The following is a 111,463-nucleotide window of genomic DNA, read 5'->3' as shown; positions in this document are numbered from 1 at the left end:
GGGGGTATGGCTTGGGGGGAAAAGCTGCATTCGCCGGCCATGCCATTCGTCCGCGCCCTGGCACAGGCGGAACGGTCGAATGGGCCGGGGAACTGGAGTCTAGTCGAGCACGCAGCCAACGACAAATCGTGCCCCGTTAATTTTCCCTTTGACAGCCGGGCCGCGCGCAAGCGGTTTGCTCGCGACGCCAACTTCTTGATTTCACTTGAAGTTCAGGGTGCGGCGCAGCATCGGCGCCGTCACTCCGCGACGTACACCTGGGTACCGGCGGCCGCCACGGTGTCGGCCATCTCGGGCGGCAGCGGCTTGTCGGTGAAGAGCGCGTGCACCTGGCTCAAGTGCCCCTGGCGCACCAGCGCGGGGCGGCCGACCTTCGAATGGTCGGTCACGAGATAGACGGTGCGTGCATGCTGCATGATCGCCTCGGCCACGCGCACTTCGCGCGTGTCGAAGTCGCGCAGCGTGCCGTCGGCCTCGATCGCCGACGTGCCGATGATCGCGTAGTCGACCTTGAACTGGCGGATGAAGTCGATCGCGAGTTCGCCTACGATGCCCTTGTCCCACGGCCGCACGATGCCGCCCGTGATCAGCACCTCGCAGTCGGGGTAGCCGCTCATCATCGACGCGACGTTCAGGTTGTTGGTGATCACGTGCAGCCCGTGGTGGCGGTTCAGCGCACGCGCGACTTCCTCGGTGGTCGTGCCGAGGTTGATGAACAGCGATGCCTGGTCGGGGATGTGCGATGCCGCGAGCGCCGCGATGCGCCGCTTCTCGTCGTGGAACATCCGCTGGCGTGCCGTGTACGACACGTTCTCCGAGCTGGTCGGCAGGCTGGCGCCGCCGTGGTAGCGGCGCAGCAGGTTCAGGTCGGCGAGCCAGTTCACGTCGCGGCGGATCGTCTGCGGCGTCACCGCGAAGTGTGCGGCGAGATCGTCGACGGTCACGAAGCCGTCGCGCTGCACCCATTCGAGCAATTCCTGCTGGCGCGCGTTGAGGGTGAGGCGGGGATCTCGGGTCATGGCTCGATGGTCGTGTCGTGAGACGGAGCGGGTATTGTAAGGGCGGCAACGGCGTTAGGCCGGCCCGGCCCGCATGGTCGCCCGTAATTCATGCGGAAATCGCATTGATTCATGTGATAAATGAATTTGTGCGATTGCGCCGATCGCGCTGCAATGACGGCTTGCCCGCGCACGCGGGCGCGCGTCCGGCGCGTTCATTCAGCTTTCGACGAGGTGGCATCGATGACTGGCTTCAACTGGCACAACCCGTATCCGACGACCCGCATTCCGGTGTTCGCGCGCAACGTCGTGTCGACGTCGCACCCGCTCGCCGCGCAGGCCGGGCTGCGGATGCTGTGGAAGCGCGGTAACGCGGTCGACGCGGCGCTGGCCGCCGCCGCCGCGATCACGGTCGTCGAGCCCGTGTCATGCGGGCTCGGCGGCGACGCGTTTGCGCTCGTGTGGGACGGCGAGCGGCTGTCCGGGCTGAACGCGTCGGGCGTCGCGCCGGCCGCATGGAACGTCGACTATTTCCGCAAGCGCCACGGCGAGGCGGCCAACGGCGTCGCGAACAAGCCGACGCGCGGCTGGGACACCGTCACCGTGCCGGGCGTGATCGCGGGCTGGGAAGCGCTGCATGCGAAGTTCGGGTCGCTGCCGTTCGCGGACCTGCTCGAACCGGCGATCGAGATCGCGGAGCGTGGCTATGCGGTGCCGCCGATCGTCGCGCACAAGTGGGCGGCCGCGGTGCCGGAACTCGGGGGGCTGCCGGGTTTCGCGGACACCTTCATGCCGCACGGCCGCGCACCGCAGGTGGGCGAGCGCATGTGCCTGCCGGGCCATGCGCAGACGTTGCGCACGCTGCAGAAGGAAGGTGCCCGCGCGTTCTACGAAGGTGCGCTTGCCGAGCGCATCGCCGCGTTCTCCCGCGAAGGCGGTGGCGCGCTGACCGCGGCCGACCTGCATGCTTACCGGCCCGAATGGGTCGAGCCGATCGGCAAGCGCTTCGGCCGTCACACGATCCACGAGATTCCGCCGAACGGGCAGGGCATCGCCGCGCTGATCGCCCTCGGGATCGCCGAGCACGCGGGCGTGACCGAATGGCCAGTCGACTCGGCCGACTCGCAGCATCTGCAGATCGAGGCGATGAAGCTCGCGTTCGCCGATGTCTATCGCTATGTCGCCGATCCGCGCGCGATGGAAGTCACGCCCGAACAGATGCTCGACGATGCGTATCTCGCCGAACGCGCGAAGCTGATCGATCCCGCGCGTGCGACGCATTTCGGCGCCGGCCGGCCGCATTCGGGCGGCACGGTCTACCTGTCGGCGGCCGACGAGCGCGGGATGATGGTGAGCTTCATCCAGTCGAACTACATGGGCTTCGGTTCGGGGCTCGTCGTGCCCGGCACCGGCATCGCGCTGCAGAACCGCGGGCACGGCTTCTCGATGGATCCGGCGTCGCCGAACGTCGTCGCAGGCGGCAAGCGGCCGTTCCACACGATCATCCCGGCGTTCGTCACGGAGGAGGTCGATGGCCGCACCGAGGCCGTGATGAGCTTCGGCGTGATGGGCGGCGACATGCAGCCGCAAGGGCACCTGCAAACCGTCGTGCGGATGCTCGGCTACGGGCAGCAGCCGCAGGCGGCCTGCGATGCGCCGCGCTGGAAGGTCAATCGCGACTTCACGCTCGACGTCGAGGCAACCATGAATCGCGCGACCGTCGATGCACTGGCCGCACGCGGCCATACGATCAAGTCGATCGACGATCCTTACATGGATTTCGGTTCGGGGCAGTTCATCTGGCGTCTCGACCGCGACGATCGCGAGCGCGGCTACGTGGCCGCGAGCGACAGCCGGCGTGACGGTCTGGCGGCCGGTTTCTGACGGATTGCAGCCGGCTTTCGCCGGCATTTCGTGCGCTTCGCGGGCGGCCGAATGGCCGCCCGTTGCGTTTGCGGCAGCCCGTATCACCGAGCAGGCGCAAGCGGTTTGAAGGACTCGTCTAACGAACGGCAACAGACGCCGAGGAACTGCGCTTGTCGGGTATGGTCAGTGCTCTGGAGCACGAACGTCAAAGTCCGGCTAAGATGCCAGCATGGTTCGGCCGGACCAATCCACTATAAACGCAAGTAAAGCGCCGCCTGCGGGTCGTTTGGCGCCTGTGCCGAAGGCATGGGCCGGCCCCCGCGCGACGACTGGGAGCGCACTACCATGGACACCAAAACGACGCATGTGATGCCGTGGCGCATCGAGGACATCGACCTGAACCGGATCGATCGTCAGCGTGCCGCCGCGAACGAGGATCTGTTGCTGCTGCTGTGCGCGTCGTCGTTCATCGAAAGCGGCTCGGATCTCTACACGAGCAATCTGAGCCAGTTCTTCAACGACGATCCGGAAGTCTCCGCATGGCTCAACAATGCATGGGAGCACGAAGAATTGCAGCACGGGCGCGCGCTGAAGGCGTACATCGCGCACGTGTGGCCGGAGTTCGACTGGGATACCGCGTTCGCGAATTTCTTCGCCGAGTATTCGAAGACCTGCAAGGTCGAGGCGTTCGAGAAGACCCGCGCGCTCGAGATGGTCGCGCGCTGCGTCGTCGAGACGGGCACGGCCACGCTCTATCGCGCGATCAACGAGTGCTCGGACGAGCCCGTGCTGAAGGAAATCACCGACAACATCCGCACGGACGAAGTGCGCCACTACAAGCACTTCTTCAAGTTCTTCAAGAAGTACAACCAGCTCGAAGGCAATGGCCGGCTCGCGGTGCTCGGCGCGCTGGCGCGCCGCGTGATGGAAATCAAGAATGAGGATTCCGAGATCGCGCTGCGCCACGTGTTCGCGGTCCGCTATCCGGATCGTGTCGGCGACAGCCAGTACAACCGTGAGCGCGCCGCGCGCATCAGCACGCTGGTGCGGCGCAACCTGTCGGCCGACATGTGCGTGAAGATGCTGCTCAAGCCGCTCGACCTGCCCGCGAAGATCCAGCCGGGCGTCCACTATCCGCTCACGAAGATCACGCGGCACGTGTTCCTGCGCTGACCACCGCGGCGCGGCCCGTCGCGCGTATGCTGCGGCTTTTTCATCCGCTCTCCACCGGGGCCCCGCCATCATGACCGATACCCATCGCCACGCGCTCGAACAATGGACGTTCGATGCGTGGCCGCCGGCCGTCGTTGCATTGTTCGACGGCACTGCGCTCGAGCGTCACGCCGACTTCGCCGCATCGCTGATCGTCGCGACCGACGACGGCCAGTTGCGCACGACGCTGCTCGGCGTCGGCGAAATCTATGCACACGATGCGCGCACGCTGCTGCTGGCGCTCTGGCCGCAATCGCGCGCGGCGCGCGCGATTGCGCAACGGCGTACGGCCGCGTTGACGCTCGTCGCGGACGGCGCGTTCTTTCAGGCGCAATTGAGGATGGAGCCGCTCGAAGGAGACTTCGGCGGACTGGCCGGATTCGCTGCGACGATCGCGCACGGCGATGCGCAGCGGGTGGGCTATGCGCGTCTCGCGACAGGGGTCACGTTCACGCTGGAGGGGGAGCGCGCCACGGTGCTCGCGCGCTGGCAACGCCAGGTCGAGCACCTGCGGCGCGCAGCCGCCCGGCTTCAGTGACCGCGCTGGCCGCTGCGCGACGAACGGTTGCGGTTCGCGTGCGCGGCGTTGCCGTTTGCCGGGCGTGCGCTGTTGCCGCCGCCAGCCGGACGCCCGCCGCTGCCGCCGGCGCCGCCTTGCCCCTGCGTGCGCGGCTTCGCGGCCTTCTGCTGCGATGCCTTCGGTTGAGACGCCTTCGGTTGCGCGTTGCCGTCGCGTTTCGCGGCCGGCTGGCCTGAGCCGCCTGCGCGCGGCTGGCGATTGCCGCCGCCACCGCCGCCGCCGCGCGGCTGCTGCTGCCCGCGGCGCTGCTGGATCGGCTCCGGCTTCGCGTTCGGATCGGGTTCGAAGCCCGCGATCACTTCCTGCGGAATCTCGCGCTTGATCAGCCGCTCGATATCGCGCAGCAGCTGCTTTTCGTCGACGCACACGAGCGACACGGCTTCGCCGGTCGCGCCCGCGCGGCCCGTGCGGCCGATCCGGTGCACGTAGTCTTCCGGCACGTTCGGCAGGTCGAAGTTGACGACGTGCGGCAACTGGTCGATGTCGATCCCGCGCGCGGCGATATCGGTCGCGACGAGCACCTGCAGCGTGCTGTTCTTGAACTCCGCCAGCGCGCGCGTGCGGGCCGACTGGCTCTTGTTGCCGTGGATCGCCATCGCGCTGATGCCGTCCTTCGTCAGCTGCTCGGCAAGCCGGTTCGCGCCGTGCTTCGTGCGCGTGAACACGAGCACCTGGAACCAGTTGTGCTCGCGGATCAGGTGCGTGAGCAGTTCGCGCTTGCGGTCGCGGTCTACCGGGTGGATCTTCTGCGCGACGCTTTCGGCGGTCGTGTTGCGGCGTGCGACCTCGATCAGCGCGGGCGAGTCGAGCAGGCTGTCGGCGAGCGCCTTGATCTCGTCGGAGAAGGTGGCCGAGAACAGCAGGTTCTGGCGCTGCGGCGGCAGCTTCGCGAGCACGCGCTTGATGTCGTGGATGAAGCCCATGTCGAGCATCCGGTCGGCTTCGTCGAGCACGAGGATGTCGAGGTCCGACAGGTCGATCGTCTTCTGCTGCATGTGATCGAGCAGGCGGCCCGGCGTCGCGACGACGATGTCGACACCGCGCTTGAGCGCATCGATCTGCGGATTGATGCTGACACCGCCGAACATCACGGTGGAGCGTAGCTTCACGTACTTGCTGTACGCACGCACGCTTTCCTCGACCTGGGCGGCGAGTTCGCGCGTCGGCGTGAGGATCAGCGCGCGCACCGCGCGCTTCGCGCCGCGATGCTCCGCGTAAAAAGTATGCAGGCGTTGCAGGATCGGCAGCGTGAAGCCGGCGGTCTTGCCGGTGCCCGTTTGTGCGCCGGCGAGCAGGTCGCCGCCGCCGAGGACTGCAGGGATCGCCTGCTGCTGGATCGGAGTCGGCGACGTATAGCCGAGCTCGTTGACCGCCTTGACAAGCGGTTCGGCCAGGCCGAGAGATTCGAAAGACATAGATACCACTCTTGAGTTTTATGATCGGCGACACCTCGCGCGGCCCGCGCGGGGACTGGCGTCGCAAAAAGCAAAGGGGCGCGGAACGCAGGTCGCTCACCTGTTGCGGCGAGATCGGCGTACCGTTGTTGCCCCACGACATCCGGATATACGTTACTACGGCTGCGACTTCCTGGTTCGACAGCGACTGTGCGAACGGCGGCATCCCGTACGGACGTGGATTCTTGAACGTGCTCGGCGGATAGCCACCATTCAGCACCATGCGGATCGGGTTGACCGCCGATTCCATCACGATCGAGTGGTTGCCCGCGAGCGGCGGATACGCCGGCGGCTTGCCCGCACCGGTTGCGGCGTGGCAGGTCGCGCAGTTGTCGGCGTAGATCTTCTTGCCTTGCTCGAACAGCGCATTGCCGAACTGCTTCGACGGCTCGTACTGCATGTTCTTCGGCGCTTCAGCCTTCTGCGGGATCGACTTCAGGTACGTCGACATCGCGCGCGTATCTTCGTCGGTCATGTACTGCAGGCTGTTGTGAACCACGTCCGCCATCGGGCCGAACACCGCGCCCTTCTGCGACACGCCGGCCTGCAGCAGGTCGGACAGCTCCTGCACGTGCCAGTCGCCGAGGCCGAGTTCCTTGTCGTTCGTCAGCGACGGCGCGTACCAGTTCTGCAGCGGGATCAGGCCGCCTGCGAACGCCGACGAGTTCACCGGGCCGCCCATCATGTTGATCGACGTGTGGCACATCGAGCAGTGGCCGAGGCCTTCGACGAGGTAGGCGCCACGGTTCCATTCGACCGACTTGGTCGGATCCGGCTTGTACTCGCCTTCCTTGAAGAACAGCGTGCGCCAGCCGATCAGCAGGTTGCGGTTGTTGAACGGGAACTTCAGTTCATGCGGACGGCTCGGCACCGACACCGGCGCGACCGAGCGCAGGTAGGCGTAGATCGCGTCGGAATCCGCACGGGTGACCTTCGTGTAGCTCGCGAACGGGAAGCCCGGGTAGAGCAGGCTGCCGTCCTTCGAACGACCGGTGTGCATCGCGCGGTAGAAGTCGTCCGACGTCCACTTGCCGATGCCGTCCTGGTCGTCCGGCGTGATGTTCGGCGTGTACATCGTGCCGAACGGCGTCGCCATCGGCAGGCCGCCCGCGAACGGCTTGCCGCCGCGCACGGTGTGGCACGCGATACAGTCGCCGACGCGCGCGAGGTATTCGCCCTTCTTGATCAGCGCGGCCTGGTCGGCCGGCGTGGCCGCGACGGCGGAGGCGCCGTGCAGCGTGTCGTTGCCCGGCCACAGGACCGGCACGAGGGCGGCAGCCGCGACGATCGCGACGGCCGAGAGTGCAAACAGGGACTTGCGTTTCATTGTGTCTGTCTCCCTTGCCTTATTGCGGTTCGCTGCCGCAGGCGAGCGGAGTCTTCATCGAACGCGCCGGAGCCGGCACGGGGTTGGCGGGCGCCGGTTGCGCGGCGAGCCATGCGGTCACGGCCGTCACGTCTTCGTCGGAAAGCTTCGACGCGATGTCGTGCATGCAATCGGGCGCCTTCGCATGGCGGTTGCCCGAGCGCCACGCGCCGAGCTGCGCACTCAGGTAATCGGCGTGCAGGCCGACGAGGCCCGGGATCGCCGGCTGCATGCCGGTCAGCCCTGCGCCGTGGCAGGCCACGCAGGCCGGCAGCTTGCGGGACGGGTCGCCCTGCGTGACGAGCTGCTTGCCGCGTGCGAGCGTCGCGGCCGGCAGCGTCGGCTTCGCCGGCGTCGGGTACGGCGGACGTTCGGCCGAGAAGTGCTCGGCGATTTCCTTCAGGTAATCGTCGTTCAGGTACGTCAGCAGGTAGTTCATCGGCGGGTACTTGCGCCGGCCGTCACGGAAGTTGACGAGCTGGTTGTACAGGTACTCGGCCGGTTTGCCGGCAAGACGCGGGAAGTAGTCGTTGTCCGTGCCCTGGCCATGGACGCCGTGGCAGGCCGTACAGCCGCGCACGCGCTCGGCCATGGTATCGGGTGCCTTGAGCGGCGCCTGCTGGGCGTGCGCTTGCTCCGTGGGCTTGGTCTGCGCTTGGGCAGCGCTCATAAGGCCCGCGCCGCCGAACATCAGAACGGCGAGCAGCGGACGGAAGAGGCGTCTTGAAGACACACGAGACTCCATGTTTATTCGACGGGGACCTGTTGTCCGGGCTACGATCGGCTCGGCGCATGACGGCAGGGCAGCCGGGCTGCTGCGACGCGGCATTCTATCATCGATGGGTAATGACGGCTATTTGGCAAAAGGACATCGGTTCCTGTCCGTTTGCGACTTGCGACAATTTGACGCGCATTGCGACGCGACCGTGTGAACCGGCGTGCGTTTTCACCATCGAAGACCGTACACTCGCGGGTCGCGCGGCGCCGCCTCCGCCGCAGGTCCAGTCATTTCTCCCGTTTCCGGATTCATCGATGACGTTTTCTACCGTGCCGTTGCCTTCCTCGCGCTGTTCGTCCCGTTGCCGCCGCTCCGTCGGCCTGCCGCTTTCGGGAGGGGGTACGCGATGAAGTTCGACAGCTTGTGGATCGGTCAGGTCGCGCTCGCGGCGCTGATGGACGCCGCGTTCGCGATGGCGGTCGGCTCGGCGCTGCTCAAGGCATGGCTCGGCAAGGACGGTGCACGTCCGGTCGTCGCACCGTCGCATCCCGCGTGGCTGCGCGCGCAACATTCGCTGGTCGCGGCGGTGCTGGCGCTGGTGCTCGCGGATCTCGGCTGGCTCGTCTACCAGGCCGCGACGATGAGCGGGGCGGGGCTCGGCGGCGCGTTCGCCGCGATTCCCGTCGTGCTGACGCAGACGCATACGGGCTTCGCGTGGAGCGTCGCGTTCGCCGGCGCCGTGGTGCTCGCGATCGTCTCGCTCGCGAAGCCGGAGGGCCCGGTTGCACACGCGGTGCTGTGGCTCGCGGTGATCGTGGTCGCGGCCGGCAAGGCGTCGCTCGGCCACGCGGCCGATACGGGTGCGCTGTCCGCAGCGGTCGGCGTGCAGACGCTGCACCTGCTCGCGACGGCCGTGTGGGGCGGCCTCGTGCTCGCGGGCGGGCTCGCGGTGCTGCCGGCGCTCGGTGCGTCGGTCGCGCGCGGCGCGCTGATCCGCATCGGCCAGCACCTGTCGCGTACGTCGATCGTCGCGGTCGTCTTCGTGCTCGGCACCGGCGCGCTCAACGCGATCCGCGGGCTCGGCGGTTCGCTCGCGCCGCTCGACGGCAGCACGTGGGGGCGCGTGTTGCTGCTGAAGCTGCTGCTCGTCGCGCTTGCGCTCGTGCTCGGCGGCCTGAACCGTTTCGCGGCGCTGCCGCGCCTGCGCCGCACCGCGTCGACCGAGGATGCGCACACGTTCCGCAACATCCTGCATCTCGAAGCGCTGACGATGATCGGCGTGTTCGTCGCGGCCGCCGTGCTGTCGTTCAGCGTGCCGGGGTTCGCGGCCCTCGGCTGACGGCAGGGCTTGTGCGGCGCGGCGCAAGGCCGCCGTCCCGCACCCGGCACGTGCCGGAGGTCGCCCTGCGCATGCAAGAACGGCTGCCTGTCGGGCAGCCGTTCTCGAATCGATACTTGCCGCGCGCGCCGCGCATCGCGTTCACCACTCGGCGACGCTGCCGTCCGCGTGACGCCACACCGGGTTGCGCCAGCGGTGCCCCGTCTTCGCCATCTCGCGCACCTTCTCCTCGTTCACGTCGATGCCGAGCCCCGGGCCCTGCGGGATCGCGACGAAGCCGTCCTCGTAGCGGAACACCTCGGGGTTGCGCAGATAGTCGAGCAGGTCGTTGCCCTGGTTGTAGTGGATGCCGAGGCTCTGCTCCTGGATGAACGCGTTGTAGCTGACCGCGTCGAGCTGCAGGCACGCGGCGAGTGCGATCGGGCCGAGCGGGCAGTGCAGCGCGAGCGCGACGTCGTAGCTCTCCGCGAGCGTCGCGATCTTGCGGCACTCGGTGATGCCGCCCGCGTGCGACGCGTCGGGCTGGATGATGTCGACGTAGCCGCCTGCAAGGATGTGCTTGAAATCCCAGCGCGAGTAGAGCCGCTCGCCGAGCGCGATCGGCGTGTTGGTCTGGTTGACGATGTCGCGCAGCGCCTCGGCGTTTTCCGACAGCACCGGCTCCTCGATGAACATCAGCTTGTACGGGTCGAGCTCCTTCGCGAGCACCTTCGCCATCGGCTTGTGCACGCGGCCGTGGAAGTCGACGCCGATCCCGACGTGCGGGCCGACCGCGTCGCGCACCGCCGCGACGTTCGCGATCACCTGCTCGACCTTGTCGTAGGTGTCGACGATCTGCAGCTCCTCGGAGCCGTTCATCTTCACGGCCTTGAAGCCGCGCTCGACCACCGCGCGCGCATTGTTCGCGACGTCGCTCGGCCGGTCGCCGCCGATCCACGAATACACCTTGATGCGATCGCGCACCTGGCCGCCGAGCAGTGCGTGCACGGGTACGCCGTGGTGCTTGCCCTTGATGTCCCACAGCGCCTGATCGACGCCCGCGATCGCGCTCATCATGATCGGGCCGCCGCGGTAGAAGCCCGCACGGTACATCACCTGCCAGTGATCCTCGATCAGCAGCGGATCGCGGCCGACGAGGTAGTCGGCCAGCTCCTGCACGGCAGCCTCGACCGTGTGTGCGCGGCCTTCGACGACCGGTTCGCCCCAGCCGACGATGCCCTCGTCGGTTTCGATCTTGAGGAACAGCCAGCGCGGCGGGACGACGAAGGTTTCGAGGCGGGTGATTTTCACGATGCGGGTCTCCAGGATTGACCGGCGCGGGCGCTTGGGCGCGGCGCACGGTCGCGTGCTTTCGCGGTTATCCTAGCGTAGCCCGATAAAAAATAGTATTAATAGCACTATTGTGCAGATAGTGGGCAGCCGGCCCACCCGGGTTCCGGCATAACGGAGAACGATCATTCGACGCGACCTGCATGGACAGACGGCCTTCCAGCTCGCCACGGCGATCCTGCGCGGCGACTACCCGCCCGAGTCGCTGCTGCCGAGGGAGCCCGACCTGATGGAGATGTATGGCGTGAGTCGCACGGTGATGCGCGAGGCGCTGCGTACGCTCACGTCGAAGGGGCTCGTCGAGTCGCGGCCGAAGATCGGCACGCGCGTGCGGCCGCGCGGCGTATGGAACCTGCTCGATGCCGACCTGCTCGACTGGTACGCGCGTGTCGCGCCGCCGCTCGCGTTCGCGCTGAAGCTGCAGGAGATGCGCGAGATGGTCGAGCCGTACGCGGCCGCGCTTGCCGCGCGCATGCATACGCCGGACACGTTCGACGCGATCGACGGCGCGGCGCGTGCGATGGCCGCCGCGCGCAACGTCGACGAATGGGTGCGCGCCGACCTGCGCTTTCACCTGGGCGTGCTCGAGGCCGGCGGCAACGAGCTGCTGGTGCCGCTCGGCACGCTGATCGATCGCACGCTCGAGGCGCAACTGCATCTGAATGCACGCCGCGCGGACGTATACAACGCGTCGCTCGCCGAGCACGTCGCCGTCAGCGACGCGATCCGCGTGCGCGACGAGGAGGGTGCGCGCCGCGCGATGGCGGCGCTGCTCGCGGTGACGCGCGCACGGATCGAGATGTCCTGACGGGGAGGGGCGTGTTCCCTGGTTTGGGCGGGGCCCCGACGCGCGGCCGTCAGGACGGTTGCGCGGCAGCGGCACCCGGCGCGGGCGGATCCGCCTGCGGGGCGGGGCCCGCGGTGCGCGCGCCGGCCGGGCGTTCGATCAGCGGCGCGAGCGCCGGGGCCATCGACTTCAGCAACTGCACGGCCATCGCGCTCGTGAAGTCGTAGCGCGCCGCATACGGCTCGTGCGCCGTTGCGGTCAGGACCCCGAAGAACCGGTCGCCGAGCACGAACACGAAGGTGCCGCTGCGGTTCACCTTGCGCGATTCGATCAGCCGCGCGCCGCGCGCATAGACGTTGAAGCGCTGGTCGCCGGTCCCCGTCTTGCCGTACACGTCGAGCGTCTTGCCGTCGGGCAGCGTGAAGCCGCCCGCGAGGCGGCGCGCGGTGCCGTTGAGCACGACGTCGCGCAGCAGCGTGTGCGCCACGTTGACGATCTCCGGCGACAGCATCGGCTGCGGCTGGGCGACCGCGCGCACGAAGCGCGTTTCGTACGGCGTGCCCTTCGCGAAGTCGAGTCGCGTGATCGTCTCGGTCGGCGCTTTCTGGCCGCCGTTTGCGATCAGGCCGATCAGTTTCGCGAGTGCGTCGGGCTGGTCGCCCGATGCGCCAATCGCGGCCGCGTACGACGGCGTGACTTCCGCGAACGGATAGCCGAGCGCGCGCCACGACTTCGTGATTTCCGCGTATGCGCGCAGCTCGACCATGCGGCGGATGCGGCGGTCCTGGGTCGCGTGGTAGCGCGTCTTGTACAGCCACGAGTACGTGTAGAAACGCGCATCGCGGCTGTCGCGCTGGACGTCGGCGAGCGACGCCGCCGGGTGCGCGCGCAGGTAGTTGAGGGTCCACAGCGCGAGCGGATGCACGCTCGCGATGTAGCCGCGATCGTTGAGGTTGAAGCGGTCGATCGCGTACTTCGCGTAAAGCCTGGCGAGGTCGTCGTCGGACAGCGTCGCGGCGGGCGTGCCCTTCAGTTGCACGCGCATCTGCGCGTCGAACCACGCGAGCGATTCGTTCGGCGCGACGCTGCGCAGCACCGTCGCGATCTTCGGTGGCGACTTGCGCACGTCCTTCAGCAGCAGCGCGAGCGCATCATCGGGCGCCTTGCCCGCATAGCGCGTGTAGTAGCGCTTCACGTAGACCTGGCTTTCGCCGTCGACGAACTGCTGCAGGTAATGCCGGCGCTGCTCGGGATCGCCGAGCCACGACGACGACGGGCCGGCCGCCTGCAACATCTCGTAGTGGACGATGTCGCGCATCAGCCGCACGAACACGAGGTTCACCGAGTGCTCGAACGCGGTGTGCAGCGTCATGATGCGGCCGTTGTCCGACTTCTCGAAGTTCGAGAATACCTGCGCGCCGCCGCCCGTATAGAACACGTCGGGGCTCGCCGAATACTTGCGTTCGACGGCCGCGTCGAGCATCGCCTGCAGCGAGCGGTCGCGCGTATGCGACAGGTAGTCGAGCGCCCAGTGCGACAGCCCGTCGATCGGGTCGGGTTTCACGCGGGCCAGTTCCGCGTTCGACAGGTTCGCGTAACGCGCATGCAGGTCGGACACGATCTGCAGGTAGGTGATCAGCGTACGCAGCTTCGCGGTCGAGCCGAGGTTGATGCGGCCGCCGCGATTGACGTCGAACGGCTCGTTCACGCTGTCGGTCTGCACGCGCAGCAGGTTTGCGCCGTTGCGGTGTTCGTACAGCGTGAAGCTGTAAGTGAGGTGCGACGGGTCGTCCTTCGGCGCGAGCATCTCGAAGCCATACAGGCCGGCCGCCTGCGCGCCGGCGCGCGTCGACGCCTGGGCGAGCCGTTCGGCGACCGCCTGCTGCACGCCGTTGTCGAGCGTGCTGGTCGCCTGCAGGTCGAACTGGTCGAGCTGGTACAGGTCGCTGATGCCGAGCGCCGACAGCAGCGACGCGCGAGCGGACGTCACGGCCTTGCGCGACACGAACGACTGTACGTGCGCGACGGCCGGCGGCGCGCTGCGTTCGATCTTCGCGTCAAGCGCGGCGTCGCGCAGCGCGGGCGAGATCACGCCACCGTTCGACAGCAGCCGCAGGTAGCTGTCGGTCAGCTTCTGCAGCGCCGGATAGCCGCGGTTGAGGAAGTATGACGGCGCGCGCTGCGCGATGATCAGCGACAGCACTTCGCGGAACGTCTTGCCCTGTTCGTCGACGTTGTCGCCGGTCGTCGGCGCGGACAGGATCCGGTTCGCTTCGTCGAAGTCGCGGCCGTACCACGCGGCGAGACCGTCGCCGATGCCGGTGATTTCGCCGATATGCGGCCGTGCGGCGAGCGGTACCGAGTTCAGGTAGCGCACGACGATGGTGCGGCGCGCGAGCATCGTCTGCGGGCCGTTCAGGTACGCGCGCACCGATGCGGACGCGATCTGCCGCAGCTTCTCGGGCGGCGTCGCGGTGCGGCCCTCGGGCGAATGGCGGAACTTCTCGATCTGCGTCGCGAGCGTGCTGCCGCCCGGGCGCGCCTGATGGCGGTTGACGACGTGCAGCGCCTGGTCGGCCAGCGCGCGGCTGAAACGCCCCCAGTCGATCGCCGGGTTGCGGTTCGGCTCGTTCGCGTCGAGCAGGTAGCGATCCTCGATGAACAGCAGCGAATCGGTGACCACGCGCGGCACCATGTCGAAGTCGGCGTAGACGCGCTGCGGGAACACGGTCGCGAACAGCGGCGCGCCGGTCGAGTCGAACAGCATCAGGCCGGCCTGGTCCTTCTCTTCGAACGGGAGGAACAGCCCGCGATCGCCGAGCGACAGCATCCGCTGCGAATCGCGCGCCTGCTTGCCGACGACGAAGCCGCGCGCGAGCAGCCGCTCCTGGAATGCCGGAATCATCGCGTAGCCGAGGCGCTGGTCGTACGGGCCGTTCGCGGGAAAGCGGATGTGATCGCTCGGGCCCGTCTCGACCGTGTAGCCGACGTCGCGGGTGAGCTCGGACAGGTAGCGCGCCTGCAGCCGGGACGTTTCGATCTCGCTCTGCACGAGTCGCGCAACGATCGCCACCGCGATCAGCAGCGCGGCCAGCAAAGACCACTTGACCCACGTCCAGACCGATGCGGGACCGGTCACACGCGGCAGGATACGATTCAGCGGCCGATTCATGGCGGCGTCTCCCTGAAGGCGCGGGCTCCGGCCGCACCCCATTAAGGATTAGTGTAGTCCTCCGCAGCGGGCTGCCAAGGGCGTTCACTACCGAGATGCGTCGCCGCAACGGGCGTGCCCGCGGCGCGCTGTAACCCGCGTTGCGTTGCGGTGGTGCATGCCGTCGCAGCGTAACGTTTGCGCGTGTCGTGCCGGGGCACCCGGATGGCGGGTGTGTCGGCGGGCAGGCCCGCACGGCCGGGCAGGCGGGCGATGCACCGGTTTCGTGCGGGGCGGCGCCGCGACAATTAGGATCGGAACCCGACCGTAAAATTGTGTCCGGCGAGCGATGCTGCTGCGGGTTTCCGTGATAGCCGCGCGTGTCGGCCACGGGTACGATCGCCGGATGTGCCGCGCATGTCCGCTTTTGCCGGGAGTCCCATGCCGATCCATCCCGTCGCGCTTGTTTGTACGGCCACCCTTGGGCTGCTGCTGTTCGGGCTCGGGCTCGTCGTCTCCGTCACGCGCTTCCGGTGCACCACCGGGTGCGGATGTGCGCCCGATCCGGCGAACGGGTTGCACAAGATCGTGCGCGCGCACGGCAACACGGCCGAATACGCGCCGTTTCTCGCGGTGCTGTTTCTCTACTTCGGCACACACGATCCATCGCGCGCGATCCTGGCACTGATCGTCGCGGCGACCGCGTGCCGTTGCCTGCTCGTGATCGGCTTGCTCGCGTGGCCGACGATGGCCAGCCCGAATCCCGTGCGTTTCGTCGGCGCGCTCGGCACATATCTGTGCGGTGCTGCGCTGTGTATCGCGTTATTCGTCTGAACGGCGGCTCGCGTCGCCATACGGCATGGGTCCTGATCCGGTGGAGCGGCTGCGGCGGGCGGTGATATGCTCGCGGGACGCCCGCGACCGACGGGCGGATTCCGACTGCCTGCGCGCTGCCGCGTTCCACGGCATTTCCGAGGGAAGAACCGACAACATGAGCCGCAAATTCATTCTGAAGGGCGACACGACCGACCACGGCGGCGTCGTGCTCGAAGGGATCGCCAATTCGTCGTTCGACGGACGCGAACTCGCCTATCTCGGCGCACCGGTGTTCTGTGCCGCCTGCAAGTCGCCGGGCGTGATCGTGTCCGACGGCGGCGAGCGGACGATGACCGTGATGGGCAAGGTCGTCGCGCTCGAACACGACCTGTGCCAGTGCCTGTGCACGCCGCAGCCGAAGCTGATCGCGTCGCAGGCCACCGGGACGATCACCGGATGACACCCGCCGCGCGGAGGCGGTTGCCATCCGCGCGGCATCGACACCCGGCCGCCGGCCGTCAGACGCTGCCTTCGGTTTCGATCACGAGGATGCGGGCTTCCCCGAGCGGATGCGCGACGTGCTCGGCGCCGGCCGACGCGTGGAACACGTCACCCGTTTCGAGCACCGTCGCGTGCTCGGCGCCTGCTTTGCGATAGCGCATCTCGACGCGACCGTCGAGCACCGCGAACACTTCCTCGCCGTCGTTCACGTGCCACCGGTAGGGCTGGTCGGTCCAGTGCAGGCGGACCGTGATGCCGTTCAGGTTCGCGATGTCGAGCGCGCCCCACGCGCGGTCCGCGGTGAACGCGGCGCTGCGGATGATGTTCATCGATGTGTTCTCCGGCGCGGATGCGCGTCGTCTTCCCGTCTTCAAGTCTTCCAGTCGATTTTCCGGCGTCCGCATTCAGCGCGACATCGCGCGCAGCGCCTGTTCGATCGTCGCCTTGCGCTTTGCAAAGCCGGCCGCCGAACGTTCGGTGACGCGCTTCACGATCGCTGCCGGTGCCGTGTCGGGCGAACCGGCGTCGAACGGCGGCGCGGGGGCGTATTCGAGCTGCAGCTGGATCGCCTGCGCTGCTTCTTCGCCGGCCAGTTCCGCGGCGATCGTCAATGCGAAGTCGATGCCGGCCGTGACGCCGCCGCCCGTGATCAGGTTGCCGTCGCGCACCACGCGCTCGTGCACCGGCACCGCCCCGAGCGGTTCGAGCAGCGAGTGGAACGCCCAGTGCGTCGTCGCGCGCCGCCCGCGCAGCAGGCCGGCAACGCCCAGCAGCAGCGCACCCGTGCAGACCGACGTCACGTAGCGCGCGGCGGCCGCGCGCTGCTGCACGAACGCGATCGTTTCGGCATCGAGCAGCAATTCGTTGATCCCGATCCCGCCCGGAATGCAGATCACGTCGAGCGGCGGGCAGTCGTCGAACGTGCAGGTCGGCGCGAGCGCGAGCCCGCTGCTCGATGCGACGGTGTCGCGCGACTTCCAGACCAGATGAACGGTTGCGTCGGGCAGCGAAGCGAGCACGTCGTGCGGGCCGGTGAGATCGAGTTGCTGGACGCCCGGAAACACGAGAAAGCCGATATGCAGGGTCATGCGAAGACTCCGATTGGAAGGGGAACGGGCCGTAGCCGGTACGGGATGGACAGATCGATTCTAGGCGCGTAGTGTTTGGCGAAATTGCCATATCACCCACGTTTTCAGCCAATCGCCATGCCTGCCGCCCCGCGTTCGATCCTGGTCCTCGCGTTCCCTCGTGCACAGCTGCTCGACGTGTCGGGGCCGCTGCAGGTGTTTGCGTCCGTCAACGAGCTGGCGCAGGAGCGCGGCCAGCCGGCGCCGTATGCGCCGCGCGTCATCGCGGCCGAGGCGGGGCCCGTCGAGACGTCGTCGGGCCTGGTCGTGATGGCGCAATCGCTGCGCTCGGCTCCGCGCCATCCCGACACGTTGATCGTCGCTGGCGGCAAGGGCGTGCATGCGGCATCCAGGGATGCGCGGCTGGTGCGCTGGGTGCGGCAGCAGGCGGCGCGCACACGGCGCGTGGCATCGGTCTGCACGGGCGCGTTCCTGCTCGCCGAGGCTGGCCTGCTCGACGGACGGCGTGCGGTCACGCACTGGGCGCGCTGCGATGAATTCGCGGCGCGCTATCCGAACGTGCGCGTCGAATCCGATCCGATCTTCATCCGCGAAGGCGCGTTGTGGACCTCGGCCGGCGTGACGGCCGGCATCGATCTCGCGCTCGCGCTGGTCGAGGAGGATCTTGGGCGGGCGACCGCCCTCGACGTCGCGCGCGAACTCGTCGTGTTCCTGAAGCGCCCGGGCGGGCAGGCGCAGTTCAGCACGATGCTGTCGATGCAGCGCACCGACGACAGGTTCGGCGAACTGCACGCATGGATGGCCGAGCACCTGACGGCCGACCTGTCGGTGCCCGCGCTGGCCGAGCGCGTGCGCATGAGCGAGCGCAGCTTCGTGCGCCACTACCGAGCCGGAACCGGCCGCACGCCCGCGCGCGCGGTCGAGCAGATCCGCGTCGAGGCCGCGCAGCGCCTGCTCGGCGAAACGGCATGGCCCGTCAAGCGAATTGCCGCGCGCTGCGGCTTCGGCTCGGAGGAGACGCTGCGACGCTGTTTCGTGCGCGTGCTGGGCGTGTCGCCGCAGGGATATCGCGAGCGATTCGTGCGGTAACGCGCGGCGTGTGGCTGTGATCGGGCCGGAACGATCGCCGCGTGGAACTGAACGGAAATCGATCGCTTTCCAGTCCGAAACGCCGAAATTATTCGGGATCGGATAACAATGGGTGGGGGCTTGTGCCGTGCCCGTCGCGCGCTCTATTCTGTTCCGTTGGCGATTCGAAGGGGGGCAGTATGGACCGAATCCAGGCAATGGAAGTTTTTACCCGCGTGGTCGACGCGAACAGCTTCACGCGCGCGGCCGACACGCTCGCGATGCCGCGCGCGTCGGTGACGACCATCATCCAGAACCTCGAGGCGCTGCTCGGCGTGCGCCTGATGCATCGCACGACGCGCAGGCTGTCGCTGACGCCGGAAGGCGCGGCGTACTACGAGCATTGCATGAAGATCATCTCGGAGATCGCGGAGGCCGACGCAAGTTTCCAGACCGGCAACCGCAAGCCGAGCGGCGTGCTGCGCGTCCACATGCCGAGTTCGCTCGGGCGGCGCGTCGTGCTGCCGTCGCTGTCGATTTTCCGGCAGCGCTACCCGGACATCACGCTCGAACTGGGGCTCTCCGATCGTTACGTGGATCCGATCGAGGAAGGCATCGACTGCATGATCCGGGTCGGGCCGCTCGAGGATTCGTCGATGGTCGCGCGGCGGATCGGGATGCTCAAGCGCGTGACCTGCGCGTCGCCCGATTACCTCGCGCGTCACGGCGAGCCGCACGAGATTGCCGATCTCGCCGAACATCATGCGGTGAATTTTCGATCGAGCCACGGCGCGCGGCCGATTCCGTGGGTGTTCATGATCGACGGCAAGCCGTTCGAGGTGCGGATGAACGGGAGCGTCACGGTCAACGATTCGGATGCCTATGTGACGTGCGGGCTCGAAGGGTTCGGGATGATCCAGCCGACGCTGTTCATGGTGCTGCCGAACCTGCTCGACGGCTCGCTGGTCGAGGTGCTGCCGGACTGCAATCCGAAGCCGAAGCCGATTTCCATCGTCTATCCGCACAACCGGCATCTGTCGCAGAAGGTGCGCGTGTTCGCCGACTGGATCGCGGAGGTGTTCGAGTCGACGCCGTCGCTGGAAGGTGGGGAGAACTGGCGCGGGCGGGTGGAGGCGCAGGCGGCGAAGCTGCAGAGAGGGGCGGTGGCGGCGTGAAGTGCCGCATGGCGTGCAGCGAGCGCGCCGGAGGGCATGCATGCGTCTCGATGCGCAGAAGCAAGGCGATGGTGATGCGCCAGGTACGGGCGCGACATGCGCCGTGCCCGGCCGCGCATGCAGATCTGCCGGTTGACCGATGTTGCGACTTTTTCGACACATCTTCCGCTCGGCGATCCCGCCCGAAACGGTTGAGCCCCTGACAACCCCGACAGTTATCCTTTAATCGACGGATTCGTTCAATTCGCGCAGCGGCTTTCCGCATGCGGTGGAGAGGCCGCGGCCGAGATGACTGCGGCGACAAGAAATGCTTGCGACTACCGGGGGAACCGTGTCGAAGTCGATGACGATCGTTCGACGTCTCGCGTGCCTGTTGTGCGCGCTGGCGCTCGGTGCATGCTCGAAAGACTGTAGCAACATCCTTTCCGGTAATCATTCGACGGCGTGCGATCTTGCGTGGGGAGCCGCGATGGTGGTCGTCACACCTTATGTGCTGGTGTCCAACGCAATCGACGAGCACCGGCAAAATGCGCGCGAAGAGGAAACCTGGAAGCGGTGGAAAGCGGGCGATCCCCCGGTCGTTGCGGAATGCGTGATCGACTGCCGGTTACCGTTGCACGTGACTCAGTCCACGTCGGGCGAGTTTGAGCAGCTCTTCGCACGCAGTCTCGATCAGATCATCGCGTGGTGGGGCGAGCACCCGACGCCCGGCCAGCTTCCCGTCGTGGCAGTGGCCTACGAATACAAGGGGCGACGCTTGATGGAGTCGGATCCGGTTGCGGCCGAAGCCTTTCTGCGCACGGCCGCCGCCATGGTGGCCGAACCGGAAATGGCCGAAGGCCTCGAATCGGACTATTTTCCGATGGGCGTCGTATCGAACAACAAGCCGTACTACGAGAAGGCGGCGCAGGAGATCCAGGAAAGCCTGATGATCCTGCGTTTCAAAAAGAACGGCGCGGGCGCCGGCGATTTCAAGTGTCAGCCTATCGCGGCATGGCCGCCGAGTTACCCGGTGAAGCTGGATGACGCGTGCGATCACGCGTATCAGCGCCTCTATGATCCGGAATACAAGCGGCTTTTCTATACGTATCAGCGTATCGACAGCGTTTATGAGCCGGTTCGGCCGAAGTAATGTGCGCGTCTCGTCGCTGGGGCGGCGCGCCCGATCGGCCGTACGGATGGCGGCTGATCAGGACGGCAGTATGCCGATGCGCGGACTCAGGCATGCGTAGACGAGGCTGAAGGCGAGCAGTGCGAACAGCAGCGACGTGACGATGCGGGCGACCGTGCGTGCGCGCTCGATCCGGATGAAGAGCGTGCCGCCGACGAGCATCAGCGCCACGCCGATGTAGAAGCTGTTGGCGAAATCGCCGAGGTCGGGTTCGACGAGGCTGTCCGCGAAGCTCATGTAGTCGTAGCTCAGCAGGCGGTGCAACTGGTCGGGCGTCGACAGGTTGGCGAACGTGCCGGCGACGGACACGAGCCCGATCAGCGTGAACAGCGAGGCGATGACGATCGTGATGCGCCGCTTCATCGGTCAGCCCACGTTGTAGAACGCCTGGATCTGCGCGTTGACGAGCACGATCAGCATGACGAGGGCCCAGCCGAGCACGAACGCAAAGCGCTTGCCGCTGCGATGGGCGTCAAGTGCAAAGCGCGCGGCCATAGCGTTGAGCGCGGCCAGCACCAGCACGTAGAAGCGGCTGGCGAACAGGTCCGCCTCGGGGATCGCGCGATCGACATGATTGACCCAGTGATAGGTGATCGGTTTGAGGGCGAGGCCTTCGCCGATCACGGCGGGGTCGAGCAGGCGGGAGAGCGTCGGAGCACCGGCGCCGGCATAGCAAAGCACGACGACCCCCAGTGCGAGGGCGGTGGTGCGCCATGTCTTGTCGGGAGTGGTCGGGATCATCGGGTGACGTCGGCCGTGCGCTGGACGGTGTCATTGTGCCTGCGAAGCAGGGGCGGTGTTGATGCACGACTGAGGTGGCGCGAAGGTTGGCTCGTGAAAGCGGAACCGGCGCATCGGACGATGCAAATGAAAAAGCCGCTGTTCCTTTCGAAACAGCGGCTCTCGCATTTGGTGGCGAATCAGGGATTCGAACCCCGGACCTGCGGATTATGATTCCGTCGCTCTAACCGACTGAGCTAATTCGCCGAAGACTTGAATTATGTAGATCGACGGTCGGGCTGTCAACACCTTTTTTTCATCTTACGTGAAAAAAGGTGCCGGCGGCCCATGCCGGCCTGGGCGCGGGGCGGGTTGCCGTTCACCGGAACCCGCTCGCTCCTCGCTCTCAATCCTGCGCGTAGATGTTCGAGTCCTTCGTCTCCTTGACGAACAGCAGGCCGATCACGAAAGTCGCCAGCGCGATCACGATCGGATACCAGAGGCCTGAATAGATGTCGCCCTTCGCCGCGACGATCGCGAACGCGGTTGCCGGCAGGAAGCCGCCGAACCAGCCGTTGCCGATGTGATAGGGCAGCGACATCGACGTGTAGCGGATCCGCGTCGGGAACATCTCGACCAGCATCGCGGCGATCGGGCCGTAGACCATCGTCACGTAGATCACGAGGATCGTCAGGATCACGATCGTCATCGGCCAGTTGAGCTGCGCCGGGTCCGCCTTCGCCGGATAGCCGGCCGCCTTCAGCGTCGACGCGAGCGTCTTGTCGAACGCCGCGCCCTGCGCCTTCGCGTCGGCTGCCTTGCCTTCATAGGCCGGGATCACCGTGTCGCCCACCTTGATCTCGGCCATCGCGCCGGCCGGTGCTGCGACGTTCTCGTAGTTCAGGCCGGCCTTCGCGAGCGCGCTCTTCGCGATGTCGCACGAGTTCGTGAACTTCGATGTGCCCACCGGGTTGAACTGGAACGAGCAAGCGGCCGGATCGGCGACGACCGAGATCGGCGCCTTCTGCGTCGCGAGTTCGAGCTGCGGGTTCGCGTAGTGCGTGAGCGCCTTGAACAGCGGGAAGTAGGTCAGCGCCGCGATCAGGCAGCCCGCGAGGATGATCGGCTTGCGGCCGATCTTGTCCGACAGCGAACCGAAGAACAGGAAGAACGGCGTGCCGATCAGGAGCGCGATCGCGATCAGGATGTTCGCGCTCGCACCGTCCACCTTCAGCGTCTGCGTCAGGAAGAACAGTGCGTAGAACTGGCCCGTGTACCACACGACGGCCTGGCCGGCAGTCAGGCCGACAAGCGCGAGGATCACGATCTTCAGGTTTTTCCACTGGCCGAACGCTTCGGTCAGCGGCGCCTTCGACGTCTTGCCTTCCGCCTTGATGCGCAGGAACACCGGCGATTCGTTCAACTGCAGCCGGATCCACACCGACACCGCGAGCAGCAGGATCGACGCGACGAACGGCACGCGCCAGCCCCAGCTGCCGAACGATTCCTCGCCGATGAGCGTGCGCACGCCGAGGATCACGAGCAGCGACAGGAACAGGCCGAGCGTGGCGGTCGTCTGGATCCACGCGGTGTAGAAGCCGCGACGGTTGGCCGGCGCATGCTCGGCGACGTAGGTCGCCGCGCCGCCGTACTCGCCGCCGAGCGCGAGCCCCTGCAACAGCCGCATCGCGATGAAGATCACGGGTGCGGCGATGCCGATCGACGCGTAGCCAGGCAGGAAGCCCACCACGAACGTCGAGATACCCATGATCACGATCGTCACGAGGAACGTGTGCTTGCGGCCGACGAGGTCGCCGAGGCGGCCGAACACGATCGCGCCGAACGGCCGCACCGCGAAGCCGGCGGCGAAGCCGAGCAGCGTGAAGATGAAGGCGGCGGTCGGATTGACGCCGGAGAAGAAACTCTTGCTGATGTAGGCCGCGAGCGAGCCGGCCAGGTAAAAGTCGTACCACTCGAACACGGTGCCGAGCGACGACGCGAAGATCACCTTCTTCTCTTCGCCCGTCATCGGCGCGTGCGAAATTTGCCCGCCTAACGTTGCCATGAGTCGTCTCCAAGTCCCTTGATATAGATATGCGGCCGCCTCGGGTGGGCGGGCCTGTCGAGGATTATTGGTACGGAAACTTACGGCCGACTGACTCGCGCGTGCAAAACGATTGCGCGGCAATCTGCGTCGAATTGATTGTATTGCGTGCTCATCGTGCTTTGAAGTTCTCGTAACGTCATGCAAGTCGCCGATTTTCGTGCAATCGCGGCGTGCCTGCGCGGCGCGCGTCAGGGTTAATCCGGGGCGGTTTCGGTCAGCGGCAGGCTGACGCGCACGAGCGTGCCGGCGAGGCGCGGTGCGTGCTGGTAGACGTGATCGTCGAGCGTCAGCGTGCCGCCGTGCTGGGTGGCGATCTCGCGCACGATCGCGAGCCCGAGGCCGCTGCCGTCGCCTTCGCGGCCGAGGATCCGGTAGAAGCGCTCGACGACGCGCTCGCGCTCGGCGGCCGGGATACCCGGCCCCGTGTCCTCGACTTCGAGATGCACGCGCCGCGCCGCGGGCTCGGCGCGCACGCGCACCGTGATGCGGCCGCCGTCCGGCGTGTAGCGGATCGCATTGTCGATCAGGTTGCCGAGCATCTCGCGCAGCATCACCGGATTGCCGTCGACGTCGAGCGGCGTGTCGTCCGGCGGGCCTTCGTAGCCGAGATCCATCCGTTTCGCCAGCGCGGCCTGCACCCAGTCGCGCACTGCGCGCCGCGCGAGCGTGGCGATCTCGACCGGCTCGAACGTCAGCCCGCTCGCGCGGTTCTCGGCGCGCGCAAGGGCGAGCAACTGGGTGACGAGCCGCGCGGCCTGCTCGGAGCTCGTCGCGATCTGCTCGAGCGAGCGCTGCACGTCGGGCGGGACGGGGTGGCGCAGCGCGAACTCGGCCTGCGTGCGCAGGCCCGCGAGCGGTGTCTTCATCTGGTGGGCGGCGTCGGCGATGAAGCGCTTTTGCAGTGCCATGTTCTGTTCGAGACGGGCGAGCAGGTCGTTGAACGACGTGACGAGCGGCTCGATCTCGGGCGGCGCGCGTTGCGCCTCGACGGGCGACAGGTCGTCGGGCCGCCGCGCGCGGATGTGCGCCTGCAGCGCGTTGAGCGGCGCGAGCCCGCGCGACAGGCCGAACCAGACCAGCAGGATCGCGAGCGGCAGGATCACGAACTGCGGCAGGATCACGCCCTTGATGATGTCGTTCGCGAGTGCGTTGCGCTTGTCCAGCGTTTCGCCGACCTGCACGAGCACGGGCTGCGGGTTGCCCGATTGCGGTAGCGCGACCGTCGTATAGGCAACCCGCACGTCGTTGCCGCGCAGCAGGTCGTCGCGAAACATGACGACGCCCGGCGGCGGGCGGTCCTCGTCGCGCGGCAGCGGCATGTCGGCTTCGCCCGCGACCAGCTCGCCGCGTGTGCCGAGCACCTGGAAGTAAACGCTGTCGACGTTGTCCGCGCGCAGGAAGTCGCGCGTCTGCTCCGGCAGCGTCAGCTCGGCGACGCCGTTCACCGGATGGATCTGCCGAGCGAGCACGTACGCGTTGGTCTCGAGCGCGCGATCGAACGGGCCGTTCGCGATCGTCTTCGCGACGAGGTAGGTGACGGCGATGCTCATCGGCCACAGCAGCAGCAGCGGCGCGAGCATCCAGTCGAGGATCTCGCCGAACAGCGAGCGCGGGCGCGGCGCCTCGGGCGTATCGGTTTCGTCGGGCGGCGCGAACGGGTTCTCGTAGCGCGCGTCGCGCGCCTCGTCGGCGGCCGACGACGGCGCGCCGGTCGGGTGGCGGGTAGGGGCCGGCGTGGCCATCGCGGCGACGCCCGGTTTCAGGGCGGCGGCGTGCCGGCCGCCGCGGGCTGGGGCGCTGCCGTGTCGGCTGGCGCGGCGGGCGCGACCTTCTCGAGGCAATAGCCGAGACCGCGCACGGTCGAGATCCGCACGCCGCTGGGTTCGATCTTCTTGCGCAGCCGGTGCACGTAGACTTCGATCGCGTTGTTGCTGACTTCCTCGCCCCATTCGCAGAGATGGTCGACGAGCTGCTCCTTCGACACGAGCCGGCCGATCCGCTGCAGCAGTACCTCGAGCAGGCCGAGCTCGCGCGCGGAGAGGTCGAGTACGTGATCGTTCGCATACGCGATGCGGCCGACCTGGTCGAATGCGAGCGAGCCGTGGCGCACGACGGTCGGGCCGCCGCCCGCGCCGCGCCGGGTCAGCGCGCGCACGCGCGCCTCGAGCTCGTTGAGCGCGAACGGCTTGGCCATGTAGTCGTCGGCGCCGAGGTCGAGCCCCTTCACGCGCTCGTCGACGCTGTCGGCGGCCGTCAGGATCAGCACGGGAAGGTTGGAATTGCGGGCGCGCAGGCGCTTGAGGACGTCGAGCCCGGACATTTTCGGGAGCCCGAGGTCGAGGATGAGCAGGTCGAACGTCTGCATCGACAGCGCGGTATCGGCGTCGACGCCGCTCTTCACGTGGTCGACCGCATAGCCCGATTGGCGGAGTGACCGGGTGAGGCCGTCCGCGAGTATGCTGTCGTCTTCCGCGATGAGAATTCGCATGGTGCTGACCGATGGCCGGCAGGGCGTTCGCGCCGGCCGGCTGTCTCCGAAGTTATTCGTGTACAACGCCGCCTGCATTGCGGGCTTGCACAAAACACTGTTTTTTTATACAGTGTCTGCATTCGTGGGCAGCGCTTGAAAGCGGGCGCGCCTCTGACAGACGCTGCTCATCATAGCAAAGGACGATTCATGGAAGATAGCAAGAAGGGCTCCGGGATGACCGCCGAGAAGAGCAAGGCGCTGGCCGCCGCACTCGCGCAGATCGAGAAGCAGTTCGGCAAAGGGTCGATCATGCGGATGGGCGACGGCGAGGCGGCGGAGGACATCCAGGTCGTCTCCACGGGTTCGCTAGGGCTCGACATCGCGCTCGGCGTCGGCGGCCTGCCGCGCGGCCGGGTGGTCGAGATCTACGGCCCGGAATCGTCCGGCAAAACCACGCTCACGCTGCAGGTGATCGCCGAGCTGCAGAAGCTGGGCGGCACGGCCGCGTTCATCGACGCCGAGCACGCGCTCGACGTCCAGTACGCGTCGAAGCTCGGCGTGAACGTGCCGGAGCTGCTGATCTCGCAGCCGGACACCGGCGAGCAGGCGCTGGAAATCACCGATGCGCTGGTGCGCTCGGGCTCGATCGACATGATCGTCATCGACTCGGTCGCGGCGCTCGTGCCGAAGGCCGAAATCGAAGGCGAGATGGGCGATTCGCTGCCGGGCCTGCAGGCCCGCCTGATGTCGCAGGCGCTGCGCAAGCTGACCGGCACGATCAAGCGCACGAACTGCCTGGTGATCTTCATCAACCAGATCCGTATGAAGATCGGCGTGATGTTCGGCAACCCGGAAACCACGACGGGCGGTAACGCGCTGAAGTTCTATGCGTCGGTGCGTCTCGACATCCGCCGGATCGGCTCGATCAAGAAGAACGACGAGGTGATCGGCAACGAAACCCGCGTGAAGGTCGTCAAGAACAAGGTGTCGCCGCCGTTCCGCGAAGCGATCTTCGACATCCTGTACGGCGAGGGCATCTCGCGTCAGGGCGAGATCATCGATCTCGGCGTGCAGGCGAAGATCGTCGACAAGGCCGGCGCCTGGTACAGCTACAACGGCGAGAAGATCGGCCAGGGCAAGGACAACGCGCGTGAATTCCTGCGCGAGAATCCGGAAATCGCACGCGAGATCGAGAACCGTATTCGCGAATCGCTCGGCGTCGTTGCCATGCCCGATGGCGCAGTCAACGAAGCCGAGGCGGTGGACGAAGAAGAGTGATGGTCGGGCGCCGGGGGCAGGCTGGCGAGCCGGAGGAGAGCGACGCGCCCGAAACGGCGGGTCGCTCCGGCCGGCGAGCCGGATCCTCGGGCGCCGATCGGCGGGTCGCTGGCAGCAATGCCGCGAACCGCACCGAGACGAGGGCATCCGACGATGCCCTCGTTTCGTTTGAGATTGCCGCACCGGACGATCCGTTCGACGACGATGAATCGTTCGACGCGCACGACCGCTCCCGTCGTCGTGTTTCCGGTGTCAGCTTCCCGGGCGATCGCGCAGCCGATGCGGCGGCGCCGGCCAGGGAAGATGTCTATACGCGCAGCAGCCAACATCCGCGCCGCACGCGTCGCGCGTCGGGTGCTTCTTCCGGTACCTCGTCAGGCGACGCTCCGGGCGCCGCCGAGCGCAAGTCGTCGAAGCCTCAGCGATCGTTGAAGGGCCGCGCGCTCGGCTATCTGTCCCGCCGCGAATACAGTCGCGCGGAACTCGCGCGCAAGCTCGCGCCCTACGTCGGCGAAGACGAATCCGTCGACCCCGTGCTCGACGCGCTGGAAAAGGAAGGCTGGCTGTCCGATGCGCGCTTTGCCGAGAGTCTCGTACATCGTCGCGCGTCGCGTGTCGGCGTCGCGCGCATCGTCAGCGAACTGAAGCGTCATGCGGTCGGCGCTACGCTCGTCGAGGAGGTGAACGCCCAGCTTCGCGAGACCGAATGGGCGCGCGCGCAGGCAGTTTGGCGCAAGAAATTCGGTGCACTGCCGCAAACGCCGGCCGAGCGTGCGAAGCAGGCACGCTTTCTTGCCGCGCGCGGCTTCTCGAGTGCGACCATCGTGAAGTTGCTGAAGGTCGGCGACGATTTCCCGATCGACGACTGACCGCGCCGATCGCGCGCATGTCGCGCGATTTTGCTGCAATGCAACCACTTCCGGACAGGCGGGAATACCCGCCGTCGCGTCAAGCTGTCTCAAATACCCGATATGCTAAAATCCGTGGGTTTTCCTCTTCGGCCTCAACCTCCAGCATGCCGCTATCCGAGCCCGTGCCCCGTCAGTTGCGACATCAACGCGCAATCCGAGCGGAAGCTTACGAGCGCGGCGACGGCTTGTGGGACATCGAAGCCTGCCTGACCGACCACAAGCCGCGCGATGTCGCGCTTGCGTCGGGCATCCGGCCCCAGGGCCTGCCGATCCACGAACTCTGGCTGCGCGTGACTATCGATCGTGACCTCAATGTCGTCGACGCCGAAGCGTCTTCGGAATGGGTTCCCTATCCCGGTCACTGTCAATCCGCCTCTCCCGCCTATCGGGCCCTTATCGGGCTCAATCTCTTCCGCAATTTCCGTCGCAACGCGAACCGGCTGCTCGCCGGCGTCGCAGGCTGCTCCCATCTCACCGAACTGTGCGCCGTGTTGCCGACGGCAGCGATCCAGGCGTTCGCCGGTGATGTGTGGAACGTGCGCGAGGAGGGGGGCGAAGGGCCGGATCATGGCGACGCGCACGACGAAGCGCCTTTCCAGCTCGGCCGCTGCCGGGCGTTGCGGTTCGACGGCGAGGTCGTGCGGCAGTACTACCCGCGCTGGTATGGCGCGCGGCCGGACGTGCCCGGTGAAGGCAGCACGAAGGAATGAACGGAAATCATTCGAAGAAGCGTCTAAAGCGACTTTTCATCCAACTCTCAGACTGAAGGGAATCACGCATGAAGATTCACGAGTACCAGGGTAAGGAAATCCTGCGGAAATTCGGAGTCGCGGTACCGCGCGGCAAGCCGGCGTTCTCGGTTGACGAGGCCGTCAAGGTGGCAGAAGAGCTCGGCGGCCCGGTATGGGTCGTGAAGGCTCAGATTCACGCGGGTGGCCGTGGCAAGGGCGGCGGCGTGAAGGTGGCGAAGTCGATCGAGCAGGTTCGCGAATACGCGAACCAGATCCTCGGCATGCAGCTCGTCACGCACCAGACCGGTCCGGAAGGCCAGAAGGTCAACCGCCTGATGATCGAAGAAGGCGCCGACATCAAGCAGGAACTGTATGTCAGCCTCGTCGTCGATCGCATCTCGCAGAAGATCGTGCTGATGGGTTCGAGCGAAGGCGGCATGGACATCGAAGAAGTCGCCGAAAAGCACCCGGAACTGATCCACAAGGTCATCGTCGAGCCGTCGACGGGCCTGCTCGACGCGCAAGCCGACGACCTCGCCGCGAAGATCGGCGTGCCGGCTGCGTCGATTCCGCAAGCACGCGCGATCCTGCAAGGCCTGTACAAGGCATTCTGGGAAACCGACGCATCGCTGGCTGAAATCAACCCGCTGAACGTCTCCGGCGACGGCAAGGTCATCGCACTCGACGCGAAGTTCAACTTCGACTCGAACGCGCTGTTCCGCCACCCGGAAATCGTCGCGTACCGCGACCTGGACGAAGAAGATCCGGCTGAAATCGAAGCGTCGAAGTTCGATCTCGCGTACATCTCGCTCGACGGCAACATCGGCTGTCTCGTGAACGGCGCAGGCCTGGCGATGGCGACGATGGACACCATCAAGCTGTTCGGCGGCGAGCCGGCGAACTTCCTGGACGTCGGCGGTGGCGCGACCACGGAGAAGGTCACGGAAGCGTTCAAGCTGATGCTGAAGAACCCGGATCTGAAGGCGATCCTCGTGAACATCTTCGGCGGCATCATGCGCTGCGACGTGATTGCGGAAGGCGTGATCGCCGGTTCGAAGGCCGTGAACCTGAACGTGCCGCTCGTCGTGCGTATGAAGGGCACGAACGAGGACCTCGGCAAGAAGATGCTGGCCGACTCGGGCCTGCCGATCATCTCGGCGGACAGCATGGAAGAGGCTGCGCAGAAGGTCGTCGCGGCTGCCGCAGGCAAGTAAGCGCGCTCAATGAATAGGTATGGCGGCGCGGTTTGCACGCGACGCCAATCGAACAGAGGTCAAAATACATGTCGATTCTGATCAACAAGGACACGAAGGTCATCACGCAGGGCATTACCGGCAAAACCGGTCAGTTCCATACGCGCGCCTGCCGTGAATACGCAAACGGCCGCGAAGCATTCGTCGCGGGCGTGAACCCGAAGAAGGCCGGCGAAGACTTCGAAGGCATTCCGATCTACGCAAGCGTCAAGGAAGCGAAGGCGGAAACCGGCGCGACCGTGTCGGTCATCTACGTTCCGCCGGCAGGCGCGGCGGCTGCGATCTGGGAAGCGGTCGAAGCCGATCTGGATCTCGCGATCTGCATCACGGAAGGCATTCCCGTGCGCGACATGATCGAAGTGAAGGACCGCATGCGCCGTGAAGGCCGCAAGACGCTGCTGCTCGGGCCGAACTGCCCGGGCACGATCACGCCGGACGAACTGAAGATCGGCATCATGCCGGGTCACATCCACCGCAAGGGCCGCATCGGCGTCGTGTCGCGTTCGGGCACGCTGACGTATGAAGCGGTTGCTCAGCTGACGGCACTCGGCCTCGGCCAGTCGTCGGCAGTCGGTATCGGCGGCGACCCGATCAACGGTCTGAAGCACATCGACGTGATGAAGATGTTCAACGACGATCCGGATACGGACGCAGTCGTGATGATCGGCGAAATCGGCGGTCCGGACGAAGCCAATGCGGCAGAGTGGATCAAGGACAACATGAAGAAGCCGGTCGTCGGCTTCATCGCCGGCGTCACGGCGCCTCCGGGCAAGCGCATGGGCCACGCCGGCGCGCTGATCTCGGGCGGTGCGGATACGGCCGAAGCAAAGCTGGAAATCATGGAAGCGTGCGGCATCACCGTCACGCGCAACCCGTCGGAAATGGGCCGTCTGTTGAAGAAGGCGCTGTAATATTTCCACCTGGGTTCGTCCTGCAGAAAACGCCGGCTTTGCCGGCGTTTTTTGTTATGCTCGCGCAATGAATTCGTAAGCACCGGGCATGCATCGCGCATGTGCCGGCGATGAACCGGGTCGCCTGCGGGCGGCCGCCGTCCTGCCCGTCACGCCATGCTCGAATTCCTGACGTCGCTGCACTGGGGCGCCGTCCTCCAGATTGTCATCATCGATATCCTGCTCGGCGGCGACAACGCGGTCGTGATCGCGCTCGCATGCCGCAACCTGCCCGCGAACCAGAGGCTGCGCGGAGTCGTCTGGGGCACCGCGGGGGCGATTCTGCTGCGCGTCGCGCTGATCACGTTCGCGGTTGCAATGCTCGACGTGCCGTTCCTGAAGCTCGGTGGCGGGTTGCTGCTGTTGTGGATCGGCATCAAGCTGATGGCACCGGCCGCCGACGCGCACGACGACATCAAGCCGGCCAGCCGGCTGTGGGACGCCGTGAAGACGATCGTGATCGCCGACGCGGTGATGAGCCTCGACAACGTGATCGCGATCGCGGGCGCGGCCGAACAGGCCGACCCGTCGCACCGGATCGCGCTCGTGATCTTCGGGCTCGTCGTCAGCGTGCCGATCATCGTGTGGGGCAGCACGCTGGTGCTGAAGCTGCTCGACCGTTTCCCGATCGTCGTGGCGCTCGGCGCCGGGCTGCTCGGCTGGATCGCGGGCGGGCTGATCGTGAATGACCCGGTCGGCGACCGCTGGCCGGTGCTCGATACGCCGGAGGTCCTCTACGGCGCGAGCATCGCGGGCGCGCTGTTCGTCGTGGCGATCGGTTACACGCTCAGGAAGCGCCGCGACGCGCCGCACGCGCACTGACATTGGCCGTCCGGCCGACTGCCGGATTCATGGCCCGCTGGCTACGATCGAGACGCCTGCCTTTATCGGCAGGCGTTTTTCGTTTCCGGAGCCTGCCATGTTCGAAGCCTTTTCCGTTTCCCTGTTCCGTCGCGTGGCCGCCGATCTGCGGCGCGCGAACCGGCCGTCGCCGCGCTGGCGGCCGGCCGGCTTCACGCTGATAGAACTGATGATCGTGCTGGCGATTGTCGGCGTGATCGCGGCCTATGCGATTCCCGCGTACCAGGATTACCTTGCGCGCTCGCGCGTCGGCGAGGGGCTCGCGCTCGCGTCGTCCGCGCGGCTTGCCGTCGCCGACAACGCCGCAAGCGGCGCGAGCCTCGACGGCGGCTACAGCCCGCCGGCCGCGACCCGCAACGTCGAATCCGTCGCGATCGACGGCGAGACTGGCCAGATCACGGTTGCCTTCACCACGCGCGTCACCGCGGCCGGCGCCAATACGCTGGTGCTCGTGCCGTCCGCACCGGACAAGGCCGACGCGCCCACTGCGCGCGTGCCGCTCAAAAAGGGCGCGATGCAGGCGGGTGCGATTGCGTGGGAGTGCTTCGCCGCCGGCAAGAATGCGTCGTCGTTGCCGGCACCGGGGGCCGGGCCGCTGCCGGGCGACGCCGCGACGCTGCCGGCGAAATATGCGCCGGCGGAGTGCCGCGCGTAGTGATGGCGGCGGGGCTGGGCGGTGCGGGCCGCACCTGGGCAGCCGCCTCAGCCGGTCGAGGTGGCCACGCGGTGTCGGGGCGCAGCGCGAAGGCCCCGCACAGAGGGGGGAAAGTTTTGTATAGTGCGCCGGTTGCTGACATCCGGTTCGCTCATGCCTTCTACTTTTTCCCGTTCGTTGCCGCTCGTTGCGCTGGCTGTCGCCCTGATCGTGCCGTACGCAATCACGAATCACACGTATCCGATTCCGACTTTCTATTCCGAGTTTTCCGCGCTGGTGCTGTACCTGCTGGTGGGTGTGTCCGTCGTGCTGCTCGCGCGCACGGGTCGCCCGGCCGAGCCGTTTGCGGCGCCGGCCGCGTTCGCGGCGCCGCTCGGGTTCGCCGTGGTGCTCATCGCGCAGGTCGCGCTGATCCCGCTCAAGGTGCCGTCGATGAACTGGCTGGCGGTCGGCTATCTTGCCGCCGCGCTGGTCGCGATGCAGGCCGGCTATGCGCTCGCACGCGACGGGCTGGCCGAGGCCGTGTCGCGGATGATGGCCGGCGCGCTGCTCATCGGCGGCGTGTTCGCGGTCGGAACGCAGATCGTGCAGTTGTTCCACCTCGAGTCGGCGGTGTCGCCGTTCGTCGTGACGTACAACGTCGCGGTCGATCGCCGTCCGTACGGCAACATGGCGCAGGCGAACCATCTGGCCAGCTACATCGCGTTCGCGCTCGCGGGCGGGCTGTATCTCGTGCAGGTGCGCCGGCTCGCGGTATGGGCATGGCTCATGCTGTCGATCGTGCTGTCGGTCGGCCTTGCGCTGACGGTGTCGCGCGGGCCGTGGCTGCAGGTCGCGGTGATGGTCGTCGCGGGCTTCTGGATGGCGTGGCTCGAATCGCGCCGCGCGCCGGGCAATGCGCGCGCGTGGGTCATCCCGGTCGTGCTCGCGGTGGCGTTCATCGCGGTGAACGTCGCGGTGCGCTGGGCGAACGTCCATTACCACCTGGGTCTCGCGGAATCCGCGGCTGACCGGATGCGTGACGCGGGGCAGATCGCGCCGCGCCTCGCGCTGTGGAAGTACGGGCTCGCGATGTTCCGCGAGCATCCGCTGCTCGGCGTCGGCTGGGGCGAGTTCCCGTCCCACCAGTTCGCGCTCGTGCGCGCGCTGGGCGGCGTCGAGATCGCGAACAACTCGCACGACATCTTCATCGACCTGCTCGCGAAGTCCGGCCTCGTCGGCCTCGGTGTGCTCGTCGTTGCGCTCGTGACGTGGTTCGTGCGTGCGGTGCGTGCGCCGCAGTCGAGCATGCGCGTGTTCGGCTTCGCGCTGATCGGCATCCTGCTGATGCACGCGCTGGTCGAGTATCCGCAGCAGTACATGTTCTTCCTGTTGCCCGCGATGTTCGTGATCGGGCTGCTCGAGGTGAAGCCGCTGCGCATCCTGCCGGGGCGTGCGGCGTTCGGGTTGTTCGCGGTGCTGTCGGTCGGCGGCGTACTGGCGGCGGTGCCGGTGCTGCGCGACTACCAGCGCGCGGAAGTGCTGTATTACGGCAGCGATCCGGCCGCGCAGTACCGCGATGCGCCGTCGCTGCTGTTCGGTGCGTGGGGCGAATACGGTGCGGCCACGCTGCTCCCGATTTCGGCGGATGACCTGCCGGCCAAGCTCGCCGCGCATGAGCGCGCGATCGCGCTGCTGCCTGGCGAGACGGTGCTGCGCCGCTATGCGGTGCTGCAGGCGCTGGCCGGCCGCGAGGCCGACGCGCTCGACACCGTCGCGCGCCTGCACGTGTTTGCGAAGGAGTTGAAGGACTGGCCGCAGCAACTGGCGGCGCTGTACAAGCTGTGCGACCAGCAGCCGGCGCTGAAGCCGTTCAAGGCGGCGGTTGTCGCGAAATATGGCGAAGTTCCGGCCGATGCGGCCGACGACGAGGACGACGACGATTCGGATTGATGCGCGCAGCGCTTGCCGGAACGGGGAATTCCGGCATGTGCCGTGCCGTGAGGAAGTAGCGGCGCGTGTCGGGCGTTAAAGCTCGGCGCCAACCCGCCGAATCCGGCGCGTATCGATTACCTCGCGGATCGCGTGGATTCCAGCCGAAGGCGCGGCGATTCGCGTCAACCATTGTCAAATCGCCGCCGCTCGCCGGGCCGCGCGTGCACAATGCGCGAAAACGCTCGCGTGCCGGCCTGTGGCAGGCGGGGGCCAGCGCGAACACAGGCAACACCCGGCCACCGGGGAAGTCCGTCACGCAGGATCGCGGCCGAGCATCGATCGGCCGTGCGGCCTTAACGGGGCGCCGGTCCGATGGCCGCGGCGCAGTGTGACGCATGCGATGCGGCCGGGCGGCGTTTTCCGGTGCGCGGCGCGTGCGTCCTGAACAGTGCTGAAGAACGATATTCGACCATGTCTATTCGCCCGACCTACCTGATCTTGCCCGCCGTCGCGATGCTGTTTTCCGGCTGCGCGATACTGACGTCGTCGCAGGAAAGCAAGTTGACCTGCCACATACCGCGCGCCGTCTACCCGGATACCGCGAAGCCGCTCACGCGCCCGGCGACCGTGCTCGTGCGCGCGCTGATGACGACGTCCGGCGAAGCGCAGAACGTCACCGTGACGACCAGCAGCCGCAATGCGGCTGCCGACCGCGCGGCCGTCGACGCGATGACGCACGCGACCTGCGTGCAGACGGGCGCGACCGCGAACCCGTTCCTGCTGACCCAACCGTTCGTATTCGAGCCGCAGCGCGGCCAGTGATGCATGGGCGGCGCGCCCTGCGTGCGGGTTGCTGTCCGGTTTCCTTTCCTGCCGGCCGCTTCGTTGCGCATGGCCACTGACAGTCGGTGCGCGGCCTGCGCAGCGCACACGCCCGACGTTCAGTGCTGCGGCATCAGGTTCGCGCCGCGGCAAGCCGGCTCGGCCGCCGTGCTCAGCCCGAGCAGCGTGAACCCGTTGCGTTCCTGGCGAATCAGCGCATAGTGCCGCGCAACCGTTTCGCCGGTGCTGCCCGTCAGATCGAGCTCGACCTGAAAGCGGTCCTTGCTGTCCGAGCAGCCGCGCACCGGGCCGTACGCGAACCCCCGGCCGGCCGCCTTGCCGGCCTTGTCGAACGCCTGCCGGCCTTTCAGTGCGGCCGCTGCGGCGGCGGGCTCGCTCCATTCGCGCGCCAGCGCATCGTCGACCTTCAACCATTCGTCGACGAAATCGCGGCCGTTGAGCGCGACGGGCTGTACGCGCTGTACGGTGCCGCCGTCGACGCGATAGCGAAAGATGCCCGGCCGTGTCATCACTTCGCTGTCCATCGAGCCGACCGTCGCGCGCACCTCGAAGCCGTCGGGGCGCACCTTGAACCGGATCGGGTTTTCGTCGAGCACGTAGTCGTTCGCGGAATGGAACACCGTGCGTTGCGCAGCCGAGCCGTTGGCCGGTGCGACCACGTCCGCGGCGAACTGGCTCCAGCGCGACGCGCACCACGGCGTGCCGTGGACGACCGCGACCTGCCCGCCGGGCAGCGCCGAGAACCAGAATCCGGCACCGTACGCGCCGCCGATGTCCTTGTAGTCGTCGGCCTGCCAGCGCAGCACGCGCCGCCAGCCGCCGTTTTCCCATGCGTAAGCGGTGAGCAGGTTGTCGTCGCCGCATGCGATGTCGAAGCCGGCGCGCACGAAGAGCAACGGGCGGGATGTGCCGCCGCGTTCGACGTCGACGTCCGGATTGCGACCGAACGCCGATTCGCCGTCTTTCGGCTGGACGGGCCGGGCCGGCACGCCGAGCGCGGCCGCGAGCGTGCGTTTCAGCGCGACCGGATCGACCTGTTCGTCGCTGCAAGCGAGCCGCGCATCGATCGTGCCGACGAGCGCCTGCTTGTAAGCACGCAGCGCATCGCGCAGCGGCGGCGAAATGTCGACGCCGCCGCCGTCGCTCGGCGGAATTCGGATCTGCTGCACGCGGTGCTGCGCGTCGATGGCCGCGCGCGCGGCCGTGTCGGCAGCGGGGCAGGCGCCGGCGGCCGATGCGGCAGCCGGCAGCAGGGAGAGCGCGCACAGCAGCGGCGCGCCGTATTTCAGCGTGAGGTTCTTCATTGGTGATGTGTTTTTCTGGCTTTTTATCGTTCGAACGGGGCATCGCTACGGCCGACGATGCCCCGTGAATGGCTGCTGTTGCTGCTGGCGCTTAACCCGCCGCGTCGTCCGCCTTCCAGTCCCCCGACTTCCCGCCGCGCTTCTCGCGCACGCTCACGTCGGTGATCACCATCCCGCGATCGACGGCTTTGCACATGTCGTAGACGGTCAGCAGCCCGACCTGCACGGCGGTCAGCGCTTCCATCTCGACGCCGGTCCGGCCGAACGTCTCGACCTGCACGACGCAGTGGACGCCCGGCAGCGCGTCGTCGAGTTCGAACTCGACGGCCACGCGCGTCAGCGCGAGCGGGTGGCACAGCGGGATCAGGTCGGCCGTGCGCTTGGCGCCCTGGATGGCCGCGATGCGCGCGACGCCGAGCACGTCGCCTTTCTTGGCCTTGCCGTCGCGAATCAGTGCGAACGTGGCCGGCAACATCCGGATCGTGCCGCGCGCGATCGCGATGCGCTGGGTTTCCTGCTTGCCGCCGACGTCGACCATGTGCGCATGGCCGGCGGCATCGAAATGGGTGAGTCCTGACATGTCATGCTCCAGTGGAACGGCGTGCTCGCGCGAGCACGTCCCGCGGTCCTGCTTCGCGATCAGGCAGGGCGCCGTATCCCCTCTCCGCACCCCGATCCGATCCAACGTTTCAACGGGCGCCTATCATAGCAGCGGCATTCGCGGCGCCGGGTACGCAGATGGCGCGTATGCCGCACGGGACAGTCGCGATGCCGCCGGTACAATGACCCGAATGTTCAGACCAAACGCCGCGAAGCGCGCCCGGCGCGCGGGACGGCGTCGTTTTCATCCTGCCATGCGTGTCAAACAGTTGCTTGCCGTGTCGCTGTCGGTGGCGCTCGCATTGCCGCCGAGCAGCCACGCGCAGAGCGCGTCCGCGCCGCCGCTCGAATCGGCGGCCGGCGGCGCCCGGTCGATTTCCACCGTGCCATCCGGTATCGCGGCCGGCGTGTTCGGCACCTACGGCGGCGCGGAGAGCCGATTTTCGGACGCAGGCGGCGCGTCGGCGCCGGCCGCGAGCCTGCGTGCGCCGCTTCGCTCGCTCGAGCTGCCCGACCTTGGCGACGGTTCCGGCGGTTCGCTGACGCCGCAGGCCGAGCGCCGGCTCGGCGAGCGTGTGATGCGTGAAGTGCGGCGCGATCCCGACTATCTCGACGACTGGCTCGTACGCGACTACCTGAACGCGATGGCGGCGCGGCTCGCGGCCGCGGCGGCCGCGCGCTTCATCGGCGGCTACACGCCGGACTTCGACCTGTTCCCGGTTCGCGATCCGCAGATCAACGCGTTCTCGATGCCGGGCGGTTTCATCGGGATCAACAGCGGGCTCGTCGTCACGACGCAGACGGAATCGGAGCTCGCGTCGGTGGTCGGCCACGAGATGGGGCACGTGCTGCAGCGGCACATCGCGCGGATGATCGGTGCGAACGAGAAGACCGGCTATACGGCGCTCGCGACGATGCTGCTCGGCGTGCTGGCCGGCGTGCTCGCGAGAAGCGGCGACCTCGGCAGCGCGATCGCTTTGGGCGGGCAGGCGTATGCGGTGGACAACCAGCTGCGCTTTTCGCGCTCGGCCGAGCGCGAGGCCGATCGCGTCGGCTTCCAGCTGCTCGCGGGCGCGGGCTATGACCCGTACGGGATGCCGGGCTTCTTCGAGCGGCTCGACCGCGCGTCAATGGGCGATGCGGGCGTGCCGGCCTATGCGCGCACGCACCCGCTGACCGGCGAGCGGATCGCCGACATGGAGGATCGCGCGCGCCGCGCGCCGTACCGTCAGCCGCGCCAGTCGGCCGAATACGGGTTCGTGCGCGCGCGACTGCGCGTCCTGCAGAACCGCGCGCCGACCGATATCGCGGCCGAGGCGCGGAGGATGCAATTCGAGATCGACGATCGCACCGCGCCGAACGTCGCGGCGAACTGGTACGGCATCGCGCTCGCGAAGGCGCTGCTCGGCGAGTACGACGCGGCCGGCAACGCGCTCGCGTCGGCGCGCACCGCGTTCGACGCGCGCGAGCGGCGCGTGGACGATCCGGCGACGAGTTCGCCGAGCCTCGACGTGCTGGCCGCCGATATCGCGCGCCGCGCGGGGCGGGCTGACGACGCGGTGCGACTTGCGGCACTCGCGCAGCGGCGCTGGCCGGCATCGCACGCCGCGATCGCCGCGCATCTTCAGGCGCTGATCGCGGCACGCCGGTTCGCCGAAGCGCAGGCGCAGGCACGCGCGCAGGCGAAGGCCGATCCCGAGCAGCCGGACTGGTGGGACTATCTTGCGAAGGCGAGCGACGGCAAGGGCGACCTGCCGGCGCGCCGCCGCGCGCTCGCGGAGAAGCTCGCGCTCGACGGCGCGTGGCCGTCGGCGATTCGCCAGCTGAAGGAAGCGCGCGACGCGAAGGACGTGTCGTTTTACGAGCAGTCGATGATCGGCGCGCGGCTGCTGGAATTCGAAGCGCGCTACAAGGAAGAGCGCGAAGACGAGAAGAACGGCCGCGGGTAGCGGCCGGCGTGCGGTAAAGGCGGGCGGAGCCGCTGCGGGTCAGTTGCCGCCGCGGATCGCGTCGCGAGCCTGTTGCGCCGGGCTTGCGATGTAGCCGAATCGCGTGGGCACATCGGCGCAGACGATGCTGCCGAGCGGCACGGTGCGGCCGTCGCGCCAGCGCAGCACCGGCGGTGCGGCATCGAAATCCGCGTGATCGGCGAACAGCCCGAGATCGTGGTCGTGCAGCGCCGCGATGCGCGGCGGCGTGCCCGCCGCGCGAAACAGCACGCCACCCGCGTCGTCGAGCCATGCTTCGTCCGGTTCGAGCGGCGCGCCGGTCTGGTCGGTGAGCGTGAGTTGCCCGTCGCGCTCGGCGAGCCGGACCACCCACGGCGTATAGGCGAGCTCGACGTACACGCGCTGCGGCCCGTTCTGGAAGAACCACTGGCCGTGCGCGTCGCATTCATAGTTGCGGCCGATGAACGCGTTCAGCGCCGCATGCCGGATCGGCGAGCCGAGTTCGCCGGCCGCCTGCGCGGCGTCATCGCGCAGCCGCCATTCGCCGCGCCGGTCGAGCAGCAGCCAGCCGGTACAGTGCGGCACGTCTGGCCATTTGGCGAGGGCCTGCCTGACGATGTCATCCATGGTCGACGAATTTGGAGCAATAGCCGAACACCCGCGCCGACAGCCAGTCGAGGCGGCCGGGGAACGGCCCGGTCATGAATCCCGCATGCCCGCCCGCCGCGGGCTGGTCGAGCTCGACGGCCGGCGATACGTCGGCCGGGCCCGGCAGCGCCGATTCAGGCAGGAACGGGTCGTTGCGGGCGTTGAGAATCAGCGTCGGCACGTCGATCGCGGGCAGCAGCGGCCGTGTCGTCGCCTTGGTCCAGTAGTCGTCCGCATCCGCGAAACCGTGCAGCGGCGCGGTCACGACCTCGTCGAAGTCGCGCATCGTCACGGCCTGCAGCATGGCTTCGCGGTCGAACAACCCAGGGTACTGGTCGAGCTTCGCGAGCGCCTTGCGCTTGAGCGTCTTCAGGAAGCTGCGGGTGTAGACCATCGCAAAGCCTTGCGACAGCGCGCGCCCGCCGGCGTGCACGTCGATCGGCGTCGAGATCGCGGCGGCCGCCCGCAGGATCGACGTGTCGCTGCGATGCTCGCCGAGCCAGCGCAGCAGCACGTTGCCGCCGAGCGACACGCCGGCCGCGACCAGCGGCCCGCGATGCTGCGCGGCAAGCCGGCGCAGGATCCAGTCGACCTCGGCGCTGTCGGCGAGATGGTAGAAGCGCGGCTGGCGGTTGATCTCGCCGCTGCAACTGCGGAAGTGCGGCACGACGGCGTGCCAGCCCTTCGCGCGCGCGGCGGCCATCATCGCGAGTGCGTAGTGCGAGCCGGAGCTGCCTTCGAGGCCGTGGAACAGCACGAACAGCGGCGCGTCGGGCTGCGGCGCGGCGCTGTCGAGATGCGCGACCCAGTCGAGATCGATGAAGTCGTGGTCGGGGGTTTCCCATCGCTCTCGTCGGTAAGCGACGACGGGGCGCCGCGCGAACAGCGCGGGCACGATGGTTTGCGCATGGCTGTTCGGCAGCCAGCGTGGTGCGCGATAGCGCAGGTTGTCGTCGTCGGGGGCCGGAGCCCCGGTCAGCGGCGATGTGGGCGGAGAAGCCGTACTCATGATCGCCCCGCGGATGCGTTGCTTCGTCTTTTCGTCAGTGCAGCGGACCCTGCCCATGACGGATCTTCGCGGCGAATTGTCCGGCCGCTTGTTCGGGAATCGGGCTCGCGTGAATATGCGCGATGCGCCACTCGCCGCGTTCGTGAATCATCACGTACGTGGCAAAAACCATGTCGGGTTCGGCCGTCAGGTCGGCCTGCTGATGCGCTTCGGCGATCGTATAGACGACCGTGCCGAGGCTGTCGTACACGCGGATGTCGAGCGGCTCGATCGTCACGGGGCGCGTGGCGAGCCGGTTGGCGAGCCCGCTGCGGATCTGGTCGAGGCCGTGCAGATGCTCGCCGTCCGCCCATACGCAGCTGGCGAAATCCTCGTCGATCCACAATCCCAGCAGCGCGTCGAGATTGGCATCGGCGACGGCCTGGTAGTAGGCGTTCAGCGTATCGGCGGCGGCTTCGAAGAGGCGGGCAAAACGTGGCATCGGGGTTATCTCTCGCGCGCGTCGCGCGCCGTATTCAGCACGGCGGCCCGGATGGAGCCGCCGTACACCGGTGAATCGGATTGCCCGGCGCGTCGTGCGACGCTGCCGGCCAGGGTCAGCGCTGCCCGACGAGCATGCCGCGCAAATCGCCGAATACCTGCTCGGGACCGAGTTCGCGCAGGCACTTCAGGTGGCCGAGCGGGCACTCGCGTTCGAAGCAGGGACTGCATTCGAGATGAAGCCATTGTACCTTCGCCAGGTCCGACAGCGGAGGGGTGTGGCGCGGATCGGTCGATCCGTACAGCGCGACGAGCGGCCGGCGTAGCGCGGCGGCAACGTGCATCAGCCCGGAATCGTTGGTGACCACCGCGTTCGCGCGCGCGATCAGCGCGCACGCCTCCGACAGCGAAGTCTGTCCGCACAGGTTGCGCACGTTCGGCGCGTGGTCGGCGATCGCCTGTGCCGCGGCGGCGTCCTTCTGCGAGCCGAGCGCGACGATCTGCGTGTACGGGAACGACTGATGGACGATGGTGGCGAGCGTCGCGAAGTGCTCGGGCGGCCAGCGCTTGGCCGGGCCGTACTCTGCGCCGGGGCAGAACACGACGAGCGGCTTGCGTGTATCGAGATTGAAACGCGCGGACACGCGCGCCGTCTCGTTCAGGTCGGCGTCGAGGCGCGGCGCGGGCAGCGTCTTCATCGATTCGGGCAGCTTCGCGCCCGGCGCGTACGCGAGCGCCGCGTAGTGAGCCGTCATCGGTGGCCGCTCGCCCGACTTGTCGGGGTTCGCGTGCCGCACGTTGAGCAGCCCGTAGCGGTGCTCGCCCGTGTAGCCGACCCGCAGCGGGATATTCGCGAGCCACGGGATCACCGCGGATTTCAGCGAATTCGGCAGCACGTACGCGGCGTCGTAGCCGACGTCGCGCAGGTCGCTCGCGAGCTGCCAGCGGCGCAGCAGCTGCAGCTTGCCGTGCGCGAGATCGGTCGCGTAGACATCGTGGATCTCGGGCATCCGTTCGAGCACGGGCGCGACCCACGAGGGCGCGACGGCATCGATCGCGATGCGGGGATGGTTTTTCTTCAGCAGCGCAAAAAGCGGCTGCGCCATCAATGCGTCACCGATCCAGTTCGGTGCGATAACCAGCGCTCGACGCATCAGGTCGACTTCCGATGTCGTAATGAAGCACGGCGCTCAGGCGCCGCGTTCGGGTTGCCAGAATGGAGAAGGGCGGCGCGCCGGCAATCCGGCTGCGCCGCCTTGCGGGTCGGCGGTCCTGCAAACCTGCAGGCCCGGCCGCCGGGGCTCAGTGGCCCTTGACGACCTCGCCGTCGCGCAGCTTGTAGCGCGTGCCGCAGTACGGGCAGCGTGCCTCGCCGTGCGAGACGTCGATGAAGACGCGCGGGTGAGCGCTCCAGCGCGCCATGGCCGGGTTCGGGCAGTACGCGGGCAGATCCTTGGCCGTCAGCTCGACCAGCGGCATTTCCTTGATTTCACTCATGAGACTTTCTCTTATCACTCTTTTGTGGGGCGGTCGGTGGCGCGGCGCGCTCAGACCTTCGTCAGCCAGTGCGCGTACTTCGCGTTCTTGCCCGACACGATATCGAAAAACGCCGACTGGAGCTTTTCCGTGACGGGGCCGCGCGCGCCGCTGCCGATCGTGCGGTTGTCGAGCTCGCGGATCGGCGTGACTTCGGCGGCCGTGCCGGTGAAGAACGCTTCGTCGGCCGTGTAGACCTCGTCACGCGTGATGCGCTTCTCGATCACCTCGATGCCGGCGTCCTTCGCGAGCGTGATGACGGTATCGCGCGTGATGCCATCGAGGCACGACGACAGGTCGGGCGTGTACAGCTTGCCGTTGTTCACCAGGAAGAAGTTCTCACCGGAGCCTTCCGACACATAGCCGTCGACGTCGAGCAGCAGCGCTTCGTCGTAGCCGTCGGCCGTCGCTTCCTGGTTCGCCAGGATCGAGTTCACGTACCAGCCCGACGCCTTCGCGCGCACCATCGACACGTTCACGTGGTGGCGCGTGAACGACGACGTCTTCACGCGGATGCCCTTCGCGAGGCCTTCCTCGCCGAGGTACGCGCCCCACGGCCATGCGGCGATCGCGACGTGGATCGTGTTGCCCTTCGCGGCCACGCCGAGCTTTTCCGAGCCGACCCAGATGATCGGGCGCAGGTAGCACGACTCAAGCTTGTTCTCGCGCACGACTTCGAGCTGCGCGGCTTCGAGCGTTTCCCGGTCGAACGGCACGTCCATCTGGAAGATCTTCGCCGAATTCAGCAGACGTTTCGTGTGCTCGTACAGGCGGAAGATCGCGGTGCTGCCGTCGGCCGACTTGTACGCGCGCACGCCCTCGAAGACGCCCATGCCGTAGTGCAGCGTGTGGGTCAGGACGTGGATCTTGGCGTCGCGCCAGTCGATCAGCTTGCCGTCCATCCAGATCTTGCCGTCGCGGTCGGCCATTGACATAGATTTCTCCTGGGATGCGGTTGTATGCAGCGTTGAGCCGGAAAGACGCTCATTTTAGCGTCATTTGAAGGCGATCCGGTCGGTCGGCGCGGGGCCGGCGCTATAATCGCCCGGTACCGATTCCAATAACGACGGGTCGTACCGGCAGGAGGCGCCGGCGTCCCGACGAACCGCCCGCTGCGGCCCGCTTCCCATGCTCGCTCGATTGTCCGCCACCGACCGCTTCGCGCTGATCCAGGGCGCGCGCGACTATTCCCCGACGTTGATGGCGATTTTCTCGTGGGGGCTCGTCACCGGCATCGCGATGAGCAAGTCGGTGATGACCCTCGGGCAGGCGAGCGCGATGTCGCTGCTGGTCTACGCGGGCTCGTCGCAGCTCGCGGTGCTGCCGCTCCTCGCGGCGAAGCTGCCGATCTGGACCATCCTGCTCACGGCCGCGATGGTCAACACGCGCTTCGTGATCTTCAGCGCCGGGCTTGCTCCCCATTTTTCCTACCTGCCGCTGTGGCGGCGCCTCGCGATCGGCTATTTCAACGGCGACGTGATCTACCTGCTGTTCCAGAAACAGGGCTTCGCGTACGGCCACGTGCCCGGCAAGGAGGCGTATTTCTGGGGGATGGCGCTCGCGAGCTGGCTGTCGTGGCAGGTGTCGTCGCTCGCCGGCATCCTGCTCGCGAGCGTCTTTCCCGCGAGCTGGGGGCTGGAGCTGGCCGGCACGCTCGCGCTGATTCCGATCATGGTGTCGGCGGTCGCGAACCGCTCGACGCTCGCGGCCGTCGCGGTCGCCGGTGTCGTGTCGCTCGTCGCGTTCGACCTGCCGTACCGGCTCGCGCTGCCGCTCGCGGTGCTCGCCGCGCTCGCGGCCGGCTGCACGGCCGATTTCTTCGTCGAGCGGGCCGACTGGCGGCGCATCCGCACCGAAACCGTGCACGAGAAGGAGATCGAATGAGCGCGACGGAAATCTGGATCGTCATCATCGGGATGACGATCGTCACGGCCGTCACGCGCGCGCTGTTCCTGATCGGCGGCGAACGCACCGTGCTGCCCGAGCGCGTGCAGCGCGCGCTGCGCTACGCGCCGGCCGCGGCACTGGTCGCCGTCGTGTTGCCCGACGTGCTCGAAACACCGGCCGGGCTGTCGTTCGCGCTGTCCAACCATCCGTTCTACGCGGCGCTCGCGGGCCTCGGCTGGTTCTTGTGGCAGCGCAGCATGCTCGGCACGATCGTCGTCGGGATGCTCGTGTTCACCGCGCTGCGCCTGATTTTCTGATGGGCCGCCGTTCCGGCCCGTCGGGTACCGGCCGCTCGTGCGGATGCATTGCTGCGTTGCGGCGATGTGTCCGTTCCCGCGCGCGATCCCAAATAGGCGGAATTCGCCGCCCGCGGGTCAGTCTACCGGGTGGATCGGCTAGAATGCCCGTTCGAGATTTTTTACCCGTGCGCGTCATGCGAACCGCCAGCCACGGCCGCATCCGGCGCCCTTTCGCGGCAGCCCGCGCACGTCCAGCGTGAACCCCCTTTCCCCATCCACTACTTCAATCTGTTCAACATGAGCCAAGTCAAGCGTCTTACCGACCTGATCGCCGCCGGCCAGCTCGCCGGCAAGCGGGTGTTCATCCGCGCCGACCTGAACGTCCCGCAGGACGACCAGGGCAACATCACCGAAGACACGCGCGTGCGTGCGTCCGTGCCGGCCATCCAGGCGGCGCTCGACGCTGGCGCGGCCGTGATGGTCACTTCGCACCTCGGTCGTCCGACCGAAGGCGAATTCAAGCCGGAAGACTCGCTCGCGCCGGTCGCGGCGCGTCTCGCCGAGCTGCTCGGCCGCGACGTGCCGCTCGTCTCGAACTGGGTCGAGAACGGCGTGAACGTCGCGCCGGGCCAGGTCGTGCTGCTCGAGAACTGCCGCGTGAACAAGGGCGAGAAGAAGAATTCGGACGAGCTCGCGCAGAAGATGGCGAAGCTCTGCGACGTGTACGTGAACGACGCGTTCGGCACCGCGCACCGCGCGGAAGCGACCACGCACGGCATCGCGAAGTACGCGCCGGTCGCGTGCGCGGGCCCGCTGCTGGCCGCCGAACTCGACGCGCTCGGCAAGGCGCTCGGCAACCCGGCACGCCCGCTGGTGGCGATCGTCGCCGGCTCGAAGGTGTCGACCAAGCTCACGATCTTGAAGTCGCTGGCCGGCAAGGTCGACCAGCTGATCGTCGGCGGCGGCATCGCGAACACCTTCATGCTCGCGGCCGGCCTGTCGATCGGCAAGTCGCTCGCGGAAGCCGACCTGGTCAACGAGGCGAAGGCGATCATCGACGAAGCGCGCGAGCGCGGCGCATCGGTGCCGATCCCGACCGACGTCGTGACGGCCAAGGAATTCTCGCCGACGGCCGCGGCCACGGTGAAGCAGGTCGCCGACATCGAAGCGGACGACATGATCCTCGACATCGGTCCCGATACGGCCAAGGCGCTCGCGAGCCAGCTCGAGAAGGCCGGCACGATCGTGTGGAACGGCCCGGTCGGCGTGTTCGAGTTCGACCAGTTCGGCAACGGCACCAAGACGCTCGCGGAAGCGATCGCCAAATCGTCCGCGTTCTCGATCGCGGGCGGCGGCGACACGCTCGCGGCCATCGCGAAGTACGGCATCCATGACCAGGTCAGCTACATCTCGACGGGCGGCGGCGCCTTCCTCGAGTTCCTCGAGGGGAAGAAGCTGCCGGCGGTGGAAGTGCTGGAAACGCGGGCGGCCTGAGCGTGGCGGCGCGCGCAGGGGTGACGAAGGCCGCGCGCTCCGCGAAAGCGGAGCAGCCGGCCGGCGCGGGCAAGCGCAAACGCGCGCCCGCGCGGGCGAACACCGCCCCGCGCGCACCGGCGGCCGCCGGCGACGCGGCCGAGCAGCACCACGAGATTCAGAACAAAGCGATGCCGGGCGCAAGCACCGGCACGCCCCCCGGAACGGCCGCCGCTGGGCCTGCCGCTTCCGGCTCTCGCAGCGTTTCACCCAGCGCATCCACCTTGATCCAGATGAGGAGTTTCATGCAGCGCGCCACCAAGATAGTCGCCACGATCGGCCCGGCTTCCAGTTCGCCGGAGATTCTGCTGCAGATGATGCAGGCGGGCCTCGACGTCGTGCGGCTCAATTTTTCGCACGGCACCGCCGACGATCACCGCCAGCGCGCCGAGATGGTGCGCGAGGCCGCCCGCAAGGTCGGCCGCGAGATCGCGATCATGGCCGACCTCCAGGGCCCGAAGATTCGCGTCGGCAAGTTCGAGAACGGCAAGACGACGCTCGAGCCGGGCCAGTCCTTCATCCTCGACGCGGGCTGCGAGCTTGGCAACGACGAGCGCGTCGGCCTCGACTACAAGGAACTGCCCCGTGACCTGCGCACGGGCGACCTGCTGCTGCTGAACGACGGCCTGATCGTGCTGACCGTCGAGCGCGTGCTCGGCGACGAGATCCACACGATCGTCAAGGTGGGCGGCGAGCTGTCGAACAACAAGGGCATCAACCGCCAGGGCGGCGGCCTGTCGGCCCCCGCGCTGACCGCGAAGGACATGGAGGACATCCGCACCGCGATGTCGCTCGGTGCGGATCTGGTGGCGGTGTCGTTCCCGAAGAACGCGACCGACATGGAAATGGCGCGCCAGCTCGCGAATATCGCGGGCGCGCCGTACGGCATCAAGCCGAAGATGATCGCGAAGATCGAGCGTGCGGAAGCGATTCCGGCGCTGCAGAGCATTCTCGACGCATCCGACGGCATCATGGTCGCGCGCGGCGACCTCGCGGTGGAAGTGGGCAACGCGGCCGTGCCGGCGCTGCAGAAGCGGATGATCCGGATGGCGCGCGAGTCGAACAAGCTCGTGATCACCGCGACGCAGATGATGGAATCGATGATCTACGCACCGGTGCCGACGCGGGCGGAAGTGTCGGACGTCGCGAACGCGGTGCTCGACGGCACCGACGCGGTGATGCTGTCGGCCGAGACGGCTGCCGGCAAGTACCCGGTCGTCACGATCGAGACGATGGCGGCCGTGTGCGTCGAGGCGGAAAAGTCCGAAGAGGTCGAGCTGGACAAGGATTTCCTCGACCGCACGTTCACGCGGATCGACCAGTCGATCGCGATGGGCGCGCTGTTCACCGCGTATCACCTGGGCGCGAAAGCGATCGTCGCGCTGACCGAATCGGGCGCGACCGCGCTGTGGATGTCGCGTCACTACACGCACGTGCCGATCTTCGCGCTGACGCCGCGCGTCGGCAGCGAGCGCACGATGGCGCTGTACCGGAACGTGACGCCGCTGCACGTCGACTTCAACAGCGACCGCGACTCGGCACTGCAGGCGGCGCTCGAGATCGTCGTCAAGCAGGGCTACGTGCAGCACGGCGACATGGTCGTGCTGACCGTCGGCGAGCCGATGGGGCAGGCGGGCGGCACCAACACGCTGAAGATCGTGCGGGTCGGCGAGCACTATTGAGCGCCGACTGAGCATCTGGCCGGCCTGCGGGCCGGCCCGATCGGCTGAGGAATCGATCCGACACCGTTTTTCACGCGAAAGCCGCGTGGGGTCCGAAGCCCCACGCGGCTTTTTTTCTCTTTTTTGCCCGCATTGTGCCGTGCCAACGTAACAAATTGCGAGTCGGCGCCACCGGGCGGTCGGAATCGGAGGCGCTTCGCGATAAAATGCGGCTATTCGACGCTCAGCCGCGCCGCGCCACCCCGGTTCGACCGGGAGCGCCGCGCCGGCGTCAGGGCGCACCGGTTTTCATTCCAAGGAGTTCCACAATGCCTCTCGTATCAATGCGTCAATTGCTGGACCACGCGGCAGAGCACGGTTACGGCCTGCCGGCCTTCAACGTGAACAACCTGGAGCAGGTCCAGGCGATCATGGCGGCGGCGGACCAGGTCGGCGCGCCCGTGATCATGCAGGCATCGGCCGGCGCGCGTAAGTACGCGGGCGAGCCGTTCCTGCGCCACCTGATCGAAGCAGCCGTCGAGTCGTACCCGCACATCCCGGTCGTGATGCACCAGGATCACGGCCAGTCGCCGGCAGTCTGCATGGCCGCGATCCGCAGCGGCTTCACCAGCGTGATGATGGACGGCTCGCTGGAAGCCGACGGCAAGACGGTCGCGTCGTACGAGTACAACGTCGACGTGTCGCGCAAGGTCGTCGAGATGGCGCACTCGATTGGCGTGACGGTCGAAGCCGAACTCGGCGTGCTCGGCTCGCTCGAGACGATGAAGGGCGACAAGGAAGACGGTCACGGCGCGGAAGGCACGATGACCCGCGAGCAGCTGCTGACCGATCCGGAGCAGGCCGCCGACTTCGTCAAGCTCACGCAGTGCGATGCGCTCGCGATCGCGATCGGCACGTCGCACGGCGCGTACAAGTTCTCGAAGAAACCGACGGGCGACATCCTGTCGATCCAGCGCATCAAGGAAATCCACGCGCGCATCCCGAACACCCACCTCGTGATGCACGGTTCGTCGTCGGTGCCGCAGGAACTGCTGGCCGAGATCCGCGAATTCGGCGGCGACATGAAGGAAACCTACGGCGTGCCGGTCGAGGAAATCCAGGAAGGCATCAAGCACGGCGTGCGCAAGATCAACATCGACACCGACCTGCGTCTCGCGATCACCGGTGCGATCCGCCGCTACCTGTTCGAGAACCCGGGCAAGTTCGATCCGCGCGACTACCTGAAGCCCGCGCGCGAAGCGGCGAAGCAGGTCTGCGTCGACCGCTACCTCGCGTTCGGCTGCGAAGGCCAGGCCGGCAAGATCAAGCCGGTGTCGCTCGACAAGATCGCCGAGCAGTACAAGTCCGGCGCGCTCGCACAGGTCGTGCGCTGAGACTGTAGTACGATTGCCGCGCCCGATGCTGGCATCGGGCAACGGCAAGGCCGCCCGGCCGGGTCTGATCCGGCCCCGGGCAGCCGCTCCGTCCGGCCGAACGAGGGCCGGCCGGCAACCGCCCGGGCGCCGTCGCCCGGCCGGTTCGCCGACGTATTGCAAGACCGCCGTTCCCGCCTGCCGCGGGGAACGGCGTTTCCCTTTTGGTTTGGCTCCTTATCTGCGAAAAGACGATGTCTACCCTCTACGAATCCACGCTCCGCTCGCTGCCGCTCCTCGGCCGCGGCAAGGTCCGCGATAACTACGCGGTCGGCAACGACAAGCTTCTGATCGTCACGACCGATCGCCTGTCGGCATTCGACGTGGTGATGGGCGAGCCGATTCCGAACAAGGGCCGCGTGCTGAACCAGATGGCGAACTTCTGGTTCGACAAGCTCGCGCACATCGTGCCGAACCACCTGACGGGCGACGCGCCGGAAGCCGTCGTCGCGGCCGACGAGGTCGAGCAGGTGAAGGGCCGCGGCGTGGTCGTCAAGCGCCTCGAGCCGATCATGATCGAAGCGGTCGTGCGCGGCTACCTGGCCGGCAGCGGCTGGAAGGAATACCAGGCGTCGGGCGCCGTGTGCGGCGTGCCGCTGCCGGCAGGCCTGCAGAACGCGCAGAAGCTTCCCGAGCCGATCTTCACGCCGGCCGCGAAGGCCGAGATGGGCGAGCACGACGAGAACATCACGTTCGAGGAAACCGAGCGCCGCATCGGCACCGAGCTGGCCGCGACGATCCGCGACATCTCGATCAAGCTGTACAAGGAAGCGGCCGACTACGCGGCAACGCGCGGCATTATCATCGCCGACACGAAGTTCGAATTCGGCCTCGACAACCACGGCAAGCTGTACCTGATGGACGAAGTGTTGACGGCCGACTCGTCACGCTTCTGGCCGGCTGACCAGTACGAAGTCGGCACGAACCCGCCGTCGTTCGACAAGCAGTTCGTGCGCGACTGGCTCGAGGCGCAGCCGTGGGGCAAGACGGCGCCGGCGCCGGCGCTGCCGGCCGACGTCGTCGAGAAGACGGCCGCGAAGTACCAGGAAGCGCTCGAGCGCATCACGGGCCAGGCGCTCGCCTGATCGGGGAACGGAACACATGAGCGAAGTTCAGACTGCCCACACGCACAGCGCGCCGCTCGTCGGCGTGCTGATGGGTTCGAGTTCCGACTGGGACGTGATGAAGCACGCGGTTGCCATCCTGCAGGAATTCGGCGTGCCGTACGAAGCGAAGGTCGTGTCCGCGCACCGGATGCCCGACGAGATGTTCGACTATGCCGAGAAGGCGCGCGAGCGCGGGCTGCGCGCGATCATCGCGGGCGCCGGCGGCGCCGCGCACCTGCCCGGCATGCTGGCCGCGAAAACCACGGTGCCGGTGCTCGGCGTGCCGGTCGCGAGCAAGTACCTGAAGGGTGTCGATTCGCTGCACTCGATCGTGCAGATGCCGAAGGGCGTGCCGGTCGCGACGTTCGCGATCGGCGAGGCCGGCGCTGCGAACGCCGCGCTGTTCGCGGTGTCGATCCTGTCCGGCAACTCGGTCGACTATGCGAACCGGCTTGCCGCGTTCCGCGTGCGTCAGAACGAAGCCGCGCACGCGATGGTGCTGCCGCCGCTGGAATGACGGCGCACCGGCGGCCGCGCGTCGCGGCCGCCTGACCTCCCCACTGCGGCGGGCAGCGCCCGCCGCGACCGACCACTGACATGACCGCAACTCCTGATTCCGTTTCCCCGATCCTGCCCGGCGCGTGGCTTGGCATGGTCGGCGGCGGCCAGCTCGGCCGCATGTTCTGCTTTGCCGCCCAGTCGATGGGCTATCGCGTCGCCGTGCTCGATCCCGATCCGGCGAGCCCCGCCGGCGCGGTCGCCGACCGCCACCTGCGCGCGGCCTACGACGACGAAGCCGCGCTCGCCGAGCTGGCCGACCTGTGCGACGCGGTGTCGACGGAGTTCGAGAACGTGCCGGCCGCGAGCCTCGATTTCCTCGCGCGCACGACGTTCGTCGCGCCGGCCGGCCGCTGCGTCGCGATCGCACAGGACCGGATCGCGGAGAAGCGCTTCATCGAAGCGTCGGGCGTGCCCGTCGCGCCGCACGTCGTGATCGAATCGCCGGCGGCACTCGCCGCGCTCGACGATGCCGCGCTCGACGCGGTGCTGCCGGGCATCCTGAAGACCGCGCGGCTCGGCTATGACGGCAAGGGCCAGGTGCGTGTGAGCACCGCGCAGGAAGCGCGCGACGCGCATGCGGCGCTGAACGGCGTGCCGTGCGTGCTCGAGAAGCGCCTGCCGCTGAAATACGAAGTGTCGGCGCTGATCGCGCGCGGCGCGGACGGCCGCTCGGCCGCGTTCCCGCTCGCGCAGAACGTGCATCACAACGGCATCCTCGCGCTGACGGTCGTGCCCGCGCCGGCCGCCGATGCCGCGCGCGTCGAAGAGGCGCAGCGGGCCGCCGTGCGGATTGCCGATACGCTCGACTACGTCGGCGTGCTGTGCGTCGAATTCTTCGTGCTGGAAGACGGTTCGTTCGTCGCGAACGAGATGGCGCCGCGCCCGCACAACTCCGGCCACTACACGGTCGATGCGTGCGCAACGAGCCAGTTCGAGCAGCAGGTGCGCGCCATGACGCGCATGCCGCTCGGCAACCCGCGCCAGCATTCGCCGGCCGCGATGCTGAACATCCTCGGCGACGTGTGGTTCCCGAACGGGGCCGCGGCCGATGCCGTCACGCCGCCATGGGACACGGTCGCGGCGATGCCCGCCGCGCACCTGCACCTGTACGGCAAGGAAGACGCGCGCGTCGGCCGCAAGATGGGTCACGTGAACTTCACGGCTGAAACGCGCGACGAAGCCGTTGCCGCGGCCACCGCGTGCGCGCAGCTGCTGCGCGTGCCGCTCGACTGAGCCGGCCGATGTCCATCGATCTTCCGAACTCGGTGACGGCCGCGCAGATCGACGCGGCCGCCGCGCTGCTCGATGCGGGTCAGCTCGTCGCCTTTCCGACCGAAACCGTCTACGGGCTTGGCGGTGACGCGGCGAATCCCGAGGCCGTCGCGCGCATCTACGCGGCGAAGGGGCGCCCCGCGAATCATCCGGTGATCGTGCACCTGCCGCCGGGCGGCGATCCCGGTTACTGGGCCGACGATCTGCCGGCCGACGCGCAGGCGTTGATCGATGCGTTCTGGCCGGGCCCGCTGACGCTGATCCTGAAGCGTCATGCGCGCATTCCGGACGCCGTGAGCGGCGGCCAGGATTCGGTCGGGCTGCGCTGCCCGTCGCATCCGGTCGCGCAGGCGCTGCTGGCCGCGTTCAGCGCGCGGCGCGGCGGGCATGGCGGCGTGGCCGCACCGTCCGCGAACCGGTTCGGCCATGTGAGCCCGACCACCGCGCAGCACGTACGCGACGAATTCGGCGACACCGTACACGTGCTTGACGGCGGCGCATCGGAAGTCGGCATCGAATCGACGATTCTCGACCTGTCGCGCGGCTTTCCGGCGCTGCTGCGTCCGGGCCACGTGACGCCGCAGCAGATCGCCGACGTGCTCGGTCGCGCCCCGCGGCTGCCGGACGGCAGCGACGCGACCGCGCCGCGTGCGTCGGGTACGCTGAAAGCGCATTACGCGCCGCGCACGCCGCTCGCGCTGCTGCCGTTCGACGCGCTCGAGCCGCTGCTCGCGGCCGCGCAGACCGACGGCGAGCGTGTCGCGCTCGTCGCACGCGCGTCGCGCGCGGGACGCTGGGCGCAGGCCGACGGCGTGCATTTCGTCGCGGCGCCGGAAGATCCGCAGGCGTATGCGCGCGACCTGTACGGGATGCTGCGTGCGCTCGACCGCGCGCAGGTTGCGCGGATTCTCGTCGAGAAGCTGCCCGAGACCGTCGAATGGATCGCGGTCAACGATCGCCTCGGCCGCGCGGCGGCCGCGTTCGAAGCCCGCGATTGACGCCAATCCCGGCACTGGAATGAAAAAACGCCCGACCGGCAATCCGGTCGGGCGTTTTCGTTTCGGCGTGTGGCCGGCTGCTTACTTGCCGACGCCGGACTTCGCGATCTGCTGTTCGACGTACTGCGCAAACAGGGCATGCAGGTGCGTCGTCGGGTGGACCGTGTCGGCGAACATGTAGGTCTGGTCCGCGTTCGCGACCGTGTAGGTCTGCGGCGAGCAGAACAGCGACGAGCCGAATGCGGTTGCGTCCGCGACGCCGTACTGCGTGGCGGCCTGGACCATCGCCTTCAGGTTGCAGGCGGTGTCGGTGTTCGACACGCTGAAGCCGTTCGCCTGGTAGTTGGCCGCGATGCCGTCCTGCCACGTGAACGAATCGACCACCGCGTACTTCGTCGTGTCGACCTTCAGCGCGGCGAGCGTGCCGACGAGCGTCTGGTTGAACAGCCCCGACAGTTGCGTGAACGCGGCTTGCGTGCCGCCCTGCAGCGCGAGCGGCGTGCCGCCGATGTCCGGCACGTTCGCGACGAACACGTGCGTTGCGCCAGCCGCGACGATCTGCTGGACGATCCCGCCGAGCTGCTGCGCGGCCAGGCCGATCGCCTGCGCTGCCGCGAGCTGGGCGGCCGGCGTGTTGCCTTGCGCCTGCGCGACTTGCGCCTGGTAGAAGATGTCGTTCGCGCCGCCGTTGATCAGCACGATCTGGCCGGCGTTGAAGCTGCCGTGCTGCGACAGGTACTGCTTGACCTGGTCGGCGATCGGCGTCGTGGTCGCCTGCGCGTAGTCGGCGTTCGGCACGCTGGCGTCCGCGTGGCCGATGCCCGGCTGTTGCGTCACGCGCGAGCCGCCCTGGGCGTAGCCGAGGCCGCCGGTGGCCTGCAGCGGAATGCCGAAGCCGCCCTGGTTCGCGGGTTGCAGCGTGTCGCCGTAGTACTGCGCGACGTCCTGCGTCCACACCTGGCCCGGGTTGGTCGTGAATCGGCCGCCGCCGAAGCCGAGCTTGATCTGCGAGTAGGTGCCGGCGTCGGACAGGCTGTCGCCGAACGACACGATCTGCATTTTTACGCCCGACGGTGGCGTGTTCGATGCGCTGCTGCCGTTGTTGTCGTCACCGCCGCCGCATGCGGCGAGCAGCGCGAGCGCGGCGCCGGCGATCGCGACTTGCGCGGTGCGCAGCATGCGCCGACGGGTGCGGGCGGGTGCGTGTTGTTGTGTCTGCATCGTTCGATCTCCTCGTAGATATGGCCTGATGTGTTTCTCATCTGCCGCATGCCTGCTCGGTTCCGGGCTGCGCGGCGGCCGTTGGCTGAAACGGTTTATTGGTCTCGCGCAGCCGCAAGCGGCACGGTGCGCGGATCGGGGTTCGCGGCCTCGGCAACCTGCGCATGATAAGCGCTCGCCCATTCGGGCGGGCCGAAAATCGCGCGCAGCTTGTTGCGCCAGCCGTCGACGCGCAACGCGTCGCCGGCCATCGATATCCACTCGTGGAACGTCGCGACGAGCGGGTTGTTCGAGTCGAGCCGCTCGACGATCCCGTACTGCGGCGGATCGTCGGGCGTTTCCTCGACATAGCTGCCGAACAGGCGATCCCAGATCACAAGGACGCCTGCGTAATTGCGGTCGATGTAGCGCGGGTTGCGCGCATGGTGTGCGCGGTGGATCGACGGCGTGTTCAGCACGTATTCGAGCCAGCCGAGCTTGCCGATCGCCTGCGTGTGCACGAAGAACTGGAACGCGAGGTTGATCAGCACGATGCCGACGACCTGTTGCGGCGGAAAGCCTGCGAACGCGAGCGGCAGCCAGAACACCCACATCCCCGCGACCGGGTACATCAGGCTCTGGCGGAACGCGGTCGAGAAATTCATCCGTTCGGACGAGTGGTGCACGACGTGCGCGGCCCACAGCCAGCGCACCCGATGGCTTGCGCGATGGAATACGTAGTAGAGGAAATCCTGCGCGACGAACAGCACCGCGAACGACAGCCAGCCGTCGTGCCACGTGAACAGGCGATAGTGCTGGTAGCAGTACGCATAGACGGGGATCACGAACAGCCACGCGATCTTGTCGGCGCCCTGGTGCATCAGCGCGAGCGCCGCGTTGCACAGCGTGTCGCGCCACGCATAGACAGGGTCCTGCGCACGAGTGCGGGCGAGGTGCCAGGCCTCCCACGCGATGCAGAGCAGGAAGACGGGCGCCAGCGCGAGCAGAAGCAATTCGACGTCGAATCGCATGGGCGTGTCTCCTTCTTTCCCCTGCAAGCCTTGAGGCCGGGCGTATGGCCCGTTGTAGATATCGGTCAGGCCAACAGCCTACGCAATCGCCACGCGCTAGGCGAGGGGGGAGCGTAGAGGGTTCCCTCTGAGGACAGGGTTTTTACGGAAGCCGCGCGGCACGGGGCCGGGCGGTATGGCCCTGTTTTGCGGGCGCGGATGGTGCGCAGTGCGTCGCGCGCCGGAGGCGGCTACCGTTTCAAACCGGGGAGGGCTGAGTTCGGTGTGCAGGCGCGCGGGCAGGTCGTCCCGGCGGCCCGCCAGGTCGACCCGTTGTGCGGGTGCGTCCCGACGCCGAGGCGAGCCGACGCGCGCCGGCAGCAGGCCCGCCGTGTGTCGCGGCGCGCGGAAACGTCAGTGGGCGCCTGCGTAGATCCACTCGAGCAGCGAGTCGTGCGCGGCGCGCGCGCCTTCCGCGTGATCGTTGTTGATGAAGCTCACGACGACGTAGCTCTGGCCGTCCGCACCGGCGACGTAGCCGGCGATCGCACGCACGTCGCGCAGCGTACCAGTCTTGATGTGCGCGTTGCCGAGCACGCCGGCGTTGGTGAGGCGGTTCTTCATCGTACCGTCGATGCCGGCGATCGGCAGCGAATCGATGAAGGCCTGCGCGACGGGGCTCGCGTTCGCGGCCTGCAGCAGCGCGGCGAGTGACAGCGCGCTCACATGCTCTTCGCGCGACAGTCCCGAGCCGTTTTCGAGCACGAGGTCGGGCATCGCGATGCCGTTCTTCTGCAGGAACGCCTGGATCACGCGGCTCGACTGCTCGGGCGTCGCGGGCGGCTTGCCGCTGACCGCGCCGATCGTCAGGAACAGGTTGCGCGCCATCACGTTGTTGCTGAACTTGTTGATGTCGTAGACGATGCTGCCGAGCACCGGGCTGTGATGCACGGCGAGGGGCCGCGCGGCGGCCGGCACCTTGCCTTCGCTCACCGGCCCCGCGATCGTGCCGCCGTCCTGCTGCCACAGCGCGAGAAAGCCGCGCGCGAAGAACGTCGTGTGATCGAGGATCGCGAGGTTGGTCGTGTGCGCGCCGCAACGCAGCGGGTAGTCGCCGGCGAACGAGGCGGTCATGATCCCGCTGCCGGCGGTCAGCGTCGGACGCGCGGCCGCGGCGGCCGCGCTGCACGAGCCGGTGCCTTCGACCAGCTGGTTGTCGATCGACAGGTCCGCGAGCGGCGGCAGCACGTCGACGGCCACCTTGCCGTCGTCGCCCGGCGTGACGGTGAACGACACGGCCTTGAACGCGTACAGAAGCGGATCGGGGCCGACGTTGTACGGCGCGCTCGCGTCGTCGTCGAACGACGGGAGATCGCGCGTCGATGCCGCGAAGTAGCTCTTGTCGAGCACCAGGCCGCCGCTCACGCGCTTGACGCCGGCCTTGCGCAGCTTGTCGACGAGGTCGATCAGCTCTTCGGGCACGAGCTTCGGATCGCCGGTGCCCTTGATGTACAGGTTGCCCTGCAGCGTGCCGTCGGGATCGATCGTGCCGTCCGTGTAGGCGGTCGTGCGCCAGCGGTAGTCGGGGCCGAGGATCGACAGGCCCGAGAAGGTCGTCACGAGCTTCATCGTCGAGGCGGGCAGCATCGGCCGGCTCGCATTCCACGCGATCAGCGGTTCCGGATCGCCGACGCGCTCGACGACGACGCTCATCGCCGACGCCGGCACCTTCGCGCGCTGCAGCGCGACGAGCACGGACGCCGGCAGGCCGGCCGCGCGTGCGGCGGGCGACACGACGGTCGTCTTGTGCGCTTCCTTGTGGGATTTCTTGCGGGCCTGCGCGGCAGGCGCGAAGGCGAGGGCCGTGCAGGTGGCGACGATGGCGGCTACCCGCAGGCAGGCGCGGGGGGCGAACCGGGTGGAAAGATCGGAAATCGGCATGAGCGAATACGGGAGAAGCACGACGTTCGGGCAGGGCGCGCGCGGCGCCAAAGCGCACATTGTAGAGACAAGTCCGGACAGCCTCCTTGCAATCCGCCTTTCTGTTGCATTGCACGGTGCCGCGCATGCGATTCGCGGCGCTACAATGGTCGGCGTGTTTGACTTGCCCCATGGATGCCTGTCCCGATGCGGATTCTGCTTGTCGAAGATGATCGAATGATTGCCGAAGGCGTGCGCAAGGCGCTGCGCTCGGACGGCTTTGCGGTCGACTGGGTTCAGGACGGCGACGCCGCCCTGACGGCGCTCGGCGGCGAGGCGTACGACCTGCTGCTGCTCGATCTCGGCCTGCCGAAGCGCGACGGCATCGACGTGCTGCGCACGCTGCGCGCACGCGGGCTGGCGCTGCCGGTGCTGATCGTCACCGCGCGCGACGCGGTGGCCGATCGCGTGAAGGGGCTCGACGCGGGCGCCGACGACTACCTCGTCAAGCCGTTCGACCTCGATGAACTGGGCGCGCGGATGCGCGCGCTGATCCGCCGTCAGGCCGGGCGCAGCGAATCGCTGATCCGCCATGGCACGCTGACGCTCGATCCCGCTTCGCACCAGGTAACGCTCGACGGCGTGCCCGTCGCGTTGTCCGCGCGCGAGTTCGCGCTGCTCGAGGCGCTGCTCGCACGGCCCGGCGCGGTGCTGTCGAAGAGTCAGCTCGAAGAGAAGATGTACGGCTGGGGCGAGGAGATCGGCAGCAACACGGTCGAGGTCTACATCCACGCGCTGCGCAAGAAGCTCGGCTCGGACCTGATCCGCAACGTGCGCGGGCTCGGCTACATGGTCGTCAAGGAAAGCTGACGCGTGAGGTCGATTCGTCATCAATTGCTGATCTGGCTGCTCGCGATCGTCGTCGCGGGCGTGGGCATCGCGGGCTGGCTCATCTACCGGCAGGCGCTCGCCGAGGCGAACGAACTGTTCGACTACCAGCTGCAGGAAATCGCGGCGGCCCTGCCGTCCGAGCCGTTCTCGCAGGTGTTCGGTTCGCGCACCAACGGCGACGAAGGCATCGTGATCCAGATATGGAACCGCAACGGCGTGCTGATGTACTTCTCGCATCCGCGTGCGCCGATCGCGCCGCGCGCGGAGCTCGGCTTCTCGACCGAGCGCACCGATCGCGGCGAATGGCGCGTGTACGGCGCGATCGTCGGCGACAACGTCGTGCAGCTCGCGCAGCCGCTGTCGGTGCGTAACCGGCTCGCGGCGAACGTCGCGCTGCGCACGCTGTGGCCGCTGATCGTGCTGCTGCCGTTCCTCGGCGCGGCCGTGTGGGTGATCGTCGGGCGCGGGCTCGCACCGCTCGGCCGCGTGACGCGCGCGGTCGAGGCACGCCGGCCGGAAGCGCTCGATCCGCTCCCCGATGCGCGCCTGCCGCTCGAGGTGCAGCCGCTCGTACGGGCGCTGAACGGGCTGCTCGCGAGGCTGTCGGCCGCGCTCGACACGCAGAAGGCCTTCGTGGCCGACGCCGCGCACGAACTGCGCACGCCGCTCGCGGCCGTGCAGATTCAGGCGCAGCTCGTCGCCCGTGCGAAGGACGACGCATCGCGCCGCGAGGCGGTCGCGGATCTCCAGGACGGCGTGTCGCGTGCGACGCGCCTCACGGAGCAACTGCTCGCGCTCGCACGCGCCGAACCGGATGGCGCGACGATGCGCGAGCCGGTCGACCTGCAGGCGCTGCTCGCCGAATGCGTGGCCGCGCTGGCGCCGCTCGCGCAGCGGCGCGACATCGATCTCGGTTTCGAGGAGACGCGCGCGGCGAGCGTCGTCGCGGACGTCGGCGCGCTGCGCGTGATGTTCGGCAACCTGCTCGACAACGCGGTGAAGTACACGCCGGACGGCGGCCGCATCGACGTGTCGCTGACCCGCGACGCGGCCGGTCGCGCATGCGTGCAGATCGGCGACAGCGGGCCCGGCATTCCGGCCGACGAGCGCGAGCGCGTGTTCGACCGCTTCTACCGCGACAGCTCCGCGCGGGCGCGCACCGACGTGTCGGGCAGCGGGCTCGGGCTCGCGATCGTCAAGCGCGTGGCAGCGCAGCAGGGCGCGACGGTGTCGCTCGGCGACGCGGCCGCGGGCGGCCTGCTCGTCAGCGTCGTGTTCCGCGATGCCGAGATGCCGGCCGAGGCGCCGCAGCCGTCCGAATCCGTGTGAAGAACGCCGCCGGGCGGGCGCCGGCGGCCGCTTAAGCCCCGCTTAAGGCTGATTAAGCCTCCTTTAAGTCAGGGTCGTTACGCTGCGTTCTAACAAAGAGGAGGTCCTACGATGAACACCCGATTCCTTGCGCGCGGCGCCGTCGCGGTCGCCGTGGCGGCCGCCCTGTCCGCCGGCTACGTCGCCGGCACGCGCCGCGCCGATCCGCAGATCATCACGCCCGCGCAGGCAGCCGCGCTGATGCCGGCCGAAGCGGCCGCCAAGACCGGCATCCCCGATTTCTCGGGGCTCGTCGAGACCTACGGCCCGGCGGTCGTGAACATCAGCGCGAAGCACGTCGTGAAGCAAGTGTCGCGGCGCGTACCGCAGCCGCAACTGCCGATCGACCCGAGCGATCCGTTCTACCAGTTCTTCAAGCATTTCTACGGCCAGGTGCCGGGCATGGGCGGCGACGCGCAGCCGGACGACCAGCCGAGCGCGAGCCTCGGTTCCGGGTTCGTCATCAGCTCCGACGGGTACATCCTCACCAATGCGCACGTGATCGACGGCGCGAACGTCGTCACGGTCAAGCTGACCGACAAGCGCGAATACAAGGCGAAGGTCGTCGGCTCGGACAAGCAGTCCGACGTCGCCGTGCTGAAGATCGACGCGAGCGGCCTGCCGACCGTGAAGATCGGCGACCCGGCGCAGAGCAAGGTCGGCCAGTGGGTCGTCGCGATCGGTTCGCCGTACGGCTTCGACAACACGGTCACGTCGGGCATCATCAGCGCGAAGTCGCGCGCGCTGCCGGACGAGAACTACACGCCGTTCATCCAGACCGACGTGCCGGTGAACCCCGGCAACTCGGGCGGCCCGCTGTTCAACCTGCAAGGCGAGGTGATCGGCATCAACTCGATGATCTACTCGCAGACGGGCGGCTTCCAGGGCCTGTCGTTCGCGATCCCGATCAACGAGGCGATCAAGGTGAAGGACGAACTCGTGAAGACGGGCCACGTGAGCCGCGGTCGTCTCGGCGTCGCCGTGCAGGGGCTGAACCAGACGCTCGCGAGCTCGTTCGGACTGCAGAAGCCGGACGGCGCGCTCGTCAGCTCGGTCGATCCGAACGGCCCGGCCGCGAAGGCCGGCCTGCAGCCGGGTGACGTCATCCTGTCGGTCAACGGCTCGCCGGTCGCCGATTCGACGTCGCTGCCCGCGCAGATCGCGAACCTGAAGCCGGGTTCGAAGGCCGACCTGCAGATCTGGCGCGACAAGTCGAAGAAGTCGATCAGCGTGACGCTCGGCGCGATGGCCGATGCGAAGCTCGCGTCGAATGACGGCGGCCCCGTCGAGCAGGGGCGCCTGGGCGTCGCGGTGCGTCCGCTGTCGCCGCAGGAGCGCAGCGCCGACAACCTGTCGCACGGCCTGATCGTGCAGCAGGCCGGCGGGCCGGCCGCCAACGCGGGCATCCAGCCCGGTGACGTGATCCTCGCGGTCAACGGCCGCCCGGTCACGAGCCCCGAGCAGTTGCGTGACGCGGTCAAGAGCGCGGGCAACAGTCTTGCTCTGCTGATCCAGCGCGATAATGCACAGATCTTCGTGCCGGTCGACCTGAGCTGACCGGCCACGGCCGACGGCCGGCCAGGCCGGCCGCGGCGGGCGCCGCCGCCGTTCCGAATGGGCGACGCGGCGCCCTGTATGTGTTCCGACCCCAAGGAGAGAGCCATGCAATATCTACGCAACGTGTCCCGAATTGCCGTCGCCGCGGCGCTGGCCGCCGGCCTCGCAGCCGGGGCGACCGGCGCGTACGCGCAGTCGGACGGCTTGCCCGCCGCGCGCCAGCAGGGCGACGTCACCTTCGTGTCCGGCGGCGTCGGACAGGACGAATCGACGGCGTTCCAGCGCAACGAGTCGAGTTGGCCGCTGGCGCTGCGGTTCACCGGCAAGGGCGGCGAGTTCCTGGCCGACGTCCATGTGCGGATCGTCGACGGCAAGGGTACCGAAGTGCTGAAGACCGACGCGCGCGGGCCATACATGCTCGTGAAGGTGCCGCCGGGCCGCTATACGGTGCATGCGTCGTATCAGGGCAACGAAGAATCCCGCGCCGTCACGGTCGGCGCGAAGGGCGGTGCGAAAACCGCATTCCAGTGGAGCGCGCAGTAGCCCGCCGCGCGCGGCCCCGATCGGGGTCGCGCATTCGGCTGCGGTTTCGCCCATAATGAAAGCCACGGCACCCGTGCCGTGGCTTTTTCGTTTCCTGAGCCTGGCTTGGCCTGACCGCCCCAAGGAGAAACGATGTCCGACGCAGCCGACCCTCGTCTCGAAATCGTGCCGAACCGCCATCGCGTTCGCGTTATCCATCGTGGCATCACGTACGCCGATTCGCACGGCGCGCTGACCGTGCGCGAAACGGGCCTGCCGGACACCCACTACCTGCCGCGCGGCGACGTCAACATGCGCCGGCTTGTGAAATCAGGCGTCACGTCGGCCTGCCCGCTTAGGGGCGAGGCCGTGCACTTCGACTTGCAGACCGAAGACGGCGTGATCGAGAACGCCGCATGGAGTTACGAGGAACCGAAGGAGGCCGCGCTGGCGCTCGCGCACTACGTGGCCTTCGACGCCGCACGGATCGACAGTCTCGTCGAGACGTCCTGATGCGGCGCGTGTTCATCGGGGGAGGCGTCATGGAACTGAACGACACATTACGGATACCGCTCGCCCCGCCTGTCGTGCGGGAGGCGTTCGAGGATCTCGCGTTGCTGCGCGCGAGCTTCGAGCACTGCGAATCCTTCGTGAAGCTTGCGCATGGCGAGTTTGCGTTGACGATCACGGTGCCGCTCGGCCCGCTGCGCGCCCGCTACGACGTGCGTGCGCATGCTGCCGCCGAGCAGGGCGACGCGGAAGGGCAGCCGCGCCGCGTGCTCAACTTCAAGGCGCGGGCCGACGGGCTCGGTGCGCTGCGCGGCCAGGTCGAACTCGTCCTGATGCCGGATGACGATGCGAACGCCACGCGCATCGAGTACGTGATCTGGGCGACGGCGAGCGGTCCGCTCACCGAGCTTCCGGGGCGGCAGATCGAAAATACGCTGCGCGAATGGACCGACGATTTCTTCCGTGAATTCTGTGCGGTCGTGCAGGCGAAGCACGGTCTTGCGCCGAATCGCGCGCGCTCGGCCGCGCCACGGCGCCAGCATGTGTTCCTGCGGCCGGCGTCGCTGGTGGCCGCGACGAAGCGCGCGCTGCCGCCGCACCTCGGCGGCGCGCTGACCGGGCGTGCCGCCAGCGCGCTCCCGCATCGCGGCTCCGGCACGGTGCCCGTGTGGGCGTGGGCCGCGATGATCGTCTTCGTCGCGCTGCTGCTTTACGCGGCACGCTGGATCAACGGCGGCTGAGCGGCCGGGCGGTTCCGCTGCGAGGCCCGCTCGACACGCGCGTTACCGCACGACCTCGGCGCCGGCTCCGGCGCCGCGAAATTCCCTTCGATAGGCCGACGGCGACGTGCCGAGTGTGCCCGCGAAATGCTGGCGCAGCGACACGCTCGACCCATAGCCGGCCGCTTGCGCGATCGCGTCGATCGATTGTCCGGTGGTTTCCAGCAGATGCTGCGCGCGCGCGAGCCGCTCGGCCTGCAGCCACGCGGTGACGGTCGTGCCGGTCGCCTGGCGGAAGTGGCGCGTGAAGGTGCGGCGGCTCATCAGCACGCGTTCGGCGAGCGAATCGACGCTGTGCGCCGCGTCGAGGTGGGCGCGCACCCAGTCGAGCAGCCCCGCGAGCCGTGCGTCGCGCGGGTGCGCGGCGACCGGCTGCGGTACGTATTGCGCCTGCCCGCCCTGGCGGTGCGGCGGGATCACGAGGCGGCGCGCGATCTGGTTCGCGGCGTCGGAGCCGAAGCGCAGCCGGACGACGTGCAGGCAGCAGTCGAGCCCGGCTGCCGTGCCGGCCGACGTCATCAGGTTGCCGTCGTCCACGTACAGCACGTCCGGATCGAGCTTCACGCGCGGAAAGCGTCGCGCGAAGTCGTCGGCCCACGCCCAGTGCGTGGTGGCCGGGCGACCGTCGAGCAGGCCGGCCGCGGCGAGCACGTAGGCGCCGAGGCACAGCCCGACGAGCTGCGCGCCACGTGCGGCGACCGCGCGGACGGCGTCGAGCAGCACGTCGGGCGGCGCTTCGTCCGGATCGCGCCATGCCGGCACGATGACGATGTCCGCATCGTCGAGCCCGTCGAGCCCGTATGGCGCGGTGATCGTGAAGCCGCCCGTCGTCGACAGCGGGCCACGCTCGGCCGAGCAGACGCGAAACTCGAACGCAGGCGACGCGGCCGCGTCGCGTTCCTTGCCGAACACGACCGACGGCACCGACAGGTGGAACGGGCTGATGCCGTCGTACGCGATCACGGCCACGACGGTCGGAACGGGCGGGGCGGGCCGGGTGGACGAGGCGACGGCGGTCATGGGGGCTCCGGAATGGCGATGGCCCGATTCTATCGAAGAATGACTATCGGGCCACTATCTGCGTGAACGATGCGCACCGACAATGCATCGCATCGCGCCGCTGGCCGTCCCGTTCCGGGGCGGGGCCGCGCCCCGGACCAGGAGCCCGTCATGTCGAACGCCGTCCCGCATTCCGCTTCCCCGATCGTTTCCCCTCCGGCTTCCCGCCGTGCGCTGATCGTGATCGACGTCCAGAACGAATACGTGACGGGCAATCTGCCGATCGAGTATCCGCCGCTCGACGTGTCGCTCGCGAACATCGGCCGCGCGATCGATGCCGCGCATGCGGCCGGCGTGCCCGTGATCGTCGTCCAGCACGTCGCGCCGGCCGGCGCGCCGATCTTCGCGCCCGGCTCAGACGGCGTCGCGCTGCATGCGGTCGTTGCCGGCCGGCCGTACGCGCACCTGATCGAGAAGAAGCAGGCAAGCTCGTTTGCCGGGACCGACCTCGCCGCGTGGCTCGAGGCGCACGGGATCGACACGCTCGCGGTGGCCGGCTACATGACGCACAACTGCAACGCGTCCACGGTCTATCACGCGGCGCACGCGGGGCTGAATGTCGAGTACCTGGACGATGCGACGGGCGCGCTGCCTTACGAGAACGAAGCCGGCGCGGCGAGCGCCGAGGAGATTCACCGCGCGTACGCGGTGGTGTTCCAGTCGAATTTCGCGGCCGTGATGCCGACCGACGCGTGGATCGCGGGACTGGCCGGTGCGCCGATGCCGAAGCGTGGTTCGGTCGCCGCATCGAACCAGCTGGCCCGCGCGCAGCGCGCGAAGGCGGCCTGAACCGGGCGGGGGGAAGGGGGCAGCGCGTTGGTGCGGCCCGGCGCGCCGCCCGATGAAACAAAAACCGCAGGCGAGCGCGCGTCGCGCGGTCAGTCGCCGTCCTTCAGCATCGCCGGGCTGTAGCGCAGCATGTCGAAACAGCCGTCGACGAGCTTCTCCGCATGCTGCTCGGCGTCGATCTCGTCGGGCAGCATCAGCATGTCGCGCACGAATCCGCTGACGAGCGTGTGCAGCATCAGCGTCGCGCGCCACGTATCGAGCCGCTCGGGCAGCAGCTTGAGCCGCACGGCCCCCGCGAGATCGGCGTCGATCGCGTGCAGCGCCTCGCTCATTCCCGCACGGTTGCGCTGCAACAGCGGCTCCAGGTCGGCGACGTACTCGCACTTCATGAACAGGATGCTGAACACGCGACGCAACTGCGCGTCGCGTTGCACGCCGAGCAGGCACCAGATCAGGATCTGTCGGATCTTCTCGAGCGGATTGCCGCCCGGCGCGTCGAGCGGCATCCGCTTCAGTTCGTCGATCGGCAGAAACACGCGGTCGAACATCGCGTCGAACAGTTCGCTCTTGTTCGCGAAATGCCAGTAGATTGCGCCGCGCGTCACGCCGGCATGCTGGGCGATGTCCGCGAGCGACGTATGCGACACGCCTTTCTCGAAGAACACGTGCTCGGCGGCGTCGAGAATGCGATTGCGCGTCTCGAGCGCCTCCTCCTTGGTACGTCTGACCATGTGCAGGCCTGATTGGAATGATCGTAGGTGAATTTGGGGTCTGCAACCCTCGTCGCAGCCAGATAGACCGGCTATGCTTGCGGCTGGTAACAATCCGTAAGACTGGACCGCGGGCGGGGCATAAACGGGCTTTTTACATACATTCATGAATGTATATACAATACCACCCTACGATCGAATGACCCAAGTGGCAATCAGTTAATATCCCACTCTGCTGATTCCCGCCAAAGTACCAGTCCGCAGTTGCGGGGCAACCTGTCGGCACGGAGGTTTCGTGCCGCTTGCTGTATCTAGCAGTCCAGTATTTCAGGTGTTCGATCTGCGCCGTGAGGCGCATCCGTGTTGCACTCCCTCCGGTGGGGTGCGGCACTTATTCCATTGGTTATACACAGAGGTCGCTCCATGCGCGTCGAACGGGTTCCATACCGCTTAATCACTGTCGCGACGGCCGCCGTTTTCCTGGCCGCGTGCGGAAAAAAAGAATCGGCACCGCCGCCGCAAGTACCGGAAGTCGGCGTCGTCACCGTCCAGCCGCAAGCCGTGCCGGTCTTCACCGACCTGCCGGGCCGCACCAGTGCATTCCTCGTTGCGCAGGTCCGCGCGCGGGTCGACGGCATCGTGCTGCGCCGTGAATTCACCGAAGGCACCGACGTCAAGGCCGGTCAGCGCCTGTACAAGATCGACCCGGCGCCGTACGTCGCCGCGCTGAACAGCGCGAAGGCGACGCTCGCGAAGGCGCAGGCGAACCTCGTCACGCAGAACGCGCTGGTCGCACGCTACAAGGTGCTGGTGGCCGCGAACGCGGTCAGCAAGCAGGACTACGACAACGCGGTGGCCACGCAAGGCCAGGCCGCGGCGGACGTCGCGGCCGGCAAGGCAGCGGTCGACACCGCGCAGATCAACCTCGGCTATACCGATGTCGTGTCGCCGATCACCGGCCGCGTCGGCATCTCGCAGGTGACGCCGGGTGCCTACGTGCAGGCGAGCCAGGCGACGCTGATGTCGACGGTGCAGCAGCTCGATCCGGTGTACGTGGACCTCACGCAGTCGAGCCTCGACGGGCTGAAGCTGCGCCAGGACGTGCAGAGCGGCCGCCTGAAGACGAGCGGCCCGGGCGCGGCGAAGGTGTCGCTGATCCTGGAGGACGGCAAGACCTACTCGGAGCAGGGCAAGCTGCAGTTCTCGGACGTGACGGTCGACCAGACCACCGGCTCGGTGACGATCCGCGCGGTGTTCCCGAACCCGGGCCGCGTGCTGCTGCCGGGCATGTTCGTGCGTGCGCGGATCGAGGAAGGCGTGAACGAGAACGCGTTCCTGGTGCCGCAGATCGGCGTCACGCATGACCAGAAGGGCCAGGCGATCGCGATGGTGGTGAACGCCAGCAACAAGGTCGAGCCGCGTCCGCTGAAGACCACGGGGATGCAGGGCCCGAACTGGATCGTCGAAGGCGGTCTGCAGGCGGGCGATCACGTGATCGTGCAGGGCGTCGAGAAGGTGCGCCCGGGTGCGACCGTGAAGACCGTCGCCGCGCAGCTTGCACCGGCGGCCGATGCCGCATCGGGTGCCGCTGCCGCGTCCGCCGCGCCGGCTGCCGCCGGTTCCGGCGCCGCTGCCGCTTCCGGTGCTGCCGCATCGGGCGCTGCGCCGGCGAGTGCTGCCGCTGCTTCGAGCGCGCAATAACAGGGAGCCTGTTTCATGGCAAAGTTTTTTATCGATCGCCCGATCTTTGCGTGGGTGATCGCCATCATCCTGATGCTGGCCGGGATTGCAGCGATCTTCACGCTGCCGATCTCGCAGTATCCGACGATCGCGCCGCCATCGATCCAGATCACCGCGAACTACCCGGGCGCTTCCGCGAAGACGGTGGAAGACACGGTGACGCAGGTGATCGAGCAGCAGATGAGCGGTCTCGACAACTTCCTGTATATGTCGTCGACCAGTGACGACTCGGGCAACGCGACGATCACGCTGACCTTCGCGCCGGGTACCAACGCCGACATCGCACAGGTTCAGGTGCAGAACAAGCTGTCGCTCGCGACGCCGATCCTGCCGCAGGTCGTGCAGCAGCTCGGCCTCTCGGTGACGAAGTCGAGCAGCAGCTTCCTGCTGGTGCTCGCCTTCAACTCCGAAGACGGCAGCATGAACAAGTACGACCTCGCGAACTTCGTGGCGTCGCACGTGAAGGACCCGATCAGCCGGTTGAACGGCGTCGGTACCGTCACGCTGTTCGGCTCGCAGTACGCGATGCGGATCTGGCTCGATGCCAACCGCCTGACGAACTACAGCCTCACGCCGGTCGACGTGTCGACCGCGATTTCCGCACAGAACGTGCAGATCGCGGGCGGCCAGATCGGCGGCACGCCGGCCACGCCGGGCACGATGCTGCAGGCGACGATCACCGAATCGACGCTGCTGCAGACGCCCGCGCAGTTCGGCAACATCCTGCTGAAGGTCAACCAGGATGGCTCGCAGGTTCGCCTGAAGGATGTCGCGAAGATCGAACTCGGTGGTGAAAACTACAACTTCGACACGAAGTACAACGGTCAGCCGACCGCGGCACTCGGTATCCAGCTCGCGACCAACGCGAACGCGCTCGCGACCGCGAAGGCCGTGCGCGCGAAGATCGACGAACTGGCACCGTTCTTCCCGCACGGCCTCGTCGTGAAGTACCCGTACGACACGACGCCGTTCGTGAAGCTGTCGATCGAGGAAGTGGTCAAGACGCTGCTCGAAGGTATCGTGCTGGTGTTCCTCGTGATGTATCTGTTCCTGCAGAACCTGCGGGCGACGATCATCCCGACGATCGCGGTGCCGGTCGTGCTGCTCGGCACGTTCGCGATCATGTCGATGGTGGGCTTCTCGATCAACACGCTGTCGATGTTCGGCCTCGTGCTCGCCATCGGCCTGCTGGTGGACGATGCGATCGTGGTCGTGGAGAACGTCGAGCGGGTGATGGCGGAAGAGGGCCTGTCACCGAAGGAGGCGACCCGCAAGGCGATGGGCCAGATCACCGGCGCACTCGTCGGCGTGGCGCTCGTGCTGTCGGCGGTGTTCGTGCCGGTGGCGTTCTCCGGCGGGTCGGTCGGCGCGATCTATCGCCAGTTCTCGCTGACGATCGTGTCGGCGATGGTGCTGTCGGTGCTCGTCGCGTTGATTCTGACGCCGGCGCTGTGCGCGACGATCCTCAAGCCGATCCCGCAAGGGCATCACGAAGAGAAGAAGGGCTTCTTCGGCTGGTTCAACCGCACGTTCAACAACAGCCGCGACAAGTACCACGTCGGCGTGCACCACGTGATCAAGCGCTCGGGCCGCTGGCTCATCATCTACCTGGTCGTGATCGTCGCGGTCGGCCTGCTGTTCGTGCGCCTGCCGAAGTCGTTCCTGCCGGATGAGGACCAGGGCCTGATGTTCGTGATCGTGCAGACGCCGTCGGGCTCGACGCAGGAAACGACCGCGAAGACGCTTGCGAACATTTCCGACTACCTGCTGAAGGACGAGAAGGACATCGTCGAATCGGCGTTCACGGTCAACGGCTTCAGCTTCGCCGGCCGCGGCCAGAACTCCGGTCTTGTGTTCGTGCGCCTGAAGGACTACTCGCAGCGTCAGCATGCGAACCAGAAGGTGCAGGCGCTGATCGGCCGGATGTTCGGGCGCTACGCGGGCTACAAGGACGCGATGGTGATCCCGTTCAACCCGCCGTCGATTCCCGAACTCGGCACGGCTGCCGGCTTCGACTTCGAGCTGACGGACAACGCGGGTCTCGGCCACGACGCGCTGATGGCCGCGCGTAACCAGCTGCTCGGGATGGCCTCGAAGGATCCGACGCTGCAGGGTGTGCGTCCGAACGGCCTGAACGATACGCCGCAGTACAAGGTCGACATCGACCGCGAGAAGGCGAACGCGCTCGGCGTGACGGCGGATGCGATCGACCAGACGTTCTCGATCGCATGGGCGTCGAAGTACGTGAACAACTTCCTCGATACCGATGGCCGGATCAAGAAGGTCTACGTGCAGGCAGACGCACCGTTCCGGATGACGCCGGACGACCTGAACATCTGGTACGTGCGCAACGGGTCGGGCGGGATGGTGCCGTTCAGTTCGTTCGCGACCGGTCACTGGACGTATGGTTCGCCGAAGCTCGAGCGCTACAACGGCGTGTCGGCGATGGAAATCCAGGGTCAGGCCGCACCGGGCAAGTCGACCGGCCAGGCGATGGCCGCGATGGAAGGGCTCGCGAAGAAGCTGCCGGTCGGTATCGGCTACTCGTGGACCGGCCTGTCGTTCCAGGAAATCCAGTCCGGCTCGCAGGCGCCGATCCTGTACGCGATCTCGATCCTCGTCGTGTTCCTGTGTCTCGCGGCGCTGTATGAAAGCTGGTCGATCCCGTTCTCGGTGATCATGGTGGTGCCGCTCGGCGTGATCGGTGCACTGCTTGCGGCCACGATGCGCGGCCTCGAGAACGACGTGTTCTTCCAGGTCGGCCTGCTGACGACCGTGGGCTTGTCCGCGAAGAACGCGATCCTGATCGTGGAGTTCGCGCGCGAACTGCAGACGACGGAGAAGATGGGGCCGATCGAGGCCGCGCTGGAAGCGGCGCGCCTGCGGCTGCGTCCGATCCTGATGACGTCGCTCGCGTTCATTCTCGGCGTGATGCCGCTCGCGATCAGCAACGGCGCGGGTTCGGCCAGCCAGCACGCAATCGGTACGGGCGTGATCGGCGGGATGATCACGGCGACGTTCCTCGCGATCTTCATGATCCCGATGTTCTTCGTGAAGATCCGCGCGATCTTCAGCGGCGAGAAGGAAGACGTCGACGAGGCGCTGCGCCTGGCTCAGGAGCACTCGCACCACGAAGAGAAGCCGGGCAACGGCGACGAAGGCAACAAGGGACAGTGATGATGCAAAAACACGCTTTGACTGCAATCGCGGTCGCGCTCTTTGCCACGGGCTGCACGATGGCGCCGCATTACAAGCGGCCCGACGCGCCCGTCGCGCAGGCGTACCCTGCCGGCGGCGTCTACGCGACGCAGCCGGGTGCGGCCGGCGCGCGCAGCGCGAACGGCCAGGCGGCGACCGCCATCGGCTGGCGCGATTTCTTCGTCGATCCGCGCCTGCAGCGGCTGATCGAGATCGCGCTGAAAAACAACCGCGACCTGCGCGTGTCGGTGCTGAACATCGAGGCGGCGCGCGCGCAGTACCAGATCACGCGCGCGGGGCTGTTCCCGACGCTCGACGGCACCGGTACGGGCACGATCCAGCGCTATCCGCAGGGTGTTTCGCCGACCGGGCAGGCCACCATCTCGCGCACCTATAACGTCGGCCTGTCGGCGTCGTGGGAGCTCGACCTGTTCGGCCGTGTGCAGAGCCTGAAGGACCAGGCGCTCGCGCAGTACCTGTCGACCGCGTATGCACGGCAGGCGTCGGAAATCTCGCTGGTGTCGCAGGTGGCCGATCAATACCTGACGCTGCTGTCGACCGAGGATCTGCTGAAGGTCACGGAGAACACGCTGAAGACGGCGCAGGACTCGTACAACCTGACGAAGCTGCAGTTCGACAACGGCACGGGCACCGAACTCGACCTGCGCCAGGCGCAGACGGTCGTCGAAACGGCGCTCGCGAACCAGCAGGAGCAGGCGCGTGCGCGTGCGCAGGCGCTGAACTATCTGGTGCTGCTGATCGGCGAGCCGCTGCCGGACGATCTGCCGCCGGGCCTGCCGCTCGACGCGCAGAACCTGCTGACGGACGTGCCGGCGGGCCTTCCGTCGGACCTGCTGACGCGTCGCCCGGACGTGATGCAGGCCGAGCAGTCGCTGCTGGCCGCGAACGCGAACATCGGGGCGGCGCGCGCGGCGTTCTTCCCGAAGATCTCGCTGACGGCCGCGTTCGGCACGGCAAGCCCGACGTTGGGCGGCCTGTTCAAGGCCGGCACGGCGGCATGGTCGTTCGCGCCGAACATCGCGCTGCCGATCTTCGAGGGCGGCTCGAACATCGCGAACCTCGATCTCGCGCACGTGCAGAAGCGCATCGAGATCGCCAACTACGAGAAGGCGATCCAGTCGGCGTTCCGCGACGTGGCCGACGGGCTGGCCGCACGCGGCACGTACGACCAGCAGATCGCGGCGCTCGAGCGCAACGAGCACGCGCAGCAGCGACGTTTCGACCTGTCGGACCTGCGTTACAAGAACGGTGTCGACAGCTACCTGTCGGTGCTGACCGCGCAGACGGACCTGTACAACGCGCAGCAGACGCTGATCAATGCGCGTCTGGCACGCTGGACCAACCTGGTCAACCTGTACCGGGCGCTGGGCGGCGGGTGGACCGAGCGGGCCGGCGAGACGCCGCGCGCGCCGGATACGCCGGTCGACTACGACAAGGCGGCCGCTCCGGCGCCTGCGTCGGCAGCGGCGACGAACGGGTAAGCGCAAGGAGGGGCCGGCGCGGTCTCGATCGCGCTTGTCCTTCGAACCGGCTGTATGCGGAATCGAAAACGCCACGGACGAAAGTCCGTGGCGTTTTCCTTTGCGTGCCCGAATCGTGCGGCGCGAAGGTGGGTGGGGTGACGATGAGGACTCCGGTGCGGCTTATCGCGCCGGCCCTGTCATCCCGCTTGGCCAACCGGCATCCCGTGCCGCGCCCGCGCGCGACCGGCTTTCACGCGCCATGACCGGCCGTCCAATCCCCGCGCACAGTCCAGCCCCCGCAAAGCAAAAACGCCACGGCATGCCGTGGCGTTTTTCGTTACCGCTTTGCGCCGTCGTCCGGCGCGTGGCGCTCAGTGGTGCACGTCGGCGGGACGCCCGTCGAAGTCGTGTCCGGCGCGGCGGATGTCGCAGCGCGCATCCTTTTCGCCTTTCACGCCGTTGAACACGACGTTCAGGATCACGGCCGTCGCCGATGCCAGCAGGATGCCGCTGTGCAGGATCGGGGCGAGCGCGGGCGGCAGCTTCGAGAAGAAGTGCGGCGACACGACCGGCACGAGGCCCATGCCGACGCTCACGGCGACGATGAACAGGTTGTGGCTGTTGTTCACGAAGTCGACCTTCGACAGCACCTTGATGCCGTTCGCGGCCACCATCCCGAACATCACGATGCCTGCGCCGCCGAGCACGAACGGCGGCACCGACGCGACGACCTGCGCCATCTTCGGGAACAGGCCGAGCAGCACGAGGATCACGCCGCCGGTGGCGCACACGAAACGGCTTTTCACGCCCGTCACGCCGATCAGGCCGACGTTCTGCGAGAACGACGTATGCGGGAACGAGTTGAAGATGCCGCCGATCAGCGTGCCGAGGCCGTCGACGCGCAGGCCGCGCACGAGGCGCTCCTGGTTGACCGGGCGATCGACCATGTCGCCGACCGCGAGGAACATGCCGGTCGATTCGATGAACGTGACGAACATCACCGTGACCATCGTCACGATCGACAGCGGATCGAAATGCGGCAGGCCGAAGTGGAACGGCATCACGAAGCCGACCCACGGTGCGTGCGCGACGCCGTCGGTATTCACGCGGCCGATCGCGAAGGCGATCGCGAAGCCGGCGACGATGCCGAGCAGCACCGAGATGTTCGCGATGAAGCCGCGGCCGTATTTGTTGATCAGCAGAATCAGTGTCAGCACGAGCAGCGACAGGCCGAGATAGACGGGGCTGCCGTATTCGGGGTTGCCGACGCCGCCGGCCGCCCAGTTGATGCCCACTTCCATCAGCGACAGCCCGATCACCGCGATCACGGTGCCGACGACCACGGGCGGGAAGAACCGCAGCAGCTTGCCGATCATCGGCGCCAGCACGATGCCGATGATGCCGGCCGCGATGGTCGAGCCGAAGATGTCGAGGATGCCGAGGCCGGGGTTGGTGCCGATCGCGATCATCGGGCCGACTGCCGCGAACGTGCAGCCCATGATGACGGGCAGGCGGATCCCGAAGATCCACAGGCCGAGCGTCTGGATCAGCGTGGCGATGCCGCACGAAAACAGATCGGCGCTGATCAGGAACGCGATCTGGTCTTTCGGCAGCTTGAGCGCGGCGCCGACGATAAGCGGCACGGCGACAGCGCCGGCGTACATGACGAGGACGTGTTGCAGGCCAAGCGTTACCAGCTTGCCGGTCGGCAGCACCTCATCGCACGGATGGACCGTGTTCGATTGCATCTGTCTCACTCCATGATCTTGTTTTCGGGGTGATACGAAGTTATGCGGAATGAATCCACGCAACAAGAGCGCTGGGTACTATTCCGTTCTTTGCGGGTTCGATATGCCAATTCGGCATGAAACAGGGTGTCGATCATCGGGAAACAGCCGCTGGAGTGAGGTTTCCCGGTTTTATAGCCCTTCAAAATAGCGCTGGCCCCCGTGTCAAATATCGGCCGCTTTATGGTGTGTATCGGGCGGGAGGCATAGTGGCAAAAAGTGCCTGGGAAAAATCGTGGCGGGTTAACCCGCGAACGGCCGCTTTTGCCCGCAAGGCGCAGCCGGGTTGAACCCGGCCGGCAACCGCGTTTTCGGCCTGCCGAGGTGGCGGCAAAAAACGGGGTGCGCATCGCGACCCCGTTATCATCGACATCCGTTCATTCGAATTGCCCCCACGTCATGCGCCTGCTCGGAATCGACCTTGGCACCGGCTCCGTCAAACTCGTCACGCTCGATGCCGACGGCGTCGAGCGCGCGGTCGCGAGCGAACCTTATGCGCTGTCGTCGCCGCAGCCCGGCTGGGCGGAGATCGCGCCGCACACGTGGTGGCAGGCGCTCGTGCGCGCGGCCGCGCGGCTGCCGGCCGACGAGCGTGCGCAGGTGGCAGCGGTCGGGTTCTCGGGGCAGATGCACGGCGCCGTGCTGATCGACGCGGCGGGGCAGCCGGTGCGGCCCGCGCTGCTGTGGCCCGACACGCGCGCGGTGCGCGAAGCGGGCGCGGCCGATTGGCCCGCTGCACCGAATCCCGTCGCGCCGGGCATGGCCGGCCCGCTGTTGCGCTGGCTGGCCGCGCACGAACCGGATGCGCTGCGTGCCGCCCGCTGGGCCCTGCAGCCGAAGGACTGGTTGCGCATCGCACTGGGCGGCGACGTCGCGGCCGATCCGAGCGATGCGTGCGCGACCGCGCTCGCGACACCCGACGGCGCATGGGATCTCGCATTGATCGACGCGCTCGACCTGCCGGTCGACCGGTTTGCGCCGGTCCGTTCGTCGACTGCGCACTGCGGCACGCTCGGCGCGCAGGCTGCGGCTGCGCTTGGCCTGCCTGCCGGCGTGCCGCTGGCGACGGGCGCGGCCGACACCGCATGCGCGGCGCTCGGCAGCGGGCTGGCCGCGGCCGGCGACGCGCTGCTGACGACGGGCAGCGGCGGCCAGATCGTCGTGCTCGCGGATGCGCTGCCGCCCGCGCGACGCGGGCTGCATCGGTATCGCGCGGCGGCCGGCGGCGGCTATTACACGATGGCCGCGATGCAGAACGTCGGGCTTGCGCTTGAAGCCGTGCGCGGCTGGCTCGGTTACGCGCGGTGGGCCGATGCATATGACGATGCGTTCGCCCACGCCGCGTCGGAGCGCCTGTGCTTCCTGCCGTACCTGACGGGCGAGCGTTCGCCGTGGATGAACCCCGATGCGCGCGGCGGCTGGCTCGGCCTTGGGCTCGGCGACACGCGCGGCGCGATGATGCGCGCCGCGTTCGAAGGCGTCGCGTTCGCGTTGCGCGCCGGGCTCGATGCGATTCGCGATGCCGATCGCGGCGATCCGGTCGCGACGCTGCGTCTCGCGGGCGGCGGCTCGGTCGATCCGCGCTGGCGCCAGCTGCTGGCCGACGCGCTGGGCGCGTCGCTCCACGCGATCGACTGCCCGAACGCCGCGACGCGCGGCGCCGCGCTGCTCGCGGGCGTCGCGATCGGGCACTGGCGGGAAGACGCGTTGCACGCGCTGGCGCCGGCCGCGTCGCCGGTTGCCGAGCCGCGCGACGATCGCGCGCTGGCCGCGCGCCACGCACGCTTCATCGATCTGTATGCGCGCACGGATGCATGGTTCACGACGGGCGTTTAAACTCGAACACTTGTTCTTTTGCGTCAGCCATGACGCATCGTGGCAAGCCGGCGACCGTTTCCCGCACGCGATGCACGGCCGGACCGGCGATCATGGCGAGCACGAGATTCTTTCGCCGTGCCGTGCGCGATGCCGCGCGGCGCGGTTTCGACAGCATTGCATGGACCCCGGTGCGAAGCATGGGGCCAGCGTGGGTGCCGACGCACCCATGCCGGTCGACATGAGCGCTGACGCGCCAACCCGGGCCGACCTCACACACAGACAGGAGTCACACGATGAAGACGAAAGCAGCGATTGCATGGAAGGCGGGCGCGCCGCTGACGATCGAGGAAGTCGATCTGGAAGGGCCGCGCGCCGGCGAAGTGCTGATCGAGGTGAAGGCGACGGGCATCTGTCACACCGACTACTACACGCTGTCGGGCGCCGATCCGGAAGGGATCTTCCCGGCGATCCTCGGCCATGAAGGCGCGGGCGTCGTGGTCGACGTCGGCCCCGGCGTCGGCACCTTGAGGAAGGGCGACCACGTGATTCCGCTCTACACGCCCGAATGCCGCGAGTGCAAGTTCTGCCTGTCGCGCAAGACCAACCTGTGCCAGAAGATCCGCGCGACGCAGGGCAAGGGGCTGATGCCCGACGCGACGTCGCGCTTCTCGCTCGACGGCAAGCCGCTGTTCCACTACATGGGCACGTCGACGTTCTCGAACTACATCGTCGTGCCGGAGATCGCGGTCGCGAAGGTGCGCGAGGACGCGCCGTTCGACAAGATCTGCTACATCGGCTGCGGCGTGACGACGGGCGTCGGCGCGGTCGTGTACTCGGCGAAGGTCGAGGCGGGCGCGAACGTCGTCGTGTTCGGCCTCGGCGGCATCGGCCTGAACGTGATCCAGGGCGCGAAGATGGTCGGCGCGGACAAGATCATCGGCGTCGACATCAACCCGAAGCGCGTCGAGCTCGCGAAGAAGTTCGGGATGACGCACTTCATCAACCCGAACGAAGTCGAGAACGTGGTCGACCACATCGTGCAGCTGACCGACGGCGGCGCCGACTACTCGTTCGAATGCGTGGGCAACGTGAAGCTGATGCGCCAGGCGCTCGAGTGCACGCACAAGGGCTGGGGCCAGTCGTTCATCATCGGCGTGGCGGCAGCGGGCGAGGAAATCAGCACGCGTCCGTTCCAGCTCGTGACGGGCCGCGAGTGGAAGGGCTCGGCGTTCGGCGGCGCGCGCGGCCGCACCGACGTGCCGAAGATCGTCGACTGGTACATGGAAGGCAAGATCAACATCGACGACCTGATCACGCACACGCTGCCGCTCGAGCGGATCAACGAAGGCTTCGACCTGATGAAGGCCGGCGAGTCGATCCGCTCGGTCGTGCTGTACTGACCGGGAGCGCACCGCGATGCTCGAACTCGTTTCCTCGCACGCGTGCCACGGCGGCGAACAGCGTTTCTACCGTCACGATTCGGCGGCCATCGGCCTGCCGATGAAGTTCTCGGTGTACCTGCCGCCGCAGGCCGTGCACGGCCGCGTGCCGGCGCTGTTCTATCTCGCGGGGCTCACGTGCACCGACGAGACGTTCGCGATCAAGGCCGGCGCGCAGCAATACGCGGCGCAGCACGGCCTCGCGCTCGTGATGCCCGACACCAGCCCGCGCGGCGCGGGCGTGCCGGGCGAGACCGACGCGTGGGATTTCGGCGTCGGCGCGGGCTTCTACGTCGATGCGACCGAAGCGCCGTGGTCGACGCACTACCGGATGGAGTCGTACGTGACGGGCGAGCTGCGCGAACTCGTCACGGCCGAGCTGCCGATCGACGGCGCGCGGCTCGGGATCTTCGGGCATTCGATGGGCGGGCACGGCGCGCTGACGCTCGCGTTGCGCCACCCGGGCCTGTACCGGTCGGTGTCGGCGTTCGCGCCGATCGCCGCGCCGACACGCTGCCCGTGGGGCGAGAAGGCGTTCTCGGGTTACCTCGGCGCCGATCGCGACGCGTGGAAGGCGCATGATGCGAGCGAACTCGTCGCGCGTGCCGATGCGCCGAAGTTCGCGGACGGCATCCTCGTCGATCAGGGCCTCGCCGATCAGTTCCTCGCGAACCAGCTGAACCCCGACGTATTCGAGGCTGCGTGCGCGAAGGCCGGCCAGCCGCTGACGCTACGCCGCCATCCGGGCTACGACCACGGGTACTACTTCATCTCGACGTTCATCGCCGATCACATCGCGCATCACGCGCGGGTGCTTGCGCGATGAACGGGAAGGGAAGCCGGTAACGCACACGGCGCGCCGCACGATTGCGGCCGCATGAAAAACGCCGGCACTGCCCTCGGGCACGCCGGCGTTTTTCATTTCGTCGCGCGATGATCCGCCAGACGGCGATCAGTGACGCCGCAACAGGCTTGCGCCGTACACGAGCGCCGACAGCGCGGTGATCCAGAAGCTCGTCGGCCAGTCGGTGTGATACGCGAGCACGATGCCGAGCCACGCTTCGAACAAAGCGAACAGCGCGGCGAGCAGCACGCCGGTCGACAGCCGCGTCGTCACGTTCTGCGCGGCGGCAGCCGGCCCGACCAGCAGCGTGAACACCAGCAGCACGCCGACGATCTGCGTCGCGGCGGCCACCGCGAGCGCGCACACCGCGAGGAACAGCATCGACACGGTGCGCAGCGACACGCCCTTGGCTTCGGCCAGCTCGGGCTGCAGCGACGCGAACAGCAGCGGCCGCGCGATCAGCGCGAGCGCGAGCAGACTCACGGCGCCGATGGCGGCGAGCACCGCGAGCGTATCGTGGCTCACCGCGAGCACGTTGCCGAACAAGAGCGCGGTGACCTGCGTCGCGAACGACGTGTAGAAATGCAGGAACAGCAGGCCGAAGCCGAGCGCGCCCGACAGGATCACGCCGATCGCGACGTCGCGGCCCGCGAGCCGTTCGCCGAGCGCGCCCATCCCGATCCCGGCCGCGAGCGTGAAGCCGACCATCCCCCAGATCGGCGAGATGCCGAGCAGCACCGCGCCCGTCGCGCCGGTGAAGCCGACGTGCGACAGCGCGTGGCCCGCGAAGGTCTGCCCGCGCAGCACCAGGAAGTAGCCGACGATGCCCGCGAGCACCGCGACGATCCCCGACGCCGCGAAGGCGTTGATCATGAAGTCGTATTCAAACATCGTGAGCATGCCCGGGATGAGCGTGTCCGTGGTGGTGATGGCCGCCGCCACCGCCACCGCGGTGCGAGTGGCCGTCGTCGTCCTCGTGTTCGTGATCGTGCTTCTCGATCTCGACGTCGCCCGACATCACGAAGATCTTGCCGTTCACGCGCATCACGTCGATCGGCGAACCGTAGAGCCGCGACAGCACGGGCTTCGTGATCACCTCGTCGACGGTGCCGAGCGCGGCAACGCCGTTGCCGAGATACAGCACGCGGTCGAGCGCGTTCAACAGCGGATTCAGTTCGTGCGCGGAGAACAGCACGGTGATGCCGAGCTCGCGCTGCACGTTGCGCACGAGTTCGACCACGCCGCGCTGGTGGTTCGGGTCGAGGCTGATCAGCGGCTCGTCGAGCAGCAGCAGCTTCGGGCTGCCGAGCAGGCATTGCGCGAGCAGCAGGCGCTGCCGCTCGCCGCCGGACAGTTCCGACAGCGGCCGGCGCGCGAGCGCCTGGCCGCCGACGAGATCGAGCACGCGGTCGACGTCGCGGCGCGTCGCCGCATTCGTGTGCGGCAGCCCCCAGCGATGGCCGTCGGCGGCCATCGCGACGAAGTCGTAGCCGCGCATCCTGCGATTCGCGAGACCGCTCCTGATCTGCGGCATGTAGCCGATCGACGCGTTGCCGCGCACGACCGGCACACCGCCGACGGACAGCGTGCCGGCCGACACGGGCACGAGGCCGAGGACCGCGCGCATCAGTGTCGTCTTGCCCGCACCGTTCGGCCCAAGCACGCCGACGAATTCGCCGGGTTCGATCGAGAAGCTGACGTCGCGCAGGATCGTGCGTCCGCCCAGTTCGAGCGTGACGCGCTTGACGGCGAGTGCGTGAGGTGTGGCGGTCATTTCGTTGCGGCTGCCTATTTCTTGCCGGCGGCCAGCGCGACCGAGAGCGCGTCGAGCTGGCCGGCCATCCATTGCTGGAAGGTCTTGCCGGGCGGCTGCGTCTCGGTGACGCTGACGGTCGGCACGCCGCCGTCGTGCGCGATCTTCAGCATGCGCTTGGTCATCGGTTCTTCGGCCTGGCTGTTGTAGATCAGCACGTGCACCTGCTTCTTGCGCAGGTCGTTCTCGAACGCGGCGACGTCCTGCGCGCTCGCCTCGGTGTCGTTCATCGTCGCGAGCTGGAAGCGCATGTTGCGCATGTCGAGGCCGATCGCGTCGGCCATGTAGCCGAACACAGGCTCGGTGGCCGTCACGGGCACGCCCTTGTACTGCGTGCGCAGCGCGGCGACCTTGTCGTCGACGGGCTTCAGCGACGCGACGAACTTCTGCAGGTTCGCGTCGTACTCGGCCTTGTTCGCCGGGTCGGCGCGGCCGAGCTCGGCCGCGATCGCGCGCGCGGCGGCCGGCATCGTCGCCGGGTCGTACCACAGGTGCGGGTTGTCGCCGGCCTTCTTGCCGACCAGGTCGGCGACGACGATCGTCGCGCGCTTCGCCTGCTTCGACGCGCCGAGCAGCTTGCTCATCCACGGATCGTAATTGGCGCCGTTGTAGATCACGACCTGCGCGTGCTGGAGCGCGCGGGCCGTCTTCGGGCTCGCTTCGAACAGGTGCGGATCCTGGTCCGGATTGCTGAGGATGCTCGTTACCGCGACATGGCTGCCGCCGATCTGCGTCGCGACGTCGCCGTAGAAATTCTCGGCGGCCACGACGTTGACGGTCGCGGCCTGCGCGAACGCGGGCGCTGCGAGCGACAGGACGGCAACGGTGCTGGCGAGCCAGCGGACAGGCGACAGGGCACGCCGCGGCGCGCGCTTCAGGGCAATGGACATGGAACTCCTCGTTGGAAGGGGCGGCGCGTGCGCCGCACGATACGCGTCAGCGTTGCGCGGGCTTGTGCTTGCAGTGCCCGCACAGGCCGCTTAGCTCGACAACCTGGTGGTGGACTTCGAAACCGTGCGCGGGCTCGCTCGCGGACAACTGCTTGGCGAGGTCGCCGCCGGGAATCTCGACGGTGTCGCCGCACGAATCGCAGATCAGGAACTGGCCTTCGTGCGGCACGCCGATCTCGCAGCACGCGAAGAACGCGTTCTTCGATTCGATCCGGTGGATGAAGCCGTGCTCGACGAGGAAATCCAGCGCGCGATAAACGGTCGTGGGCGGCACGCGGCCGCGCTGCGGCTCGAGTTCGGCGAGCAGGTCGTACGCGCCGATCGGGCGCTGCGCGGCCAGCACGTGTTCGTAGACCTGACGGCGCAACGGCGTCCACGCGAGCCCGTGCTCGGCGGCGAATGCGTCGGCCCGGGTCAGCCGGGCGTCAATGGACGATAAGGTAGCCATGGCGTGAAGCAGGGCAATGAAACAAAGTACGGCGATGATATAACGTATCGAACGCGCCGTGCAGCGCGAATTCCCCTTTCGGTCCTCGTTCCGTCCCCTTCATCGCCATTCCGACCGCGCCGCACCGCGCGCGCCGCGCCTTGCCGGGCGTGCGCGGCAGGCCGCCACGCTGCGCCGGTGTGCCGCAGCGCATCATAGAAAGCCGTCACGCCGCCTTGACAGCGCGAATCGCGTATCCGATCATTCGATCACTACTAGAGCAATTGATCGGTTGGCGAGCGTTCGCTCACCTCGCAGCCGTCGTAAAGCAGAACGAACCGGAGACAGCCAGTGAGACTGGAAGACAAGGTCGCGATCCTGACGGGCGCCGCAAGCGGCATCGGCGAGGCGGTCGCGCAACGCTATCTGGACGAGGGCGCACGCTGCGTGCTCGTCGACGTGAAGCCGGCAGGCGGCTCGCTCGCGCGGCTCATCGAGGCGAACCCCGGCCGCGCGGTGGCGGTCACCGCGGACGTCACGCGCCGCGACGACATCGAGCGGATCGTCACCACGACGGTCGAACGCTTCGGCGGCGTCGACATCCTGTTCAACAACGCGGCGCTGTTCGACATGCGCCCGATCCTCGACGAATCGTGGGACGTGTTCGACCGGCTGTTCGCGGTCAACGTGAAAGGGCTGTTCTTCCTGATGCAGGCCGTCGCACAGCGGATGGTCGAGCAGGGGCGCGGCGGCAAGATCGTCAACATGTCGTCGCAGGCCGGGCGTCGCGGCGAGGCGCTCGTTTCGCACTACTGCGCGACCAAGGCCGCGGTGATCAGCTATACGCAGTCGGCCGCGCTCGCGCTCGCGCCGCACCGGATCAACGTGAACGGCATCGCGCCGGGCGTCGTCGACACGCCGATGTGGGAACAGGTCGATGCGCTGTTCGCGCGCTACGAGAACCGGCCGCTCGGCGAGAAGAAGCGGCTGGTCGGCGAAGCCGTGCCGCTCGGCCGCATGGGCGTGCCGGGCGACCTGACCGGCGCCGCATTGTTCCTCGCGTCGTCCGACGCCGACTACATCACCGCCCAGACGCTGAACGTCGACGGCGGCAACTGGATGAGCTGACATGGCGCCGCTCGCACGCGCCACTTGCCTGCCGGCCTGCGACGCCGCGGCATGGCCGCACGCCGAGGCCGCCGTCGAACGAGGAGGGCACGCCTGATGGCCGAGATCGTCGTCGCCGGCGAACTGCTCGCCGAATTCGTCGCCGCCGAGCGCGGCCAGGGTTTCGATGCGCCGGGGCTGTTCGAGGGGCCGTTCCCGAGCGGCGCGCCGGCGATCTTCGCCGACCAGGCCGCGCGGCTCGGTGCGCGCGTCGCGTATGCGGGCTGCGTCGGCCGCGACGCGTTTGGTGACGCGATCGTCGCGCGGCTCGAACGCGACGGGGTCGACGTCGCGCGCATCCGCCGCGTCGCGCGTCCGACCGGCACCGCATTCGTCGCGTATCGCGACGACGGCTCGCGCAGCTTCGTCTACAGCCTGTCCACCAGCGCGGCCGCGTGCGTCGATGCATCCGACGTCGATACCGCGATGTTCGACGGCTGCCGTTATTTCCACGTGATGGGCTCGTCGCTGACGAGCGAATCGGCGATCGCCGCGGTGCAGCGCGGCGTGATCGAGGCGGCGCGCGCCGGCGCGAAGGTGTCGTTCGATCCGAACGTGCGGCCCGAAATGCTGGGTTTTCGGCCGATGCGCGCGGCGCTCGACGCGATGCTCGCCGCGTGCCACTTGTTCCTGCCGAGCGAAGCCGACCTGCCGTTTTTCTGCGGGCCGCAGCCGGCCGAGCGCGCGATCGCGGGCCTGCTCGCGACGCATCCGCTGCTCGAGCGTGTCGTGCTGAAACGCGGCGCGCAAGGCAGCGTCGCGTTCGACCGGGCGAACCGCGTGGAAGCACCCGCGTTCCAGGTCGACGAAGTCGATCCGACCGGCGCCGGCGACTGCTTCGGCGGCACGCTGGTCGCGAGCCTCGTCGCGGGCGTGCCGCTCGAGATCGCGCTGCGCCGCGCGAACGCGGCCGGTGCGATCGCGGTCACGCGGCGCGGCCCGATGGAGGGCAACAGCAGTGCAGTCGAAATCGACCGTTTCCTGACCGAACGAGGGATTGCATGTCCGGCCTGACGACCTTCGTCGAGCGTTCGCGCACCGCGCATGCGGACGCCGTGCTGCGGATGATCTTCGACGCGAACCGCGCGGACGCGCAGCGCGGCATTTACGCGATCTGCAGCGCGCACCGGCTCGTGCTGGAGGCCGCGTGCGAAGCGGCGCGCGCGGACGGTTCGCCGCTGCTGATCGAAGCGACCTGCAACCAGGTCAACCATCTCGGCGGTTATACGGGCATGACGCCCGCCGATTTCCGCCGTGACGTCGACGCGATCGCGCAGCGTTGCGGGCTGGCCCCGTCGGCGCTCGTGCTCGGCGGCGACCATCTCGGCCCGAACCCGTGGCGGCATCGCCGCGCGGCCGACGCGATGCGCGAAGCGTGCGCGATGGTCGCCGCGTACGTCGAAGCCGGTTTCGAGAAGATCCATCTCGATGCGAGCATGGCTTGCGCGGACGATCCGGTGCGGCTCGACGATCGCACGATCGCCGCACGCGCGGCCGAGCTGTGCCGCGTGGCGGAAGACGCGGCGGCGCGCGCCGGCATCGCGCCTGTCTACGTGATCGGCACCGAGGTGCCGACGCCGGGCGGCGAAGTCGGCGGCAGCGGCAGCGGCGGCGACGCAGCGATCGCACACATTGCGGTCACGCGCAGCGACAGCATCGCGGCCACGCTCGACGCGCACCGCCACGCGTTCGCGGCTGCCGGTCTCGACGATGCATGGACGCGTGTCGTCGCGATCGTCGCGCAACCGGGCGTCGACTTCGACGATCGCCACGTGCTCGACTATGACAGCACAAAGGCCGCCTCGCTCGGCGCGAGTATCCTGCAGATACCGCGCCTCGTGTTCGAGGCGCATTCGACCGACTACCAGACCGAGGGCGCACTCGCCGCGCTCGTGCGCGACCACTTCGCGGTGCTCAAGGTCGGCCCCGCGCTGACGTTCGCGCTGCGCGAGGCGCTGTTCGCGCTGACCTTCATCGAGGACGCATTGATCGATGAGCCCGCGCAGCGTTCGCGGTTGCGCGACGTGGTCGACGCCGCGATGCGCGCGCAGCCCGAGCACTGGGCGCCGTACTACCGTGGCGACGAAACCGAGCAGCGGCTCGCGCGCCAGTTCAGCTACAGCGACCGGATCCGCTACTACTGGCTGCAGCCGGCCGTCGCGGCCGCGGTCGAGCAACTGTTCGACAACCTGGCGCGCCAGCCGGTGCCGGAAACGCTCGTCGCGCAGTGGTTGCCGGACGTGTACGCGGCATGCCGCGCGGGCGGCCTCGCGAAAGAGCCGCGCGCATGGGTGCGCCACCGGATACGCGACGTGATCGCGCACTATGCGCGCGCGTGCGGAATGCAGCGGCCGGCATGACGGGCCGCGAGCGAAACGCAGTATCGACGACACTTCGAAAAAACACAGGAGACATGCCATGCAACGAAAGATGCTCGACGCCGCCGCACGCTGCTTCGCCGGAGCCGCGCTCGCGACGGCGGCCTGCGCCGCGTCCGCCGGCACGCTGACGATCGCGACGCTGAACAATCCCGACATGATCGAGCTGAAGAGGCTGTCGCCGGCATTCGAGAAGGCGAACCCGGACATCAAGCTCAACTGGGTGATCCTCGAGGAAAACGTGCTGCGCCAGCGCGCGACGACCGACATCACGACCGGCAGCGGCCAGTTCGACGTGATGGCGATCGGGACCTACGAGACGCCGCAGTGGGGCAAGCGCGGCTGGCTCGCACCGATGACGGGCCTGCCCGCCGACTACGACCTGAACGACATCGTGAAGACCGCGCGCGACAGCCTGTCGTACAACGGCCAGCTGTACGCGCTGCCGTTCTATGTCGAAAGCTCGATGACGTTCTACCGCAAGGACCTGTTCGCGGCGAAGGGGCTGAAGATGCCCGACCAGCCGACCTACGACCAGATCGCCGAATTCGCGGACAAGCTCACCGACAAGGCGAAGGGCACCTACGGGATCTGCCTGCGCGGCAAGGCCGGGTGGGGCGAGAACATGGCGTACGTGTCGACGGTCGTGAACACGTTCGGCGGGCGCTGGTTCGACGAGAACTGGAACGCGCAGCTCACGTCGCCGGAATGGAAGAAGGCGATCACGTTCTACGTGAACCTGCTGAGGAAAGACGGCCCGCCGGGAGCGAGCTCGAACGGCTTCAACGAGAACCTGACGCTGATGTCGTCCGGCAAGTGCGCGATGTGGATCGACGCGACGGTCGCGGCCGGGATGCTCTACAACAAGCAGCAGTCGCAGGTCGCCGACAGGATCGGCTTCGCGGCCGCGCCGGTCGCGGTCACGCCGAAGGGTTCGCACTGGCTGTGGGCGTGGGCGCTCGCGATCCCGAAGACGTCGAAGCAGCAGGACGCCGCGCGCAAGTTCATCACGTGGGCGACGTCGAAGCAGTACGTCGAGATGGTCGGCAAGGACGAAGGCTGGGCGTCGGTGCCGCCGGGCACGCGTACGTCGACGTATCAGCGTCCCGAGTACAAGGCCGCCGCGCCGTTCTCGGACTTCGTGCTGAAGGCGATCGAGACGGCCGATCCGAACGATCCGTCGCTGAAGAAGGTGCCGTACACGGGCGTGCAGTACGTCGGGATTCCTGAATTCCAGTCGTTCGGCACGGTGGTCGGCCAGTCGATCGCGGGTGCGGTGGCGGGCCAGATGACGGTCGACCAGGCGCTCGCCGCCGGGCAGGCCGCTGCCGACCGCGCGGTGCGGCAGGCCGGCTACAAGAAGTAATGCGGCCCGCACCGTGCGCGGTGGCGCACGGTGCGCGTCGTCGAAGCCGAAAGGCGGGCGGGCCTTCGCGCCCGCGCATCAACCGGAGGGACTCCGATCATGCGTCACCTGCGTCTTCCCCTGAGCCATGCCCACGCGCCGTCGGCGGGCGACGCGTCGTCGCCGCCCGGCGCGCCGCGCCGCGCGCGCGGCGGCGCGAGCTGGCTCGTCTCGCCGTCCGTCGCGGTGCTGCTGCTGTGGATGTCGATTCCGCTCGCGATGACGATCTGGTATTCGTTCTCGCGCTACAACCTGCTGAACCCGGACGTGAAGGGGTTCGCCGGGCTCGACAACTACCGCTTCCTCGCGACCGATCCGTCGTTCCTGCCCGCGATCTGGCACACGCTCGTGCTGATCGGCGCGGTGCTCGCGATCACGGTGATCGGCGGCGTGCTGATGTCCGTGCTGTTCGACCGCAAGTTCTACGGGCAGGGTGTGGCACGCCTGCTCGCGATCGCGCCGTTCTTCGTGATGCCGACGGTGTCCGCGCTGATCTGGAAGAACATGATCCTGCACCCGGTGTACGGGCTCGTCGCGAATGCGATGCGCGCGCTCGGGATGACGCCGATCGACTGGTTCGCGGATTACCCGCTCACCGCGGTGATCATCATCGTCGCGTGGCAATGGCTGCCGTTCGCGTTCCTGATCCTGTTCACCGCGATCCAGTCGCTCGACCAGGAGCAGAAGGAAGCCGCGCGCATCGACGGCGCGGGCCCGATCGCGATGTTCTTCTACATCACGCTGCCGCACCTGAAGCGTGCGATCGCCGTGGTCGTGATGATGGAGACGATCTTCCTGCTGTCGATCTTCGCGGAGATCTACACGACGACCGGCGGCGGTCCGGGCAACGCGACGACCAACCTGTCGTACCTGATCTACGCGCTCGGCCTGCAGCAGTTCGACGTCGGCCTCGCGTCCGCCGGCGGGATCATCGCCGTCGTGGTCGCGAACGTCGTGTCGTTCTTCCTCGTGCGGATGCTCGCGCGCAACCTGAAGGGAGAGTACGAGAAATGAGCGACCTGACCTTCGAAGGCCGGCGCGTGCCGGCCGTGTTCGACCTCGTGCGGCGCGCGCTGCCCGGCACGCTCGCGTGGCTGATCGCGCTGTTGCTGTTCTTCCCGATCTTCTGGATGGCGATTACCGCGTTCAAGACCGAGCAGCAGGCGTATGCGTCGACGCTGTTCTTCATGCCGACGCTCGACAGCTTCCGCGAGGTGTTCGCGCGCAGCAACTATTTCGCGTTCGCGTGGAATTCGGTGCTGATCTCGGCGGGCGTCACGGTGATCTCGCTTTTGTTCGCGGTGCCGGCCGCGTACGCGATGGCGTTCTTCCCGAACCACCGCACGCAGAAGGTGCTGCTGTGGATGCTGTCGACGAAGATGATGCCGTCGGTCGGCGTGCTCGTGCCGATCTACCTGCTGTGGAAGAACACGGGGCTGCTCGATACCGTGTCGGGCCTCGTGATCGTCTACACGCTGATCAACCTGCCGATCGCGGTGTGGATGACCTTCACGTACTTCAACGAGATCCCGAAGGACATCCTCGAGGCCGGGCGCATCGACGGCGCATCGACGTGGCAGGAGATCGTCTACCTGCTGATGCCGATGGCGCTGCCGGGGCTCGCGTCCACCGCGCTGCTGCTCGTGATCCTGTCGTGGAACGAGGCGTTCTGGAGCATCAACCTGTCGAGCTCGAACGCGGCGCCGCTGACCGTGTTCATCGCGTCGTACTCGAGCCCCGAAGGGTTGTTCTGGGCGAAGCTGTCCGCGGCTTCGCTGCTGGCGGTCGCGCCGATCCTGATCGTCGGCTGGCTGTCGCAGAAGCAGCTGGTGCGCGGGCTCACGTTCGGAGCGGTCAAATGACGACGAGCGTACTGATCTGCGATTGCGACGGCGTGCTGATCGACAGCGAGGCGGTGGCTGCCGACGTGCTCGTGCGCGAGCTCGATGCGCGCTGGCCGGGCGTCGATGCGCGGCCGGCCGTGATGCCGTTGCTCGGGCTGCGCATCGAGCGCGTGCTGGCCGGCGCGAGCGAGGCCGTCGGGCGCAGGCTGTCGAACGACGACGTGGTCGAAATCCGTGCCGCGGTCGAGGCGGCGGCCGTCAATGCGCCGATGGTCGACGGCATCGATGCGGCGCTGGGCGCGATTCAACTGACGACGGCCTGCGCGAGCAACAGCTACCGCGCGTACGTCGAGGCGGCACTGGCACGCACGGGCCTCGCGCGATTCTTCGGCGACCGGCTGTTCTGCGCGGATGCCGTCGCGCGGCCGAAGCCGGCGCCCGACGTGTATCTCGCGGCGGCGCGCACGCTCGGCGTCGCGCCCGCCCGGTGCCTCGTGGTCGAGGACAGCGTGACCGGCATCACCGCGGCCGCCGCGGCCGGCATGACCGTGCTCGGCTTCGTCGGCGGCGGGCATGCGTCGGCCGCGCAGATCGACGCGCTGCGCGGGATCGGCGCGCGTCACGTCTTCGACGACATGCACGAGCTGCCCGGTTACGTCGCGCGCTGGCAGGCGACGGGCGCGGTGCTGCCGAACTAGCAACCACGAACGACTGCGCGCCGCGTTCGACGCGGCGCATCACGAACGAACGGAGACAGATCATGGCAAGCGTGCTCCTGCGCAACATCGCGAAGCGCTACGACGACACCGAAGTGCTGCGCAACGTGAACCTCGACATCGCCGACGGCGAATTCGTCGTGTTCGTCGGCCCGAGCGGCTGCGGCAAATCCACGCTGATGCGGATGATCGCCGGCCTCGAGGATATTTCGAGCGGCGACCTGCTGATCGACGGCGCGAAGGTCAACGACGTGCCGAGCGCGAAGCGCGGCATTGCGATGGTGTTCCAGTCGTATGCGCTGTACCCGCACATGACGCTGTACGACAACATGGCGTTCGGCCTGAAGCTCGCGGGCGCGAAGAAGCCGGAGATCGACCAGGCCGTGAAGCAGGCCGCGAAGATCCTGCACATCGACCATCTGCTCGACCGCAAGCCGAAGCAGTTGTCGGGCGGCCAGCGGCAGCGCGTCGCGATCGGCCGCGCGATCACGCGCAAGCCGAAGGTGTTCCTGTTTGACGAGCCGCTGTCGAACCTCGACGCGGCGCTGCGCGTGAAGATGCGGCTGGAATTCGCGCGGCTGCACGACGAGCTGAAGACGACGATGATCTATGTGACGCACGACCAGGTCGAGGCGATGACGCTCGCGGACAAGATCGTCGTGCTGTCGGGCGGCGCGGTGCAGCAGGTCGGCACGCCGAACGCGCTGTATCACGCGCCGGCGAACCTGTTCGTCGCAGGCTTCATCGGTTCACCGAAGATGAACTTCCTGAAGGGCACTGTCGAATCGGTCGATGCGGGCGGCGTGCTCGTGCGCTTCGACAGCGGCGAGACGCAGCGCGTCGCGGTCGAGGCGGCCGGGCTGCAGCGCGGGGCGGCGGTGACGGTCGGCGTGCGGCCCGAGCACCTGAAAGTCGAAGCCGCGGCTGTCGGCGTCGCTGCGAAGACGATGGCCGTGGAGTCGCTCGGCGATGCCGCGTACCTGTATGCGGAGTCGGCGGTCGCGCCGGACGGGCTGATCGCGCGGATTCCGCCGCTCGACACGTATCGCACCGGCGAGGCGCTGCACGTGCACGCGGAAGCCGAGCACTGCCATCTGTTCGACGAGCACGGGCAGGCGTTGCGCCGGCTGAGCACGCACGCGAAGGCTGCGTGACGGCCGGCTTCGGTCAGAGGTGCAGGTGCGCGGCCATGTAATCGACGAACGCGCGCAGCTTCGGCGTCGGATGGCGGCCTGACGGCCACAGCACGTAGAGCGGCGTGCGGCTCGCGACGTGTTCGTCGAGCACCGCGCGCAGCGCGCCGTCATCGAGCGCGCCGCGCACGAAGAATTCGGGCAGGCACGCGATGCCGAGCCCGCGCAGCGCGAAGCACAGGCGCGTTTCCGCGTTGTTGCTGACCATCGATACCGGCACGTCCGGCGGCGTGCCCGAGCGCGGCATGCGCAGCGGCCAGGTTTCGAGCTTGCCGCTGCTCGGGAAGCGGTAATGCAGGCAGCGGTGCCGCGCGAGATCGGCCGGCGTGCGCGGCGTGCCGTGCCGGTCGAGATAGTCGGGCGACGCGACGAGGTGCTGGCGAAAATGGCCGAGCAGCCGCGACGACAGCCGCGAATCCGACGGCCGGCCGGTGCGCAGTACCGCGTCGAAACCTTCGTCGATGACGTCGACGAGCCGGTCGCTGAAATCGATATCGAGTTCGATTTCCGGATACGCGGCCATGAAATCCGCGAGCACCGGCAGCAGCAGCGTGCCGATCGTCGGCAGGCTCACGCGCAAGCGCCCGCGCGGCGCTTCGGCGCTGTGCGTCAGTTCCCGTTCGGCCGCGTTGATCTCGGCGATCACGCGCCGGCACCGCTCGAGAAAGCGCGTGCCTTCGGCCGTCAGCGTGATGCTGCGCGTGCTGCGATGAAACAGCCGCACGTTCAGGCGCGCCTCGAGCCGCGCGATGCGCTTGCCGACCGCCGACGCCGACAGCCCGAGCGCGCGGCCGGCCGCGACGAAACTGCGCGTTTCCGCGACCTGAACGAACACGACGAACCCGCCGAGATTTTCCATGCAAGTTTCCGATTGCGGACGCCAGCGTCCGGAGTGTCCGGAACTCTAACCCGGTTTTTCTCGTTGCGTCGGCCCCCTACGATGGACGCTCGTTCACGCTATGAGGTCACGCCATGTCATCCCTGCCTGTCATCGCTCTCCGCGCCGAACCGGACGCCGCGCTGCGCCGCCGGCTCGACGCCGCGCTCGACGTCGCACTCGCCGACGAGCGCATGGTCGGCGCGGTCGTGCTGGTCGCGCGCGACGGCGAGCTGCGCTATGCGCGCGCCGCCGGGCTCGCCGATCGCGAAGCCGGTACGCCGATGCGGGAAGACGCGCTGTTCCGGCTCGCGTCGGTCACGAAGCCGGTCGTCACCGCCGCCGCGATGCGGCTCGTCGCGGCGGGGCGCATCGCGCTCGACGAACCCGTCGCGCATCGGTTGCCCGAATTCCGTCCGGCGCTGCCCGACGGCGCGCCCGCCGCGATCACGTTGCGCCATCTGCTGTCGCATACGGCCGGCCTCGGCTACCGCTTTCTCGAAGCCGACGGCGACGGCCCGTATGCGCGCGCCGGCGTGTCCGACGGGATGGATCGTGCGGGCATCTCGCTCGCCGAGAATGTGCGGCGCATCGCCGGCGTGCCGCTGCAGTTCGCGCCCGGCACGGCGTGGGGCTATTCACTCGCGACCGACGTGGTCGGCGCGCTGATCGAGGCGGTCGACGGCCGGCCGCTCGCCGATGCGGTCGCCGCGCTCGTCACGGGGCCGCTCGGGATGACCGACACCGCGTTCGTCGCGCACGACGCCGCGCGTGTCGCGACGCCTTACGTGAGCACGCCGGGCGCCCCGCGCCGGATGGCCGATATCGATCTCGTGCCGGCGTTCGACGGCACGGTCGGCATCCGCTTCGAACCGGCCCGCGTGTTCGATCGCGATGCGTGGCCGTCGGGCGGCGCGGGGATGGTCGGCACCGCACACGATTGCGTGACGCTGCTCGACGCGCTGCGTACCGGCCGCGACGGCTGGCTCGAACCCGCGTGGATCGACGAGATGGCGCGCATCCAGCCGGGCGCGCACGAACTGCAGGATGCGCCGGGTTTCGGCTTCGGGCTCGGCTTTTCGGTGCTGAGCGATCCGGCGGCCGCGCGGTCGCCGGAATCGGTCGGCACCTGGCGCTGGGGCGGCGCGTACGGGCATGCATGGTTCGTCGACCGCGCCGCCGGGCTGACGGTCGTTGCGCTGACCAACACGCTGTACGAGGGCATGCACGGGCGGATCGTGACCGACGTGCGCGATGCGGTCTACGGCGTCGATACCGGGAGCGCGTCATGAGCGACTGCACGTCGACTGAGATTGACGATCAGGTTTTCGTCGGACCCGCGCAGGCGCGCGCTCGCCTGCCGGTCGCGAACCTGCTGGCGCTCGCGACCGCCGCCTTCATCACGATCCTCACTGAAGCGTTGCCGGCCGGCCTGCTGCCGCTGATGAGCGTCGACCTGCGCGTGCCCGACGCGCTGATCGGCCAACTGGTAACCGTCTATGCGCTCGGCTCGATCGTCGCGGCGATTCCGCTCGTCGCCGCGACGCGCGCGATGCGCCGGCGCCGCCTGCTGCTCGCGGCGCTGGCCGGCTTCGTCGTGTCGAATGCGCTGACCGCCGCGTCGCCGTACTACGCGCTCACGCTCGCCGCGCGCTTCGTCGCGGGGATGGCGGCCGGACTGCTGTGGGCGTTGCTGGCCGGTTATGCGAGCCGGATGGTCGATGCGTCGCTGCGCGGCCGCGCAATCGCGGTCGCGATGCTCGGCGCGCCGGTCGCGATGTCGATCGGCATTCCAGCCGGCACCGCACTCGGCGCGGCGCTCGGGTGGCGTGTTGCGTTCGCGGGCATCACGTTCGCGGCGCTCGCGCTGATCGGCTGGATTCGTTGGCGCGTGCCCGATTACCCTGGGCAGGCGGCCGGCGCGCGCGAACCGGTGCTCGACGTGATGACGCTGCCCGGCGTGCGGCCGGTGCTGACCGTGATGTTCGCGTACGTGCTCGCGCACAACATGCTGTACACGTACGTCGCGCCGTTTCTCGCGGGTGTGCGAATGGGCGCGCAGGTCGACGCGGTGCTGCTGGTGTTCGGTATCGCGTCGCTCGCCGGCATTGCACTGACGGGCGCGTGGATCGGCGCCGCGCAACGGCGTCTCACGCTCGCCAGCATCGCGCTGTTCGCGCTAGCGGCGGCGATGCTCGGCGCCGGTTCCGGAATGGTGATCGTCTACGTTGGCGTCGCGCTGTGGGGGCTCGCGTTCGGCGGCGCGCCGACGCTGTTCCAGACGGCCACCGCGAATGCGGCGGGGGAGTCGGCCGACGTCGCGCAATCGATGCTCGTGACGGTGTGGAATCTCGCGATCGCCGGTGGCGGCATCGCGGGCGGGATGCTGCTCGGCGCAACGGGCGCCGGCGCGATTCCGTGGGTGCTCGTTGCGCTGCTGGCGGCCGCGTGGATCGGCGCGTGGCGCGCGCGCCGGCATGCGTTTCCGGCGCCGCGCGCCGCCTGAACGTTCGGCCGCGGCGTCAGTCCGCCTTCGCGTCGAGCGCGGCGCGTGCGCAGGTTTCGTCGGTGACGAGCCCGGACAGCCAGCCGCCGCGCAGCGCGGCGATCACCGCGTCGCGTTTCTTCGGGCCGCCGGCGAACGCGATCGTCGGGCGCTTCGGCGGCGCGGCGAGCGACACGCTCGTCACGCGCGCGCTGGTCGACACGTCGATCATCTTGCCGTGTGCGTCGATCGGCATGCCGAGCAGTTCGGCCACCGCGCCGAGCGAGGTCATCTCGTCGCGCTCCTGTTCGGTGATGAAGCCGTCTTCGTAGAGCGGGCAGTGCGGGCCGGTGTTGCCGATCCCGACGAACGCGACGTCGGCCTCGCCCGAAAGCGCCTCGACGATCCGGTACAGCCGGTGATTGCACCACTGCGCGCGCTCGGTGGCGCTGTCGGCGAACAGCGGCGCGGGCAGCAGGAAGTGCTTGCTGCCGGTTTTCTCGGAGATGTACTGCGCGACGTCGTAGCGGTTCGACGAACCGTCGGCCGCGATCGCGCCGACCATCGACACGAGCCGGTGCTGCGGGCGGTCGATCTGCGCGATCTGCGCGACCGCGGCCTTCAGCGTCCGGCCGCTGCTGACCGCGATCACCATCGGCCGCGTTTCGTTCAGGTAGCGCTCCATCACCTGCGCGCCGGCGACCGCGAGCTTGCGGTCGATCGCGTCGGGCGCATCGGCATCGACGGGCACGACTTCGCACATCGCGAGGCCGTAGCGCTTCGATAGCTGCGCGCCGAGATCGAGACAGTCGGCGAGCTGGTGGTCGACGCGCACGCGGATCAGGTTCTTCTCGACCGCGAACGCGACGAGGCGCTGCGCGACCGGGCGCGACACCTGCAGCTTTTCCGCGATTTCGTTCTGCGTGTCGCCCGCGACGTAGTAGAGCCACGCGGCACGCGTGGCGAGATCGAGTTTTTCTGAGGACTTGGACACGATAGCGATTCGATTCGGATCTGGGGGCCGCCCCGCGGGCCGGCCGGTGGGCCGCATGACGGCATCCACTGTACCGCATGTCTTGCGCACGACCGACGGCCGATCGGCGCGCCGCGGCGGCGCTTACGCGAGCCGCGCGCGCGACGGTTCGTACAGCGGGCGCACGTGACGGTACAGTGCGCGGAATGCATCGAGGCGCTCGCGCAGCGGCGCATGGCGGGCAGCATCCGGCGTGTATTCGGCGCGCACCGGCGGCTTGGTCAGCACCGTCTGCGGATCGCCGCCGACAGCCAGCCAGCCGAGCCGAGCCGCGCCGAGCGCCGCGCCGGTTTCGCCGCCGCCGTGCTGGCGCGTGCGCACGTTCAGCGCATCCGCGATCAGTTGCGCCCAGAACGCGCTGCGTGCACCGCCGCCGATCAGCGACAACTGGTCGGTTTCGACGCCGGCCGCATGCAGCGCGTCGAGACCGTCGGCGAGGCCGAGCGTCACGCCTTCGAGTACCGCGTAGCCGAGATGCGCGCGTTCGGTCGCATGCGTCATCCCGAAGAACACGCCCTGCGCATACGGATCGTTGTGCGGCGTGCGCTCGCCGGACAGGTAGGGCAGGAACAGCGGCGCCGTCGCGAGCGCGTCGGCGTCGAGCGCCTCGACTTCGGCGAGCAGCGCGGGCTCGTCGGTGCCGGTCAGCTTGCAGACCCAGCGCAGGCAGCTCGCGGCCGACAGCACGACGCTCATCAATTGCCAGCGATCGGGAATCGCATGGCAGAACGCATGCACGGCCGATGCCGGATTCGGCATGAAACGATCGCCGACCACGCTCAGCACGCCCGACGTGCCGAGCGACACGAAGCCGTCGCCGGCATGGATCGCGCCGATGCCGAGCGCGCTCGTCGCGTTGTCGCCGCCGCCGCCGGCCACCACGACGGCTTCCGAGAGCCCGAGTTCGCGGGCGATGTCCGCGCGCAGCGTGCCGGACGGCGCATTGCCTTCGACGATGCGCGGCATCTGGTCACGCGACATCCCGCACGCGGCGAGCAGCGCATCGGACCAGTCGCGGCGCGCGACGTCGAGCCACAGCGTGCCGGCCGCGTCCGACGGATCGGACACCTTCGCGCCGGTCAGCCGGAACCGCAGGTAGTCCTTCGGCATCAGCACGCAGGCGGTCGCCGCGAACACGTCGGGTTCGTGCTTCGCGACCCACAGCAGTTTCGGCGCGGTAAAGCCCGGCATCGCGAGATTGCCGGCGAGGGCGTGGAGATCGGGCGCGCGTTCGGTGAGCAGCGCGCATTCGTCGGCGCTGCGCATGTCGTTCCACAGGATCGCGGGGCGCAGCACACGGTCGTCGCGCCCGAGCAGCACGGCGCCGTGCATCTGGCCCGACAGCCCGATGCCGCGCACGGCCGCGAACGCCTGGCGGTGCCGTTCGCGCAGGGCCGCGAGCGCGGCGAGCGTGCCTTGCCACCAGTCCTCCGGATGCTGTTCGGCCCAGCGCGGATGCGGCCGCGACACGGTGAACGGCGAGCCGGCAGTGCCGACGACCGTGCCGTCCGGGGCGAGCAGCAGCACCTTCACTTCCGAGGTGCCGAGGTCGATGCCGAGATACATGAGCGATCCGTTCCGTCAGTGGGGAGTCGCTACTTTAGCCGCGCGGCCGCACCCGTGCCAAGGCAGGTTCGCCCGGATGCGGGTCAGCGTGCCGCGAGCCATGCGTCGACCCGCGCGAGCCCGGCGCGCAGCGCCTCGAACAGCGCCGCGTTGCCGGCGAGCGAGCCCCACAGCGCGCGGCTCGCGCACAGCGCGACGACCGGGTCGTCAGCCGCGACGATCGCCCGCGCGGCGCCTTCGTCCATCACGCCGTCCTGGTACGCATACGGCAACGTGCCGCGCGCCCAGCGTTCGAGAAAGCGCAGGAACAGCGCGGGCAGCACGGCGGTGGCGACCGGCGCCGCGCCGCGCGCGAACGATTCGACGAGCGTCGGCGCGATGAAGCCGGGGATCTTCGAGAAGCCGTCGGCCGCGACGCGCTGGTTCGTGTCGAGCACGTACGGGTTGCCGAAGCGTTCGAGCACAACGTCGCGGTAGCGCGCGAGATCGAGCGGGCTCGGCGTGAGGCACGGGATCACGTCCTGCGTCACGTAGTCGTGCGCGAAGCGGCGGATCGCCGCGTCGTGCGTGCCTTCGTGGATGTACGTGTGGCCCGCGAGCGTGCCGGCCCACGCGATGCAGCTGTGCGTCGCGTTGAGGATGCGGATCTTCGCTTCCTCGTATGGGTGCACGTCATCGACGAGTTCGGCGCCGGCCAGCTCCCAGCGCGGCCGGCCGGCCGCGAAGCGGTCCTCGATCACCCACTGGATGAACGATTCGCCCATCACCGGGCAAGCGTCGTCGATGCCGGTGGCGGCCAGCACGCGTTCGCGCACGTCGGCGGTCGGGCGCGGCGTAATGCGGTCGACCATCGCGCTCGGCGTGGCGACGTTCGCATCGAACCACGCGAGCAGGTCGGCCTGCCCGCGCCGGTCGAGGAATTCGCGCATCCCCGCGCGAAAGCGCGCGCCGTTGTTGCGCAGGTTGTCGCAGCTCTGCAGCGTGAGCGGGCCCGCGCCGCGCTTCACGCGTTCGGCGAGCAGCGCGGCGAGCGCGCCGTACAGCGTCGTGCGCGCGCCTTGCAGGTCGGCCGCGAGATCGGCATTCGCGATGTCGAGCCGGTTGTGTTCGTCGAGGTAGTAACCGCCTTCGGTGACGGTGAACGATACGATCCGGCAGGCCGGATCGGCGCCGGCGTCGATCAGCGCGGCGAGATCGATCGACCACGGCAGCACGCGCGTGATCGCCCGGATCGTCTCGTACGCGCGTTCGCCTTGCGGCGTGACGGTTTCGAGCGTGTAGGCGCCGTGCTGCGCGGCGAGTGCGTCTATCGTCGCGTGCATGTCGTCGCGGATGTTGCCGACGGTCAGCGACCAGCGCTCGTCGGCCGGTACGGCCGCGTTCACGCGATGCAGATACCACGCCTGGTGCGCGCGGTGAAACGAGCCCGCGCCGATGTGCAGCAGCACGGGCGTGCGGGCGGAGGGCGATGCGCTCATCCGGTGTCTCCTGTTCGTGCCTGACTGTCCTGTCGAATGCGACCGACGAATACGATCATTTGCTCTTTGTGTGAGCGAATGATCGTATTCGGGCGAGCGAAAGTCAAGGTGGGGAAACCGCATTTCGATGGTGCGCTGCGGTGGCGGCGCGGGCAGGGCGGGGAGCGCGCGACCGGGCGGTCGGTGCGCAAGGTGCCGTCAGTGTCCTTCGCGCGTCAGCACGACGAGTTCGTCGAGCAGCTTGCCGGCCGGCCCCGGCAGGATGCCGTGGCGGCGCCGGAACGCGGTGAGCGTGCGTACCGCGACGACCTCGTGCACGGGCAGCGTGTCGATCGTGCCGGCGCGCTGCTCGGCGCCGTACATCGGCTCGGCCATCCAGCTCAGGAAACCGGCATGCGCGACGAGGCTCTTCAATGTCGTGACCGAGCGCGTCTCGACCGCGATGTCGGGCAGCGCGAGCCCGTGCGCGTCGAAGGTCGCCCGCATGTGGTCGAACGGCGCGGTGCCGCGCGGCGGAATCGCCCAGCGCGCGTGCAGCGTATCGGCGAGCGTCGGCGCGCGGCCGAGCGCGCGCAGCGGATGGTGCGGCGCCGCAACGATATGGCTGCGATCTTCCCAGCGGCACTCGGGAATCGCGACGATCTCGTCGGTATCGGGCCCGTGCGCGGACAGCGCGAGATCGATCTCGTGCTTGTTCAGCCCTTCCGCGAGCCGGTCCCACACGCCTTCGATGATCTCGACGCGCAGGTTCGGCCAGCGGTCGAGCACGCGGCCCACCGCGACCGGCAGCACGAGGCTCGCGATGCTGCCCACCGTGCCGACCTTGATCGTGCCCTTCGCGAACCCGCGCATTGCGTCGAGCTCTTCGCGCGCGTGCTCGGCCTCGTGCTGCAGCAGCGTCGCGTGCGGCAGCAGCGCCTCGCCGAACGCGGTGAGCTGCACGCCCTTCGAGTGACGCTCGAACAACGGCGCACCGACCTGGTCCTCGAGCCGCTTCAGGATCCGGCTCAGCGCCGGCTGGGTCACGTGCAGCGCGTCGGCGGCGCGGCCGAGGCTGCCGCACGCGACGATCGTCGTGAAGGCGCGCAATTGTCGGAGATCGAAAGTCATGACGGAATGGTATGGCTTATCGCAAAAAATACAGTATCCGAGAATGGCTTGCGCTTCGATACTGTGGAAACCGCCAAGCCATCGAGGAGCGCCGAGCATGTCCGGCCATTCGTCCCCTTCCGCCGCACCGATCACCGTCCGCGATGCGGTGATCGACCTGCTTCGCCAGTTCGGCATCGACCGCGTGTTCGGCAATCCCGGCTCGACCGAGCTGCCGATGTTCCGCGACTTCCCGGACGATTTCCGCTACGTGCTCGGTTTGCATGAAGCCGTCGTGGTCGGGATGGCCGACGGCCATGCGCAGGCCACCGGCAACGCGGCGGTCGTCAACCTGCATTCGGCGGCGGGCGTCGGCAACGCGATGGGCAACCTCTTCACCGCATTCAAGAACCGCACGCCGCTGATCGTCACCGCGGGCCAGCAGGCGCGCGCGATCCTGCCGTTCGACCCGTTCCTCGGCGCGACGCAGGCCGCCGAGCTGCCGAAGCCGTACGTGAAGTGGAGCATCGAGCCCGCGCGCGCGCAGGACGTGCCGGCCGCGATCGCGCGTGCATACCGCATCGCGATGCAGGAGCCGCGCGGCCCGGTGTTCGTGTCGATTCCGGTCGACGACTGGGACCAGCCGGCCGAACTGCTGCCGCGCCGCGACGTCAGCAGCATCGTGCGGCCCGATCCCGATGCGCTTGCGCGGCTCGGCCACGCGCTCGACGCCGCGCGGCGTCCCGCGTTCGTGGTCGGTGCGGCCGTCGATCGCGCCGGTGCGTGGGATGAAGTCGTGCGGCTCGCCGAGCGGCACCGTGCGCGCGTGTACGCCGCGCCGATGTCGGGGCGCTGCAGTTTCCCCGAGGACCATCCGCTGTTCGCCGGCTTCCTGCCAGCGATCCGCGAGAAGATCGTCGCCCGGCTCGACGGGCACGACCTCGTGTTCGCGTTCGGCGCGCCCGCGTTCACCTATCACATCGAGGGCTTCGGCCCGCACGTGCCGCCGGGCGCGACGCTCGTGCAGCTGGTCGACGATCCGGGCGTCGCCGCGTGGACGCCGTCGGGCGATGCGGTCGTCGGCAACCTGCGGCTCGCGGCGCGCGACCTGCTCGCGCGCCCGGCGCCGCCCGAGCGGCCGATGCCCGCACCGCGGCCGCCGCGTGCGCGTGTCGAACCGCCGGCCGCCGGCGAGCGCATGCCGGTCGCGTTCGCGCTGCAGACGCTCGCCGACGTGCGCGACGCGCACGACATCGTCGTCGAGGAAGCGCCGAGCGCACGGCCCGTGATGCAGGAACACCTGCCGTTCACGCGCAGCGGCACGTTCTACACGATGGACAGCGGCGGCCTCGGCTACGGGATGCCGGCCGCCGTCGGCGTCGCGCTCGCGCAGCCGGGCCGGCACGTGATCGGGCTGATCGGCGACGGGTCGAGCCTGTATTCGATCCAAGCCTTGTGGAGCGCCGCGCAGCTGAAGCTGCCGATCACGTTCGTGATCCTGAACAACCGGCGCTACGCGGCGCTGCAGGATTTCGCGCCGGTGTTCGGCTTCGGCCCCGATGACCCCGTGCAGGGCACCGATCTGCCGAACCTGGATTTCGTCGCGCTCGCGCAAGGGATGGGCTGCCGCGGGGTGCGCGTGAGCGCTGCCGCGCATCTGCGCGACACGCTGGCCGATGCGCTGCGTGCGGCGACGCCGGTCGTCGTCGAAGTCGAGATTGCCTGAATTACGTGATGCGCAACGCGCGTCCCTCCGGAGACTCCATGCAAACCGTATCGATGCTGATCGGCGGCGAACGCCGTCACTCGTCCGGCGGCGCGACCTTCGTGCGCCGCAACCCGCTTGATGGCGCAGTCGCGTCCGAAGCGCCCGCCTGCACCGTCGACGATGCGCGTGCGGCGGCCGACGCGGCCGCCCGCGCGTTTCCCGACTGGGCCGCGCTCGGTCCCGGTGCCCGCCGCGCGCTGCTGCTGAAGGCGGCCGCCGCACTCGAAGCGAAGCACGAGCAGTTCGTCGCCGCGATGGCGGCCGAGACGGGCGCCTCCGCGCTGTGGGCCGGCTTCAACGTGCATCTTGCCGCGAGCGGGCTCGTCGAGGCCGCGTCGCTGACCACGCAGGTCGGCGGCGAGCTGATTCCGTCCGACGTGCCGGGCTCGCTCGCGATGGGCGTGCGGCAACCGGCAGGCGTCGTGCTCGGCATCGCGCCGTGGAACGCGCCGGTGATCCTCGCGACGCGCGCGCTCGCGCTGCCGCTCGCGTGCGGCAACACGGTCGTCCTGAAGGGTTCGGAGCTGTGCCCCGTCACGCACGGGCTGATCGTCGAGGCGCTGCAGGAAGCCGGGCTGCCGCCGGGCGTCGTCAATTTCGTGACGAACGCGCCCGAGGACGCGGGCGCCATCGTCGATGCGTTGATCGCGCATCCGGCCGTGCGCCGCGTGAATTTCACGGGTTCGACGCGTGTCGGCAGGATCATCGCCGAAGCCTGCGCACGTCATCTGAAACCGGCGGTGCTGGAACTCGGCGGCAAGGCGCCGTTCGTCGTGCTCGACGATGCCGATCTCGATGCGGCGGTCGCGGCCGCCGCGTTCGGCGCATTCGCCAATTCCGGGCAGATCTGCATGTCGACCGAACGCATCGTCGTCGACGCATCGATCGCCGATGCGTTCGTCGCGAAGCTCGCCGACAAGGCCGCGTCGCTGCCGCTCGGTGATCCGCGACAAGGGCCCGTCGTGCTCGGGTCGCTGATCGACATGAAGGCCGTCGAGCGCTGCAATGCGCTGATCGACGATGCGCTCGCGCACGGCGCGACGCTCGTGTGCGGCGGGAAGGCCGACAGCACGCTGTACCCGGCCACGCTGCTCGACCATGTGACGCCGGCGATGCGCGTCTATGCGGAAGAATCGTTCGGCCCGGTGAAGGGCATCGTGCGCGTCGATGGCGAGGAGGCGGCGATCCGTTGCGCGAACGACAACGCGTTCGGGCTGTCGTCGGCCGTCTTCAGCCGCGACGTCGCGCGTGCGCTGCGCGTCGCGGGGCGCATCGAGTCGGGCATCTGCCACGTGAACGGTCCGACCGTGCACGACGAGGCGCAGATGCCGTTCGGCGGCGTGAAGGAAAGCGGTTTCGGCCACTTCGGCGGCAAGGCCGGCATCGCGGCGTTCACGGACCTGCGCTGGATCACCGTGCAGACCGCACCGCGCCACTATCCGTTCTGACGAGGCCGCCGACCATGAGGATTGCGATTCTGGGCGCCGGCGCGATGGGCTCGCTGTTCGGCGGGCTGCTCGCCGAAAGCGGTGAGGCCGTCACGCTGATCGACGTGAACGACGCGCACCTCGATGCGATTCGCCGCGACGGGCTGCGCATCGACGACGATCGTGGTGAACGGCGCGTCCATACGTTGCAGGCCGTGCGGCCGGAAACCGCGCAAGCGGATGCGGCCGCATCGTCCGATACGCCATTCGACCTGCTGATCGTTTTCACGAAGTCGCTGCATACGCGCACCGCGCTCGACGGCGTGCGCGCGCTGCTGACGCCGCACACGCACGTGCTCACGTTGCAGAACGGGCTCGGCAACGTGGAGACGCTGAATGCGTTCATGCCGCTCGAACGCATCCTGGTTGGCGTGACGACGTGGCCCGCCGACGCCGTGGGGCCTGCACACGTACGCTCGCACGGTGCGGGCACGATCCGCATGATGACGGCCGACGGCGCGGCGCGCCCGTTCGCGACGGCCGTGGCCGATACGCTGTCGCGCGCGGGGCTCGCGTGCACGCTGGATGCCGACGTGTGGGCCGCGATCTGGGAGAAGGTCGCGTTCAACGCGGCGCTCAACACGCTGTGCGCGGTGACGGGCTGCATGGTCGACCAGCTCGGCAATCATCACGACGGGCCGCGGCTCGCGCTCGCGATTGCGGCCGAGGTGGCCGCCGTCGCCCGCGCGAAGGGCATCGCGGTCGACGGCGAACGCATCGCGCGCAATGTCGAGCATGCGATCCGCGCGCATCGCGGTCATCGCCCGTCGATGCTGCAGGACGTGCTCGCGGGCCGCCGCACGGAAATCGACGCGATCAGCGGCAAGGTCGTCGCGGCCGCGCGCGAAGCGGGCGTGGCGGTGCCGCATGTGGAAACGCTGCTCGCGCTGGTCCGGCTGATCGACGCGCGGATGAACTGAGCATCAGGCCGGCGGCGCTGCGTGCGCCGCACGACGATACGAGTGCGTCGCGCGCAGGCGACGGCACCGGATCGGGACGGGTTGGACGAGACACCGGGGCCGGCGCCGTTGCGTCGACACCGGCCGCCTGCGCAGCACGGGATCCGGGCACGCGCCACCGCGCCAGCCCGGGCCACTGGAGACGCCATGAAAGCCATCGAATGCCGTTGTCTTGCCGCGCGCCGTTCGCGCACGTTGCCGCCTCGGCGCGGCGAACGGGAGGCCGCATGAGCACGCGCGACGGAGTTCAGTCGCCGTCCGTCGACATCGGCGCGACGCTCGACGACGGGCCGTTTACGGCGATGCAGCGTGGCGTGGTGCTGCTCGCCGCGCTCGCGATCGTGCTCGACGGCTTCGACGGCCAGCTGATCGGCTTCGCGATTCCGGTGCTGATCCGCGAATGGGGCATCACGCGTGGCGCGTTCGCGCCTGCCGTTGCGGCGGGGCTGATCGGGATGGGCATCGGCAGCGCGTGCGCGGGGATCGTTGCGGACCGCTTCGGCCGCCGCCAGGCCGTGATCGGCAGCGTGTTCCTGTTCGGCATCGCGACCTGCGCGATCGGCTTCGCACCGGACGTCACGGCGATCGCGGTGCTGCGCTTCGTCGCGGGGCTCGGGATCGGCGGTGCATTGCCGACGGCCACGACAATGACAGCCGAATACACGCCCGCGCGGCGTCGCACGATGATGGTGACCGCGACGATCGTCTGCGTGCCGCTCGGCGGGATGCTGGCCGGCCTGTTCGCGCACGAGGTGCTGCCGCGCTACGGCTGGCGCGGGTTGTTCTTCGCGGGCGGCGCGTTGCCGCTCGTGCTCGGTTTCGTGCTCGTGCGTGCGTTGCCCGAATCGCCGCGCTATCTCGCGCGGCGCCCCGCGCGCTGGCCGGAGCTCGGCGCGCTGCTTGCGCGGATGGAGCGGCCGGTCGCACCGGGCACCGCCTTTACCGACATGAGGGACGCGCGCGCGGCAGGCGGGCGCGGCGGCTTCGGTGCGCTGTTCGCGAGCGGTCAGGCGCGCGACACGATCGCGCTGTGGTGCGCCTTCTTCATGTGCCTGCTCGCCGTGTATGCGGCGTTCAGCTGGCTGCCGACGATGCTGGCGGCGAGCGGGCTGAGCGTGTCGGTCGCCGGTACGGGCCTCACCGCGTACAACCTCGGCGGCGTGATCGGCGCGCTGTTGTGCGCGTGGACGATCGCGCATGCCGGGTCGCGCTGGCCGCTCGTGCTGTGCAGTATCGGCGGCGCGGCGAGTGCGGTGTGGCTGATGGGTGTCGATGCCGGCCGCCACACGGGCTGGCTGATCGTCGGGCTCGGCCTGCACGGGTTGTTCGTCAATGCGGTGCAGTCGACGATGTATGCGCTCTGTGCGTACATCTATCCGACAGCCGTGCGCGCGACGGGGACGGCCAGCGCGCTCGCGTTCGGGCGGCTCGGCGCGATCTTCAGCGCGTTCGCGGGCGCGCTCGTGATCACCACGGGCGGCGCCACGGCCTATCTGACGATGCTGGCGATCGCGATGGGGATTGTTTGTGTCGCGCTGCTCGTCGTGCGACGGCACATCCCGCGACTGTCGCGCGCGGCCGTGCAGCCGCGCGAAGGGGAGGAGCTGGCCCGCACGTCGCCGTGACGGCGCGCGGGCCCGGGGGCGTTTCGTGCGTTACAGCGTGGTGCGCACGTGCCAGAGCTCCGGGAACAGCACGACGTCGAGCATCTTGCGCAGGTACGGCGCGCCGCTGGTGCCGCCCGTGCCCTGCTTGAAGCCGATGATGCGCTCGACGGTCGTCACGTGACGGAAGCGCCACTGACGGAACGCATCCTCGAGATCGACCAGTTCCTCGGCCATCTCATAGAGCTCCCAATGCTGCTGCGGGTGACGGTACACCTCGAGCCACGCGGCCTCGACCGTTTCGTCATGCCGGGTCGGCTGGGTCCAGTCGCGTTCGAGCCGCTCCGCCGCGATCGGGAAGCCGCGCCGTGCGAGCAGGCGCACGACTTCGTCGTAGAACGACGGCGCCTCGAGCGTTGCGCGCACCTGTTCGAGGAGGTCGGGCCGGTGCGCATGCGGTTGCAGCATCTGCACGTTCTTGTTGCCGAGCAGGAATTCGAGCTGCCGGTACTGGTACGACTGGAAGCCCGACGACTGCCCGAGATAGGGCCGCATCGCCGAATATTCGGACGGCGTCATCGTCGACAGTACGTTCCACGCCTGCACGAGCTGCTCGAGAATCCGCGACACGCGCGCGAGCATCTTGAACGCGGGCGGCAGCGCGTCGGTGCGTACCGCGTCGAGGGCGCCGCGCAGCTCGAACAGCGCAAGCTTCATCCACAGCTCGCTCGTCTGATGCTGGATGATGAACAGCATCTCGTTGTGATCGGGCGACAGCGGGTGCTGCGCGTCGAGGATCGAATTCAGCGACAGGTAGTCGCCGTAGCTCATCGACTTCGAGAAATCGAGCTGCGCGTTGTGCCAGCCGGCGTCGCCCGGCACGTGCGACGCTTCGTGCGCGGCCTGGGCCGCGGGTGCCGGATGCGCGGCGCGTGCGCCCGAGAACGGGCAGCCCGCCGGCGCGTCGTCGCCGGGTGGCTGCATATGACCAGAATTCACGACTCTCTCCAGATTTGAATGACGGGGGCGCGGCGCGCGTCATGCGTGCGCCGCGCGAAGCGGGTCAGGTCACCGCGCCGCGTTCGGCGAACTCGGGCGCCTTCCACGCGCCGGTGGCGAGGATGTCGCGCAGCGTCTCGACGGCATCCCACACGTCGGCGAAGCGCGTGTAGAGCGGCGTGAAGCCGAAGCGCAGCACGTACGGCTCGCGGTAGTCGCCGATCACGCCGCGCGCGATCAGCGCCTGCATCACCTCGTAGCCGTGCGGATGCTCGAAGCTCGCCTGCGAGCCGCGCTGGTGATGCGCGCGCGGCGTGACGAGCTTCAGCGACAGGCCCGCGCAGCGTGCTTCGACCAGCGCGATGAACGTGTCGGTCAGCGCGAGCGACTTGCGGCGGATCGCGTGCATGTCGGTCTGCAGGAACACGTCGAGCCCGCATTCGACCATCGACATCGACACGATCGGCTGCGTGCCGCACAGGAAGCGCGCGATGCCCGGATCGGGCGCGAAGCCCGGCTGCATCGCGAACGGTGCGCGGTGGCCCCACCAGCCGGACAGCGGCTGCGAGAAGTGCGCGTGATGGCGCTGCGGCACCCACACGAAGGCGGGCGAGCCGGGGCCGCCGTTCAGGTACTTGTACGTGCAGCCGACCGCGCCGTCCGCGCGTGCGCCGTTCAGGTCGACCGGCACCGCGCCGGCCGAGTGCGCGAGATCCCACAGCATGAGCCCGCCCGCGTCGTGCACGAGCTGCGTGACCGCCGCCATGTCGTGCATGTAGCCGGTGCGGTAGTTCACGTGCGTGATCATCGCGACGGCCGTGTCCGCGCCGAGCGCGCCGGGCAGGTCGGCCGGATCGTCGATCAGGCGCAGTTCGTAGTCGCCGCCGAGCTGTTCGATCAGCCCCTGCGCGATATACAGGTCGGTCGGGAAGTTCGAGCGTTCCGACACGATCACGCGGCGCTCGGGCGCGCGCTCGGCCTGGTGGCGCACCATCGCCGACAGCAGCTTGAACAGGTTGATCGAGATCGTATCGGTCACGACCGTTTCGCCGGGCGCGCCGCCGATCAGCGTGGCGAGCTTGTCGCCGAGACGGCGCGGCAGCGCGAACCAGCCGGCCGTGTTCCAGCTGCGGATCAGGCCTTCGCCCCATTCGGCGCCGATTACCTGCTGCGCGCGGGCGGCCGATGCGCGCGGCTGCGCGCCGAGCGAGTTGCCGTCGAGGTAGATCACGCCGTCGGGCAGGGAGAACTGGTCGCGCAGCGGGGCGAGCGGGTCGTCGCGGTCGAGCGCGAGCGCGTCTTCACGGGTCTTGATCATGATGTGGGGTCGTCAGTCGGGGTAATCAGGCGGCACGCGCGGGCAGCGCGCGCAGCACCGCGCGCACGGGGCTCGCGTCGAGCGTCGCGAACTTCAGCGGCAGTGCGATCAGTTCGTAGTCGCCGGGCGGCACGTCGTCGAGCACGATGCCTTCGAGTATCGCCATCCGGTGCGCGCGCACGCGGTGATGCGCATCCATCGTCTTCGATTCCTGCGGGTCGAGCGACGGCGTGTCGATGCCGATCAGCTTCACGCCGTGCGCGGCGAGCAGGTCGATCGTTTCAGGCGCGACCGCGCAGAAGCCGGGGTCCCATTGCGTGACCGGCGCTTGCGCACAGGTGCGCAGCAGCACGCGCGGCGGCACGCCGTCGAGCGCGGCCGCAACGTCGGCCGGCTGCACGACGGGCGATGCGCCGATGCAATGGATCACGCGGCACGGGCCGAGGTAAGTATCGAGCGGCACGGCGCCGATCGGCGCGCCGTCGGCGTCGTAGTGCAGCGGCGCGTCGCAGTGCGCGCCCGTGTGCGGCGACAGCGTCAGGCGTGCGACGTTGACCGGCGAGCCGGCCTCCATCCGCCACACGCGTTCGACGGAAACCGGCGTATCGCCCGGCCACACGGGGGTGGCGGGGCTGACAGGCGGCGAGATGTCCCAGAGAGTGTCCATGGCATGACGAATCGGTGAATCGATGCTTCGAATGATAGGTGGACGCTCGCAGAAAGTGCTTGCGAAATAAACATGGACAATCCGCCGGATTGGCAGATAATTCGACTCAGAGGGAAAACGGGGACCAAAAATGCACGCGATCACGCTCGATGCCACCGACTGCCGGATTCTGGCGGTACTGCAGGAAGAGGGCAGAATCAGCAATCTCGATTTGGCGGAACGGATTTCGCTTTCGCCATCCGCCTGTCTGCGCCGCATGCGCCTGCTCGAGGAACAGGGCGTGATCGAGCACTATCGCGCGTGCCTGAGCCGCGAAAAGCTCGGCTTCGAGCTCGAGGCGTTCGTTCAGGTGTCGATGCGCAACGAAGAAAATCAATGGCACGAGCGCTTCGCGGAAGCGCTGCGCGAATGGCCGGAGGTCGTCGGCGCGTTCGTCGTGACGGGCGAGAGCCACTATCTGCTGCGCGTGCTCGCGCACAACCTCAAGCACTATTCGGATTTCGTGCTGAACCGGCTCTACAAGGCGCCGGGCGTAATGGACATCCGTTCGAACATCGTGCTGCAGACGCTGAAGGATGAAGCCGGCGCGCCGGTCGGGCTGGCGCGCACGGGGGCAATCAAAGCGGTGTAAGGCCGTGGAAGCCGCCGCCGTGGAACACGAGCGGCGGTGCCGTGTCCGATACCGCGCGCACGCCGCAGCGCTCCACTTCGCCGACGAAGATCACGTGGTCGCCTTCATCGTAGCGGCTGCGATTGTGGCACTCGAACCAGGCGAGTGCGCCGTCGAGCACGGGCATCCCCGAGTTGCCGGCCGCATGCGCGATGCCTTCGAAGCGGTCGCCCTTGTAGGTCGAGAAGCGCTTGCACAGGTCGAGCTGCGATGCTGCGAGCACGTTCACCACGTAATGGCTGTTGCCGCGGAACACCGGCGTCGACGCCGATTTGTGCGCGAGGCTCCACAGCACGAGCGGCGGATCGAGCGAGACCGAGTTGAACGAGCTGGCGGTGATGCCGATCAGTTGCCCCGACGGCGCGCGCGTCGTGATCACCGTCACGCCCGTCGCGAACTGGCCGAGTGCCTGGCGGAAGGCGGCGGCGTCGAAATCCGGCGGGTTGGCGTGGCTCATCGGGCGGCCATCCGGAACGAAACGGGCGGGCGCGGCGCGACGCGGGTGGGGCGGGCACGGCGGACGAAAGGCGACAAGGCGGTCGGTTGGGAAGGGGTGCGCATGGCCCGATTTTAGCGGAATCGGCGCCGCCGGGCCCAGCCGGACGGCGCATCGCGGGGATAGCGTGACGTAGCGAACACTGCGGTGCGATGCCGGGTTCCCGATGGCGCGTGGTCGGCAAGGCCGCTCTGTCGCGTTCTTGCGCGGTGCGGTCGGCTCGTCCGCCTGCCGATCCGCCGCTCCGCCACGCGTGCCATTGACGCCCCCGCTAGCGCGCCGCCGCCAGTCCGAGCGACAACGCCCCCGTCACGATCAGGCTCGACGCCCACACCGCATCGAGATTGAACCAGCTCCGCGACACGAACTTCAGCCCGAGATAGCGGTACACGAGCCAGGCGAGCCCGCCGCCGGCGCCGATCATCGCGATGGCATGCACGGCCGCGACGACGAGCGCCATCCCGAGATGCGCATCGACGAGCGTGGCCGCCGCCCGGTGGCCGACGTCCTGGTCGAGCCCGCACAACCCCAGGTAGATCGGCACCAGCATCAGCCCCGCGCCATGCGCGATCGCGACCGCGAACGACCACAGGCCGAGCCGCGCGGGCGGAATCCGCGCGAGCGCCCGCGGATGCCGGCGCCGGATCAGCAGCACGGCGCCGAAGCCGATCACGAGCGCGCTCGCGCCGATCCGGATCGCCGTTTGCCACGCGAGCAGCGCGGCGAGCAACCCGAACGGCAGCATCACCGCGAAGACCGCGAGCGCATGGCCGAGCGCGAGATAGCCGAGCGCCGCGACGAGTGCGCCGCCGCGGCGCGTCATCAGTGCGTTCGACACCGCAAGCGGCCAGCCCATCGCGGGGTTGAGCCCGTGATAGATGCCGCTCGCGAGCACGGCCGCCCACAGTGCGAGCTGGGCGTGAAGGCCGGCGTTCAACGCTTGACCGACGGATAGCAGAAAGAATCGGTCGAGCAGTCGCCGCCTTCGAGCCGGATCTGGTGCGCGCGATAGCCGTCGGGGAACTCGACCCAGTAATCGTCGGCGAGCGTCAGCCCACCTTCCGGTCCCACATGCGCGAGCACCTGCGCGCCCGGCACGCCGTCCGGATAGAACTGGTCGTCCCACGTCGAATACAGCGAGTTGGTCCAGTACACGCGCTTCCCGTCGCGGCTGATCTCGACCATCTGCGGGCCGCCCGCGAACCTGCGGCCGTTCGAGTGCGGCGCACGGCGCGCGATGCCGCCGATTCGTACCGACCCCGCGAGCACCGGGTGGTGCGGGTCCGACACGTCGTACTGGCGCATCTCGCCGGTGCCCCAGCACGACACGTAGAGGAAGCGGTCGTCGAGCGACAGGTCGATGTCGGTCACGAGCGGCGGCACCGCGCCGAAGGATTTCAGCAGCGGCGGTAGTTCATCGGCCGCGGCCGGCTCGGCCGGGATCGTCGCCGTCTTCTTCACATGGAACTTGCCGCCTTCGCGCCACCAGGTCCAGATCGAGCCTTCGAGATTCGTCGTGTCGACCACGACGCCGACGAAGCCGTATTCGCGCGCCGGGTCGTGCGCGGGCCGCACCTCGAGCGCCATCTGGTGCTGCGCGCCGAGATCGATCGTCTGCACGTTGCGCCGCGCGCGCAGGTCCCAGAAATGCAGCCGGTGCCCGTATTTGTTCGCGAGCAGGTCCTCGGGCACGATCCCGTTCTCGAATTGCGGCGGCAGCGCCCATTCGCTCGACACCATGTAGTCGCGCGGCAGGTTCCACCAGAAGTCGTAGTGCTTGTCCTGCGGGCCGCGATCGATCTCCCAGCGGCCGAGCACGTCGAAGGTTTCGCAATCCATGATGAAGATGCCGGGTGCGCCGTCGGTGCCGTCCTTGCCCGCGCCGCCGAGCGTGCTCACGTAGATGCCCTCCGGCCCGCAGTGAACCGTGTGCGGCCGCGAATAGCCGGTCTTCGAGAAGATTTCGTCGGGCTCGATGATCTTGTGGATGCGCGCCTGCGTCGGGTGCGGCTTCGTATCGATCACGTAGATGCGCGACGAGCGCAGGCCGGGGATGATCAGGAAGCGGCGCTCGAGGAACGCATGGCCGGTCAACGGCGACAGCGACGACGAGCACGCATTCCAGCCGAAGTGGTGAAACTCGTCGCCGGTGTTCGGCATCGTCACCGTGTGCACGATCTTTCCGTAGGTCGACGAGCCGGGCTTCACGTCGATCACGGCGAGCGCGTCGGGTCTGGAAAAATCGGGGCTCAGCAACAACGTATAGGCGAACGCTTCCGGCGGTGCCTGCATCGCAAGTTCCGGCGAAGCGTGAAACGTCGGGTCAGGCCGCATGCTCATGGTGATGCCCTCTCGATGGTGTCGGATCGTGGTCGCACGGCCGTTCGTTGCGGACGTGCGGGTCGGGGTTGCCGCGCGGCGCAAGACACGCCGGCGGGAGCGATCGGCAGGCGGAGGCACGCGTCGGTGCGCATGCGACGCCGTGCATCAGATCGTGAAAGCGGATAAAGACTGTGCGCCGGATCGCCGCCCGCGAGGCGGGACGGATGCATGCCAAGGAGGTGGCGTGGTCGAAGCGGCGGCCTGCGACGCGGCAATGGCCGCGCGAGTGATGCGGGTGATGTCTGTTAAGGCATGCATATCGATGTTCCGGCAGATGATGTTTGCATCAGGGTCGGGCATGCATCGGGCGCTTTGCGCGAGACGGCGGGTTGGCCGCCGCGCTCGCGCGTGCCTAAAAATCTCTAACAAAATGAGTGTTCGGGGGCTGTTAACCCGCCGCGCGTTTTGTTAACCTCTTCGTTGTTTCGCTGACGAGGAGGCCATGGCCAAACCGATACTCGATGACGAACTGTGGTCAC

The 111,463-nt window shown here is 68.2% G+C and carries 102 protein-coding genes, 1 tRNA gene and 1 pseudogene; 59 read left to right on the top strand and 45 right to left on the bottom strand.

Annotated elements, in window-relative coordinates:
• Nucleotides 1-239: 239 nt before the first annotated feature.
• Nucleotides 240-1,019 (bottom strand): DeoR/GlpR family DNA-binding transcription regulator, encoded by a 780-nt coding sequence (locus LGN17_RS31050; protein ID WP_006493999.1) that lies wholly within the window; start codon nt 1,017-1,019, stop codon nt 240-242.
• Nucleotides 1,020-1,241: 222 nt separating this feature from the next.
• On the opposite strand from LGN17_RS31050, the gene LGN17_RS31045 reads away from it, so the two are divergent.
• The 3 genes from LGN17_RS31045 to LGN17_RS31035 all read left to right on the top strand — a co-directional run bounded on the left by LGN17_RS31045 (nt 1,242) and on the right by LGN17_RS31035 (nt 4,614).
• On the top strand, nt 1,242-2,882 hold the full coding sequence (locus LGN17_RS31045) for a gamma-glutamyltransferase family protein (RefSeq protein WP_226200830.1): 1,641 nt from the start codon (nt 1,242-1,244) through the stop codon (nt 2,880-2,882).
• A 327-nt stretch (nt 2,883-3,209) separates the two neighbouring features.
• The gene (locus tag LGN17_RS31040; RefSeq protein WP_011353107.1) at nt 3,210-4,037 is read left to right on the top strand and encodes a ferritin-like domain-containing protein; all 828 of its coding nucleotides are present in this window, start codon (nt 3,210-3,212) and stop codon (nt 4,035-4,037) included.
• Between the two features lie 70 nt (nt 4,038-4,107).
• A complete protein-coding gene (locus LGN17_RS31035) occupies nt 4,108-4,614 on the top strand; it encodes a hypothetical protein (protein WP_226200829.1) in 507 nt (168 codons plus the stop codon).
• Here LGN17_RS31035 and LGN17_RS31030 read toward each other — a convergent pair.
• The 3 genes and pseudogenes from LGN17_RS31030 to LGN17_RS31020 all read right to left on the bottom strand — a co-directional run bounded on the left by LGN17_RS31030 (nt 4,608) and on the right by LGN17_RS31020 (nt 8,221).
• Nucleotides 4,608-6,071, bottom strand: coding sequence for a DEAD/DEAH box helicase (locus LGN17_RS31030; RefSeq protein WP_226200828.1), 1,464 nt, complete (start codon nt 6,069-6,071; stop codon nt 4,608-4,610). The two genes, LGN17_RS31035 and LGN17_RS31030, sit on opposite strands and share 7 nt — an antisense overlap.
• Before the next feature lie 73 nt (nt 6,072-6,144).
• Nucleotides 6,145-7,437 (bottom strand): annotated as a pseudogene (locus LGN17_RS31025) (c-type cytochrome); the annotation flags it as partial.
• Nucleotides 7,438-7,456: 19 nt separating this feature from the next.
• Nucleotides 7,457-8,221, bottom strand: a complete 765-nt coding sequence (locus LGN17_RS31020) for a c-type cytochrome (protein WP_175956418.1) — start codon at nt 8,219-8,221, stop codon at nt 7,457-7,459.
• Between the two features lie 379 nt (nt 8,222-8,600).
• Here LGN17_RS31020 and LGN17_RS31015 point away from each other — a divergent pair, with 379 nt between their 5' ends.
• Nucleotides 8,601-9,533 (top strand): CopD family protein, encoded by a 933-nt coding sequence (locus LGN17_RS31015; RefSeq protein ID WP_226200827.1) that lies wholly within the window; start codon nt 8,601-8,603, stop codon nt 9,531-9,533.
• A 141-nt stretch (nt 9,534-9,674) separates the two neighbouring features.
• On the opposite strand, the gene dgoD is transcribed toward LGN17_RS31015, so the two are convergent.
• Nucleotides 9,675-10,823, bottom strand: coding sequence for a galactonate dehydratase (gene dgoD, locus LGN17_RS31010; protein WP_021160175.1), 1,149 nt, complete (start codon nt 10,821-10,823; stop codon nt 9,675-9,677).
• A gap of 163 nt (nt 10,824-10,986) precedes the next feature.
• Here dgoD and LGN17_RS31005 point away from each other — a divergent pair, with 163 nt between their 5' ends.
• Nucleotides 10,987-11,670: a FadR/GntR family transcriptional regulator gene (locus LGN17_RS31005; protein ID WP_226200876.1), complete on the top strand. Its 684-nt coding sequence runs from the start codon at nt 10,987-10,989 to the stop codon at nt 11,668-11,670.
• 49 nt (nt 11,671-11,719) lie between these two features.
• Here the strand turns inward: LGN17_RS31005 and LGN17_RS31000 are convergent, their stop codons facing one another.
• Complete coding sequence (locus LGN17_RS31000) at nt 11,720-14,821, bottom strand: transglycosylase domain-containing protein (RefSeq protein WP_226200826.1); 3,102 nt, start codon at nt 14,819-14,821, stop codon at nt 11,720-11,722.
• A 420-nt stretch (nt 14,822-15,241) separates the two neighbouring features.
• Here LGN17_RS31000 and LGN17_RS30995 point away from each other — a divergent pair, with 420 nt between their 5' ends.
• Nucleotides 15,242-15,634 (top strand): MAPEG family protein, encoded by a 393-nt coding sequence (locus LGN17_RS30995; protein ID WP_226200825.1) that lies wholly within the window; start codon nt 15,242-15,244, stop codon nt 15,632-15,634.
• A gap of 157 nt (nt 15,635-15,791) precedes the next feature.
• The gene (locus LGN17_RS30990; RefSeq protein WP_048242675.1) at nt 15,792-16,076 is read left to right on the top strand and encodes a PAAR domain-containing protein; all 285 of its coding nucleotides are present in this window, start codon (nt 15,792-15,794) and stop codon (nt 16,074-16,076) included.
• A gap of 58 nt (nt 16,077-16,134) precedes the next feature.
• Here the strand turns inward: LGN17_RS30990 and LGN17_RS30985 are convergent, their stop codons facing one another.
• Nucleotides 16,135-16,446, bottom strand: a complete 312-nt coding sequence (locus tag LGN17_RS30985) for a cupin domain-containing protein (RefSeq protein ID WP_226200824.1) — start codon at nt 16,444-16,446, stop codon at nt 16,135-16,137.
• 75 nt (nt 16,447-16,521) lie between these two features.
• Nucleotides 16,522-17,205: a DJ-1/PfpI family protein gene (locus tag LGN17_RS30980; RefSeq protein ID WP_175956430.1), complete on the bottom strand. Its 684-nt coding sequence runs from the start codon at nt 17,203-17,205 to the stop codon at nt 16,522-16,524.
• 117 nt (nt 17,206-17,322) lie between these two features.
• On the opposite strand from LGN17_RS30980, the gene LGN17_RS30975 reads away from it, so the two are divergent.
• The 3 genes from LGN17_RS30975 to LGN17_RS30965 all read left to right on the top strand — a co-directional run bounded on the left by LGN17_RS30975 (nt 17,323) and on the right by LGN17_RS30965 (nt 20,580).
• A complete protein-coding gene (locus LGN17_RS30975; protein ID WP_226200823.1) occupies nt 17,323-18,294 on the top strand; it encodes a GlxA family transcriptional regulator in 972 nt (323 codons plus the stop codon).
• A gap of 179 nt (nt 18,295-18,473) precedes the next feature.
• Entirely contained in the window at nt 18,474-19,448 is a 975-nt protein-coding gene (locus tag LGN17_RS30970; protein ID WP_226200822.1) for a LysR family transcriptional regulator, read from the top strand.
• Between the two features lie 307 nt (nt 19,449-19,755).
• A complete protein-coding gene (locus LGN17_RS30965) occupies nt 19,756-20,580 on the top strand; it encodes a hypothetical protein (RefSeq protein ID WP_226200821.1) in 825 nt (274 codons plus the stop codon).
• A gap of 57 nt (nt 20,581-20,637) precedes the next feature.
• Here the strand turns inward: LGN17_RS30965 and LGN17_RS30960 are convergent, their stop codons facing one another.
• The 6 genes from LGN17_RS30960 to LGN17_RS30935 form a co-directional block, all read right to left on the bottom strand.
• A complete protein-coding gene (locus LGN17_RS30960) occupies nt 20,638-20,982 on the bottom strand; it encodes a hypothetical protein (RefSeq protein WP_226200820.1) in 345 nt (114 codons plus the stop codon).
• A gap of 3 nt (nt 20,983-20,985) precedes the next feature.
• Complete coding sequence (locus LGN17_RS30955; RefSeq protein WP_226200819.1) at nt 20,986-21,360, bottom strand: hypothetical protein; 375 nt, start codon at nt 21,358-21,360, stop codon at nt 20,986-20,988.
• Between the two features lie 169 nt (nt 21,361-21,529).
• Nucleotides 21,530-21,606: transfer RNA gene (locus tag LGN17_RS30950), tRNA-Met, on the bottom strand.
• A 139-nt stretch (nt 21,607-21,745) separates the two neighbouring features.
• Nucleotides 21,746-23,404 carry an MFS transporter gene (locus LGN17_RS30945; protein ID WP_175970917.1) on the bottom strand — a complete coding sequence of 553 codons (1,659 nt, stop codon included), beginning with the start codon at nt 23,402-23,404 and terminating at the stop codon, nt 21,746-21,748.
• 236 nt (nt 23,405-23,640) lie between these two features.
• Entirely contained in the window at nt 23,641-25,188 is a 1,548-nt protein-coding gene (locus LGN17_RS30940) for a sensor histidine kinase (RefSeq protein WP_175956444.1), read from the bottom strand.
• A 17-nt stretch (nt 25,189-25,205) separates the two neighbouring features.
• Nucleotides 25,206-25,934, bottom strand: coding sequence for a response regulator transcription factor (locus tag LGN17_RS30935; RefSeq protein WP_226200818.1), 729 nt, complete (start codon nt 25,932-25,934; stop codon nt 25,206-25,208).
• Between LGN17_RS30935 and LGN17_RS30930 the strand changes: the two genes are divergently transcribed.
• From LGN17_RS30930 to LGN17_RS30885, 10 genes are all read left to right on the top strand, one after another.
• Nucleotides 25,933-26,073, top strand: a complete 141-nt coding sequence (locus LGN17_RS30930) for a hypothetical protein (protein ID WP_159068969.1) — start codon at nt 25,933-25,935, stop codon at nt 26,071-26,073. The genes LGN17_RS30935 and LGN17_RS30930 overlap by 2 nt on opposite strands.
• A gap of 50 nt (nt 26,074-26,123) precedes the next feature.
• A complete protein-coding gene (recA, locus tag LGN17_RS30925; RefSeq protein WP_175956449.1) occupies nt 26,124-27,194 on the top strand; it encodes a recombinase RecA in 1,071 nt (356 codons plus the stop codon).
• Nucleotides 27,194-28,063, top strand: a complete 870-nt coding sequence (gene recX / locus LGN17_RS30920; RefSeq protein ID WP_226200875.1) for a recombination regulator RecX — start codon at nt 27,194-27,196, stop codon at nt 28,061-28,063. The genes recA and recX overlap by 1 nt, the downstream gene beginning before the upstream one ends.
• A 146-nt stretch (nt 28,064-28,209) precedes the next feature.
• Nucleotides 28,210-28,815: a DUF2889 domain-containing protein gene (locus LGN17_RS30915; protein ID WP_175970921.1), complete on the top strand. Its 606-nt coding sequence runs from the start codon at nt 28,210-28,212 to the stop codon at nt 28,813-28,815.
• 68 nt (nt 28,816-28,883) lie between these two features.
• Nucleotides 28,884-30,050 (top strand): ADP-forming succinate--CoA ligase subunit beta, encoded by a 1,167-nt coding sequence (sucC, locus tag LGN17_RS30910; RefSeq protein ID WP_006755512.1) that lies wholly within the window; start codon nt 28,884-28,886, stop codon nt 30,048-30,050.
• Nucleotides 30,051-30,118: 68 nt separating this feature from the next.
• Nucleotides 30,119-31,000 (top strand): succinate--CoA ligase subunit alpha, encoded by an 882-nt coding sequence (gene sucD, locus LGN17_RS30905; RefSeq protein WP_006477916.1) that lies wholly within the window; start codon nt 30,119-30,121, stop codon nt 30,998-31,000.
• 156 nt (nt 31,001-31,156) lie between these two features.
• Nucleotides 31,157-31,861, top strand: coding sequence for a TerC family protein (locus LGN17_RS30900; RefSeq protein WP_226200817.1), 705 nt, complete (start codon nt 31,157-31,159; stop codon nt 31,859-31,861).
• A gap of 97 nt (nt 31,862-31,958) precedes the next feature.
• Complete coding sequence (locus tag LGN17_RS30895) at nt 31,959-32,555, top strand: pilin (protein WP_175956453.1); 597 nt, start codon at nt 31,959-31,961, stop codon at nt 32,553-32,555.
• 153 nt (nt 32,556-32,708) lie between these two features.
• Nucleotides 32,709-34,487: a PglL family O-oligosaccharyltransferase gene (locus LGN17_RS30890; protein WP_226200816.1), complete on the top strand. Its 1,779-nt coding sequence runs from the start codon at nt 32,709-32,711 to the stop codon at nt 34,485-34,487.
• Between the two features lie 453 nt (nt 34,488-34,940).
• Entirely contained in the window at nt 34,941-35,291 is a 351-nt protein-coding gene (locus LGN17_RS30885; protein ID WP_226200815.1) for a TonB family protein, read from the top strand.
• Nucleotides 35,292-35,410: 119 nt separating this feature from the next.
• On the opposite strand, the gene LGN17_RS30880 is transcribed toward LGN17_RS30885, so the two are convergent.
• Both LGN17_RS30880 and moaC read right to left on the bottom strand, forming a co-directional pair.
• Complete coding sequence (locus LGN17_RS30880; protein WP_226200814.1) at nt 35,411-36,616, bottom strand: hypothetical protein; 1,206 nt, start codon at nt 36,614-36,616, stop codon at nt 35,411-35,413.
• Between the two features lie 91 nt (nt 36,617-36,707).
• Nucleotides 36,708-37,196, bottom strand: a complete 489-nt coding sequence (gene moaC, locus LGN17_RS30875; RefSeq protein ID WP_226200813.1) for a cyclic pyranopterin monophosphate synthase MoaC — start codon at nt 37,194-37,196, stop codon at nt 36,708-36,710.
• 274 nt (nt 37,197-37,470) lie between these two features.
• On the opposite strand from moaC, the gene LGN17_RS30870 reads away from it, so the two are divergent.
• Nucleotides 37,471-39,165 (top strand): M48 family metalloprotease, encoded by a 1,695-nt coding sequence (locus LGN17_RS30870; protein WP_226200812.1) that lies wholly within the window; start codon nt 37,471-37,473, stop codon nt 39,163-39,165.
• Between the two features lie 39 nt (nt 39,166-39,204).
• On the opposite strand, the gene LGN17_RS30865 is transcribed toward LGN17_RS30870, so the two are convergent.
• The 6 genes from LGN17_RS30865 to LGN17_RS30840 form a co-directional block, all read right to left on the bottom strand.
• On the bottom strand, nt 39,205-39,792 hold the full coding sequence (locus tag LGN17_RS30865; RefSeq protein ID WP_226200811.1) for a DUF2946 family protein: 588 nt from the start codon (nt 39,790-39,792) through the stop codon (nt 39,205-39,207).
• Nucleotides 39,785-40,822, bottom strand: coding sequence for a hydrolase (locus tag LGN17_RS30860; RefSeq protein ID WP_175956473.1), 1,038 nt, complete (start codon nt 40,820-40,822; stop codon nt 39,785-39,787). The genes LGN17_RS30865 and LGN17_RS30860 overlap by 8 nt, the downstream gene beginning before the upstream one ends.
• Before the next feature lie 34 nt (nt 40,823-40,856).
• Nucleotides 40,857-41,303 carry a nuclear transport factor 2 family protein gene (locus tag LGN17_RS30855; protein ID WP_006749968.1) on the bottom strand — a complete coding sequence of 149 codons (447 nt, stop codon included), beginning with the start codon at nt 41,301-41,303 and terminating at the stop codon, nt 40,857-40,859.
• 115 nt (nt 41,304-41,418) lie between these two features.
• Nucleotides 41,419-42,456, bottom strand: coding sequence for a lipopolysaccharide heptosyltransferase II (waaF, locus tag LGN17_RS30850; protein WP_175970930.1), 1,038 nt, complete (start codon nt 42,454-42,456; stop codon nt 41,419-41,421).
• 148 nt (nt 42,457-42,604) lie between these two features.
• Nucleotides 42,605-42,799 carry a zinc-finger domain-containing protein gene (locus LGN17_RS30845; protein ID WP_006749970.1) on the bottom strand — a complete coding sequence of 65 codons (195 nt, stop codon included), beginning with the start codon at nt 42,797-42,799 and terminating at the stop codon, nt 42,605-42,607.
• A gap of 50 nt (nt 42,800-42,849) precedes the next feature.
• On the bottom strand, nt 42,850-43,773 hold the full coding sequence (locus LGN17_RS30840) for a branched-chain amino acid transaminase (protein WP_011353071.1): 924 nt from the start codon (nt 43,771-43,773) through the stop codon (nt 42,850-42,852).
• Between the two features lie 193 nt (nt 43,774-43,966).
• Between LGN17_RS30840 and LGN17_RS30835 the strand changes: the two genes are divergently transcribed.
• The 3 genes from LGN17_RS30835 to LGN17_RS30825 all read left to right on the top strand — a co-directional run bounded on the left by LGN17_RS30835 (nt 43,967) and on the right by LGN17_RS30825 (nt 46,518).
• The gene (locus LGN17_RS30835) at nt 43,967-44,722 is read left to right on the top strand and encodes an AzlC family ABC transporter permease (protein ID WP_175970931.1); all 756 of its coding nucleotides are present in this window, start codon (nt 43,967-43,969) and stop codon (nt 44,720-44,722) included.
• On the top strand, nt 44,719-45,042 hold the full coding sequence (locus LGN17_RS30830) for an AzlD domain-containing protein (protein WP_226200810.1): 324 nt from the start codon (nt 44,719-44,721) through the stop codon (nt 45,040-45,042). The genes LGN17_RS30835 and LGN17_RS30830 overlap by 4 nt, the downstream gene beginning before the upstream one ends.
• Nucleotides 45,043-45,321: 279 nt before the next feature.
• Nucleotides 45,322-46,518, top strand: a complete 1,197-nt coding sequence (locus tag LGN17_RS30825; RefSeq protein WP_226200809.1) for a phosphoglycerate kinase — start codon at nt 45,322-45,324, stop codon at nt 46,516-46,518.
• 157 nt (nt 46,519-46,675) lie between these two features.
• On the opposite strand, the gene LGN17_RS36605 is transcribed toward LGN17_RS30825, so the two are convergent.
• Nucleotides 46,676-46,804, bottom strand: a complete 129-nt coding sequence (locus LGN17_RS36605) for a hypothetical protein (RefSeq protein ID WP_021164118.1) — start codon at nt 46,802-46,804, stop codon at nt 46,676-46,678.
• On the opposite strand from LGN17_RS36605, the gene pyk reads away from it, so the two are divergent.
• The 6 genes from pyk (at nt 46,803) to LGN17_RS30795 (ending at nt 53,588) form a co-directional block, all read left to right on the top strand.
• A complete protein-coding gene (gene pyk / locus LGN17_RS30820; RefSeq protein WP_226200808.1) occupies nt 46,803-48,239 on the top strand; it encodes a pyruvate kinase in 1,437 nt (478 codons plus the stop codon). The genes LGN17_RS36605 and pyk overlap by 2 nt on opposite strands.
• 308 nt (nt 48,240-48,547) lie before the next feature.
• Nucleotides 48,548-49,612, top strand: a complete 1,065-nt coding sequence (fba, locus tag LGN17_RS30815) for a class II fructose-bisphosphate aldolase (protein ID WP_011353066.1) — start codon at nt 48,548-48,550, stop codon at nt 49,610-49,612.
• Nucleotides 49,613-49,845: 233 nt separating this feature from the next.
• Entirely contained in the window at nt 49,846-50,736 is an 891-nt protein-coding gene (locus LGN17_RS30810) for a phosphoribosylaminoimidazolesuccinocarboxamide synthase (RefSeq protein ID WP_175956483.1), read from the top strand.
• Nucleotides 50,737-50,752: 16 nt separating this feature from the next.
• On the top strand, nt 50,753-51,274 hold the full coding sequence (gene purE / locus LGN17_RS30805; RefSeq protein ID WP_039360624.1) for a 5-(carboxyamino)imidazole ribonucleotide mutase: 522 nt from the start codon (nt 50,753-50,755) through the stop codon (nt 51,272-51,274).
• 80 nt (nt 51,275-51,354) lie between these two features.
• On the top strand, nt 51,355-52,551 hold the full coding sequence (locus LGN17_RS30800) for a 5-(carboxyamino)imidazole ribonucleotide synthase (RefSeq protein WP_226200807.1): 1,197 nt from the start codon (nt 51,355-51,357) through the stop codon (nt 52,549-52,551).
• An 8-nt stretch (nt 52,552-52,559) separates the two neighbouring features.
• Nucleotides 52,560-53,588: an L-threonylcarbamoyladenylate synthase gene (locus LGN17_RS30795; protein WP_011353063.1), complete on the top strand. Its 1,029-nt coding sequence runs from the start codon at nt 52,560-52,562 to the stop codon at nt 53,586-53,588.
• Nucleotides 53,589-53,669: 81 nt separating this feature from the next.
• Here LGN17_RS30795 and LGN17_RS30790 read toward each other — a convergent pair whose 3' ends face one another.
• The 3 genes from LGN17_RS30790 to dacB form a co-directional block, all read right to left on the bottom strand.
• Complete coding sequence (locus LGN17_RS30790) at nt 53,670-54,809, bottom strand: SGNH/GDSL hydrolase family protein (protein ID WP_226200806.1); 1,140 nt, start codon at nt 54,807-54,809, stop codon at nt 53,670-53,672.
• Nucleotides 54,810-54,904: 95 nt separating this feature from the next.
• Nucleotides 54,905-55,819, bottom strand: a complete 915-nt coding sequence (locus LGN17_RS30785; RefSeq protein ID WP_226200805.1) for a sterol desaturase family protein — start codon at nt 55,817-55,819, stop codon at nt 54,905-54,907.
• Nucleotides 55,820-56,212: 393 nt separating this feature from the next.
• Complete coding sequence (dacB, locus tag LGN17_RS30780) at nt 56,213-57,739, bottom strand: D-alanyl-D-alanine carboxypeptidase/D-alanyl-D-alanine-endopeptidase (RefSeq protein ID WP_226200804.1); 1,527 nt, start codon at nt 57,737-57,739, stop codon at nt 56,213-56,215.
• On the opposite strand from dacB, the gene LGN17_RS30775 reads away from it, so the two are divergent.
• The 7 genes from LGN17_RS30775 to LGN17_RS30745 all read left to right on the top strand — a co-directional run bounded on the left by LGN17_RS30775 (nt 57,738) and on the right by LGN17_RS30745 (nt 63,306).
• Complete coding sequence (locus tag LGN17_RS30775) at nt 57,738-57,959, top strand: hypothetical protein (protein ID WP_226200803.1); 222 nt, start codon at nt 57,738-57,740, stop codon at nt 57,957-57,959. The genes dacB and LGN17_RS30775 overlap by 2 nt on opposite strands.
• Complete coding sequence (locus LGN17_RS30770; RefSeq protein ID WP_226200802.1) at nt 57,926-58,588, top strand: response regulator; 663 nt, start codon at nt 57,926-57,928, stop codon at nt 58,586-58,588. The genes LGN17_RS30775 and LGN17_RS30770 overlap by 34 nt, the downstream gene beginning before the upstream one ends.
• A gap of 3 nt (nt 58,589-58,591) precedes the next feature.
• Complete coding sequence (locus tag LGN17_RS30765) at nt 58,592-59,938, top strand: ATP-binding protein (protein WP_175956499.1); 1,347 nt, start codon at nt 58,592-58,594, stop codon at nt 59,936-59,938.
• 111 nt (nt 59,939-60,049) lie between these two features.
• Nucleotides 60,050-61,534 (top strand): DegQ family serine endoprotease, encoded by a 1,485-nt coding sequence (locus tag LGN17_RS30760; protein ID WP_175956501.1) that lies wholly within the window; start codon nt 60,050-60,052, stop codon nt 61,532-61,534.
• A 105-nt stretch (nt 61,535-61,639) separates the two neighbouring features.
• Nucleotides 61,640-62,077: a carboxypeptidase-like regulatory domain-containing protein gene (locus LGN17_RS30755; protein WP_226200801.1), complete on the top strand. Its 438-nt coding sequence runs from the start codon at nt 61,640-61,642 to the stop codon at nt 62,075-62,077.
• Nucleotides 62,078-62,209: 132 nt separating this feature from the next.
• Nucleotides 62,210-62,569 carry a DUF427 domain-containing protein gene (locus LGN17_RS30750; RefSeq protein ID WP_175956505.1) on the top strand — a complete coding sequence of 120 codons (360 nt, stop codon included), beginning with the start codon at nt 62,210-62,212 and terminating at the stop codon, nt 62,567-62,569.
• A gap of 29 nt (nt 62,570-62,598) precedes the next feature.
• A complete protein-coding gene (locus LGN17_RS30745; RefSeq protein ID WP_226200800.1) occupies nt 62,599-63,306 on the top strand; it encodes a CoxG family protein in 708 nt (235 codons plus the stop codon).
• Between the two features lie 42 nt (nt 63,307-63,348).
• On the opposite strand, the gene LGN17_RS30740 is transcribed toward LGN17_RS30745, so the two are convergent.
• On the bottom strand, nt 63,349-64,365 hold the full coding sequence (locus tag LGN17_RS30740) for a helix-turn-helix domain-containing protein (protein WP_226200799.1): 1,017 nt from the start codon (nt 64,363-64,365) through the stop codon (nt 63,349-63,351).
• A gap of 150 nt (nt 64,366-64,515) precedes the next feature.
• Here LGN17_RS30740 and LGN17_RS30735 point away from each other — a divergent pair, with 150 nt between their 5' ends.
• Nucleotides 64,516-65,193, top strand: a complete 678-nt coding sequence (locus LGN17_RS30735) for a cysteine hydrolase family protein (RefSeq protein ID WP_226200798.1) — start codon at nt 64,516-64,518, stop codon at nt 65,191-65,193.
• A gap of 89 nt (nt 65,194-65,282) precedes the next feature.
• On the opposite strand, the gene LGN17_RS30730 is transcribed toward LGN17_RS30735, so the two are convergent.
• Nucleotides 65,283-65,924, bottom strand: coding sequence for a TetR family transcriptional regulator (locus tag LGN17_RS30730; RefSeq protein WP_011353051.1), 642 nt, complete (start codon nt 65,922-65,924; stop codon nt 65,283-65,285).
• 402 nt (nt 65,925-66,326) lie between these two features.
• Between LGN17_RS30730 and LGN17_RS30725 the strand changes: the two genes are divergently transcribed.
• The 3 genes from LGN17_RS30725 to LGN17_RS30715 are packed head-to-tail and all read left to right on the top strand — an operon-like array spanning nt 66,327 to nt 72,343.
• Nucleotides 66,327-67,604: an efflux RND transporter periplasmic adaptor subunit gene (locus LGN17_RS30725; RefSeq protein ID WP_226200797.1), complete on the top strand. Its 1,278-nt coding sequence runs from the start codon at nt 66,327-66,329 to the stop codon at nt 67,602-67,604.
• 15 nt (nt 67,605-67,619) lie between these two features.
• Nucleotides 67,620-70,820: an efflux RND transporter permease BpeB gene (gene bpeB, locus LGN17_RS30720; RefSeq protein WP_226200796.1), complete on the top strand. Its 3,201-nt coding sequence runs from the start codon at nt 67,620-67,622 to the stop codon at nt 70,818-70,820.
• Complete coding sequence (locus tag LGN17_RS30715; RefSeq protein WP_226200795.1) at nt 70,820-72,343, top strand: efflux transporter outer membrane subunit; 1,524 nt, start codon at nt 70,820-70,822, stop codon at nt 72,341-72,343. Before bpeB ends, LGN17_RS30715 begins: the two co-directional genes overlap by 1 nt.
• A gap of 353 nt (nt 72,344-72,696) precedes the next feature.
• On the opposite strand, the gene LGN17_RS30710 is transcribed toward LGN17_RS30715, so the two are convergent.
• On the bottom strand, nt 72,697-74,073 hold the full coding sequence (locus tag LGN17_RS30710) for a nucleobase:cation symporter-2 family protein (RefSeq protein ID WP_226200794.1): 1,377 nt from the start codon (nt 74,071-74,073) through the stop codon (nt 72,697-72,699).
• A gap of 438 nt (nt 74,074-74,511) precedes the next feature.
• Between LGN17_RS30710 and LGN17_RS30705 the strand changes: the two genes are divergently transcribed.
• Nucleotides 74,512-75,948, top strand: coding sequence for a xylulokinase (locus tag LGN17_RS30705; RefSeq protein ID WP_226200793.1), 1,437 nt, complete (start codon nt 74,512-74,514; stop codon nt 75,946-75,948).
• On the opposite strand, the gene LGN17_RS30700 is transcribed toward LGN17_RS30705, so the two are convergent.
• On the bottom strand, nt 75,932-76,105 hold the full coding sequence (locus LGN17_RS30700; protein ID WP_226200792.1) for a hypothetical protein: 174 nt from the start codon (nt 76,103-76,105) through the stop codon (nt 75,932-75,934). The two genes, LGN17_RS30705 and LGN17_RS30700, sit on opposite strands and share 17 nt — an antisense overlap.
• Before the next feature lie 118 nt (nt 76,106-76,223).
• Between LGN17_RS30700 and LGN17_RS30695 the strand changes: the two genes are divergently transcribed.
• Complete coding sequence (locus LGN17_RS30695) at nt 76,224-77,330, top strand: S-(hydroxymethyl)glutathione dehydrogenase/class III alcohol dehydrogenase (protein WP_011353045.1); 1,107 nt, start codon at nt 76,224-76,226, stop codon at nt 77,328-77,330.
• A 16-nt stretch (nt 77,331-77,346) separates the two neighbouring features.
• The gene (gene fghA, locus LGN17_RS30690) at nt 77,347-78,195 is read left to right on the top strand and encodes an S-formylglutathione hydrolase (protein ID WP_226200791.1); all 849 of its coding nucleotides are present in this window, start codon (nt 77,347-77,349) and stop codon (nt 78,193-78,195) included.
• A gap of 126 nt (nt 78,196-78,321) precedes the next feature.
• Here fghA and LGN17_RS30685 read toward each other — a convergent pair whose 3' ends face one another.
• From LGN17_RS30685 to LGN17_RS30670, 4 genes are read right to left on the bottom strand one after another with little or no spacing between them, the layout of a single operon-like run.
• Complete coding sequence (locus LGN17_RS30685; protein WP_226200873.1) at nt 78,322-79,104, bottom strand: metal ABC transporter permease; 783 nt, start codon at nt 79,102-79,104, stop codon at nt 78,322-78,324.
• Nucleotides 79,097-79,987, bottom strand: coding sequence for an ABC transporter ATP-binding protein (locus LGN17_RS30680; protein WP_226200790.1), 891 nt, complete (start codon nt 79,985-79,987; stop codon nt 79,097-79,099). The genes LGN17_RS30685 and LGN17_RS30680 overlap by 8 nt, the downstream gene beginning before the upstream one ends.
• A 14-nt stretch (nt 79,988-80,001) precedes the next feature.
• Entirely contained in the window at nt 80,002-80,916 is a 915-nt protein-coding gene (locus LGN17_RS30675) for a metal ABC transporter solute-binding protein, Zn/Mn family (protein WP_226200789.1), read from the bottom strand.
• 46 nt (nt 80,917-80,962) lie between these two features.
• A complete protein-coding gene (locus LGN17_RS30670) occupies nt 80,963-81,424 on the bottom strand; it encodes a Fur family transcriptional regulator (protein WP_226200788.1) in 462 nt (153 codons plus the stop codon).
• Between the two features lie 330 nt (nt 81,425-81,754).
• Here LGN17_RS30670 and LGN17_RS30665 point away from each other — a divergent pair, with 330 nt between their 5' ends.
• From LGN17_RS30665 to LGN17_RS30630, 8 genes are all read left to right on the top strand, one after another.
• The gene (locus tag LGN17_RS30665) at nt 81,755-82,531 is read left to right on the top strand and encodes an L-iditol 2-dehydrogenase (RefSeq protein ID WP_175950892.1); all 777 of its coding nucleotides are present in this window, start codon (nt 81,755-81,757) and stop codon (nt 82,529-82,531) included.
• A gap of 96 nt (nt 82,532-82,627) precedes the next feature.
• Nucleotides 82,628-83,584 carry a sugar kinase gene (locus tag LGN17_RS30660; RefSeq protein WP_226200787.1) on the top strand — a complete coding sequence of 319 codons (957 nt, stop codon included), beginning with the start codon at nt 82,628-82,630 and terminating at the stop codon, nt 83,582-83,584.
• Nucleotides 83,572-84,930, top strand: a complete 1,359-nt coding sequence (locus LGN17_RS30655; RefSeq protein WP_226200786.1) for a D-tagatose-bisphosphate aldolase, class II, non-catalytic subunit — start codon at nt 83,572-83,574, stop codon at nt 84,928-84,930. Before LGN17_RS30660 ends, LGN17_RS30655 begins: the two co-directional genes overlap by 13 nt.
• Before the next feature lie 58 nt (nt 84,931-84,988).
• Complete coding sequence (locus LGN17_RS30650) at nt 84,989-86,314, top strand: ABC transporter substrate-binding protein (protein ID WP_226200785.1); 1,326 nt, start codon at nt 84,989-84,991, stop codon at nt 86,312-86,314.
• Nucleotides 86,315-86,413: 99 nt separating this feature from the next.
• Nucleotides 86,414-87,367 carry a carbohydrate ABC transporter permease gene (locus LGN17_RS30645; RefSeq protein WP_226200784.1) on the top strand — a complete coding sequence of 318 codons (954 nt, stop codon included), beginning with the start codon at nt 86,414-86,416 and terminating at the stop codon, nt 87,365-87,367.
• The gene (locus LGN17_RS30640) at nt 87,364-88,215 is read left to right on the top strand and encodes a carbohydrate ABC transporter permease (RefSeq protein WP_226200783.1); all 852 of its coding nucleotides are present in this window, start codon (nt 87,364-87,366) and stop codon (nt 88,213-88,215) included. Before LGN17_RS30645 ends, LGN17_RS30640 begins: the two co-directional genes overlap by 4 nt.
• Nucleotides 88,212-88,895 (top strand): HAD family hydrolase, encoded by a 684-nt coding sequence (locus LGN17_RS30635; protein WP_226200782.1) that lies wholly within the window; start codon nt 88,212-88,214, stop codon nt 88,893-88,895. Before LGN17_RS30640 ends, LGN17_RS30635 begins: the two co-directional genes overlap by 4 nt.
• Nucleotides 88,896-88,957: 62 nt before the next feature.
• Nucleotides 88,958-90,067 (top strand): ABC transporter ATP-binding protein, encoded by a 1,110-nt coding sequence (locus LGN17_RS30630; RefSeq protein WP_226200781.1) that lies wholly within the window; start codon nt 88,958-88,960, stop codon nt 90,065-90,067.
• 13 nt (nt 90,068-90,080) lie between these two features.
• Here the strand turns inward: LGN17_RS30630 and LGN17_RS30625 are convergent, their stop codons facing one another.
• Nucleotides 90,081-90,965 carry a LysR family transcriptional regulator gene (locus LGN17_RS30625; RefSeq protein ID WP_226200780.1) on the bottom strand — a complete coding sequence of 295 codons (885 nt, stop codon included), beginning with the start codon at nt 90,963-90,965 and terminating at the stop codon, nt 90,081-90,083.
• 113 nt (nt 90,966-91,078) lie between these two features.
• On the opposite strand from LGN17_RS30625, the gene LGN17_RS30620 reads away from it, so the two are divergent.
• Together LGN17_RS30620 and LGN17_RS30615 are read left to right on the top strand one after the other, a co-directional pair.
• On the top strand, nt 91,079-92,275 hold the full coding sequence (locus LGN17_RS30620; protein WP_226200779.1) for a serine hydrolase domain-containing protein: 1,197 nt from the start codon (nt 91,079-91,081) through the stop codon (nt 92,273-92,275).
• Complete coding sequence (locus tag LGN17_RS30615; protein WP_226200778.1) at nt 92,272-93,489, top strand: MFS transporter; 1,218 nt, start codon at nt 92,272-92,274, stop codon at nt 93,487-93,489. Before LGN17_RS30620 ends, LGN17_RS30615 begins: the two co-directional genes overlap by 4 nt.
• 16 nt (nt 93,490-93,505) lie before the next feature.
• Here the strand turns inward: LGN17_RS30615 and LGN17_RS30610 are convergent, their stop codons facing one another.
• The 4 genes from LGN17_RS30610 to LGN17_RS30595 all read right to left on the bottom strand — a co-directional run bounded on the left by LGN17_RS30610 (nt 93,506) and on the right by LGN17_RS30595 (nt 98,655).
• Entirely contained in the window at nt 93,506-94,519 is a 1,014-nt protein-coding gene (locus LGN17_RS30610) for a sugar-binding transcriptional regulator (RefSeq protein WP_226200777.1), read from the bottom strand.
• 66 nt (nt 94,520-94,585) lie between these two features.
• Nucleotides 94,586-96,067 carry a xylulokinase gene (gene xylB, locus LGN17_RS30605; protein ID WP_226200776.1) on the bottom strand — a complete coding sequence of 494 codons (1,482 nt, stop codon included), beginning with the start codon at nt 96,065-96,067 and terminating at the stop codon, nt 94,586-94,588.
• Nucleotides 96,068-96,150: 83 nt separating this feature from the next.
• Nucleotides 96,151-97,545 (bottom strand): D-arabinitol 4-dehydrogenase, encoded by a 1,395-nt coding sequence (gene dalD / locus LGN17_RS30600; protein ID WP_226200775.1) that lies wholly within the window; start codon nt 97,543-97,545, stop codon nt 96,151-96,153.
• Between the two features lie 198 nt (nt 97,546-97,743).
• Nucleotides 97,744-98,655: a LysR family transcriptional regulator gene (locus LGN17_RS30595; RefSeq protein WP_226200774.1), complete on the bottom strand. Its 912-nt coding sequence runs from the start codon at nt 98,653-98,655 to the stop codon at nt 97,744-97,746.
• A 97-nt stretch (nt 98,656-98,752) separates the two neighbouring features.
• On the opposite strand from LGN17_RS30595, the gene mdlC reads away from it, so the two are divergent.
• The 4 genes from mdlC to LGN17_RS30575 all read left to right on the top strand — a co-directional run bounded on the left by mdlC (nt 98,753) and on the right by LGN17_RS30575 (nt 104,473).
• Complete coding sequence (mdlC, locus tag LGN17_RS30590; RefSeq protein ID WP_226200773.1) at nt 98,753-100,360, top strand: benzoylformate decarboxylase; 1,608 nt, start codon at nt 98,753-98,755, stop codon at nt 100,358-100,360.
• 38 nt (nt 100,361-100,398) lie between these two features.
• Complete coding sequence (locus LGN17_RS30585) at nt 100,399-101,850, top strand: aldehyde dehydrogenase (protein WP_226200772.1); 1,452 nt, start codon at nt 100,399-100,401, stop codon at nt 101,848-101,850.
• A 14-nt stretch (nt 101,851-101,864) separates the two neighbouring features.
• Complete coding sequence (locus tag LGN17_RS30580) at nt 101,865-102,809, top strand: ketopantoate reductase family protein (RefSeq protein WP_226200771.1); 945 nt, start codon at nt 101,865-101,867, stop codon at nt 102,807-102,809.
• 266 nt (nt 102,810-103,075) lie between these two features.
• Nucleotides 103,076-104,473, top strand: a complete 1,398-nt coding sequence (locus tag LGN17_RS30575) for an MFS transporter (protein ID WP_226200770.1) — start codon at nt 103,076-103,078, stop codon at nt 104,471-104,473.
• Nucleotides 104,474-104,503: 30 nt separating this feature from the next.
• On the opposite strand, the gene kynA is transcribed toward LGN17_RS30575, so the two are convergent.
• The 3 genes from kynA to kynB form a co-directional block, all read right to left on the bottom strand.
• Nucleotides 104,504-105,436: a tryptophan 2,3-dioxygenase gene (gene kynA, locus LGN17_RS30570; protein ID WP_175951170.1), complete on the bottom strand. Its 933-nt coding sequence runs from the start codon at nt 105,434-105,436 to the stop codon at nt 104,504-104,506.
• Nucleotides 105,437-105,515: 79 nt separating this feature from the next.
• Nucleotides 105,516-106,769, bottom strand: coding sequence for a kynureninase (gene kynU, locus LGN17_RS30565; protein ID WP_264166124.1), 1,254 nt, complete (start codon nt 106,767-106,769; stop codon nt 105,516-105,518).
• Between the two features lie 25 nt (nt 106,770-106,794).
• The gene (gene kynB / locus LGN17_RS30560) at nt 106,795-107,436 is read right to left on the bottom strand and encodes an arylformamidase (protein ID WP_226200769.1); all 642 of its coding nucleotides are present in this window, start codon (nt 107,434-107,436) and stop codon (nt 106,795-106,797) included.
• Between the two features lie 130 nt (nt 107,437-107,566).
• Between kynB and LGN17_RS30555 the strand changes: the two genes are divergently transcribed.
• Nucleotides 107,567-108,067, top strand: coding sequence for an Lrp/AsnC family transcriptional regulator (locus LGN17_RS30555; RefSeq protein WP_006477992.1), 501 nt, complete (start codon nt 107,567-107,569; stop codon nt 108,065-108,067).
• On the opposite strand, the gene LGN17_RS30550 is transcribed toward LGN17_RS30555, so the two are convergent.
• The 3 genes from LGN17_RS30550 to LGN17_RS30540 all read right to left on the bottom strand — a co-directional run bounded on the left by LGN17_RS30550 (nt 108,054) and on the right by LGN17_RS30540 (nt 110,942).
• A complete protein-coding gene (locus LGN17_RS30550) occupies nt 108,054-108,563 on the bottom strand; it encodes a flavin reductase family protein (RefSeq protein WP_011353017.1) in 510 nt (169 codons plus the stop codon). The two genes, LGN17_RS30555 and LGN17_RS30550, sit on opposite strands and share 14 nt — an antisense overlap.
• Nucleotides 108,564-108,873: 310 nt before the next feature.
• Nucleotides 108,874-109,539, bottom strand: a complete 666-nt coding sequence (locus tag LGN17_RS30545) for a hypothetical protein (RefSeq protein ID WP_226200768.1) — start codon at nt 109,537-109,539, stop codon at nt 108,874-108,876.
• Nucleotides 109,536-110,942: a selenium-binding family protein gene (locus LGN17_RS30540; RefSeq protein ID WP_226200767.1), complete on the bottom strand. Its 1,407-nt coding sequence runs from the start codon at nt 110,940-110,942 to the stop codon at nt 109,536-109,538. Before LGN17_RS30540 ends, LGN17_RS30545 begins: the two co-directional genes overlap by 4 nt.
• Nucleotides 110,943-111,463: the final 521 nt, after the last annotated feature.

The sequence above is a fragment of the Burkholderia sp. AU30280 genome (genome assembly GCF_020420125.1).
In the GTDB taxonomy this organism is placed as follows: domain Bacteria; phylum Pseudomonadota; class Gammaproteobacteria; order Burkholderiales; family Burkholderiaceae; genus Burkholderia.
This window is presented reverse-complemented; position numbering and strand designations above follow the sequence as displayed.

Excerpts from the sequence above, each read along its gene's own strand:
- LGN17_RS30995 (WP_226200825.1), top strand. The coding sequence starts at position 15,242 with ATGCCGATCCATCCCGTCGCGCTTGTTTGTACGGCCACCCTTGGGCTG.
- LGN17_RS30620 (WP_226200779.1), top strand. The coding sequence starts at position 91,079 with ATGTCATCCCTGCCTGTCATCGCTCTCCGCGCCGAACCGGACGCCGCG.
- LGN17_RS30810 (WP_175956483.1), top strand. The coding sequence starts at position 49,846 with ATGTCTACCCTCTACGAATCCACGCTCCGCTCGCTGCCGCTCCTCGGC.
- LGN17_RS30825 (WP_226200809.1), top strand. The coding sequence starts at position 45,322 with ATGAGCCAAGTCAAGCGTCTTACCGACCTGATCGCCGCCGGCCAGCTC.
- LGN17_RS30975 (WP_226200823.1), top strand. The coding sequence starts at position 17,323 with ATGCCTGCCGCCCCGCGTTCGATCCTGGTCCTCGCGTTCCCTCGTGCA.
- fba (WP_011353066.1), top strand. The coding sequence starts at position 48,548 with ATGCCTCTCGTATCAATGCGTCAATTGCTGGACCACGCGGCAGAGCAC.
- LGN17_RS30575 (WP_226200770.1), top strand. The coding sequence starts at position 103,076 with ATGAGCACGCGCGACGGAGTTCAGTCGCCGTCCGTCGACATCGGCGCG.
- LGN17_RS30710 (WP_226200794.1), bottom strand. The coding sequence starts at position 74,073 with ATGCAATCGAACACGGTCCATCCGTGCGATGAGGTGCTGCCGACCGGC.
- LGN17_RS30585 (WP_226200772.1), top strand. The coding sequence starts at position 100,399 with ATGCAAACCGTATCGATGCTGATCGGCGGCGAACGCCGTCACTCGTCC.
- LGN17_RS30750 (WP_175956505.1), top strand. The coding sequence starts at position 62,210 with ATGTCCGACGCAGCCGACCCTCGTCTCGAAATCGTGCCGAACCGCCAT.
- LGN17_RS31030 (WP_226200828.1), bottom strand. The coding sequence starts at position 6,071 with ATGTCTTTCGAATCTCTCGGCCTGGCCGAACCGCTTGTCAAGGCGGTC.
- fghA (WP_226200791.1), top strand. The coding sequence starts at position 77,347 with ATGCTCGAACTCGTTTCCTCGCACGCGTGCCACGGCGGCGAACAGCGT.
- LGN17_RS30555 (WP_006477992.1), top strand. The coding sequence starts at position 107,567 with ATGCACGCGATCACGCTCGATGCCACCGACTGCCGGATTCTGGCGGTA.
- LGN17_RS31050 (WP_006493999.1), bottom strand. The coding sequence starts at position 1,019 with ATGACCCGAGATCCCCGCCTCACCCTCAACGCGCGCCAGCAGGAATTG.
- LGN17_RS30800 (WP_226200807.1), top strand. The coding sequence starts at position 51,355 with ATGACCGCAACTCCTGATTCCGTTTCCCCGATCCTGCCCGGCGCGTGG.
- kynA (WP_175951170.1), bottom strand. The coding sequence starts at position 105,436 with ATGCAGCCACCCGGCGACGACGCGCCGGCGGGCTGCCCGTTCTCGGGC.
- LGN17_RS30745 (WP_226200800.1), top strand. The coding sequence starts at position 62,599 with ATGGAACTGAACGACACATTACGGATACCGCTCGCCCCGCCTGTCGTG.
- LGN17_RS36605 (WP_021164118.1), bottom strand. The coding sequence starts at position 46,804 with ATGAAACTCCTCATCTGGATCAAGGTGGATGCGCTGGGTGAAACGCTG.
- LGN17_RS30895 (WP_175956453.1), top strand. The coding sequence starts at position 31,959 with ATGTTCGAAGCCTTTTCCGTTTCCCTGTTCCGTCGCGTGGCCGCCGAT.
- bpeB (WP_226200796.1), top strand. The coding sequence starts at position 67,620 with ATGGCAAAGTTTTTTATCGATCGCCCGATCTTTGCGTGGGTGATCGCC.
- LGN17_RS30845 (WP_006749970.1), bottom strand. The coding sequence starts at position 42,799 with ATGAGTGAAATCAAGGAAATGCCGCTGGTCGAGCTGACGGCCAAGGAT.
- LGN17_RS30835 (WP_175970931.1), top strand. The coding sequence starts at position 43,967 with ATGCTCGCTCGATTGTCCGCCACCGACCGCTTCGCGCTGATCCAGGGC.
- LGN17_RS30595 (WP_226200774.1), bottom strand. The coding sequence starts at position 98,655 with ATGACTTTCGATCTCCGACAATTGCGCGCCTTCACGACGATCGTCGCG.
- LGN17_RS30900 (WP_226200817.1), top strand. The coding sequence starts at position 31,157 with ATGCTCGAATTCCTGACGTCGCTGCACTGGGGCGCCGTCCTCCAGATT.
- LGN17_RS30630 (WP_226200781.1), top strand. The coding sequence starts at position 88,958 with ATGGCAAGCGTGCTCCTGCGCAACATCGCGAAGCGCTACGACGACACC.
- LGN17_RS30915 (WP_175970921.1), top strand. The coding sequence starts at position 28,210 with ATGCCGCTATCCGAGCCCGTGCCCCGTCAGTTGCGACATCAACGCGCA.
- LGN17_RS30615 (WP_226200778.1), top strand. The coding sequence starts at position 92,272 with ATGAGCGACTGCACGTCGACTGAGATTGACGATCAGGTTTTCGTCGGA.
- LGN17_RS30785 (WP_226200805.1), bottom strand. The coding sequence starts at position 55,819 with ATGCGATTCGACGTCGAATTGCTTCTGCTCGCGCTGGCGCCCGTCTTC.
- LGN17_RS30770 (WP_226200802.1), top strand. The coding sequence starts at position 57,926 with ATGCGGATTCTGCTTGTCGAAGATGATCGAATGATTGCCGAAGGCGTG.
- LGN17_RS30685 (WP_226200873.1), bottom strand. The coding sequence starts at position 79,104 with ATGTTTGAATACGACTTCATGATCAACGCCTTCGCGGCGTCGGGGATC.
- LGN17_RS30655 (WP_226200786.1), top strand. The coding sequence starts at position 83,572 with ATGTCCGGCCTGACGACCTTCGTCGAGCGTTCGCGCACCGCGCATGCG.
- moaC (WP_226200813.1), bottom strand. The coding sequence starts at position 37,196 with ATGTCAGGACTCACCCATTTCGATGCCGCCGGCCATGCGCACATGGTC.
- LGN17_RS31040 (WP_011353107.1), top strand. The coding sequence starts at position 3,210 with ATGGACACCAAAACGACGCATGTGATGCCGTGGCGCATCGAGGACATC.
- waaF (WP_175970930.1), bottom strand. The coding sequence starts at position 42,456 with ATGCGTCGAGCGCTGGTTATCGCACCGAACTGGATCGGTGACGCATTG.
- recA (WP_175956449.1), top strand. The coding sequence starts at position 26,124 with ATGGAAGATAGCAAGAAGGGCTCCGGGATGACCGCCGAGAAGAGCAAG.
- LGN17_RS31045 (WP_226200830.1), top strand. The coding sequence starts at position 1,242 with ATGACTGGCTTCAACTGGCACAACCCGTATCCGACGACCCGCATTCCG.
- LGN17_RS30955 (WP_226200819.1), bottom strand. The coding sequence starts at position 21,360 with ATGATCCCGACCACTCCCGACAAGACATGGCGCACCACCGCCCTCGCA.
- LGN17_RS30735 (WP_226200798.1), top strand. The coding sequence starts at position 64,516 with ATGTCGAACGCCGTCCCGCATTCCGCTTCCCCGATCGTTTCCCCTCCG.
- LGN17_RS30700 (WP_226200792.1), bottom strand. The coding sequence starts at position 76,105 with ATGCTGTCGAAACCGCGCCGCGCGGCATCGCGCACGGCACGGCGAAAG.
- LGN17_RS31035 (WP_226200829.1), top strand. The coding sequence starts at position 4,108 with ATGACCGATACCCATCGCCACGCGCTCGAACAATGGACGTTCGATGCG.
- LGN17_RS30550 (WP_011353017.1), bottom strand. The coding sequence starts at position 108,563 with ATGAGCCACGCCAACCCGCCGGATTTCGACGCCGCCGCCTTCCGCCAG.
- LGN17_RS30775 (WP_226200803.1), top strand. The coding sequence starts at position 57,738 with ATGAGCGAATACGGGAGAAGCACGACGTTCGGGCAGGGCGCGCGCGGC.
- LGN17_RS30935 (WP_226200818.1), bottom strand. The coding sequence starts at position 25,934 with ATGCGAATTCTCATCGCGGAAGACGACAGCATACTCGCGGACGGCCTC.
- LGN17_RS30880 (WP_226200814.1), bottom strand. The coding sequence starts at position 36,616 with ATGAAGAACCTCACGCTGAAATACGGCGCGCCGCTGCTGTGCGCGCTC.
- LGN17_RS30680 (WP_226200790.1), bottom strand. The coding sequence starts at position 79,987 with ATGACCGCCACACCTCACGCACTCGCCGTCAAGCGCGTCACGCTCGAA.
- LGN17_RS30960 (WP_226200820.1), bottom strand. The coding sequence starts at position 20,982 with ATGAAGCGGCGCATCACGATCGTCATCGCCTCGCTGTTCACGCTGATC.
- LGN17_RS30715 (WP_226200795.1), top strand. The coding sequence starts at position 70,820 with ATGATGCAAAAACACGCTTTGACTGCAATCGCGGTCGCGCTCTTTGCC.
- LGN17_RS30985 (WP_226200824.1), bottom strand. The coding sequence starts at position 16,446 with ATGAACATCATCCGCAGCGCCGCGTTCACCGCGGACCGCGCGTGGGGC.
- LGN17_RS30650 (WP_226200785.1), top strand. The coding sequence starts at position 84,989 with ATGCAACGAAAGATGCTCGACGCCGCCGCACGCTGCTTCGCCGGAGCC.
- LGN17_RS30870 (WP_226200812.1), top strand. The coding sequence starts at position 37,471 with ATGCGTGTCAAACAGTTGCTTGCCGTGTCGCTGTCGGTGGCGCTCGCA.
- LGN17_RS31000 (WP_226200826.1), bottom strand. The coding sequence starts at position 14,821 with ATGAATCGGCCGCTGAATCGTATCCTGCCGCGTGTGACCGGTCCCGCA.
- LGN17_RS30860 (WP_175956473.1), bottom strand. The coding sequence starts at position 40,822 with ATGAGTACGGCTTCTCCGCCCACATCGCCGCTGACCGGGGCTCCGGCC.
- LGN17_RS30625 (WP_226200780.1), bottom strand. The coding sequence starts at position 90,965 with ATGGAAAATCTCGGCGGGTTCGTCGTGTTCGTTCAGGTCGCGGAAACG.
- LGN17_RS30540 (WP_226200767.1), bottom strand. The coding sequence starts at position 110,942 with ATGAGCATGCGGCCTGACCCGACGTTTCACGCTTCGCCGGAACTTGCG.
- LGN17_RS30675 (WP_226200789.1), bottom strand. The coding sequence starts at position 80,916 with ATGTCCATTGCCCTGAAGCGCGCGCCGCGGCGTGCCCTGTCGCCTGTC.
- LGN17_RS30855 (WP_006749968.1), bottom strand. The coding sequence starts at position 41,303 with ATGCCACGTTTTGCCCGCCTCTTCGAAGCCGCCGCCGATACGCTGAAC.
- pyk (WP_226200808.1), top strand. The coding sequence starts at position 46,803 with ATGCAGCGCGCCACCAAGATAGTCGCCACGATCGGCCCGGCTTCCAGT.
- LGN17_RS30660 (WP_226200787.1), top strand. The coding sequence starts at position 82,628 with ATGGCCGAGATCGTCGTCGCCGGCGAACTGCTCGCCGAATTCGTCGCC.
- xylB (WP_226200776.1), bottom strand. The coding sequence starts at position 96,067 with ATGTATCTCGGCATCGACCTCGGCACCTCGGAAGTGAAGGTGCTGCTG.
- LGN17_RS30930 (WP_159068969.1), top strand. The coding sequence starts at position 25,933 with ATGGTGCTGACCGATGGCCGGCAGGGCGTTCGCGCCGGCCGGCTGTCT.
- LGN17_RS30830 (WP_226200810.1), top strand. The coding sequence starts at position 44,719 with ATGAGCGCGACGGAAATCTGGATCGTCATCATCGGGATGACGATCGTC.
- LGN17_RS30840 (WP_011353071.1), bottom strand. The coding sequence starts at position 43,773 with ATGTCAATGGCCGACCGCGACGGCAAGATCTGGATGGACGGCAAGCTG.
- LGN17_RS30885 (WP_226200815.1), top strand. The coding sequence starts at position 34,941 with ATGTCTATTCGCCCGACCTACCTGATCTTGCCCGCCGTCGCGATGCTG.
- LGN17_RS30940 (WP_175956444.1), bottom strand. The coding sequence starts at position 25,188 with ATGGCCACGCCGGCCCCTACCCGCCACCCGACCGGCGCGCCGTCGTCG.
- LGN17_RS30695 (WP_011353045.1), top strand. The coding sequence starts at position 76,224 with ATGAAGACGAAAGCAGCGATTGCATGGAAGGCGGGCGCGCCGCTGACG.
- LGN17_RS30970 (WP_226200822.1), top strand. The coding sequence starts at position 18,474 with ATGGACCGAATCCAGGCAATGGAAGTTTTTACCCGCGTGGTCGACGCG.
- dalD (WP_226200775.1), bottom strand. The coding sequence starts at position 97,545 with ATGAGCGCATCGCCCTCCGCCCGCACGCCCGTGCTGCTGCACATCGGC.
- purE (WP_039360624.1), top strand. The coding sequence starts at position 50,753 with ATGAGCGAAGTTCAGACTGCCCACACGCACAGCGCGCCGCTCGTCGGC.
- LGN17_RS30790 (WP_226200806.1), bottom strand. The coding sequence starts at position 54,809 with ATGCAGACACAACAACACGCACCCGCCCGCACCCGTCGGCGCATGCTG.
- LGN17_RS30965 (WP_226200821.1), top strand. The coding sequence starts at position 19,756 with ATGCTTGCGACTACCGGGGGAACCGTGTCGAAGTCGATGACGATCGTT.
- LGN17_RS30990 (WP_048242675.1), top strand. The coding sequence starts at position 15,792 with ATGAGCCGCAAATTCATTCTGAAGGGCGACACGACCGACCACGGCGGC.
- LGN17_RS30730 (WP_011353051.1), bottom strand. The coding sequence starts at position 65,924 with ATGGTCAGACGTACCAAGGAGGAGGCGCTCGAGACGCGCAATCGCATT.
- sucD (WP_006477916.1), top strand. The coding sequence starts at position 30,119 with ATGTCGATTCTGATCAACAAGGACACGAAGGTCATCACGCAGGGCATT.
- LGN17_RS31020 (WP_175956418.1), bottom strand. The coding sequence starts at position 8,221 with ATGGAGTCTCGTGTGTCTTCAAGACGCCTCTTCCGTCCGCTGCTCGCC.
- mdlC (WP_226200773.1), top strand. The coding sequence starts at position 98,753 with ATGTCCGGCCATTCGTCCCCTTCCGCCGCACCGATCACCGTCCGCGAT.
- LGN17_RS30945 (WP_175970917.1), bottom strand. The coding sequence starts at position 23,404 with ATGGCAACGTTAGGCGGGCAAATTTCGCACGCGCCGATGACGGGCGAA.
- LGN17_RS30610 (WP_226200777.1), bottom strand. The coding sequence starts at position 94,519 with ATGCGGCCCACCGGCCGGCCCGCGGGGCGGCCCCCAGATCCGAATCGA.
- LGN17_RS30705 (WP_226200793.1), top strand. The coding sequence starts at position 74,512 with ATGCGCCTGCTCGGAATCGACCTTGGCACCGGCTCCGTCAAACTCGTC.
- LGN17_RS30725 (WP_226200797.1), top strand. The coding sequence starts at position 66,327 with ATGCGCGTCGAACGGGTTCCATACCGCTTAATCACTGTCGCGACGGCC.
- kynB (WP_226200769.1), bottom strand. The coding sequence starts at position 107,436 with ATGGACACTCTCTGGGACATCTCGCCGCCTGTCAGCCCCGCCACCCCC.
- LGN17_RS31015 (WP_226200827.1), top strand. The coding sequence starts at position 8,601 with ATGAAGTTCGACAGCTTGTGGATCGGTCAGGTCGCGCTCGCGGCGCTG.
- LGN17_RS30890 (WP_226200816.1), top strand. The coding sequence starts at position 32,709 with ATGCCTTCTACTTTTTCCCGTTCGTTGCCGCTCGTTGCGCTGGCTGTC.
- LGN17_RS30760 (WP_175956501.1), top strand. The coding sequence starts at position 60,050 with ATGAACACCCGATTCCTTGCGCGCGGCGCCGTCGCGGTCGCCGTGGCG.
- LGN17_RS30755 (WP_226200801.1), top strand. The coding sequence starts at position 61,640 with ATGCAATATCTACGCAACGTGTCCCGAATTGCCGTCGCCGCGGCGCTG.
- LGN17_RS30670 (WP_226200788.1), bottom strand. The coding sequence starts at position 81,424 with ATGGCTACCTTATCGTCCATTGACGCCCGGCTGACCCGGGCCGACGCA.
- sucC (WP_006755512.1), top strand. The coding sequence starts at position 28,884 with ATGAAGATTCACGAGTACCAGGGTAAGGAAATCCTGCGGAAATTCGGA.
- LGN17_RS30645 (WP_226200784.1), top strand. The coding sequence starts at position 86,414 with ATGCGTCACCTGCGTCTTCCCCTGAGCCATGCCCACGCGCCGTCGGCG.
- LGN17_RS30980 (WP_175956430.1), bottom strand. The coding sequence starts at position 17,205 with ATGACCCTGCATATCGGCTTTCTCGTGTTTCCGGGCGTCCAGCAACTC.
- LGN17_RS30580 (WP_226200771.1), top strand. The coding sequence starts at position 101,865 with ATGAGGATTGCGATTCTGGGCGCCGGCGCGATGGGCTCGCTGTTCGGC.
- LGN17_RS30635 (WP_226200782.1), top strand. The coding sequence starts at position 88,212 with ATGACGACGAGCGTACTGATCTGCGATTGCGACGGCGTGCTGATCGAC.
- dacB (WP_226200804.1), bottom strand. The coding sequence starts at position 57,739 with ATGCCGATTTCCGATCTTTCCACCCGGTTCGCCCCCCGCGCCTGCCTG.
- LGN17_RS30795 (WP_011353063.1), top strand. The coding sequence starts at position 52,560 with ATGTCCATCGATCTTCCGAACTCGGTGACGGCCGCGCAGATCGACGCG.
- LGN17_RS30640 (WP_226200783.1), top strand. The coding sequence starts at position 87,364 with ATGAGCGACCTGACCTTCGAAGGCCGGCGCGTGCCGGCCGTGTTCGAC.
- kynU (WP_264166124.1), bottom strand. The coding sequence starts at position 106,769 with ATGATCAAGACCCGTGAAGACGCGCTCGCGCTCGACCGCGACGACCCG.
- recX (WP_226200875.1), top strand. The coding sequence starts at position 27,194 with ATGGTCGGGCGCCGGGGGCAGGCTGGCGAGCCGGAGGAGAGCGACGCG.
- LGN17_RS30740 (WP_226200799.1), bottom strand. The coding sequence starts at position 64,365 with ATGACCGCCGTCGCCTCGTCCACCCGGCCCGCCCCGCCCGTTCCGACC.
- LGN17_RS30865 (WP_226200811.1), bottom strand. The coding sequence starts at position 39,792 with ATGGATGACATCGTCAGGCAGGCCCTCGCCAAATGGCCAGACGTGCCG.